At 40.0% G+C, this 115,343-nt stretch carries 108 protein-coding genes, 8 tRNA genes and 1 riboswitch (2 of these 117 only partly in view); of the genes, 78 read left to right on the top strand and 38 right to left on the bottom strand.

The annotated features are described in order from the left end of the window. The 3 genes in view from ribD to F984_RS17175 are tightly spaced (at most 42 nt apart) and all read left to right on the top strand, a layout consistent with a single transcriptional unit that may run on beyond the window. Window positions 1–457, top strand: partial view of a bifunctional diaminohydroxyphosphoribosylaminopyrimidine deaminase/5-amino-6-(5-phosphoribosylamino)uracil reductase RibD gene (gene ribD / locus F984_RS17185; RefSeq protein WP_004710968.1) — the end only. 629 nt of this gene lie to the left of the window's left edge; only the last 457 of its 1,086 coding nucleotides appear in the window; its start codon lies off the left edge, out of view; it ends in the stop codon at window positions 455–457. Then, complete coding sequence (locus F984_RS17180) at window positions 454–1,746, top strand: DNA adenine methylase (protein WP_001083669.1); 1,293 nt, start codon at window positions 454–456, stop codon at window positions 1,744–1,746. The genes ribD and F984_RS17180 overlap by 4 nt, the downstream gene beginning before the upstream one ends. 42 nt (window positions 1,747–1,788) lie before the next feature. Then, on the top strand, window positions 1,789–2,448 hold the full coding sequence (locus F984_RS17175; RefSeq protein ID WP_004710964.1) for a riboflavin synthase: 660 nt from the start codon (window positions 1,789–1,791) through the stop codon (window positions 2,446–2,448). A 59-nt stretch (window positions 2,449–2,507) separates the two neighbouring features. Here F984_RS17175 and F984_RS17170 read toward each other — a convergent pair whose 3' ends face one another. The 4 genes from F984_RS17170 to F984_RS17155 all read right to left on the bottom strand — a co-directional run bounded on the left by F984_RS17170 (window position 2,508) and on the right by F984_RS17155 (window position 5,382). Then, entirely contained in the window at window positions 2,508–2,726 is a 219-nt protein-coding gene (locus F984_RS17170; protein WP_002048916.1) for a hypothetical protein, read from the bottom strand. 130 nt (window positions 2,727–2,856) lie between these two features. Next, window positions 2,857–3,495, bottom strand: coding sequence for a cell division protein BlhA (gene blhA / locus F984_RS17165; RefSeq protein WP_080631573.1), 639 nt, complete (start codon window positions 3,493–3,495; stop codon window positions 2,857–2,859). Between the two features lie 38 nt (window positions 3,496–3,533). Beyond that, window positions 3,534–3,941 carry a DNA polymerase III subunit chi gene (locus F984_RS17160; protein ID WP_004710959.1) on the bottom strand — a complete coding sequence of 136 codons (408 nt, stop codon included), beginning with the start codon at window positions 3,939–3,941 and terminating at the stop codon, window positions 3,534–3,536. Next, on the bottom strand, window positions 3,934–5,382 hold the full coding sequence (locus F984_RS17155) for a leucyl aminopeptidase (RefSeq protein ID WP_004710957.1): 1,449 nt from the start codon (window positions 5,380–5,382) through the stop codon (window positions 3,934–3,936). The genes F984_RS17160 and F984_RS17155 overlap by 8 nt, the downstream gene beginning before the upstream one ends. 143 nt (window positions 5,383–5,525) lie before the next feature. Here F984_RS17155 and lptF point away from each other — a divergent pair, with 143 nt between their 5' ends. The 4 genes from lptF to F984_RS17135 all read left to right on the top strand — a co-directional run bounded on the left by lptF (window position 5,526) and on the right by F984_RS17135 (window position 10,569). After that, complete coding sequence (gene lptF, locus F984_RS17150; protein ID WP_002048889.1) at window positions 5,526–6,626, top strand: LPS export ABC transporter permease LptF; 1,101 nt, start codon at window positions 5,526–5,528, stop codon at window positions 6,624–6,626. Continuing rightward, window positions 6,626–7,696 (top strand): LPS export ABC transporter permease LptG, encoded by a 1,071-nt coding sequence (gene lptG, locus F984_RS17145; protein WP_002048976.1) that lies wholly within the window; start codon window positions 6,626–6,628, stop codon window positions 7,694–7,696. Before lptF ends, lptG begins: the two co-directional genes overlap by 1 nt. Before the next feature lie 125 nt (window positions 7,697–7,821). Next, a complete protein-coding gene (gpmI, locus tag F984_RS17140) occupies window positions 7,822–9,369 on the top strand; it encodes a 2,3-bisphosphoglycerate-independent phosphoglycerate mutase (protein WP_004710953.1) in 1,548 nt (515 codons plus the stop codon). 15 nt (window positions 9,370–9,384) lie between these two features. Beyond that, window positions 9,385–10,569: a S41 family peptidase gene (locus F984_RS17135; protein ID WP_004710951.1), complete on the top strand. Its 1,185-nt coding sequence runs from the start codon at window positions 9,385–9,387 to the stop codon at window positions 10,567–10,569. A 3-nt stretch (window positions 10,570–10,572) separates the two neighbouring features. Here the strand turns inward: F984_RS17135 and F984_RS17130 are convergent, their stop codons facing one another. Genes F984_RS17130 through gacA form a run of 3 tightly spaced genes read right to left on the bottom strand, consistent with a single transcriptional unit; the run spans window position 10,573 to window position 14,232 of the window. Next, window positions 10,573–11,994 (bottom strand): sigma-54-dependent transcriptional regulator, encoded by a 1,422-nt coding sequence (locus F984_RS17130; RefSeq protein WP_004710949.1) that lies wholly within the window; start codon window positions 11,992–11,994, stop codon window positions 10,573–10,575. Window positions 11,995–12,017: 23 nt separating this feature from the next. After that, on the bottom strand, window positions 12,018–13,586 hold the full coding sequence (locus F984_RS17125) for a sensor histidine kinase (protein ID WP_004710946.1): 1,569 nt from the start codon (window positions 13,584–13,586) through the stop codon (window positions 12,018–12,020). Between the two features lie 10 nt (window positions 13,587–13,596). Further along, entirely contained in the window at window positions 13,597–14,232 is a 636-nt protein-coding gene (gene gacA / locus F984_RS17120) for a response regulator transcription factor GacA (protein WP_000633799.1), read from the bottom strand. Between the two features lie 211 nt (window positions 14,233–14,443). On the opposite strand from gacA, the gene pbpG reads away from it, so the two are divergent. Further along, the gene (gene pbpG / locus F984_RS17115) at window positions 14,444–15,490 is read left to right on the top strand and encodes a D-alanyl-D-alanine endopeptidase PBP7/8 (RefSeq protein ID WP_004710943.1); all 1,047 of its coding nucleotides are present in this window, start codon (window positions 14,444–14,446) and stop codon (window positions 15,488–15,490) included. 107 nt (window positions 15,491–15,597) lie between these two features. Here the strand turns inward: pbpG and thrC are convergent, their stop codons facing one another. The 4 genes from thrC to xerD all read right to left on the bottom strand — a co-directional run bounded on the left by thrC (window position 15,598) and on the right by xerD (window position 20,221). Beyond that, window positions 15,598–16,737 carry a threonine synthase gene (gene thrC, locus F984_RS17110; RefSeq protein WP_002048893.1) on the bottom strand — a complete coding sequence of 380 codons (1,140 nt, stop codon included), beginning with the start codon at window positions 16,735–16,737 and terminating at the stop codon, window positions 15,598–15,600. A gap of 55 nt (window positions 16,738–16,792) precedes the next feature. Further along, window positions 16,793–18,094: a homoserine dehydrogenase gene (locus tag F984_RS17105; protein ID WP_002048970.1), complete on the bottom strand. Its 1,302-nt coding sequence runs from the start codon at window positions 18,092–18,094 to the stop codon at window positions 16,793–16,795. A gap of 244 nt (window positions 18,095–18,338) precedes the next feature. Next, window positions 18,339–19,154 carry a DsbC family protein gene (locus F984_RS17100; protein ID WP_004710941.1) on the bottom strand — a complete coding sequence of 272 codons (816 nt, stop codon included), beginning with the start codon at window positions 19,152–19,154 and terminating at the stop codon, window positions 18,339–18,341. Window positions 19,155–19,300: 146 nt separating this feature from the next. Next, window positions 19,301–20,221 (bottom strand): site-specific tyrosine recombinase XerD, encoded by a 921-nt coding sequence (gene xerD / locus F984_RS17095; protein ID WP_002053149.1) that lies wholly within the window; start codon window positions 20,219–20,221, stop codon window positions 19,301–19,303. A 143-nt stretch (window positions 20,222–20,364) separates the two neighbouring features. Between xerD and F984_RS17090 the strand changes: the two genes are divergently transcribed. The 5 genes from F984_RS17090 (at window position 20,365) to ftsW (ending at window position 25,457) form a co-directional block, all read left to right on the top strand. After that, the gene (locus tag F984_RS17090) at window positions 20,365–20,625 is read left to right on the top strand and encodes a FeoA family protein (protein WP_002053176.1); all 261 of its coding nucleotides are present in this window, start codon (window positions 20,365–20,367) and stop codon (window positions 20,623–20,625) included. After that, window positions 20,622–22,478, top strand: a complete 1,857-nt coding sequence (feoB, locus tag F984_RS17085) for a ferrous iron transporter B (protein WP_004710937.1) — start codon at window positions 20,622–20,624, stop codon at window positions 22,476–22,478. The genes F984_RS17090 and feoB overlap by 4 nt, the downstream gene beginning before the upstream one ends. 12 nt (window positions 22,479–22,490) lie before the next feature. Further along, window positions 22,491–22,742 carry a DUF6587 family protein gene (locus F984_RS17080; protein ID WP_002053159.1) on the top strand — a complete coding sequence of 84 codons (252 nt, stop codon included), beginning with the start codon at window positions 22,491–22,493 and terminating at the stop codon, window positions 22,740–22,742. A 147-nt stretch (window positions 22,743–22,889) separates the two neighbouring features. After that, the gene (gene murD, locus F984_RS17075) at window positions 22,890–24,236 is read left to right on the top strand and encodes a UDP-N-acetylmuramoyl-L-alanine--D-glutamate ligase (RefSeq protein WP_004710934.1); all 1,347 of its coding nucleotides are present in this window, start codon (window positions 22,890–22,892) and stop codon (window positions 24,234–24,236) included. 24 nt (window positions 24,237–24,260) lie between these two features. Then, window positions 24,261–25,457, top strand: coding sequence for a putative lipid II flippase FtsW (ftsW, locus tag F984_RS17070; protein WP_004710933.1), 1,197 nt, complete (start codon window positions 24,261–24,263; stop codon window positions 25,455–25,457). Window positions 25,458–25,507: 50 nt separating this feature from the next. Here the strand turns inward: ftsW and gluQRS are convergent, their stop codons facing one another. From gluQRS to F984_RS17040, 6 genes are all read right to left on the bottom strand, one after another. Next, entirely contained in the window at window positions 25,508–26,491 is a 984-nt protein-coding gene (gluQRS, locus tag F984_RS17065; RefSeq protein ID WP_004710931.1) for a tRNA glutamyl-Q(34) synthetase GluQRS, read from the bottom strand. A gap of 2 nt (window positions 26,492–26,493) precedes the next feature. After that, on the bottom strand, window positions 26,494–27,030 hold the full coding sequence (dksA, locus tag F984_RS17060; protein ID WP_001262524.1) for an RNA polymerase-binding protein DksA: 537 nt from the start codon (window positions 27,028–27,030) through the stop codon (window positions 26,494–26,496). A 210-nt stretch (window positions 27,031–27,240) separates the two neighbouring features. Beyond that, window positions 27,241–28,053, bottom strand: a complete 813-nt coding sequence (gene cpdA, locus F984_RS17055) for a 3',5'-cyclic-AMP phosphodiesterase (protein WP_004710928.1) — start codon at window positions 28,051–28,053, stop codon at window positions 27,241–27,243. Between the two features lie 4 nt (window positions 28,054–28,057). After that, a complete protein-coding gene (locus F984_RS17050; RefSeq protein ID WP_004710927.1) occupies window positions 28,058–28,684 on the bottom strand; it encodes an NUDIX domain-containing protein in 627 nt (208 codons plus the stop codon). Window positions 28,685–28,759: 75 nt separating this feature from the next. Beyond that, window positions 28,760–30,637: a phosphomethylpyrimidine synthase ThiC gene (gene thiC, locus F984_RS17045; RefSeq protein WP_004710924.1), complete on the bottom strand. Its 1,878-nt coding sequence runs from the start codon at window positions 30,635–30,637 to the stop codon at window positions 28,760–28,762. Window positions 30,638–30,727: 90 nt separating this feature from the next. Then, window positions 30,728–30,862: riboswitch (TPP riboswitch) on the bottom strand. 34 nt (window positions 30,863–30,896) lie between these two features. Continuing rightward, window positions 30,897–31,979 carry a hypothetical protein gene (locus tag F984_RS17040; RefSeq protein WP_212749795.1) on the bottom strand — a complete coding sequence of 361 codons (1,083 nt, stop codon included), beginning with the start codon at window positions 31,977–31,979 and terminating at the stop codon, window positions 30,897–30,899. A 110-nt stretch (window positions 31,980–32,089) separates the two neighbouring features. On the opposite strand from F984_RS17040, the gene F984_RS17035 reads away from it, so the two are divergent. The 4 genes from F984_RS17035 to phoU all read left to right on the top strand — a co-directional run bounded on the left by F984_RS17035 (window position 32,090) and on the right by phoU (window position 35,826). Then, window positions 32,090–32,671, top strand: a complete 582-nt coding sequence (locus F984_RS17035; protein ID WP_004710920.1) for a TetR/AcrR family transcriptional regulator — start codon at window positions 32,090–32,092, stop codon at window positions 32,669–32,671. Then, complete coding sequence (locus tag F984_RS17030) at window positions 32,664–33,575, top strand: DMT family transporter (protein ID WP_004710919.1); 912 nt, start codon at window positions 32,664–32,666, stop codon at window positions 33,573–33,575. Before F984_RS17035 ends, F984_RS17030 begins: the two co-directional genes overlap by 8 nt. A 73-nt stretch (window positions 33,576–33,648) precedes the next feature. After that, on the top strand, window positions 33,649–34,995 hold the full coding sequence (abuO, locus tag F984_RS17025) for a multidrug efflux outer membrane protein AbuO (protein ID WP_004710917.1): 1,347 nt from the start codon (window positions 33,649–33,651) through the stop codon (window positions 34,993–34,995). A 108-nt stretch (window positions 34,996–35,103) separates the two neighbouring features. Further along, complete coding sequence (gene phoU / locus F984_RS17020; RefSeq protein WP_000075183.1) at window positions 35,104–35,826, top strand: phosphate signaling complex protein PhoU; 723 nt, start codon at window positions 35,104–35,106, stop codon at window positions 35,824–35,826. A 315-nt stretch (window positions 35,827–36,141) separates the two neighbouring features. Here phoU and F984_RS17015 read toward each other — a convergent pair whose 3' ends face one another. Then, on the bottom strand, window positions 36,142–36,411 hold the full coding sequence (locus F984_RS17015; RefSeq protein ID WP_002053140.1) for an oxidative damage protection protein: 270 nt from the start codon (window positions 36,409–36,411) through the stop codon (window positions 36,142–36,144). Window positions 36,412–36,420: 9 nt separating this feature from the next. Continuing rightward, the gene (argH, locus tag F984_RS17010; RefSeq protein ID WP_006581161.1) at window positions 36,421–37,854 is read right to left on the bottom strand and encodes an argininosuccinate lyase; all 1,434 of its coding nucleotides are present in this window, start codon (window positions 37,852–37,854) and stop codon (window positions 36,421–36,423) included. Here argH and F984_RS17005 point away from each other — a divergent pair. From F984_RS17005 to F984_RS16860, 30 genes are all read left to right on the top strand, one after another. Next, complete coding sequence (locus tag F984_RS17005) at window positions 37,845–38,984, top strand: sensor histidine kinase (RefSeq protein ID WP_004710912.1); 1,140 nt, start codon at window positions 37,845–37,847, stop codon at window positions 38,982–38,984. The two genes, argH and F984_RS17005, sit on opposite strands and share 10 nt — an antisense overlap. Before the next feature lie 60 nt (window positions 38,985–39,044). Continuing rightward, window positions 39,045–39,785, top strand: coding sequence for a LytR/AlgR family response regulator transcription factor (locus F984_RS17000; protein ID WP_004710910.1), 741 nt, complete (start codon window positions 39,045–39,047; stop codon window positions 39,783–39,785). Between the two features lie 99 nt (window positions 39,786–39,884). Continuing rightward, window positions 39,885–40,802, top strand: a complete 918-nt coding sequence (gene hemC, locus F984_RS16995) for a hydroxymethylbilane synthase (RefSeq protein ID WP_199983357.1) — start codon at window positions 39,885–39,887, stop codon at window positions 40,800–40,802. Between the two features lie 4 nt (window positions 40,803–40,806). Then, window positions 40,807–41,574, top strand: a complete 768-nt coding sequence (locus F984_RS16990; RefSeq protein ID WP_004710904.1) for a uroporphyrinogen-III synthase — start codon at window positions 40,807–40,809, stop codon at window positions 41,572–41,574. Window positions 41,575–41,582: 8 nt separating this feature from the next. Next, window positions 41,583–42,422 (top strand): hypothetical protein, encoded by an 840-nt coding sequence (locus F984_RS16985; RefSeq protein ID WP_004710903.1) that lies wholly within the window; start codon window positions 41,583–41,585, stop codon window positions 42,420–42,422. Between the two features lie 9 nt (window positions 42,423–42,431). Beyond that, complete coding sequence (locus F984_RS16980) at window positions 42,432–43,625, top strand: hypothetical protein (RefSeq protein WP_004710901.1); 1,194 nt, start codon at window positions 42,432–42,434, stop codon at window positions 43,623–43,625. 7 nt (window positions 43,626–43,632) lie between these two features. Continuing rightward, on the top strand, window positions 43,633–44,073 hold the full coding sequence (locus F984_RS16975; RefSeq protein ID WP_004710900.1) for an acyl-CoA thioesterase: 441 nt from the start codon (window positions 43,633–43,635) through the stop codon (window positions 44,071–44,073). 194 nt (window positions 44,074–44,267) lie between these two features. Continuing rightward, complete coding sequence (locus F984_RS16970) at window positions 44,268–44,594, top strand: H-NS histone family protein (protein ID WP_002053185.1); 327 nt, start codon at window positions 44,268–44,270, stop codon at window positions 44,592–44,594. A 331-nt stretch (window positions 44,595–44,925) separates the two neighbouring features. Further along, on the top strand, window positions 44,926–45,669 hold the full coding sequence (gspN, locus tag F984_RS16965; protein ID WP_004710896.1) for a type II secretion system protein N: 744 nt from the start codon (window positions 44,926–44,928) through the stop codon (window positions 45,667–45,669). Continuing rightward, the gene (locus F984_RS16960; protein ID WP_004710893.1) at window positions 45,669–46,508 is read left to right on the top strand and encodes a type II secretion system protein N; all 840 of its coding nucleotides are present in this window, start codon (window positions 45,669–45,671) and stop codon (window positions 46,506–46,508) included. Before gspN ends, F984_RS16960 begins: the two co-directional genes overlap by 1 nt. 41 nt (window positions 46,509–46,549) lie before the next feature. After that, the gene (gene gspD / locus F984_RS16955; protein WP_004710891.1) at window positions 46,550–48,826 is read left to right on the top strand and encodes a type II secretion system secretin GspD; all 2,277 of its coding nucleotides are present in this window, start codon (window positions 46,550–46,552) and stop codon (window positions 48,824–48,826) included. 40 nt (window positions 48,827–48,866) lie between these two features. Then, on the top strand, window positions 48,867–49,496 hold the full coding sequence (locus F984_RS16950; RefSeq protein ID WP_004710890.1) for an FHA domain-containing protein: 630 nt from the start codon (window positions 48,867–48,869) through the stop codon (window positions 49,494–49,496). 65 nt (window positions 49,497–49,561) lie between these two features. Next, complete coding sequence (locus F984_RS16945; RefSeq protein ID WP_002053177.1) at window positions 49,562–50,230, top strand: phosphoglycolate phosphatase; 669 nt, start codon at window positions 49,562–49,564, stop codon at window positions 50,228–50,230. A gap of 108 nt (window positions 50,231–50,338) precedes the next feature. Continuing rightward, window positions 50,339–51,832, top strand: a complete 1,494-nt coding sequence (gene trpE, locus F984_RS16940; protein WP_004710886.1) for an anthranilate synthase component I — start codon at window positions 50,339–50,341, stop codon at window positions 51,830–51,832. Between the two features lie 98 nt (window positions 51,833–51,930). Next, window positions 51,931–52,006, top strand: a tRNA-Thr gene (locus F984_RS16935). Window positions 52,007–52,062: 56 nt separating this feature from the next. Continuing rightward, window positions 52,063–52,146: transfer RNA gene (locus F984_RS16930), tRNA-Tyr, on the top strand. Between the two features lie 36 nt (window positions 52,147–52,182). Continuing rightward, window positions 52,183–52,258 (top strand) — tRNA-Gly (locus F984_RS16925). Window positions 52,259–52,271: 13 nt separating this feature from the next. After that, window positions 52,272–52,346: transfer RNA gene (locus F984_RS16920), tRNA-Thr, on the top strand. 159 nt (window positions 52,347–52,505) lie between these two features. Further along, window positions 52,506–53,696: an elongation factor Tu gene (tuf, locus tag F984_RS16915; protein WP_002157016.1), complete on the top strand. Its 1,191-nt coding sequence runs from the start codon at window positions 52,506–52,508 to the stop codon at window positions 53,694–53,696. 60 nt (window positions 53,697–53,756) lie between these two features. Beyond that, window positions 53,757–53,832, top strand: a tRNA-Trp gene (locus F984_RS16910). Between the two features lie 75 nt (window positions 53,833–53,907). Next, window positions 53,908–54,348, top strand: coding sequence for a preprotein translocase subunit SecE (gene secE, locus F984_RS16905; protein ID WP_002157045.1), 441 nt, complete (start codon window positions 53,908–53,910; stop codon window positions 54,346–54,348). Window positions 54,349–54,355: 7 nt separating this feature from the next. Continuing rightward, complete coding sequence (gene nusG / locus F984_RS16900) at window positions 54,356–54,889, top strand: transcription termination/antitermination protein NusG (protein WP_002115092.1); 534 nt, start codon at window positions 54,356–54,358, stop codon at window positions 54,887–54,889. A 109-nt stretch (window positions 54,890–54,998) separates the two neighbouring features. Further along, entirely contained in the window at window positions 54,999–55,427 is a 429-nt protein-coding gene (gene rplK, locus F984_RS16895) for a 50S ribosomal protein L11 (protein ID WP_001074682.1), read from the top strand. Between the two features lie 3 nt (window positions 55,428–55,430). Then, window positions 55,431–56,126: a 50S ribosomal protein L1 gene (gene rplA, locus F984_RS16890; protein ID WP_002156922.1), complete on the top strand. Its 696-nt coding sequence runs from the start codon at window positions 55,431–55,433 to the stop codon at window positions 56,124–56,126. A 319-nt stretch (window positions 56,127–56,445) separates the two neighbouring features. Then, entirely contained in the window at window positions 56,446–56,952 is a 507-nt protein-coding gene (gene rplJ / locus F984_RS16885; RefSeq protein ID WP_002157004.1) for a 50S ribosomal protein L10, read from the top strand. A gap of 42 nt (window positions 56,953–56,994) precedes the next feature. Beyond that, entirely contained in the window at window positions 56,995–57,366 is a 372-nt protein-coding gene (gene rplL / locus F984_RS16880) for a 50S ribosomal protein L7/L12 (protein WP_001229360.1), read from the top strand. Window positions 57,367–57,670: 304 nt separating this feature from the next. Next, window positions 57,671–61,759, top strand: coding sequence for a DNA-directed RNA polymerase subunit beta (gene rpoB / locus F984_RS16875; protein ID WP_004710883.1), 4,089 nt, complete (start codon window positions 57,671–57,673; stop codon window positions 61,757–61,759). An 86-nt stretch (window positions 61,760–61,845) separates the two neighbouring features. Beyond that, complete coding sequence (gene rpoC, locus F984_RS16870; protein ID WP_002053534.1) at window positions 61,846–66,039, top strand: DNA-directed RNA polymerase subunit beta'; 4,194 nt, start codon at window positions 61,846–61,848, stop codon at window positions 66,037–66,039. 166 nt (window positions 66,040–66,205) lie between these two features. After that, window positions 66,206–66,571: a hypothetical protein gene (locus F984_RS16865; protein WP_002157021.1), complete on the top strand. Its 366-nt coding sequence runs from the start codon at window positions 66,206–66,208 to the stop codon at window positions 66,569–66,571. A gap of 212 nt (window positions 66,572–66,783) precedes the next feature. Further along, a complete protein-coding gene (locus F984_RS16860; RefSeq protein WP_023187972.1) occupies window positions 66,784–67,140 on the top strand; it encodes a hypothetical protein in 357 nt (118 codons plus the stop codon). A 41-nt stretch (window positions 67,141–67,181) separates the two neighbouring features. Here F984_RS16860 and F984_RS16855 read toward each other — a convergent pair whose 3' ends face one another. Then, window positions 67,182–67,667, bottom strand: coding sequence for a DUF4442 domain-containing protein (locus tag F984_RS16855; RefSeq protein WP_002156984.1), 486 nt, complete (start codon window positions 67,665–67,667; stop codon window positions 67,182–67,184). Between the two features lie 117 nt (window positions 67,668–67,784). Between F984_RS16855 and F984_RS16850 the strand changes: the two genes are divergently transcribed. The 5 genes from F984_RS16850 to htpG all read left to right on the top strand — a co-directional run bounded on the left by F984_RS16850 (window position 67,785) and on the right by htpG (window position 73,659). Continuing rightward, window positions 67,785–68,663, top strand: coding sequence for an alpha/beta fold hydrolase (locus F984_RS16850; RefSeq protein WP_079744847.1), 879 nt, complete (start codon window positions 67,785–67,787; stop codon window positions 68,661–68,663). A gap of 104 nt (window positions 68,664–68,767) precedes the next feature. Next, complete coding sequence (locus F984_RS16845) at window positions 68,768–70,192, top strand: Na+/H+ antiporter family protein (RefSeq protein WP_004710876.1); 1,425 nt, start codon at window positions 68,768–68,770, stop codon at window positions 70,190–70,192. Window positions 70,193–70,520: 328 nt separating this feature from the next. Continuing rightward, window positions 70,521–71,102, top strand: coding sequence for an OmpW/AlkL family protein (locus F984_RS16840; RefSeq protein WP_002156917.1), 582 nt, complete (start codon window positions 70,521–70,523; stop codon window positions 71,100–71,102). A gap of 181 nt (window positions 71,103–71,283) precedes the next feature. Then, complete coding sequence (locus F984_RS16835; RefSeq protein ID WP_004710875.1) at window positions 71,284–71,637, top strand: lysozyme inhibitor LprI family protein; 354 nt, start codon at window positions 71,284–71,286, stop codon at window positions 71,635–71,637. Between the two features lie 102 nt (window positions 71,638–71,739). Beyond that, entirely contained in the window at window positions 71,740–73,659 is a 1,920-nt protein-coding gene (gene htpG, locus F984_RS16830; protein ID WP_004710874.1) for a molecular chaperone HtpG, read from the top strand. A gap of 84 nt (window positions 73,660–73,743) precedes the next feature. Here htpG and F984_RS16825 read toward each other — a convergent pair whose 3' ends face one another. The 3 genes from F984_RS16825 to F984_RS16815 form a co-directional block, all read right to left on the bottom strand. After that, on the bottom strand, window positions 73,744–74,646 hold the full coding sequence (locus tag F984_RS16825; protein WP_004710873.1) for a hypothetical protein: 903 nt from the start codon (window positions 74,644–74,646) through the stop codon (window positions 73,744–73,746). Between the two features lie 122 nt (window positions 74,647–74,768). Beyond that, on the bottom strand, window positions 74,769–75,908 hold the full coding sequence (locus tag F984_RS16820; RefSeq protein WP_004710872.1) for a hypothetical protein: 1,140 nt from the start codon (window positions 75,906–75,908) through the stop codon (window positions 74,769–74,771). A gap of 351 nt (window positions 75,909–76,259) precedes the next feature. Further along, the gene (locus F984_RS16815) at window positions 76,260–76,970 is read right to left on the bottom strand and encodes a DsbA family oxidoreductase (RefSeq protein ID WP_002156938.1); all 711 of its coding nucleotides are present in this window, start codon (window positions 76,968–76,970) and stop codon (window positions 76,260–76,262) included. A 177-nt stretch (window positions 76,971–77,147) separates the two neighbouring features. Here F984_RS16815 and F984_RS16810 point away from each other — a divergent pair, with 177 nt between their 5' ends. Then, window positions 77,148–77,906 (top strand): hypothetical protein, encoded by a 759-nt coding sequence (locus tag F984_RS16810; protein ID WP_004710870.1) that lies wholly within the window; start codon window positions 77,148–77,150, stop codon window positions 77,904–77,906. 18 nt (window positions 77,907–77,924) lie between these two features. Here F984_RS16810 and F984_RS16805 read toward each other — a convergent pair whose 3' ends face one another. Beyond that, window positions 77,925–78,293: a MerR family transcriptional regulator gene (locus F984_RS16805; RefSeq protein ID WP_004710868.1), complete on the bottom strand. Its 369-nt coding sequence runs from the start codon at window positions 78,291–78,293 to the stop codon at window positions 77,925–77,927. Between the two features lie 71 nt (window positions 78,294–78,364). On the opposite strand from F984_RS16805, the gene F984_RS16800 reads away from it, so the two are divergent. After that, the gene (locus F984_RS16800) at window positions 78,365–79,012 is read left to right on the top strand and encodes an RBBP9/YdeN family alpha/beta hydrolase (protein WP_016804572.1); all 648 of its coding nucleotides are present in this window, start codon (window positions 78,365–78,367) and stop codon (window positions 79,010–79,012) included. Window positions 79,013–79,250: 238 nt separating this feature from the next. Next, window positions 79,251–79,742, top strand: a complete 492-nt coding sequence (locus tag F984_RS16795) for a hypothetical protein (protein WP_002156995.1) — start codon at window positions 79,251–79,253, stop codon at window positions 79,740–79,742. 47 nt (window positions 79,743–79,789) lie between these two features. Here F984_RS16795 and fadA read toward each other — a convergent pair whose 3' ends face one another. Then, complete coding sequence (gene fadA, locus F984_RS16790) at window positions 79,790–80,962, bottom strand: acetyl-CoA C-acyltransferase FadA (RefSeq protein WP_002157046.1); 1,173 nt, start codon at window positions 80,960–80,962, stop codon at window positions 79,790–79,792. Window positions 80,963–80,974: 12 nt separating this feature from the next. Next, window positions 80,975–83,128 carry a fatty acid oxidation complex subunit alpha FadB gene (gene fadB / locus F984_RS16785; protein WP_004710860.1) on the bottom strand — a complete coding sequence of 718 codons (2,154 nt, stop codon included), beginning with the start codon at window positions 83,126–83,128 and terminating at the stop codon, window positions 80,975–80,977. Window positions 83,129–83,701: 573 nt separating this feature from the next. Between fadB and lpxO the strand changes: the two genes are divergently transcribed. After that, on the top strand, window positions 83,702–84,616 hold the full coding sequence (gene lpxO, locus F984_RS16780) for a lipid A hydroxylase LpxO (RefSeq protein ID WP_004699120.1): 915 nt from the start codon (window positions 83,702–83,704) through the stop codon (window positions 84,614–84,616). Window positions 84,617–84,788: 172 nt separating this feature from the next. Here lpxO and F984_RS16775 read toward each other — a convergent pair whose 3' ends face one another. Next, window positions 84,789–85,073: a hypothetical protein gene (locus F984_RS16775; protein ID WP_004710859.1), complete on the bottom strand. Its 285-nt coding sequence runs from the start codon at window positions 85,071–85,073 to the stop codon at window positions 84,789–84,791. An 883-nt stretch (window positions 85,074–85,956) separates the two neighbouring features. Between F984_RS16775 and F984_RS16770 the strand changes: the two genes are divergently transcribed. From F984_RS16770 to F984_RS16745, 6 genes are all read left to right on the top strand, one after another. Then, complete coding sequence (locus F984_RS16770) at window positions 85,957–86,487, top strand: CHAP domain-containing protein (RefSeq protein ID WP_004710856.1); 531 nt, start codon at window positions 85,957–85,959, stop codon at window positions 86,485–86,487. Window positions 86,488–86,620: 133 nt separating this feature from the next. Continuing rightward, entirely contained in the window at window positions 86,621–88,420 is a 1,800-nt protein-coding gene (gene uvrC / locus F984_RS16765; RefSeq protein ID WP_031944813.1) for an excinuclease ABC subunit UvrC, read from the top strand. Between the two features lie 120 nt (window positions 88,421–88,540). Further along, window positions 88,541–89,335 (top strand): thioesterase family protein, encoded by a 795-nt coding sequence (locus F984_RS16760; RefSeq protein ID WP_004710852.1) that lies wholly within the window; start codon window positions 88,541–88,543, stop codon window positions 89,333–89,335. Window positions 89,336–89,453: 118 nt separating this feature from the next. Further along, window positions 89,454–90,041, top strand: a complete 588-nt coding sequence (gene pgsA / locus F984_RS16755) for a CDP-diacylglycerol--glycerol-3-phosphate 3-phosphatidyltransferase (RefSeq protein WP_002156973.1) — start codon at window positions 89,454–89,456, stop codon at window positions 90,039–90,041. Window positions 90,042–90,167: 126 nt separating this feature from the next. Next, window positions 90,168–91,022: a methylated-DNA--[protein]-cysteine S-methyltransferase gene (locus tag F984_RS16750; protein WP_004710848.1), complete on the top strand. Its 855-nt coding sequence runs from the start codon at window positions 90,168–90,170 to the stop codon at window positions 91,020–91,022. Continuing rightward, window positions 91,019–91,630, top strand: a complete 612-nt coding sequence (locus F984_RS16745; RefSeq protein WP_002156920.1) for an alpha-ketoglutarate-dependent dioxygenase AlkB family protein — start codon at window positions 91,019–91,021, stop codon at window positions 91,628–91,630. The genes F984_RS16750 and F984_RS16745 overlap by 4 nt, the downstream gene beginning before the upstream one ends. 195 nt (window positions 91,631–91,825) lie before the next feature. Here F984_RS16745 and F984_RS16740 read toward each other — a convergent pair whose 3' ends face one another. Next, window positions 91,826–92,599 (bottom strand): IclR family transcriptional regulator, encoded by a 774-nt coding sequence (locus F984_RS16740; protein ID WP_002157015.1) that lies wholly within the window; start codon window positions 92,597–92,599, stop codon window positions 91,826–91,828. 494 nt (window positions 92,600–93,093) lie between these two features. Here F984_RS16740 and F984_RS16735 point away from each other — a divergent pair, with 494 nt between their 5' ends. Genes F984_RS16735 through F984_RS16725 form a run of 3 tightly spaced genes read left to right on the top strand, consistent with a single transcriptional unit; the run spans window position 93,094 to window position 96,433 of the window. Next, on the top strand, window positions 93,094–95,193 hold the full coding sequence (locus tag F984_RS16735; RefSeq protein ID WP_004710845.1) for an FUSC family protein: 2,100 nt from the start codon (window positions 93,094–93,096) through the stop codon (window positions 95,191–95,193). Continuing rightward, a complete protein-coding gene (locus F984_RS16730) occupies window positions 95,186–95,392 on the top strand; it encodes a DUF1656 domain-containing protein (protein ID WP_002157017.1) in 207 nt (68 codons plus the stop codon). Before F984_RS16735 ends, F984_RS16730 begins: the two co-directional genes overlap by 8 nt. Window positions 95,393–95,431: 39 nt before the next feature. Then, a complete protein-coding gene (locus F984_RS16725; RefSeq protein WP_002156989.1) occupies window positions 95,432–96,433 on the top strand; it encodes an HlyD family secretion protein in 1,002 nt (333 codons plus the stop codon). 58 nt (window positions 96,434–96,491) lie between these two features. On the opposite strand, the gene ruvX is transcribed toward F984_RS16725, so the two are convergent. From ruvX to recN, 3 genes are all read right to left on the bottom strand, one after another. Further along, window positions 96,492–96,932 carry a Holliday junction resolvase RuvX gene (ruvX, locus tag F984_RS16720; RefSeq protein ID WP_000127528.1) on the bottom strand — a complete coding sequence of 147 codons (441 nt, stop codon included), beginning with the start codon at window positions 96,930–96,932 and terminating at the stop codon, window positions 96,492–96,494. Then, entirely contained in the window at window positions 96,932–97,486 is a 555-nt protein-coding gene (locus F984_RS16715; protein WP_001979301.1) for a YqgE/AlgH family protein, read from the bottom strand. Before F984_RS16715 ends, ruvX begins: the two co-directional genes overlap by 1 nt. 126 nt (window positions 97,487–97,612) lie before the next feature. Next, window positions 97,613–99,280 carry a DNA repair protein RecN gene (recN, locus tag F984_RS16710; protein ID WP_004710842.1) on the bottom strand — a complete coding sequence of 556 codons (1,668 nt, stop codon included), beginning with the start codon at window positions 99,278–99,280 and terminating at the stop codon, window positions 97,613–97,615. Window positions 99,281–99,394: 114 nt separating this feature from the next. On the opposite strand from recN, the gene F984_RS16705 reads away from it, so the two are divergent. The 4 genes from F984_RS16705 (at window position 99,395) to F984_RS16690 (ending at window position 102,909) form a co-directional block, all read left to right on the top strand. After that, on the top strand, window positions 99,395–100,705 hold the full coding sequence (locus F984_RS16705; protein ID WP_004710840.1) for a tetratricopeptide repeat protein: 1,311 nt from the start codon (window positions 99,395–99,397) through the stop codon (window positions 100,703–100,705). A gap of 76 nt (window positions 100,706–100,781) precedes the next feature. Next, window positions 100,782–101,108 (top strand): pyrimidine/purine nucleoside phosphorylase, encoded by a 327-nt coding sequence (gene ppnP / locus F984_RS16700; protein ID WP_000099685.1) that lies wholly within the window; start codon window positions 100,782–100,784, stop codon window positions 101,106–101,108. A 101-nt stretch (window positions 101,109–101,209) separates the two neighbouring features. Further along, the gene (gene rlmB, locus F984_RS16695; protein WP_002156969.1) at window positions 101,210–101,959 is read left to right on the top strand and encodes a 23S rRNA (guanosine(2251)-2'-O)-methyltransferase RlmB; all 750 of its coding nucleotides are present in this window, start codon (window positions 101,210–101,212) and stop codon (window positions 101,957–101,959) included. 35 nt (window positions 101,960–101,994) lie between these two features. Further along, window positions 101,995–102,909, top strand: a complete 915-nt coding sequence (locus F984_RS16690) for a DMT family transporter (RefSeq protein WP_004710837.1) — start codon at window positions 101,995–101,997, stop codon at window positions 102,907–102,909. On the opposite strand, the gene coaE is transcribed toward F984_RS16690, so the two are convergent. Genes coaE through pilB form a run of 4 tightly spaced genes read right to left on the bottom strand, consistent with a single transcriptional unit; the run spans window position 102,906 to window position 107,330 of the window. After that, window positions 102,906–103,502, bottom strand: coding sequence for a dephospho-CoA kinase (gene coaE, locus F984_RS16685; protein ID WP_000874125.1), 597 nt, complete (start codon window positions 103,500–103,502; stop codon window positions 102,906–102,908). The genes F984_RS16690 and coaE overlap by 4 nt on opposite strands. 1 nt (window position 103,503) lies before the next feature. Next, the gene (locus F984_RS23110) at window positions 103,504–104,364 is read right to left on the bottom strand and encodes a prepilin peptidase (RefSeq protein WP_004710834.1); all 861 of its coding nucleotides are present in this window, start codon (window positions 104,362–104,364) and stop codon (window positions 103,504–103,506) included. Beyond that, complete coding sequence (locus F984_RS16675; RefSeq protein ID WP_004710832.1) at window positions 104,364–105,590, bottom strand: type II secretion system F family protein; 1,227 nt, start codon at window positions 105,588–105,590, stop codon at window positions 104,364–104,366. Before F984_RS16675 ends, F984_RS23110 begins: the two co-directional genes overlap by 1 nt. 27 nt (window positions 105,591–105,617) lie before the next feature. After that, window positions 105,618–107,330, bottom strand: a complete 1,713-nt coding sequence (pilB, locus tag F984_RS16670) for a type IV-A pilus assembly ATPase PilB (protein WP_004710829.1) — start codon at window positions 107,328–107,330, stop codon at window positions 105,618–105,620. 290 nt (window positions 107,331–107,620) lie between these two features. Between pilB and tpiA the strand changes: the two genes are divergently transcribed. From tpiA to F984_RS16625, 9 genes are all read left to right on the top strand, one after another. Continuing rightward, complete coding sequence (tpiA, locus tag F984_RS16665) at window positions 107,621–108,415, top strand: triose-phosphate isomerase (protein ID WP_004710827.1); 795 nt, start codon at window positions 107,621–107,623, stop codon at window positions 108,413–108,415. A gap of 12 nt (window positions 108,416–108,427) precedes the next feature. Continuing rightward, window positions 108,428–108,757, top strand: coding sequence for a preprotein translocase subunit SecG (secG, locus tag F984_RS16660; RefSeq protein ID WP_002156913.1), 330 nt, complete (start codon window positions 108,428–108,430; stop codon window positions 108,755–108,757). Window positions 108,758–108,813: 56 nt separating this feature from the next. Next, window positions 108,814–108,898 (top strand) — tRNA-Leu (locus tag F984_RS16655). Window positions 108,899–108,936: 38 nt separating this feature from the next. Next, a tRNA-Met gene (locus F984_RS16650) sits at window positions 108,937–109,013 on the top strand. Between the two features lie 88 nt (window positions 109,014–109,101). Further along, window positions 109,102–109,178: transfer RNA gene (locus F984_RS16645), tRNA-Met, on the top strand. Between the two features lie 215 nt (window positions 109,179–109,393). Beyond that, the gene (gene rimP / locus F984_RS16640; protein WP_002157009.1) at window positions 109,394–109,918 is read left to right on the top strand and encodes a ribosome maturation factor RimP; all 525 of its coding nucleotides are present in this window, start codon (window positions 109,394–109,396) and stop codon (window positions 109,916–109,918) included. A 37-nt stretch (window positions 109,919–109,955) separates the two neighbouring features. Next, the gene (gene nusA / locus F984_RS16635) at window positions 109,956–111,440 is read left to right on the top strand and encodes a transcription termination factor NusA (RefSeq protein ID WP_002156952.1); all 1,485 of its coding nucleotides are present in this window, start codon (window positions 109,956–109,958) and stop codon (window positions 111,438–111,440) included. 10 nt (window positions 111,441–111,450) lie between these two features. Further along, window positions 111,451–114,150, top strand: a complete 2,700-nt coding sequence (infB, locus tag F984_RS16630; protein ID WP_002156968.1) for a translation initiation factor IF-2 — start codon at window positions 111,451–111,453, stop codon at window positions 114,148–114,150. Then, complete coding sequence (locus tag F984_RS16625) at window positions 114,150–114,551, top strand: ribosome-binding factor A (protein ID WP_002157043.1); 402 nt, start codon at window positions 114,150–114,152, stop codon at window positions 114,549–114,551. The genes infB and F984_RS16625 overlap by 1 nt, the downstream gene beginning before the upstream one ends. Before the next feature lie 56 nt (window positions 114,552–114,607). On the opposite strand, the gene F984_RS16620 is transcribed toward F984_RS16625, so the two are convergent. The 3 genes in view from F984_RS16620 to F984_RS16610 are tightly spaced (at most 12 nt apart) and all read right to left on the bottom strand, a layout consistent with a single transcriptional unit that may run on beyond the window. Beyond that, on the bottom strand, window positions 114,608–115,012 hold the full coding sequence (locus F984_RS16620; RefSeq protein WP_002157026.1) for a Na+/H+ antiporter subunit G: 405 nt from the start codon (window positions 115,010–115,012) through the stop codon (window positions 114,608–114,610). Between the two features lie 12 nt (window positions 115,013–115,024). After that, window positions 115,025–115,300: a monovalent cation/H+ antiporter subunit F gene (locus tag F984_RS16615; RefSeq protein WP_002053531.1), complete on the bottom strand. Its 276-nt coding sequence runs from the start codon at window positions 115,298–115,300 to the stop codon at window positions 115,025–115,027. Continuing rightward, a protein-coding gene (locus F984_RS16610; RefSeq protein ID WP_002156972.1) for a Na+/H+ antiporter subunit E crosses the window boundary here: on the bottom strand, window positions 115,297–115,343 show its 3' end. 481 nt of this gene lie beyond the right edge of the window; only the last 47 of its 528 coding nucleotides appear in the window; its start codon lies beyond the right edge, outside the window — the gene reads right to left on this strand; it ends in the stop codon at window positions 115,297–115,299. The genes F984_RS16615 and F984_RS16610 overlap by 4 nt, the downstream gene beginning before the upstream one ends.

The raw sequence follows: 115,343 nt of genomic DNA, 5'->3' as shown, positions 1-115,343 counted from the left end.
ACGGTCACTCCATAATATTGATATCGAGATGGTTGCGCAGCCAAAACGGGTAATTCTAGATCGAAGAGGGCGTTTACCGCTCACTGCTAAAATTTTAGAAAATCCTGAAACTGTCATGGTGATGGGGCCATATCGTCAGGAACTTGCTGACTTAGGCGTGATACAATTAGAAATTCAGCCTTTAAAAACACTATTACAGGCCTTATCTAAGCAATACCAAATTTATGATGTGCTGGTTGAAGCTGGCGCAACATTGTCTACCGCCTTTTTGCAAGAAGGTTTGGTGGATGAAATGATCAGTTATGTTGCCCCGACTTTATTGGGGCAAAGTGCAATAGCCATGTTCAACGCAGATTTTGAATATATGGCACAGCAACTTCGTTTTAAACTTCTTGATGTAATGCAACTTGATCAAGATATACGCTTAAGGTTAATCCCTACGCAAGAGAAAGTATGAATTCAGAGCCTTCGGTTTACCACAAACGTCGTCATGCAGCCCGCACGACAGACGAATATCTTTTTCATCAGCTTGTACCATACTTGGGTAACAAGCGCCGATTGCTCCACTTGATTTTAGAAGCTCTGGAAATTACAGGGACGCTGAACAGCAAGAAAAAGAATCCTCCGATTTTTGCCGATTTCTTCGCAGGTAGTGGTGTGGTGTCTCGCTTGGCACGTCAAAATGGTTACCGAGTCATTGCAAATGACTGGGAACCTTATAGCCATGCTTTAAATCATGCGATTTTAGCTTGTGTCGATGCACCCGCGTTTAAAGAGCTTGGTGGCTACCAGAAAGCCATCGATTATTTAAACCGTTTACCTGAGGTTAAAGGTTGGGTAACGCATAACCTTTGCCCTCGTAATGATGATGTATACGATCCTTCGCGTGACCGTTTGTTTTTTAAGCGTCGTAATGGTATGCGCATTGATGCGATTCGCCAGCAGATTGCAACATGGCAGGCACAAGGCGCAATTAATGATGTAGAAATGAGCGCCTTGCTTGCGCCATTACTCTATTCGGCAAGTTTTGTGAGTAATACCAGTGGTGTATTTAAAAGCTTCCACCAAGGGTGGGGCGGACGTACACAAACGGCCTTAGAACGAATTGAATCATTGCTGTGGCTCACACCGAGCCGTTTTTGTGAGATTGGTGACCGTAAACGCCCTGCAGCTGAAATGTGGTGTGTAGATGCTCAGCATTTAGCAAATCAGATGAGCGGTTTTGAAGTAGATGTAGCCTATCTTGACCCACCTTATAACCAGCATGCTTATAGTAGTAACTACCACGTTTTAAATGCATTGACGTTATGGGATCAAGTCGACCTACCACCGCCAGACACGAAAGGTTATAAGAGTGGTATTGACCGTGCATGGCGTAAAGAGCGTCCAAGTCCTTATAACTCGTCTAAACATGCAAAAGATGCGTATGAAAAATTACTTTCAACCATCAATGCGCGTTATATTCTGACCAGTTATTCCACCGATGGTAATATTGAGCCAAAAGACTTACTGATGGCCAATCTGGAGCGTGGAAAAGTCACTTTATTGACTCAAGATGTTCCACGTTATCGCGTAAGTAAACAACGTCAGTCAGAGCGCGCACGTGTGCTTGAGTTTATTGTGATTACAGATACTCATGCCAAACCAGGGCCGCCGTTACGTCAATTGTTAGGCCAGCTTTACCACTTTGCCGAGCTAGGTGGTGTAGATACTTCAGGTAACAGTACGCAGCTCGCACTTTGGTAAGCGCTGCAATTTAAGCAGTGTAAAAGATTTGGAGAATGAGCCATGTTTACAGGCATTATTGAAAGTTTAGGTAAAGTAGAAAGCCTGCAAAGTGTAGGTGGCGATGTGCGTTTACGTATTCAAACCGATTTGGATATGTCGGATGTACATTTAGGTGACTCAATTGCAACCAATGGGATCTGTCTCACCGTTATTGAGTGGGGAGACAACTGGTACGCAGCTGATGTTTCTCGCGAAAGTTTAAACCGTACCACTTTAGGTAACTGGAAAGTGGGTCAACGTGTCAATGTGGAAAAGGCGATGCTGCCGACAACCCGTTTTGGTGGACACATTGTAAGTGGTCATGTTGATGGTGTAGGTGAAATTACCGTAGTCCGTGAAGATGCTCGCTCAATTTATTATGAAGTGACAGCACCTGTAGAACTTGCTAAATACTTAGCAGAGAAAGGTTCTGTGACAGTAGATGGTATTAGTTTAACCATTAACCATTTGCGTGGTAATATTTTAAGTTTGAACTTAATTCCACACACAGCAGAACGTACCAATATTGGAACATGGCAAGTCGGTAGCAAAGTTAACCTTGAAGTTGATGTATTAGCACGTTATATCGAGCGTTTATTACTGGGTGATAAAGCTGCTGAACAAAAAACCGAGTCAAATATTAGTATGGCTTTCTTAGCTGAAAATGGTTTTTTAAAATAAACTTTTAAATCGCTAAAATAAAAAAACCGGACATATGTTCCGGTTTTTTATTTTTGAAATTAATGTTTGGTCAGAGTAACCGAGTGTGTGCCAACCCATGGTTTATTATGCTGGGTGCGTGTAATTGAAAACTCACCTTTTTCTGACGCTCGTGTGAGTAAAATTGAAAGTGAGTTAAAGTCGTTATGACTCATATAAAGTTCTTGTGCTGAAAATGTCCATTGCTCACCCTGATTAAGCTGCTCAAGTTGCATTGAAATCTGATGTGGAATGTCCATTTTTACCCTCATTAATTTTCATAAATACATATGCATTATTCTAATAATTATTTGAACTAAAAGAATATTATGCATGACTATTTTGTGACAATTAAATGTCATTTTTATGACAAGGAGCGTTGTATAAACTTTACTTTTCTATTTTTTCATCAGAAAACTTAGAATTTTTTAAAATATATTCAATTTCTTCTTGAGCTGCCGAATTTAGCTTAGCTCGGAAAGCCGTAACAGACTGTTCAATTAAGCTCTCAGCTTCAAGTTCTAAACGAATACGTAAACTTTCAAGCTCAGATAAGATTTGATCATCGGTAATGCTAAGCTTTACTCCAGAAGAGTAGTTCACTGCTGGTGTTTCAGGATTTTTCTGATAACGCGCAGTGTGTTCAGCAACTTCTTGTTCTAAATGACTGCGGAAAGCTTGTAGAGCTTGAGTTTGTTCACTAAATTTACGAACTTCGTCTGCTTGTAATTCAGCAGCATAGGCTGCTTCCATTGCGCGCTTATCTGCAAGAGACTTTTCTAAAGCAAGCTGACGACGAATACGTGCCTGTTCGATTAACTCTGCTTTTAAGTCAGCATAAGCTTGTTCAATGTTTTGCTGTGATTCTAGCTGTGCCTTCTCATCATTGAGTACCCAAAGTTGAATAGGCGTCTGAGGCTCTAATAAATCACAAATACGTGCCAAATCCTGTTGATAGGCATGACGGACAGCTTCAGGCGCATTTAACCATCTTTTTTTAAAATCTTGCCCGACATTTAATGCCACCACAGTTCTCCTTTGCTCAACAGTATCTACATTTTAGCGCGTTATAATTTAAAGGTTCGAGGTTCTATACCTAAACGACGATACATTTTAAATTTTTCTCGGCCAATTTGCTTGGCTGCTTCATTATTTTCAACAATTTCTATAATGTGGCTAAAATGATTCACTTGTTCAAGTGCATGATTGTTAAAATTAAATACCAACCAGCCTTGTTCAGAAGGTTGTTTAGCCGAAATACATACTGCTGCATCTGTCTGATCAATCCCATGCGCAATGAAACTGGTCGGATCAAAGCTCCACAATTTTTCATCAAGTGTCTGTTGTAGCTGTACATCTGGGCAATACCACCAGATGTTTGAATGCTTTAGTAAGATCTTTCGACATAAACGGCAAGCACTATCGACTTGCCGTTCTTCACTGGTTTCAAACAGATAAAAGCTAACTTTAGCCATTCGTATTTACACGGTTAGCCAAGAATTGCATAAGTAGTGGTACTGGACGGCCAGTTGCACCTTTTGCTGTACCTGATAACCAAGCTGTTCCTGCTACATCTAGATGAGCCCAACGATAGTCACGAGTAAAACGCTCAAGGAAGCAGGCTGCTGTAATTGCACCACCGTGTGGTCCACCAATGTTAGCGATGTCTGCAAAAGGTGAGTCCAATAGTTCTTGATAATCATCAATCACTGGCATGCGCCATACACGGTCGAATGACTGCTCACCAGCTTGTTGTAGCTCAGTTGCTAAAGCATCGTCAGGAGAGAATAAACCGCTTAACACTTTACCTAATGCCACTATACAAGCACCAGTTAATGTTGCGATATCAATCACAACTGCCGGATTGAAACGTTTGATATACGTTAACGTATCGCAAAGAACTAAACGGCCTTCAGCGTCAGTATTTAAAATTTCAACAGTTTGGCCGCTCATGGTCGTTACGATATCGCCTGGGCGGGTCGCCTTACCCGAAGGCATATTTTCTGCTGCTGCAATCGCACCTACCACATGAATTGGAAGGCGTGCTTCACATAGTGCGCGAATCGTACCAAGTACAGAGGCTGCACCACACATATCGAACTTCATTTCATCCATGCCAAGGCCTGGTTTTAAAGAAATACCGCCTGTATCAAAAGTAACGCCTTTGCCGACAAGTACGACAGGGGCTTGTTCAAGCTGTGCTTGGTATTCAAGAGTGACAATACGGCCCGGACGCTCAGATCCTTTACTCACAGCAAGGAAAGCATACATGCCTAAGTCAGCCATTTGCTGCTCATTTAAGACAGTCACTTTGAGTAAATCAGGGAATTCTGCTGCCAAAGCTAAAGCCTGTTCAGCCAAATATTCAGGGAAACAGATATTACCTGGACGGTTACCTAAGTCACGCGCAAAAGATTGACCAGATTGTACGGCATGTACTAAAGCAAGTTGATTTTCATCAAGGCTTGTGTGTGGACTAATTAAATCAACTTGTTGTAACACAAATTCATTTTTTTTCGATTTAAACTCATCATAACCATAAGCTGCTTGAGTTAAGCTTAATGCAAATAAATAATGGTATTCGACAGGTAATGCAGCAATATCAACTGCGATATGCTTAAATTTATTTTGTGTCGATTTGATAATGGTTTGTGCCAATTTAGCTAACTTAACTGCTTGAAGTTCAGCTGCTTTTCCTAAACCAAGTAGTTGGCTGTGAGGTTGAGTGCTAAGCTGACCAAATAATGGCAGTGTCTCATTGAAGTTAGCTTTATATTGAGTCGCCGTAAGAATACTTTCTAGGTTATTGATTTGATATGTATTGAGGTTGCTTTGTAGCTGTTCTGAATCAACTAAAACCCACAAAGATTCATTAGATGTTTGTTCAGGAAAAGTTGTATAAGTTGTAAATTTCATGGCTGCCGTGATTGCCTATAGAAAGTTATGTTGGATTAAAACATTGAAACACTTTCAAGCATAGCGTTGCAATGTGCGGTTTTATATTTTTAACATTCGGGTAAACTAGCGTTCGTCCCGTTTAGCCTTTTGGAAGTATTAATTTGATTATTCGGCGTTATCTCGTCAAGCAAGTTGTCTCTACCTCATTGGTGGTCATCGCATTATTGACCCTAATCATGATGGGTGGTCGTCTGATCAAATACTTTGGTGTGGCGGCACAGGGGCGTTTAGATGCAAGTATTTTATTTAGCATCATTGGATACCGTTTACCTGAATTTTTAACCCTCATTTTACCACTGGGATTTTTTATTGGTTTAATGTTGGTGTTTGGTCGTTTATATGTTGACCATGAAATGGCTGTCTTGAATGGTAGCGGGGTAAGCCGTCATCAATTGGCACGCTTACTCATTCCAATGACACTGGTTTATATGGTTTGTCAGTCTGTGCTTATGCTGTGGATGACGCCGTGGGGACTACGTGAATTTGAAAAATTAACAACGACCCAAGCTGTACGGACAGGCTTTGACTTGGTTCGACCAAGAGAGTTTATTTCTTCAGGACCTTATACGATTTATGCAGGTTCACTGTCGGAAGACCGTAAAAACCTCAAAGATATTTTCTTTTACCAGCGGGCTGCCAAAGAAGGCAAACCAGATGTCATGATTTTGGCCAAAGAGGCAACACGTGTTGAGGTTGCCAATGATACTGCCAATGTCGTCGATCTGGTTCAAGGGCGCCGTTATGAAATATATCCGGGACAACCTAAATATACGCAAGCAGAGTTTCAGTCTTATCGTTTAAGACTTGAGAATGATAAAGACGTCAAGTTTGAGAGTAGTGACGTAGAGGCACTTCCAACCTCTAAACTATTGGCTAAAACAAATGATCCAGTCATTAGAAGTGAATTAGGTTGGCGTTTATTCGGTCCGTTTACCATTATTGTTGCTCTCATGATGTCGGTTGCGTTGTCTGAGGTGAGTCCTCGACAAGGTCGTTATTATCGTCTCATTCCATCTATTTTTATTTTTGCGAGCTTGATTGTACTTATGATTGCGATTAAGACTCGTATTAGTAAAGGTGAGCTCGATATTTGGGCGTATCCAGCGGCTTTATTGGTTTATGCAATTGCAGCTGCCTTATTTTCTCGTAAACAGAAATTAGGGCCGAAAATCAAGAAACAGATCAAGCGAGTGAAATTATAATGTTAGCACGTCGAATAGTCGCCAAATATGTGACGAAAACCACTGCGCTTGCAATGTTTGGTACCACCATTGTCTTATCTGTTTTGCAAGTCTTGTTTACCTATTTAGGTGAACTGGGTGAGTTAAAGCCTGACTATAATGCATGGCAAGCTTTTATCTATGTGTTATGGGGTGCTCCTCGTTATCTATATGAAATTTTGCCTATTTCAGCCTTAATTGGTGCGGTAATTGGATTGGGCGCTTTAGCATCCAACAGTGAACTCATCGTGATGCGCTCGGTTGGGATCAGTTTATGGCGTATTGTGGGCTGGGTAATGCGTTCAGCTTTGCTACTGATTGTTTTATCTTTTGCGTTAAGTGAATGGGTTGTTCCCTATACCAATGAGAAAGCACAAAGTATCAAAAGTCATCGTTCAGTTGCTGCTCTAGGCGAAGTAAAAGGCTATTGGTCAAGAGAAGGGCAACGCTTTATTTATATTGACTATGCGAACTCGCAAGGAAACTTAAGAGATATTCAGGTTGTCGACTTTGATAAAGAATATCACTTGCAGTCTGTAATTAATGCAGAGCAAGGAAAGTTTATTAAAGACGGTCAATGGTCTTTGCAAAAAGCCAGCCAGACAGACATTCTTACAGATGGTAATTCGATACTAAATAATCATGATCAGCAGTCTTTAGGATTGGCTCTACAACCTAAATATGTCCACATGGTGACTTTAGACCCTGAAGACTTATCTCCAAGTCAGCTCATTAGTTTTATGCGCTATATGGATGAATATAGCCAAGTTCCTAAAACTTACCAATTGGCTTTCTGGCAAAAAGTTGCTTCTCCATTTTCATTGATTACGCTTGTATTAGTGGCTTGTTCTTTTATTTTTGGTCCACTGCGTCAACAGTCAATGGGCTTTCGTTTGGTGATCGCACTCTTTATTGGTTTAGGCTTTTATTACTTACAAGATTTCTTGGGTTACGCAAGTTTGGTATACGCGCCTTCACCAGCGTGGTTTGTACTTGTACCTATTATTTTAATGTTTGGTGCCGGTAGTTACTTACTTTACCGTGCTCGCTAATTCGAAAGAATATAAATGGCTTTCTCAATGAGATGCATTGGTGAAAGCCATAGGAAAAAATAGAGTCTTCACCGAAAATTCGGTAAGATATTGCGATGAAATTGTAGACTAAAGAGAAATTGATTATGACGGATGCAACTGCTGGCAAGATCCCTCACGTTCTGGTCATTATGGATGGTGTTGGACACCGTGAAGCGATTGAAGATAATGCTTTTCTTGCAGCAAAAACCCCGAATTTAACTGCAATGAAAGCAAAGCATCCAAATAGTCTTATTTCTGGTTCTGGTGAAGATGTAGGTCTACCTGATGGACAAATGGGTAATTCTGAAGTTGGCCATATGAATCTTGGCGCTGGACGTGTGTTGTATCAAGATTTTACCCGTATTACTAAAGACATCCGTACTGGCGACTTTTTCAAACATGAAGTATTAATTGATGCTGTTGAAAAAGCCAAAGCTGCTGGTGGTGCAGTTCATATTATGGGCTTGCTCTCAGAAGGTGGCGTTCACTCACATGAAGACCACATTGTGGCGATGTGTGAACTCGCATTAAAACGTGGTGCAAAAGTTTATCTTCATGCATTCCTTGATGGTCGTGATACTCCTCCACGTAGTGCACAATCTTCACTAGAAAAATTAGACGCTCTATTTGCTCAATATGAAGGCAAGGGCCGTATTGCAACTATGATTGGCCGCTATTTTGCAATGGATCGCGATAATCGTTGGAACCGTGTAGAACAGGCTTACCGCCTATTGACCGAAGGTGAAGCAGTTCGTACAGCAAATACTGCTGTTGAAGGTTTAGAACTTGCATATGCAGCCAATGAAAATGATGAATTTGTGAAAGCAACTCGTATTGGTGATGTGGCTAAAGTTCAAGATGGCGATAGCGTTGTTTTCATGAACTTCCGTGCTGACCGTGCTCGTGAAATTACACGTGCGTTTGTTGAAAAGGACTTCGCAGGTTTTGAGCGTAAAGTTGTACCGAACCTTTCTAAATTTGTCATGTTGACACGTTATCAGGCCAGCATTGATGCACCTGTGGCATATATGCCTGAAGAGTTGAAAAACTCACTTGGTGAATATTTATCTTCTCTTGGTAAAACGCAATTACGTATTGCTGAAACAGAAAAATATGCGCATGTGACTTTCTTCTTTAGTGGTGGTCGAGAAGATGAATACCCAGGTGAGAAGCGTATTCTAATTCCATCACCAAACGTTGCGACATATGATCTAAAGCCTGAAATGAGTGCTTATGAAGTAACTGATGAACTCGTTAGGGCAATTAACTCGGGTGAGTACGATTTACTTGTTGTGAATTATGCCAATGGTGATATGGTCGGTCATACAGGCGTATTTGATGCCGCGGTTAAGGCGGTTGAAGCAGTTGATACATGTTTAGGTCGTGTATACGAAGCTGTGATGGCCAAGAAAGGTCATATGCTTATTACTGCTGACCATGGTAATGTTGAGCAAATGCAGGACTACGAAAGTGGCCAAGTTCATACACAACATACAACAGAGCTTGTACCATTTATTTATGTTGGTCCAACACAAGCGACTATCGCAGAAGGTGGTGTACTTGCAGATGTTGCACCGACTATCCTTCATCTAATGCAGATTCCTGTACCTGCGGAAATGCAAGGTCGTAATCTGATTACATTATCTGCATAAGCGATAGGTGACTAAATGCTGCAACACAATATATATAAAGCTTTTTTGGGTAGTGTATTGATGTGTTGCAGCCAGTTTGCTCTTACTGCTCCTGTTGTAAAAGAAAAATTATCGCCTCAACATGCTGATTCACCAGAATCAGAAGAAAGTTATGCAGAAGTCCCTATTGAGTCGATTCAGCAGTTTGTACAAATTTACGGGATTGTTCGCGATAACTATGTCGATGAAAAATCGGACGATGCTTTATTTTTACAAGCAATTAAAGGCCTTGTTAGTGGTCTAGACCGTTACTCACGCTATTTGTCAGCTGAAGAATACCGTCAACTCATTCAATATACTGAAGGTGATCTTGCTTCGGTTGATTTTGCATTAAGCCCAGAAGCACATGTCCATAAATGGATGATTCGTGACCTAAAGGCAGGTTCTGATTCATATAAACTAGGCTTGAGAAATGGACAGACCATTTTAAAGATAGATAATCAGGAACTTAAAAATCTAACCCAAGATCAGGTGCTTGGTTTGTTGTATGGTTCAATAGGCTCAACGCTGCAAGTACAGACAGAAGAGTCAAATACCCCAATCAGTTTAGTCCGTAATAAAAAGATTGAAACTGATATCGAACCTGTCATGTTACATAATCAGGTATTGGTACTAAAAATTAGAGTATTCCAGCAAGATACCGCCAATGAGATTAAACGTTTAATTGAAGAAAATAGTTCTTCGCGCTTAAAAGCTGTATTAATTGATTTAAGAAATAACCCAGGCGGGCTGCTCTCTGCTGCTGTTGAGTCAGCCGATTTATTTTTAAATCATGGCATTATTGTTTCTACAAAAAGTCGTTCAGAAGGTAATCAGCAATTTCAGGCCTTACCGGGAAATGATTTTCAAAATATAAAAGTTGGTATTTTAATTAATCATCGATCTGCCTCGGCAGCAGAAGTTTTTACTGCTGCAATGAAAGAGCATCAACGTGCTTGGGTCATGGGTGAAAAAAGTTATGGAAAGGGCGTTGTACAGAAACTTTTCCCTTTGCCAAGTGGGGCAGCCTTGCAAATGACGGTCTCACATTACTACACGCCAAATGGTAATATGATCGAAGGTCAAGGTATTCAGCCTAACCAGACCTATCCCTTGCCTCCAGAAATGAAAGACGAAGTTTATTTAGAGCGTGTTGCCGACCTACTTCTAAAAAGGAAGTAAGCTTTATACTTCCTGTTCAGTTTCAGTATCTAACCCAAATTTCTTCAAACGGTAGCGTAAAGAACGGAAAGTCATTCCTAATTTTTTAGCTGCTAAGGTTCGATTCCAATGGGTCATATTGAGTGCATTGAGCAGAATATCTTTTTCAATACTCTCTAAATAACGTTCTAGACCCTCACTTGGTAATTTTTTTACAATCTGTGGCGTAGCTACGGGATTCTGCAAGCTTTGAGATACCGTTGCGATTGAATTAGAAATATTTGCTCTTAAAGGGGCTGGGTGCAAATGCGGTACATCAATATTGGCATCGTCACTTAAAGTAATTGCTCGCTCAATCATATTTCTTAATTCGCGAACATTGCCGGGAAAGTGTTGTTGTAGCAGATAAGTTTCAGCAGCCTCAGTTAATTGTTTAAGTGGGGTTTCCCACTCCATACAAATTTTCTGAATAAAGTGATTCGCAAGTAACAAGACATCTTCACCACGTTCGCGTAAAGGCGGTAACATGAGATCCATAACATGGATACGGAAGAATAAATCCTGACGAAATTTGCCTTGTCTAACCAATAAATCTAAGTCTTGATGACTCGCGCTAATCACCCGAAAATCAACATCAATTTCCTGATCAGAACCGACAGGACGAATCTTTTTTTCTTGTACTGCGCGTAGTAATTTAACCTGCATACTAAGTGGTAATTCGGCAATTTCATCTAAAAATAAACTGCCACCATGAGCAGATAAAATGAGGCCCTGTTTGTCTTGAGTCGCTCCAGTAAAACTGCCTTTTTTATGTCCGAACAGCTCGCTTTCCATCAGTTCAGTTGGAATAGCGCCACAGTTAATCGCAATAAAAGGCCCTTCACTACGGTTACTCAGCCGATGAACTAGGTTGGCAACCACTTCTTTACCTGTTCCAGACTCGCCAGTAACAAATACAGGTGCTTGTGAGCGCGCAATTTTTTTAATTGCGATGCGTAGTTGTTGAATAGGCTGAGAGCGGCCGATTAATAATTTGTTTTCTAGAGCACTCTCTGCAAAATCATGCTCTATTTTTTGCCGATTTAAGGCTTTCTGTAATAATTGATCTAGATGTACTTGGTTGACCGGTTTGCTTACAAAATCAAAAGCGCCTGCTTTTAATGCGGCAATTGCAATATCCATATTGCCGTAAGCAGTTAAAACCGCAATGGGTGTGTTTGTATAATTTTGAGAGACATGTTTGACTAACTCTAACCCACTCCCATCGGGTAAGTTTAGATCGGTTAAACATGCATCGTAATGAAACTGTGTGAAGAGTTGTTTGGCCTGTTCAACCCGATAAGCAAGATGTGTTTTAATCCCCATTCGTGCAAGTGTCATTTGCATTAAAAGGCACAAATCTTCCTCATCGTCTACAAGCAAAACGAGTGGTTGCTGTTCTGCCATTTCCCCAAAAACCTAATAAAAAATCAATATATTATTGGGCATTCTATTCTGAAGCATGCCCCTTGTTTTTGCTCTACATAGGTGAGCTTTGCATGGTTTGCCTCACAAAAACTATGAGACAAGTATAATCCTAAACCAGTTCCATTAATTTCGGTACTAAAAAATGGTTTAAATAATTGAGATATATCACGTTTTGAAACACCTTCACCGTAATCGATCACATCAATATAAATTTTATTTGTTTGTGAATGAATGTTGATCATGACATTCGGTGAGTCGGGTGCATTATGTCGTAAAGCATTTCGCACTAAATTGATCATGACTTGTCTTAGTTGTTTTTCGTCAAATAAAAATTTTAAAGAACGATCAGAAATTTTGAGTTGAATTGAGTGCTTAACGTCAGATAAATCTTCATCGAGTAGCGTATTTATAAAATTGTTTAAGTCAATCTGAATAGGGTGTGTTCTTTCGCTACGAGCAAGTCCTAAGGTGTCCTGAACAATACTATCAATGCGTTTAGTTTGCTTGCCAATCATATGGCGTAAAGTATTTTGTTGTTCGAGATCACTATCTTTAAGTAACTCATTTGCTTGAACAATTGCAGCCAGGGGATTGCGGATTTCATGTGCAATACTTGCCGAGAGTTGCCCTAAAGCGGCAAGTTTAAGTTGCTGTGCTTGCTGATTAATTTGTTGGGCATCTTGTAAAATGAGTAGTGTTAGAGCTTGTTGCGGCACTAAAAGATGCTGTACTTTAATATTAATGGAATAAGCCGATAGCCGAGACTCAAAAATAAATCGGTCATTTTCTTTTAAGTCGCCAAACTTCAATATTTCAAATAAATCGGCATGCCACTTTGCTAAAGGATATTTTTCATTGGCAAACTGGGGAGGAATACCAAGCAATGAACAAGCAGCGGGATTGCTAACAACAATGTCGTAATTTTCGTCTAAAACTAAATAGCCTTGTTCAATTTGCTCTAAAATATAACGGTTAATATTTTGAAGCTGGTAAAGCTCGATTGACTGGTGAAAGGTGAGTGCTTCAAGTAATTTAAAGCGCTGCACTGCAATTTGTCCAATCCCGTGAACAACGAAAAATAAAAAAGCTAATAAAGCGCTATTACCGATTGTGTTTAGATTGTTGTAGTCAAATAAACTACCCACGAAGCGTTGGTAAATAACCGCAATAACCGCAAGTAAGGTAATAACTAAAGACACTCTTGCACTGAGCAAAATCGCCGAAGTAAAGATAGCAATCACATACAGCAAACTAATTTGTAAATTAGGCTCCCCAGCAGAAAATGAAAGGAGGCTTAAACAAATAATGTCGACAATAAAAAATAAAATAAGCTGCCGAGTAGTTTGGATAGCAATAAATTTAAAGCATAACAATTGCACAAGACTTACAATTGAATAGCTTAGTAAAGTGTAAAAATATAAAGAGGGTTGCTGCAAACTATTGTCGGTTTGAGCATTGGTTAAAACCAAAATAATATTCAGGCTAACCGCAATAATAAGACGGTATAAACCATACCAAGTGCCCAAACGAAAAATCGTATGGGACAGGGATGAATTTAAAGGAGAGTGCATGTAAGTCTGATTATGGTTTGATCAGACCGTAACGAATCGCAAGATGTGTGAGTTTTACATCACTATCAATTCCTAACTTTTCAAAAATACGGTAACGGTAAGTATTTACAGTTTTCACACTTACAAAAAGTTTATCGGCAATTTCTTGTGCGCTAATACAGTTAACGACCATCATCGCAACTTGCATTTCCCGCTCCGATAACGAATCAAAAGGAGATTGTTGAGTATCAGATAAATAAGAGCTTGCTAGTTGCTCGGCAATATCGGCACTAAAATATTTACCACCCTGCATGACCTTATTAATTGCACGAACCATCTCGGCAATTGGGGCTCCTTTGGTGATATAGCCTTTTGCTCCAGCTTTTAGCAATAAAGATGGGTAGGGTTCTTCGGCAAGGCCACTTACAGCAATCACTTTCGTCTCTGGAGCTGTTTGTAATAAACGACGAGTTGTTTCTACACCACCGATGCCTGGCATGTTGACATCAAGTAGTACGACTTGCGGATGTTGCTGGCGAACGATAGCAATAGCTTCTTCCCCAGATTCGGCTTGTCCAATTACCTCAACATCTGCATGATCTTCTAACATACGGCAAATACCCGTACGTACCAGTTCATGGTCATCGACAACTAAAACTGTAATCAAGAAGACCTCCTTTCTTTCAAAAAACAAGTTTTTTGTTACATAAAGCAAAATAAGCTTGCAATGGAATGACAAAATTAGCAATCCTATTCTTCTATAGTGAGCGAATAGTTGTGCACAATTGTGTCGGTAAAGCTTTATACCTTATATCTCAAATGTAAGGCATAATGATAGTAAGCGCAAATGTGTGTCACCCTGAGTCGAGTATTGTGCCGTGAAAAATTCTAAAAAGTCTTTAATGCATGTGCTAAGCATGTCTATTTTGCTTAGTTTGAGTTCAACAAGCTTTGCAGAACTCGTCAATAACCCGTCCTCAGGGAGTACTGGTACTGCAAGTTTAAATTGGTCTGCAGCGGATGCTAGTCAACTTTTAAATGATGAAGATGATGAGCCGACTCCGCAAGGTTCAACGTCTGTTACTACAACTTTACGTGGCAGTAATGCACCGAAAGTTATTAGCTCTACACCTAGAGTTGCTCCAATCCGTGATACCGTGGGCTATAATGCCCAGCCGAGTGTTAGTGCACGTGCTGCACTTGTAATGGATGCGCAAACGGGTGAGGTCCTTTATAGTAAAAACACCAACGCGTCAGTACCGATTGCGTCTATTACCAAATTAATGACAGCAGTTGTAACCGCAGATGCGCGTTTAAACATGTCAGAAGAAATTACACTTGAGCAAATCGATTTTGCCGGTGCAAATGGTAAGAACTCAAGCTCTACCTTACGTGTGGGCGACAAGATGAACCGTGCAGAAGTTCTTCTGTTTGCTTTAATGAAGTCAGAAAACCCAGCGGCAGCAGCTTTAGCACGTACTTATCCGGGCGGTCGTCCTGCATTCGTAGCAGCGATGAATGCTAAAGCACGTTCTTTGGGTATGAATGCCACTCATTATTACGAATCAACCGGTTTAGATCCACGTAATGTCTCTTCGGCGCGTGACTTGGGAATTTTGGCGAGTACAGCGTCTCAGTATGGTTTGATCCGTCAATTCTCAACAACACCAACTTACGACTTTAATTTAGGTTACCGTGTACTCAAGTCAAACAATACCAATGCTTTAGTGCGTAATGGTGGTTGGAATATCAACTTATCTAAGACCGGTTATATTAATGAAGCAGGCCGTTGTGTTGTTATGCATACTACTGTGAACTCACGTCCAGCAGTCATTGTATTGCTTGGTGAACCAAGTACACAGGCGCGTAATAACGATGCAACTAACTTATTAGGTTGGTTAAGTAATTTGCCAAAACGTATTTAAGTTAAATATTTTAAAAACGCTTCTTAATAGAAGCGTTTTTTTATGCCATTTTAAACAGCATAAAAAACGGCTGTTTAATACAGCCGTTTTTTATAAAAATTCAGATTTTACATATTAGATAAAATTGAATCTTTTACTTGATCCATTGTTGCATCAATTGACAACATCACTGCATCAGCACATTGTTTGATTGCAGTATCAGGATCTTTCAAGCCATTACCAGTTACTGTACATACGATGACAGAACCTTCAGCAATTTTACCCGCTTTAATGTCACGGATCGCACCACCGATAGAAGCAGCAGACGCTGGCTCAACAAATACACCTTCATACATAGAAAGTAAGCGTTGAGCTTCTAAAATTTCGCTGTCTTGAAGTTCATCAAACCAGCCTTTAGAGTCGCGTACCACAGCTTTTGCATGGTTCCAGCTTTGTGGATTACCAATACGGATTGCAGTTGCAACTGTTTCAGGGCTTTCAACTGGAGCACCACGCAAGAATGGAGCTGCACCAGAAGCTTGGTAACCTACCATTGTTGGTAAGCCTTCTGGTTTAGGACCGGTAAATTGATCGGTCGCAGCATCATATATAACTTGTTCAAACTGATCAGCAGGTTGGTTTGCTACAGCTTCTGTATAACCCATCCAGTGAGCGGTGATGTTACCTGCGTTACCTACTGGCAAGCAGTGATAGTCAGGTGCACGGCCTAAAGCTTCAACAATTTCATAAGCAATCGTCTTTTGACCTTGCAAACGGTAAGGGTTGATTGAGTTTACAATCGTTACAGGAGCTTGATCAGCCACTTCTTTTACTAGACGCATACCATCATCGAAGTTACCACGGATTTGCATAGTGATCGCACCATACATCATGGCTTGAGCCATTTTACCCATCGCGATTTTGCCTTCTGGAATCAAAACAAATGCTTTGATACCAGCACGCGCAGCGTATGCGGCAGCGGCAGCAGAAGTGTTACCTGTAGATGCACAGATAATTGCTTTAGAACCTTCTTCAACCGCTTTGGTTACAGCCATGGTCATACCACGGTCTTTAAATGAACCAGTCGGGTTTAAGCCCTCATATTTCACATAAATTTCAACATCTTTGCCAATAATACGTGGAATATTCTCAAGTTTAATGAGAGGGGTGTTGCCTTCACCCAAAGAGATAGCACGAGTAGTTGCCGAAACTGGCAAACGGTCACGATAACGATCTACAAGACCAGTATAACGATTGGCATTAGACATGATGGTGTTCCAATTATGAGGTGAAGCGGGAGAGGGAATCTTTCCCTCAACCTGATTAACTATCGAGCGATTCTAAACGAATTCTTACGATTTCGCCACGAATTGCAGGTAATGCTTGAATTTGCGCAAGAGCGTCATCCATTTTTGATTCAACGATTGGATCGGTCAAAATTACGATTGGAATGAGGTCTTTTAAGCGTGATTGTTGCATGATGGCATCAATACTGATTCCAGCACGGCTTAAGATGGTTGTTACATCTGCAAGTACACCAGTCTGATCTTCAGCATTTAAGCGGATGTAATAACCTGTAGTCATTTGTTCACGGCTTAAAATTGGCATATTTGTTAATGCTTCGAAAGCCAGTTGAGGAATTGTGCCTGCTCCATCTTCTGTATAAGAGATGTCACGAACAATATCAATCACATCGGCAACGACCGCAGAAGCTGTTGGACCAGCACCAGCACCAGCGCCATAGTACAGCGTTGGGCCAACGGCATTGGCTTGAACTAAGACAGCATTTTTAACGCCGTTTACGTTGGCAATAAGCTGCTCATCTGGAATAAGCGTTGGGTGAACACGTAACTCAATACCATGTTCAGCACGACGTGCAATACCTAAATGTTTAATGCGGAAACCAAGTTCTTCGGCATATTTCACATCTTGCGCAGTGATTTTGCTGATACCTTCGGTATAGACTTTATCGAACTGCAGAGGAATACCGAACGCACAAGACGCTAAAATTGTAAGCTTATGTGCAGCATCAATACCTTCAACGTCAAAAGTTGGGTCTGCCTCTGCATAACCGAGTTCTTGAGCTTCTTTTAATACATCATCAAATGCACGACCTTTCTCACGCATTTCAGTCAGAATAAAGTTACCTGTACCATTAATGATGCCTGCTAACCATTCGATATGGTTTGCAGCAAGGCCTTCACGAATCACTTTAATAATTGGAATGCCGCCAGCAACTGCTGCTTCATAAGCAATTTGGACAGCGTTGTCTTCTGCTGCTTTAAATAGTTCATTGCCATGTTCAGCGAGTAAAGCTTTGTTTGCAGTAACAACTTGTTTACCGTGCTTGATGGCTTCCATAATGACTTCGTAAGCAGGGTGAATACCACCCATCACTTCTACAACCACATCTACATCGGGTTGACGAACGATATCAAGTAAGTCTGCGCTTTGTTTAATCCCTTCTAATTCGAGATCTGGACGAGGGCGACGTGTTCCAACGTGGGTAATTTGAATTTCTCGACCGGTGCGACGTTTAATTTCAGCGGCATTTTCTTGTAGTAGTTTAAGGGCTCCTCCACCTACGGTACCTAGACCGAGTATTGCCAGGCGAACTGGTTTCACGTCACACTCCATATCATCATTGAATCATTTAATTGAAGCTAGATCATAGCTAAAAAAAACGCCAGACTCTAGCGCTTTTCGTGCCTGTTCAATCAATTAGAGTGCGATGTTCGGAAAAGCAGAGTAGATCAGTCTTTAAACACTGGCATGTAAAGAACTATTTATTGAAAAAACAAAGCGCTGCAATAAGAGCAGCGCTTTGTGTACAAGATAACTGGTGAACTATTCATCAAAATTGAGAATATTATTTATCCAGACGTTTAACTAACTCATCTGGTGTTAAGTAGCCACCGAGATATTGTCCGTCAACGTTGTAGATGGCTGGAGTACCATTCACACCCATGTTTAAACCAAGTTGATATTGTTCGCGAACAGGGTTTTTGCATTGAGCAGGTGGAATACTAATGCCTTGTACAGCTTGATTAAATGCAGCTTTACGGTCTGCACTACACCAAACGGCTTCCATCGTTGGCATAAATTGTTCGCCGCGCGGCCACGCAATGTAACGAACCTCAATGCCTTTCTCATTAATCTCGGCTAAATGCTCATGTAGTTTGTGGCAATAAGGACAACTTGCATCGGTAAACACATAAATTACATGTTTAGCTTTACCACCCTTAGCTGGGTAAACAATCAAATCTTCATTTTTTAAAGCAGCAAGGTGCTTTTTGTTTTCTGATGCTTGAAGGTTGTCGCCAATATTATGCAGCTCTTTACCGCCTAAACGGATGACATCACCTTGAATAAGGTACTTACCATCACTTGTCGTATAAACAGAAGTCATACCTTCAAGGTTTACCCAATATAAATTAGGTACTTCAGTCGGTTTGATGTCTAAAATTTTGACGTTGATGTTTGCATTCTTAAATTGTTTTTGCAAAGTTTCGATTAAACGCTGTTTAGCATTGCGTTCAATGATGGTTGAAGCTTCCCCAGTAGCAGGTGCGGTCGCTGTGAGCGCATCTTCTTTTTGTGGTTTGTTTTCTTTAGAACAAGCACTGAACAACAAGCTAGAAGCCAAAGCACAGGCAAGAAAAATTTGAGATCGGGTAAAGGACATAGATAACCCTTATTTCATCAGTATTTATAGTCAGAAGCTGCTAAGCATAACAAAAAATCTAGTGTGTATTGTTAAAACTTTCTTAACCTTTGTGAACGAAATCAAATGATTGTTCGGTGTATTTCATATAATTCGTTTAAAAATTTTTAACCTCTAGGGTGATGTTTTTCATGTAATTGTTGCATTCTTACTTGTGCTACATGGGTATAGATTTGGGTGGTAGATAAGTCACTATGGCCCAGTAACATTTGTACTACGCGTAAGTCAGCGCCGTGATTGAGCAAGTGTGTTGCAAAGGCATGACGTAAGGTATGAGGCGACAGCTCAGCCTGAATATTGGCTTGTAGTGCATATCGTTTAATTGCATACCAAAAATTCTGACGGCTCATGATTCCGCCATGTTGAGTTAAAAATAAATAGTCAGTGGAAGTTTTATAAAGTTGTGGACGTGCATCATTTAAGTAGCGTTCTACCCAGTCACAAGCATATTGGCCTAATGGTACTAAACGTTCTTTATTGCCTTTACCAGTAATACGTAAATAGCCTTGTTTTAAATTGATTAGCTCCAAGCGCAAGTTGATTAGCTCGGAAACACGTAAACCACATGCATAAAGTACTTCAAACATCGCTCGATCACGTAACCCCAAAGCTGTTGTAATGTCAGGCGCTTGAATCAGTGCTTCGACATCTTCTTCTGATAAATCTTTGGGTAAAGCTCGGCCAATTTTGGGTGAGTGATGTGTCGCTACCGGGTTATCGCTTCGTAATTTTTGTTCACGTAAAAATTTGTAAAACTGGCGTAGGGCAGATAAACAACGTGCAATTGAGCGTGGACTTTTTCCTATTTTGGTGAGTTCAATAAGGACATCAGAAATGTCATCACTCGACCATTTCGGCAAGCTATTTTTTTTATGAAGTTCAGCACATTGAATCAGGTCAGATAAATAAGCATTACGAGTATGTGGACTTACTGTTTGTGCAACTAAATAGTCGCGAAAACCTTGTAAAAAGCTCAAATGTTCAGGAATTTGAACAGGGCTTGGAATACGCGGTTTCTTATTTATCATAAACAATGTCCTCTAAACCCCTGTACTTTAAAAGAAACTTTAAGATTTGTCGATTAAAGTAGGTGAGAATTGAAATTTAACCTTATTTGGTAATTATTCTCATTTATATGTATACTAGTAAAAAAGGTTTAGGATCGGATGCGGTGCGTTTATCAGCGTTGAAAGTGAAGCAAGCGGCTACCATCACCAAAGTAGATCGGATGACACAAACATCCGAGCAACAAGATTTGGTCGCAATTCGTTTGGAAAGCTTGGGCTTTGTACCAGGTACTCGAGTAGAGGTGATTACCAAAGGTATTTTTGGTGGTGATCCGATCTTAATCCAAATTGGCTTTACTCGTTTCGCTTTACGTAAGGCGGAAGCGGAAAAAATCGAGATTCAGTTAGAAGGAGTACCCGCATGAGTAATGCGCTACGTATTGCCCTTGTGGGAAACCCGAACTGCGGTAAAACTTCGCTGTTTAACCATTTAACTGGAACAAGACAAAAGGTTGCTAACTATGCGGGTGTAACTGTAGAGCGTAAAGTCGGTAACTTTCAATTACCTTCAGGCCGTGCAGTTCGTGTACTAGATTTACCGGGTACCTATAGTTTGCAGGCAACTAGCCCAGATGAAGAAATTACCCGTGATGTCTGCCAAGGCAAAATTGCCGAAGAAGGGCAGCAAGATGCTTTTTTATGTATTGTCGATGCGACGAACTTAAAACTGCATTTGGGTTTGGTACTTGAAATTATTGAATTAGGGCGTCCAATTCTGGTTGTATTGAACATGATGGATGAAGCGCGTCGTCGCGGTATTCAAATCAATACACAGAAACTCTCTGAGCGTTTAGGTGTTCCTGTTGTTGAAACGGTTGCCGTACGTAATTCAGGTATTGAAAATTTATTGCATGCGCTCGATCAAGAAAAATATACCGTACCTCATACTGAACTGAGTGGTTTAAGTGGTGGACATCATCAGAAAATCGAAACGATTTTTAAAGATGTGGTTAATTTTGTTGATCATGATGATAAGCGTACTGACTTTCTAGATCGAATTTTCTTACATCCTGTATTGGGTTTACTCAGCTTGGCAGTAATGATGTTTATTGTCTTTCAGGCAGTATTTGCTTGGGCTGAACCTTTTAAAGCTGCAATTGAAGATGGGGTAATCCCATGGTTAGGTGAGTGGTTAAATGGAGCCATCCATCAACCTGTGCTACGCAGTTTAGTCGTAGACGGTGTTCTGGCAGGAGCGGGCACAGTACTGGCTTTCTTGCCTCAAATTTTGATTCTCTTCTTCTTTATTTTGGTACTCGAAGAATCAGGTTATTTACCGCGTGCAGCGTTCTTGCTCGATAAATTAATGTTTAAAGCCGGCTTGAGTGGTCGTTCTTTCATTCCATTATTATCAAGTTTTGCCTGTGCGATTCCTGGCATTATGGCAACCCGAAGTATCAGTGATTCACGTGACCGTTTTACCACGATCATGGTTGCACCCCTCATGACATGTTCGGCACGTTTGCCTGTCTATGCCTTGTTAATTGGTGCATTTATTCCAAGTCAAACTGTTTTAGGCATCTTTAACTTACAAGGTTTGGTGCTGTTTGGTTTATACATGGCAGGTATTTTAAGTGCACTTTGTGTTGCCTTTGTGATGAAGTTTTTGCGTAAAGACAAATCACAGCATGCCTTGTTAATGGAATTACCAAGTTATCGTTTTCCTGATCCAAAAAGTATCGCTATTGGGTTGATGGAGCGCGCAAAGATTTTCTTGCGTCGTGTTGGTGGGATTATTGTTGCATTGACCATTATTCTTTGGTTCTTGTGTACTTTCCCTCAACCACCCGAAGGCGCAACGCTACCAGCAATTGATTATAGTTTTGCGGGTATGGCAGGGCACTTTATTCAGCCTTTATTCGCACCGCTTGGCTTTAACTGGCAAATCGTGGTGGCGCTCATTCCCGCAATGGCTGCTCGTGAGGTTGTGGTTGCAGCATTAGGTACGGTATATGCGTTATCTGGTGCTGATGATAATGCTGTTGCACAGGGGCTTGCTCATTTGATTAGTGCAAACGGCACGGGTTGGTCATTGGCTACAGGGCTATCTTTATTGGTCTGGTTTATTTATGCACCACATTGTTTAGCAACCTTGGCAACGGTACGCCGTGAGACAGGTTCATGGAAACATGTGGCAGTCATGACGGCTTATCTATTTGGTTTGGCTTATCTCATGTCATTTTTAACCTACCAAATTGCATCACGCATTTGGGGTTAATAGGAGGCGCTTATGTTTGATTACCTTATTGTTGCTGTATTGGTGTTGTGGAGTGCCATTGTTGTCTTTAAAAAGGTATTTCCTCAAACGTCCGCTTCAGTATTTCTTGCATTATCAATCCAGTGTCAACGCTTGGGTTGGCAGCGTTTGGCATCATGGTTGAAGCCTAAACAGGCTGCCGGTTGTGGTGGCAATTGTGGCTGTTCTACTGATGATGCACCTACCCAAAAGTCCGCTCCGGTACAAACGGTGAAGTGGCGTTAACTTTTCTGTATAAAAAGCCATCGAATGATGGCTTTTTTACGCACTGACACAAAAAAAGTAGAATAAAAGTCAAACTGAAAAAGTATTCAAAACAGCAAAGTGCTAACATTTTTGCCATTCTGTCGATTGATAAATTGTGGGGCAAAAATGTTAATACAACGTGGTGGGTTAAAAGTTGTAGCAGGCTTGGGTATATCAGGTGTTTCTGCTGTAAATTTCCTGCATGAACAAGGCTACCAAGTTGCAGTAACGGATTCCCGCCCCACACCTCCCGGACATGATCAAATTCCTGCAGACGTGAAGATCAGTTTTGGTAAACTCGATCAAGAATTATTACTACAAGCAGAAGAAATTATTTTAAGCCCGGGCCTTGCACCACAATTACCAGAAATTCAGGCTGCTATTGCTAAAGGTATTTCTGTAGTAGGTGATATTCAGCTGCTTCGCCGTGCAACTGATGTACCGATTGTTGCGATTACAGGCTCTAACGCGAAGAGTACTGTTACTACTTTAATGGGCTTAATGGCTAAAGATGCAGGTAAGAAAGTTGCCGTTGGTGGTAACCTTGGTCGCCCAGCTCTAGATTTACTTAAAGATCAACCAGAGTTATTAGTACTTGAGTTATCAAGCTTCCAGTTAGAAACCACATCTCACTTAAATGCTGAGGTAGCTGTGGTACTGAACATGAGTGAAGATCACTTAGATCGTCATGGCAATATGCTGGGGTATCACCAAGCAAAGCACCGTATTTTCCAAGGTGTCAAGAAAGTTGTATTTAACCGTGATGATGCTTTAAGCCGTCCTCTTGTACCTGATACAACGCCAATGCAAAGCTTTGGTCTAAATGCACCTGACTTAAACCAGTACGGCGTTTTAAGAGATGCTGACGGTACACTGTGGCTTGCTCGTGGCTTGCAGCGTTTAATTAAAAGCTCAGACTTATATATTCAAGGTATGCACAACGTAGCCAATGCTTTAGCGTGTTTAGCATTGGGTGAAGCAATTGGCTTACCTATGGAATCTATGCTTGAAACTTTAAAACACTTTAAAGGTTTAGAGCACCGGTGTGAGTATGTAAAGACCGTACATGATGTACGTTATTACAATGACTCAAAAGGAACCAATGTTGGCGCTACACTTGCAGCAATTGATGGTTTAGGTGCTGCGATTGAAGTGAAAAAAGGTAAAGTTGCCCTAATTTTAGGTGGGCAGGGTAAAGGTCAAGACTTTACTCCTTTACGTTCTTCTATCGAAAAGTATGCCAAAGTTGTGGTATTGATTGGTGAAGATGCGCCTGTCATCGAGCAGGCCATTCAAGGCGCAACTAAAATTTTACATGCGGCAACACTTAAAGAAGCTGTCGAGATATGTCAACGTGAAACACAAGCTGAAGATGTGGTATTGCTATCACCAGCATGTGCAAGTTTTGATATGTTTAAAAGTTATAATGACCGTGGTCAGCAGTTTGTTGCCTGCGTCAATTCGTTGGTTTAAAGAAAATATGATTAGGAATGTAGTATGGCAGGCTTAGCTCAGACCACAATCCAGAAAATCAATCATTGGTATGAACGGATATTGCCGAAATGGCCAGCGGAAGTGACGCCACGTAATGTCTTGATTTTCTGTGTCGTTGCATTGTTATGTATCGGTTCGGTGATGGTAGCATCTGCTTCGATGCCTTATGCAGAATATATGCATGAGAACCCGTTTCACTATGTCATCCGCCATGCGATATCTATTGCGGTTGCTGGGGTCGTGGCGTATTTGACTTACCGAATCTCACTCAATACATGGTTTAAAAATACGTTTCCGCTGTGGTTGTTAACCATGGTTCTGTTACTTGCTGCTTTGGCGGTAGGTTCGGAAGTCAATGGTTCTACACGTTGGATTAAAATCGGTGGTTTTACCTTACAGCCTACAGAGGTTGCCAAAGTCATGATGGCAATCTTTACGGCAGACTACGTGGTACGCCGTGCTAAAGAGGTTCGTACGCACTGGAAAGGTTTACTGCGTTTAAGTGGTGTGATGGCGATTACGGTCGGTTTAATTATTGCCGAGCCTGACTTGGGTGCGACGATCGTTATTGTCATGATGATGGTCGGCGTGTTCTTTTTAGCTGGTGCGCCGCCAACACAGTTCTTAATTATGCTTGGTGCGATTGTCACCGGTATCGTGTTTTTGATCTTGTTTGAGCCTTACCGTTTCCAGCGTTTGATTTCGTTTACCGACCCATGGGCAGATCCATTAGGTGTGGGTTATCAGTTATCAAATGCACTCATGGCCTTTGGCCGTGGTGAATGGTTTGGAACAGGCTTAGGGCATAGTGTTCAAAAGCTATCTTATTTACCAGAAGCGCATACTGACTTTATGTTGGCCGTGTTAGGCGAAGAGTTTGGCTTCTTTGGTATTTCGATTGTCATTGGCTTATCTTTCTTGATGTTGGCTTGTTGTATCAAAATTGGACACCGTGCCTTGAAACATCATTATCTTCGCGCGGGCTATTTGGCTTACGGTATTAGTATTATTTTCTTACTCCAGATTTTGGTAAATGCGGGTATGAACATGGGCTTAATGCCAACCAAAGGTTTAACTCTGCCATTTATTAGTTATGGTGGTACGTCTTTAATGATGTGTGCAGCTATGATTAGCTTGATCTTAAAGATTGATGCATCAACTCAAGAAGTAAACCCTGAAAGAGAAGAATCGAACTTCTAAACTATTTCAGTTGTTATGAAAAGCCCGATATCGAATCGGGCTTTTTTTATTTATAAATATATTCCGCCAAGCTCTTGTCCGTGAGGAATTAAATCTACATTCCACTGCGCTACAGCTTGCTTGAGCATCACTTCAGGGCGATCTAAATCAACCTTGGGTTGTCCCAAGGCGAGTATCGCTTTTTGAAGTAATTCAGGTGCTTTAGTTAAATCGAGTGCTTGAGCAAGATTTTGTTTAGAAAGCTTTTGCCCCTGATCATTCATAGCCAGAGGAAGATGCATATAGCTTAGTTTAGGGTAATCGAGGAGCTGACCCAGCCAGATTTGGCGTTCAGTGTTATCTAAAAGGTCTGCACCACGAACAACGTGTGTAATACCTTGTAAGTAGTCATCCACGACAACAGCAAGTTGATAGTTAATAATGCCATCACGGCGTTTAAGAACAAAGTCACCAAGGTCATGTTGTAGATTAGAACAATGAAGTCCTTGCAATCGATCATCGAAACAGATCTGCTGATCCTTAACTTTTACGCGAATCGCTTGATCTTGAAAATCGAGATGCAAATCACGGCAAGTACCTGCATAGATTGCATTTGAACCGAGCATTTTACGGGTACATTGACAGGCGTAAACTAAACCTTCTTTTTTAAGTTGGTCTAATACGCTTTCATAAATATTTAGGCGGTCTTTTTGAAAGATGATCTCTGCATCAAGATCGAACTGAAAAGCTTCAATTGATGCGAGTATATGGTCTTCACTACCGGGATAGATGCGTGGAATGTCAGTATCTTCAATACGAACAAACCATCGCCCTTTGTGAGCTCTAGCATCACAGTAACTGGCAACAGCAGTAATCAGTGATCCGAAATGTAAAGGGCCGGTTGGCGAGGGCGCAAACCGACCTGAGTATGAGCAGCGATTAAGTGGAACATTGTTCCGCCGCTGCGCAAGAGAAAAGCTATGCTTTTCTGGCAAGCGATTTAACTGCTGCGCAAGAGCCGAGTCGAACTCGGCTGGAGAATTCTTAACCGTCACAATTAACCGTTATTTTGCTTCTCTTTAATTTCTGCCAAGGTTTTGCAGTCAATACATAACGTTGCAGTTGGACGTGCTTCTAAACGACGTAAGCCGATTTCGATACCACAAGTTTCACAGAAACCGTAGTCTTCGTTTTTAATCGCTTCAAGAGATTGTTCGATTTTACGAATTAATTTACGTTCACGGTCACGTGTACGTAATTCAATTGCAAATTCTTCTTCTTGGGTAGCACGGTCATTTACGTCTGGCAATGCAGTTGATTCATCTTGCATCGTATTTAAAGTACGATCAACTTCAGACATTAATTCAGCTTTCCATGCTTGCAGAATTTGTCGGAAATGCTCGAGCTGTCCTTCAGACATGTACTCTTCATTTTTCTTAGGTTGATAAGGTGCAATACCAAATAAACTTGCAGTTGAGCCTACGTCAGAAGTTTTAGGTTTCACTTTACGTGCACGTTTTGCAGAAGCTTTATCACCTTCTACTACAACTTCTGTATGTTCATCCAAAACTTGGTTGTGGTTGTCATTCGCCATAATAGGGCATTCCTCATCATACACGTATTATCTATACGCAAAAAATATGGTGATATGCAAGTGTTTTTATAGAAAACCATCGATGGATTTTTCCATCGGGTCGTCATCATATAGATTTTTCCTGCAAGATGATAGTCATTCTATCCCGTAAATAATTTCAAAACGTGTTTGCCCTAGTCATAATTCCTCATAGAGGTATTCAATTTAGGACTAATATCCTGAAATATCAGTGTTTATATGGGTTTCGAAATTTTCAAGTCGAAACACTTTTGTTTCAAAAGTACCATCATTATTCAGACGAATGTAACGGTAACCCGGTGCATTTTGATCGAGTGCAAAATCGTTAATAAACGGTTTAAATTGTACGCTTGTGGAAGGTGTTGAGAAAAATTCGATACCTTGCCAAATATTAAGAGAGTCTTGATGTACGTGTCCACAAACTAAAGCCTTTACATTTTTAAATGGGCTTAACGTATCTAGTAGTGCATTTGAGTTTTGTAGTTTGTGATGATCAATCCATTTTGATTTCATGGCAAATGGGTGATGATGGCAAGCCAGCAGAACTGGATGATCTGCAAATTGCTCAAGTAAGTTTTCTAAATTTTCTAATTGTTCCAATGACAAATGACCATCTACTTTTCCCTTTACGGCACTGTTGAGCATAATGATGCGCCAATTCCCTAAGCCGACCACCACAGGTTCCTGATGATTTTCGTTATGCAGTGGAAAGTGGTCCACATTGTCATGATTACCGAGCGTGTGGAAAAAAGGCAAACCCAAGGTTTGCATAAAGTTGATATAACGCTTGTAGGTAATAGGGGTTGGGGCTTGTGCGAGGTCTCCGGTATGAATAATCGCGTCCGCTTCTGGATGTTGTTTCAATATCTGCTGGATAATGGCATGGAAACTTTCTTCAGGATTCATCCCCACAAATTCTAGCTGTGGATACTCCAATAAATGTGTATCGGTAATTTGTATGATGACATGATTTTTTTGTGAAAGTGTTGAGACTTGGAAAGTCACCGTCCTACCTCTTCGGATTTATTATCGTTTTGCTGTGTTGAGCCAGCCATTGTAATGCCATAATAACAGGGGCATTTCTTAAACGTCCGCTGTCGAGTAGTGTTTGAATTTCGCTATAACTAAACAAATGCAGCTGAATATTTTCACCCTCATCATCTACTCCAAAAACACCGCCTACAGCGGGTAATTCGGTTTCGGCGACATATAGATGAAATAATTCTGAACAGGCGCCTGCTGATGGGTAAAAACTAAATAGATGCTCTAAATCCTGAACTTCACAACCTGATTCTTCAAGGCTTTCACGTCGAATGCAACTTTCTGGTGACTCATTGCCATCTAACACGCCTGCAATAATTTCGAGTTGCCACGGCGATTGAGAGTCATCTAAAGCACCAACACGAAACTGTTCAATTAGGGCAAACTGTTGTTTTTGGTCATTGTAGAGTAGAACGCCAGCCGCTTCAGGTCGATGCACAAGTTCGCGCTGCAATACAGGAGTATATTCAGATTGATTAAATAGACGATGTCGAAGGCTGACTTTTTCAACTTGAATAAAACCACTGAACAGAAGTTCACGTGATGTTACTTCGACATCTTTAGATGTATAACTTGGATGCTCGACAATACTCATGATTCGATCAGGACGAAATCTATTTATTTCATCCTAACCGAGAATCATGGCTAGGCAAGTGTTTTTTTTGAATATTTACACTTTATGATACAGTTTTTGTCCTTGCTCTTGATAAACCTCTTTCATCGCTTTGAGGCCTTCTTCAACCTCTGAATCGCTATTGGTGAGATTGTTGGCATAGTCACGTACATTCTGGGTGATTTTCATTGAACAGAATTTTGGACCACACATTGAGCAAAAGTGTGCAGATTTATGCGCTTCTTTCGGTAAAGTCTCGTCATGCATGCTGCGTGCTGTATCTGGATCTAGGCTTAGGTTGAACTGATCGTCCCAACGGAATTCGAAACGTGCTTTAGACAAGGCATTATCACGAACCTGTGCACCCGGATGGCCTTTGGCAAGATCGGCTGCGTGTGCTGCAATCTTGTAGGTAATAATTCCGTCTTTTACATCCTTCTTGTTTGGCAAACCTAAATGCTCTTTTGGTGTCACATAGCAAAGCATTGCTGTGCCATACCAACCAATCATAGCTGCGCCAATTGCAGAAGTAATGTGATCATAACCCGGAGCGATGTCTGTAGTTAAAGGCCCAAGTGTATAGAATGGTGCTTCTTTACATACCTCTAACTGCAAGTCCATGTTCTCTTTAATCATGTGCATTGGTACGTGACCCGGGCCTTCAATCATGACCTGAACATCATGTTCCCATGCTCGGTGAGTAAGCTCACCCAATGTTTTAAGTTCACTGAACTGCGCTTCGTCATTTGCATCTTGAATACAACCCGGACGTAAGCCATCGCCTAAGCTAAATGACACATCATAGGCTTTCATAATTTCACAGATTTCGTCGAAGTGTGTGTATAAGAAGTTCTCTTCATGATGAGCGAGGCACCACTGCGCCATGATTGAACCACCACGAGACACAATACCCGTTAAACGGTTTGCTGTAAGTGGCACATAGCGAAGCAATACACCTGCGTGAATGGTGAAGTAGTCAACGCCTTGTTCAGCTTGCTCAATAAGTGTGTCTTTAAAGATTTCCCAAGTCAGGTTCTCAGCAACACCATCAACTTTTTCAAGGGCTTGATAAATTGGCACGGTACCGATTGGAACAGGTGAGTTACGAATAATCCATTCACGTGTTTCATGAATGTTTTTACCTGTAGACAAGTCCATAATGGTGTCAGCGCCCCAACGGGTTGCCCATGTCATTTTCGCAACTTCTTCATCAATTGAAGAGCCAAGCGCAGAGTTACCAATATTGGCATTGATCTTAACCAAGAAATTACGACCAATAATCATTGGTTCAAGTTCTGGGTGGTTAATGTTGGCAGGAATAATAGCGCGGCCTTCGGCAACTTCTTGGCGAACAAACTCAGGTGTAATTTCTTTTAAGTTTTTTGCACCAAAGTTTTGGCCTGGGTGCTGGCGCATATCTACAGCTTCGCGTTGACGCTGATTTTCACGAATCGCAATATATTCCATTTCAGGCGTAATAATACCCTGTTTGGCATAGTGCATTTGAGTGACATTTTTGCCTGCTTTAGCGCGGCGTGGGTTTTGAATATGTGCAAAGCGAATATCAGCAGTACGAATATCTTTTAAACGCTCCTGACCAAACTTTGAAGTTAAACCCGCAAGTACGTCAGTATCGTTACGTTCTTCAATCCATTTTTGGCGAACTGAAGGTAAACCTTTGTTTAAATCAATTTGAACATTTGGGTCAGTATAAACACCTGAAGTGTCATATACCATAATAGGTGGGTTGTGCTCACCACCAAGGCCAGTTGGGGTGTCAGTTAAAGAAATTTCTCGCATTGGAACCTGAATATCAGGGCGAGAGCCTTCAATATAAACTTTTTTAGAAGCGGGTAAGATGCGGGTTAAGTCTTTTGCATCTTGTTCATGTTGTGCTGAAATTTCAGCAGAAGAGAGATTCGTTAATTGGTTCATCACATGATCCTTATGAATAACATCAACGAATCAAGCACGACCAAAAACGATGGCGGATTTATCTTGAACTAGATAAATTGAGGGCTTTAAGTTTTCAGATGGCTTGATTCCTACGCAGGTCTTAACCTGATCAGGTTCAACGGTACTTGTGATCAAACTGGTGTTGCGATAACACGGAATTTACACAATCTCAGCGAGCTATTACTCGCGCTCCGTCAAGCGATTTAAAGACTAACATGTTTTAGGTTGGCTGGCATTGTCAATTTGTATCTATACAAACCGCATCTATATGGCAGTCTCGGTAGCTTTGAGTATTCCATGGCGAATCAAACTTTAATAGCTGCTCAAGTTGTTCATGCACAATCTGATAGGTAGATTTCTTTTGCCCATTTTCATCAGTTAAATCTATTTTAAATTGCTTATTGCGCTCATCGACAGGGGTGGCAATAAACTTCAGAAATTGTTGAGCGGGTTTTGCTAAGCTAGATTGATTTTGTGTAGATAAGAAACGAATTTGTTGAAGCGCATCTTTATCAATCCATGTGTTTGGAGCAAACTCATCGGATACAGGCGTATTATCTAGCCCAAAGAAAATAAAATATCGGTACTCATTAAATAATAATTTTGCATCATTAATAAAATAACTCTTTGGATATTTTTGGATAAATTTCTCCCAAAATAATGCACGCTCAGTAAGCTCTTTCCATGAGATAGCCAACGCACCATCGTCATAGAAAATGTCTTTATTGTCTTTCGCCATACGAGATAAGAATTCTTTCTGATCAGCAGGTAAAGCCTTAGAAAAAACGTCAACTAAATAGTTCGGCTGACGGCGATAAGTAAACATGCCCTCACCTTGATAGAGTAGTTCAATATAGGCTTGGCCCTCGTGTTGAATCAGGTATTGATCACGAGTACCAAGCTGATCGAATAACTTTTTCTTGGTTTTCATTGTTTTTTTAGCATCTAATGGTTCTTGTTCTAAAATGGCATATCCAAAAGCTTCAAACGCTTTTGCTGTTTTTTCATTATGTTCTTGTTTTAGAAAACGCTGATACATAGCCGTCGATGCTTCAATTAGCTTAAGCTGTTCATTATTTTTAAAAGAGGGAACACAGGTTTTAAGTTTTTCATTAATTTGATTTAGGTCTTCTATTTTACTGTTTTGATTAATTTTCTGCATAGCAGCTATAGTTTGTAAGCAGCTACTGTCTCGCTGTTCGGTGGACTTTTGTGCAGTTGATTTTTGCTCTTTAGATACAGCCTGATCTTGCTCTGATGTTTTACTACATCCAGCTAAAAGTAGTGCACTGCACATACTCATCATTAGAATTTTTTTCATCTTTATATTTTTATCGAAATTGATATTGCTCAAATTATAACGCTTAAAAAGATTGCATCACTGTTAGAAATCTTTATTATTAGGTAGATCGGTCTACTTAATTTAATACCATGAATGATAAAACAGCAAGACAGAAAATTCTCGATGCAGCGGCAACACTATTTTATAACGATGGCATTACTGCAACTGGCATTAACTCGGTTACGGCTAAAGCAGATGTAGCCAAGATGTCGCTTTACAATAATTTTTCTTCAAAAGGAGATCTTGTTGATGCCTACATTGCTGCACGACATCAAGAGTGGTTAGACCTTTATCAAAACCGTTTAGAAAAAACAAAAACAGCTAAAGAAGCTATTTTGGCCGTATTTGATGCCTATCAAGATCATGCCGAGTTTGCTTATGAAAAGGGTTTTAGGGGATGTGGACTTTTAAATGCTGCTGCTGAGTTTCCTGCAAATAGTGCAGGACGAAATGCTGTAAGGCAGCATAAAGAACAAGTTGAGGCTATTGTTGCTGAGCATTTAAAAAAATTAATACCAGACTCACAGCGTATTAGCTATATCGCCTCACAACTTTCTTTTCTTTTAGAAGGTTCTATGGCAAGAGCTGGTCTAGAAGGTAGTAGCCGTCAACTTCAATTAGCGAGGCAAATGGCAGAAGATATTTTAGATCGAGAATGCCAACATGATTAGCCTTATTAAAAATAGTAGTTATGGTGGCATAATTGCAATTTTAGTTGCCTCTGTTTTGTGGGGGACAACAGGAACTGCGGCAGCATTTGCCCCAACACTTGGACCACTGGCAATTGGTGCTGTAGCGATGGGCGGTGGAGGCCTTTTACAAGCTCTGGTTGCATCACGAGCTATACGGGAAAACCGGCAATTTATTAGGCGTAATATTCCTATTACTCTTTTGGGCATTGCAGCAGTTGGGATATATCCCTTAGCTTTTTATTCTTCTATGCATTATGCCGGAATTACGATTGGTACTGTGGTTTCAATTGGTTCAGCTCCACTCATTGCAGCAGTTTTAGAGCGATTCTTTGACCGTAAAGTTTTATCTAAAACATGGTTCCTGAGTTTTGTGTTTGGTGTTGTGGGAGTAAGTTTATTATCTATGGGTGAAAGCCACATAGCACAAGATATTACAAATGAATGGAATAAATACTTCGGTATTTTTCTGGGGCTTGTTGCTGCTACAACTTATTCGCTTTATTCATGGGCTGCAAAAAGATTAATAGACCGAGGTATTGCTGCTAAAGCTGCAATGGGCATGATTATGGGTGGCGGAGCAGTTATTTTACTTCCTACTTTGTTGCTTACAGGGGGCGGTTTATTAGAGAGCTCAACAAATTTACTTGTGGCTGGCTATATGATGCTAATTCCTATGTTCCTCGGTTATTTACTTTTCGGCTTTGGGCTAAAGACTGTAAATGCGAGCAAAGCGACTACGTTAACTTTATCTGAGCCTTTAGTTGCTGCGATTTTTGCGATTGTGTTGGTCGGTGAACATGTATCATGGGTGGGCTGGCTAGGCATGTTTTTGATTTTCATTTGTATTTTGATGTTATCAAAGCCTGAAAATACACAAAAATGAAAACTTTTACTGGCTTGAGTTTAAATCAAATTTTTCTTAGTCTTAAAGCCAAGTTTTATCGTTGATTTAGACAATGAAAATAAAATTAATGCTTGTGGCGAGTTTATGGAGTTTTGCATCGCCGAGTTTTGCTTTAGATTTAGTTGAAACTTATGAGCGCGCAAAGCAAAATGATCCGACATGGCAAGCGAATCAACAACAATTTGAAGCAGATCAGCTCAATTTAGGCTTAGCAACTGGTGCTTTATTGCCTACAGTCACCTTATCTGGAAAGATTAATCGTAATAGCCAAACCGTAAAGCGTTCAAATTTTCCCGGTGTTGATCAAGAGGGACTGTCCGATGCTTTGGTAAGTAATACATCAACAACCAAACAAGCAACTTTATCTGCTCGTCAGCCTCTTTTTCGTATGGATGCATGGGAAGGTTATAAACAGGTTAAAACCTCGGTTGCTCTTAGTGAAATTACTTTACGCCTGCAAAAACAAGATCATGTTTTAAATGTGGCAGAAGCCTATTTTAATGTACTGCGTCAGCAGGCACTTACCGCTGCATATTTACAAGAAGAAAAGGCTTTACTTGAACAACTCAATATGATGAATGCCAAGCTTAAAGAGGGTTTGGTGGCACGTAGTGATGTAAGTGAGGCAAATGCCCAATATCAAAATGCCAGAGCCAACCGTATTGCAACTAATGTTCAGCTTCTTTTAGCTCAAGAACAGCTCTCTGAATATATTGGCCCTTATCAAGACAAGCTTGCAGTACTGCGAAGTGATTTTACTTTTCAAAAGCCTTATCCAGCCCAACTTGATGACTGGATTGGCTTAGCCCAACAACAAAATCTAAAGATTCAGCAAGCCCGTTTACAAAAGCGATATGCTGAAGACCAACGCCGTGTGGAAAAAGCTGCACTTTATCCACAAATAGATGCTGTGGCGAGTTATGGCTATACCAAACAAACACCAGAAACACTGATTTCGACTGATGGAAAGTTTGATCAGGTTGGCGTAGAGATGAACTGGAATTTATTTAATGGAGGACAGACCCGAACCTCTATTAAAAAAGCCACTATAGAGTTAAATAAAGCGCAAGCTCAACTCGATGCGGCCATTCGCCGTGCCAATGTCGATGTAAAAAGCGCTTTTATGCAGGTGGATACCGACCGTGCAAAACTTGAAGCAAGAAAGGCGGCAATGGACTCTTCTTCACTTGTCTCTCAAGCCTCAAAAGCAAGTTATAACGAGGGCTTAAAAAGTATGGTCGATGTTTTATTAGCACAGCGTAATGCTTTTTCAGCAAAACAGGATTATCTTAATGCTCAATATGACTATTTATTAAATGTACTTCGTTTAAAAGCGGCTGTAGGTCAGTTAGGCGAAAAAGATCTGGTTGAATTAAACAGCTGGTTAACGTATCAGTAATAAAAAAATGCTTTTATCTGAAATTTAATTTTGTCATAAAAATTTAATGATTGATGTGTTTTAATGCTCAATCATTTTATCCCTGCGCCATCATGTTGGAGGCTTCCCTTGAGTCCGAGTAATCCGGTGTTAAGCCATCATATTTCTTCTCAATTTAATGAAGATTTGCAAGATGTGAACACAAAGTTTATGACCATGGGTGGCTTGGTCGAACAACAGGTTGCCAATGCAATTCATTCTTTGCTTGATACAGATGCAAACTTAGCAATTGATGTTCAATTTAAAGATAATGCAGTCAATCAATATGAGCGTGATATTGATGAAGGTCTGACACTGATTTTGGCACGCCGTCATCCAGCAGCGATTGACTTGCGTATGGTGATTGCAATGAGCAAAGCCAATACTGACCTTGAGCGTATTGGTGACGAAGCTGCAAAAATTGCCCGTATTGCACAAAATCTATGTGAAGAGGGTGGATCACCTCGTGGTTACATGGAAACCCGTCATATCGGTAACCAAGTCCGTGTCATGATTCACGATGCCCTAGATGCTTTTGCACGTTTAGATGCCGATCAAGCTTTACGTGTACTTTTAGCTGATGCGGATATTGACCGTGAATATCAGTCAGCAACACGTACTTTAATGACTTATATGATTGAAGATCCGCGTCATATTGCACGTGTAATTAACGTGATGTGGGTTTTACGTTCTTTAGAGCGTATTGGTGACCATGCTCGTAACATTGCTGAACAAGTGATTTACATGGCAAAAGGTTTTGATGCTCGCCATACTAAAATTGAAGAAATTGAAGCAAAAGTTCACGAAAAGTAATACTTGAGTTGAAGTATCGAAAGGCCTTGTTTGAAACAAGGCTTTTTTTATTTTTTAGAAATAATAGATAAAAAAATGTCCCGAACTTTGGGGGGAAGTTCAGGACAGAAAATCAAGTGCATTAAGAGAAAACACGACAGGGATCGTGTCTTACTTGCTATGAATTGATATTAAGGTGTGAGCCAATTTATGTCATGTAGAGTCCTGTGCGCTCTATGTAAGGCTTTATATGTTTGTGTAAGTTTCACGTAAAAAAAGGCAGGTCTATGTATATAAACCCGCCTTTTTAATGATGATGAGCTTAGAAAAAACGAATTATTCTGGCTTCCAACCTTCTGCTTTTTCAACGCTTTCATCATTATTGAAGAACTTCTCACGTTGTTCTTCAAGGAATTTTTTCGCTTCTGGATCAAAAACGTTTAAACGCTTTTCATTAATTAGCGTAGTTTGGTGTTGTAGCCATTCTTGCCATGCTTGCTTAGAAACATTTTCAAAAAATTCTTGGCCTTTAGCACCTGGAAACGGAGCAAAGTCTAATCCTTCCATTTCCTTTTGATATTTACGGCAAAATACTTGTCGACTCATTTTGTATCCTTAAGCGTATAACTGTTCTAGACGTTTATGGGCACGGGCAATCGCAGCTTCAACCTGTTTTGGTGAAGTTCCGCCAATATGATCACGTGCATTTACCGAAGCTTCTAGTGTCAAAGCTTTATCAAATACATCTGCTGTAATTAGGTCAGAGAATTGTTGTAATTGCTCAAGTGTGAGTTCAGATAAATCTTTTTCTTCAGCCACACCTAATGCAACAGCTTTACCCACAATTTCATGCGCATCACGGAACGCAACGCCTTTTTTCACTAAATAGTCAGCAAGGTCTGTAGCAGTCGAGAACCCACGAAGTGCAGCTTCACGCATGATTTCAATATTTGGAACCAATGCAGGAATCATGTCTGCAAATGCCATGAGTGAACCACGAACTGTATCGATTGCATCAAATAAAGGTTCTTTATCTTCTTGGTTGTCTTTGTTGTACGCCAATGGCTGACCTTTCATGAGCGTAAGTAAACTAATTAAATCACCAAACACACGGCCAGATTTACCACGAATCAGTTCTGGAACATCAGGGTTTTTCTTCTGTGGCATGATTGAAGAACCAGTACAGAAACGGTCAGGAATGTTCACAAATTTAAACTGTGCAGAAGTCCAAAGAATAAGTTCTTCAGACATACGTGATAAGTGCATCATGATTAAAGATGCTGCTGCATTAAATTCAATTGCAAAATCACGGTCTGATACAGCATCAAGCGAGTTTTCAGATACAGCTTCAAAACCGAGTAATTCTGCTGTGTAAGCACGGTCAATCGGGTAGGTTGTACCAGCAAGCGCAGCTGAGCCAAGTGGCATACGGTTTACACGTTTACGGCAGTCTTGAAGACGCTCAGTGTCACGAACCAACATTTCAAACCATGCCAACAAGTGATGGCCGAAAGTTACCGGTTGAGCTGTTTGTAAGTGTGTAAAGCCAGGCATAATAGTGTTTACATTTTTGGCAGCCAAGCCCAACAAACCTTTTTGTAAACGCTCTAATAAGCCTAAAATATCATCAATTTCATCGCGAAGATAAAGACGTATATCTGTTGCAACTTGGTCATTACGGCTACGACCAGTGTGTAATTTTTTACCTGTAATGCCGATACGTTGAGTCAAACGTGATTCAATGTTCATGTGAACATCTTCAAGATCGATACGCCATTCAAAGTTTCCAGCTTCAATTTCTGCGCGAATGGTGCTTAAACCTTCAATAATGTCGTCTCGTTCTGCTTCTGTCAGTACGCCAACTTTCGCAAGCATGGTAGCATGCGCAATAGAACCAGCGATGTCTTGCTTATAAAAACGTTGGTCAAACTGAACAGAGGCAGTAAATTCTGCTACAAAAGCGTCTGTCGCTTCAGAAAAACGACCACCCCACATACCTGAGGTTTGGTTTGGGGCTGCTGAATTAGGGGGATTTGAAGATGTGGTCATGGTGGCTCAGTAAAATAAAAAAGAGTATATCACTTGCCGAAGCTCAACAAACAAAGTTGTTTTCTACAGCATATCGAAATCAAAATTCCTCCTATTTTTTTACGAAAATTGATCGTTGGCAACACTTATTAGAATTAATTATTGCAAGTAATGTTTTGGCATTGGTTCTGGCCTTGGCGGAAGCGCAGTCTTGGCACGCATTAAGTGGGTCACGCCTTTTACAATATATGATTTTTATTAACTGGGTGATTTTGTCTTTTTTTGCTTTAGTTGAATATTTTCAAAATTTTTTTAGTCAGCTTCAGCAAAAATATGCTTTGGCCATTGGTTTTGTCTTGCTGCAAGCGATTGTGGTGGCGACCACCATCATAACTAATTTTTTTCAATTCGGAATTTTGAAAAGGATGACTGCTACAGCACAGGACTGGAGTATTTATTTTACTCATGTCCCATTATATTTAAGTTATGGAATATTACTTGGCGCATTTTGTTTGCGCTATTTATATGTTCGGGAACAATGGTTGCATCAACAATATGCAGAATTAAATGCTCGTATTCAGGCTATGCAAGCACGCATTCATCCTCATTTTTTATTTAATAGTTTAAATAATGTGGTGAGTTTAATTACGATAGACCCAGATAAAGCAGAAAGTATGCTGATTAGTCTGTCACGTTTATTTAGAGCGAGTTTTCAAGAATTAAAATTGGTAAGCTTGTATGAAGAAATTGAGCTTAGTAAACAATATTTAATAATTGAACAAATACGTTTAGGTGAGCGTTTACAAGTTGACTGGAAAATGGAAATTGAACCTTTGCAATTAAAGCAGGTCACGATTCCTTTATTGACATTACAACCTTTGTTAGAGAATAGTATTTTTCATGGGGTCGAACCAATGATAGGTAAAGCAACCATTGGGGTATTGGTTGAAATATTGCAAAATCAGGTCAGTATAGTCATTACCAACCCTTATACAGACGATACAATAAAATCACGGAAAGGGCATGGAATCGCTCTTGAAAATGTTAAGCAGCGCTTGAAGGCGTATTATGGGAACTCTGTTAGGTTCCAAGTGTATAAGGGTGAAACTTTATATACCACTATTATGAGCTATCACTACCAATCAAAATAATAAGTCAGTCAGAGTTAACCATAAAAAAATGGACCAAGTTAACGGTGACAAGGAGGATGAATGAAGGTGCTAATTTGTGATGACGAGCCACTTGCAGTGGAACGATTATCACGTTTAGTTTCAAAGATGGGACATGATGTTGTCGCAACAGCTCATCATGGCCAAGATGCCTTGGAACAGGCACGGCTTCATCAACCGGATGTGATTTTACTTGATATCCAAATGCCGGGTATGAATGGTCTCGTCTGTGCGGAGCAATTAAGTCAGCTTAATCCTCGACCTGCTATCGTATTTTGCACAGCCTATGATCAACATGCTCTAGAAGCATTTAAATCACAGGCACAAGCTTATCTTCTTAAACCGATTGACCCTCAAGAACTTGAGCAGGTTTTTAAGCAATTAACTCAACTTACTCAAGCGCAGCTCAGTGCCTTACCTAATCCTACGCTTTTGCAGGATTTAAAAACGCAAAGACATCAAATTGCTGCTAAAACCTATCGCGGTGTTGAGCTGATTCCTGTTGAAAATATCTATTATTTTTTGGCAGATCAGAAATATGTCACGGTACGACATAAAAATGGCAGTGTCTTGATTGATGAAACACTAAAAGAACTTGAAACTGAATTTGCAGATCAGTTTATCCGTATTCATCGAAATGCTTTGGTCTCAATTGCTTATTTAGATGGTTTAGAGCTTGTGAGTTCAGGTCAGTATCAGGTTCGATTACGTGGCTTGGATGAAAGACTTTCCGTTAGCCGCCGTCATTTATCTACCCTTAGAGAGCGAATACACCAACTTTAACGAGTCAGCATCCTATTTTGTCAGTGAGATTTTACTTGCAATTTTAAGGGATCAAGTTAAGTTTAGGGTGTATTGTTTGACCAGCCCATGCTTGAATTTATGAAAACCTTGAAAATTGCTACACGACAAAGCCCACTTGCTCTTTGGCAGGCAGAACATATTCGTGCCCGTTTACAGGAGCTTCACCCAGATTTAACGGTGGAGTTGGTTAAGTTTGTCACGCAGGGCGATAAAATTTTAGATACACCTTTAGCAAAAATTGGTGGTAAAGGGTTGTTCGTTAAAGAGTTGGAAGCAGCACTTTTAGATGGTCGTGCGGACCTTGCTGTGCATTCAATGAAAGATGTTCCAATGGCATTACCAGAAGGTTTAACTTTGGCCGTCATTTGCGAACGTGAAGATCCATTAGATGCTTTCGTTTCAAATCATTTTGAAAATTTTGCTGACTTGCCGCAAGGAGCAAAAGTTGGTACATCAAGCTTACGTCGTAAATCACAAATTTTAAAACAACGCCCAGATCTACAAATTATTGATTTACGTGGAAATGTTGGAACTCGCCTAAGTAAGTTAGATGATGGTCAATACGATGCGATTATTTTGGCGAGCGCTGGTTTAAAACGTTTAGGGTTAGAAGAACGCATTCGTCACTGTATCGAGCCAAGTGTAAGTTTGCCTGCGGTTGGGCAGGGCGCTCTTGGTTTGGAATGTCGTGCAGATGACCAAGAAGTATTGGCTTTAATTCAACCTCTTTTACATACAGAGACTGATGTTTGTGTGCGTGCTGAGCGTGCATTTAATGCCTATCTTGAAGGTGGTTGTCAGGTACCGATTGCGGGCTATGCAACCTTACAAGACGGCAAAATTCATATTGAAGGTCGCGTCGGAAGTCCTGATGGGCAAACATTACTGCGTGCTGAACTCACAGATGAAGCACACAATGCTCAGCAATTAGGCGAAAACCTTGCTCGAAACTTACTTGAACAAGGCGCTGGCGATTTATTGAAGGCTCTTTACTAACGTTATGCTGTTTATTAATACTCGACCTGATTCACGTGCGGCTGAATTAACTCAAGCTTTGCAAAATAAGGGGTTTCAGGTCGAGTCTTTACCTCTTTTAGAGCTGGTTGCTCAACCTTTTTTAGAATCACTCGCTCAACTCTATCAGCAGTTAACTGGCGCACAAGCGATTATAGTTGTGAGCCCCACTGCTGTTGATGTGGGGATGCAATATTTAAAGCAAAGTGGTTTAAAGCTAGAAGACTTAAAACATATTCAGTGGATTGCGGTCGGACAAGCCACGGCAAATCGTCTCCATGAATATGGAATTGACGCGCATGTTCCAGATGTGGAAACGTCTGAAGGCATGCTTAATCTTCCTATTCTTCATAATATGCGACAGACGGGTAGTGTGGCTTTTTGGAGAGGTGAAGGTGGCCGTCAATTTATGATGGAAACTTTGCAGCAGCAAGGCATTCAGATTTTGAATTTTGTCTTATATCATCGACAGTGCCCAGAAGTTTCATATTCAAAGTTCAAACATCTGACACAGAATTCAAATTATAATTTAGAAAAATGGCTTGTCTTAATTACCAGTGAGGCAAGCTGGAAATATTGGTTAGAGCTTTGTTTAAAAAATAATGTACAACCTGATTGTGTATATTTGGTTTTAGGGCCACGTCTTTTTCAACTTGTAAAAAAATATCGCGATCAACAACAGGCCTATTTTCACATTATTCAACTTGAAAATTTATCGCCTTCGGGGATGATTCATCACATTCAGGCATTATAAGGATTCGTATGAGAAAACTTGTTTCTATCATCATTTTGCTGAGCATCGCTTGGTTGGCTAAGCTCAGTTACGATATGTGGCAAATTTCTCGTACTGTTCCTGAGCTTCAGCAGAGCTTACTGCAATCGGAGCAGCAGTATGCCAATTTAAATGATCAATTGGTGGCATTAAAAAGACAAACACAGACTCAGTCGAGTAGTGACGTTCAAGCAGCACCTTTAACAAATCATGAAATCATTCATACTGGTATTACGCCAACGGTAGTCATTAAACAAAAATTAGATTTAATTCAGTTTGCGATAGATCAACAACAGTTTATTTTTGCGGTAGATCATTTAACTCAGCTACAACAATCCTTACCACAATATGAAATTGCCCCGGCATTACAACACAGTTTAAATCAGGCGATTGAACAGGATAAACAGGCAATACAGCAATACGTAATTGCTCAAAATCAGCGTCATCAATTGATTGATGACTTACTGCAAACTATTGATAAGAATATTCAACAAGCATTAGCTCAACCTAAACTTGAAATGGATCAATCCGAGGCAGTGTCTTGGTGGAAAAAATGGTTCCGTATTGAAAAAGTAGAAACGCCGTCTATTAATTTAATGAATCGAAGTGTTGTATTTAAGGAAGTGCAATTAAGACTCTTAATTGCTGAGCAGGCATTAAATCAAGGAAAGATGGCAGAGTATCAAAATGAGCTGCAATCAGTAATGCAAAAACTAAATGAACTGCCAGACGCCACCAGTCAACAATTGAAAAACCGTATTGCTAAAGTGGCTCACTTATCTATCGTGCCTGTGCCTAAATTATCAACTCTTGGTCTATTAGGCTCATAAGGAGGACATATGAAACATCTCCTATGGGTTTATCTGCTCATTAGCTTAGTACTTTTTGCGGCTTTAGCTTTATTGAGTTATGGCTACGGTATGGGTTACGTCTATATCTACTGGCGTCAATTGCAACTGCAAACAAATGTGTGGGGCTTAGTCCTTACCTTTGTTGTGATGAGTTTTATTGCTCAGTTAATATGGCTTTGGATTAAACGTTATTCCTCGCGTGAACAGAGGAAAAGAGAAAATATTTTTCAATTTAAAAACCTTCATCCTTATGAGCAATTAGGTATTGTCTGGCTATTAGAAGCTGCCGAAGACCAACGCGTATTTATCGAACGCGTTTTTAATCAGTCGGGCCTTTTAAAAAATATTATTGATGCCAAGTTTTTGGTTTTAAGTGGAGATTATCAAAAAGCATTAGATGCTTTAGATCAATCCCCACCAATGGCTTTTGAATTAGCTGAGTTGCAGCGTATTGAAATATTTCTAGCTCAAAATGAAGCTGAACGTGCATTAACTCATCTTGAGTTTCTATATCAACATCAATTATCACCTTGGCTTGAAGAGATCGAGACTGCATATCAACAACGATTAACCGCGTTATGGGGGCAGCTTGCTTTACAGCAACCATGGGTATATTTGCGTTCAATGAAGTATGGATTATTGGATGCTGAGCATCGTGATTTATGGTTGCAACAGCTTCTACAACAATTCGATCAAGCTTCGGTAGACGATTTACATGCACTGCAACAGCGCTATCTAGATTTAGAGTCTGAAATTCAAACTAGACCTTATAGTAGTAAATTGCTATGGCTAAAACTTTTGGCACGTATGCCAGAAATGAGTATTCAGCATGAAGCATTAACCTTGCATTTACTCAAAGAGCAATTTGATCCAGACGTATTTTACTTATGGTTTCAGCAACAATTGCTTAAGCAGGTTCCTGACTATGCAGATGTTGAGGAAAAGATTAATCAATTCGAATCTCAATATATGAATTTGCCGGTTTTAACATTTGCAAAATGGCATGTTTACATGGCAACGGAGCGTCAAGCTGAAGCAGAAATATTATTAAGTTTATACCCAGATAATATTTTAATGAGCTATTTACGTATTAAATCAACCTTAAAAGAAGATGATGAGTTAATCAAACAGTTAAACCTAATCTTTGAAAATGATGCGAATTTTTTAAAATTTAAAATATGAGGTAAAAATGAAAGAACTGTCTGTCTACCCTGTAATATACGACCAGAAAGTAGCATGGGGAGATATGGATGCTTTTGGTCATGTCAATAATGTACAATATTATAGATATATTGAAAGCTCACGTATTTTATATATGGAAAATGTAAATATATTGACCCCAAATATATATACTGTTGTTGCTTCAAGTCAGTGCAAATATTTAAAACCTGTGTTTTATCCAGATGTATTGAAAGTAGGGGTTCGTGTAGAAGAGATGCGCAATAGCGCATTCCGTATGGCTTATATATTATGGAGTGAAACGCAGCAGCAAATCGTTGCTACAGCTGAAGCAGTAATGGTTTGTGTAGATAAATCTACAGGTTTAAAATGTGAAATACCAAATGAAGTAAAAAGTAAAATTATTGAATTAGAAAAATCAGTAGGACATGACTTAATACATTTAGCTTAAATAAATATTAAGAAAATATATTTCAATTATAATTATTAATGTAATTAAAAAGTAAATTTATAGCATTATTCTGACGAACTCGTCTTTCAAACTATTGCTTATTGAATAGATTATAAATACTATTGGTTATGATTTAATGTTTTTAAATTTTGTCTGTATTATTTGAATTGTCTGTAAGACTGGAGTATTTATTAATGAAACCGGATATTAGTGAATTATCTGTTGAAGAGTTAAAACGCTTACAAGAAGAAGCAGAAGCTTTAATTGCAAGCAAAAAAGATCAAGCAATTGAAGATGCATATAATCAAATTATCGAGATTGCTGAAAATGTAGGTTTTAGTGTTGAACAACTTCTTGAGTTTGGTGCTCAAAAACGTAAGAAAACAACACGTAAATCTGTAGAACCACGCTACCGTAACAAAAACAACTCTGAAGAGACTTGGACTGGTCGCGGTAAACAACCACGCTGGTTAGTTGCTGAAATCGAAAAAGGTGCAAAACTTGAAGATTTCTTAATCTAATTGTATTGCTTCTTAAAAAGCCAAGCGATTTAGCTTGGCTTTTTTATTTTAAAAAGAATTAAAAATTTTATTTAAAAAATAAAGTATTCAATAAAGTGTTTAAATTCCTGAATAAATACATTGTTGAGACTAAATTTGCATTTAGTGAGATCAATCGTCAATTTTCATGATTTTGTCATACGTACAACTTATAGTCTTTAAGAAGACGCCAAGCCTGATTGCTTGGTTTTTTTATATGAAGTGAATTGGCGATGTTGAAAAAGTATGCATAATGTCAGACTAGAGAGGAACTCTCATATAAGGACGATAATTTGCATGTTGGTAAGGCTGAATGAAGAAAAAGTCTAAGCAATGGAAGTGGTGGTTTTTTGCCCTCATTGCATTTTTAATTTTTATTATTTTACAGATTCCGGCGACTTGGCTTATCTCTAAATTTTCAAAAAATAATCAAACTGTCCATAATGTAAGTGGCAACATCTGGCAGGGGCAAGCAGACTGGCATCGTGGTGCTTTACGGGGAACCATTCACTGGAAAACGAGACCTCTAGATTTACTTTTATTACGCTTTGCTGCAGATGTTGATATTCATAGCGGTAATACACAATTAGCGGGAATCATGGCATATGGTTTTGGCAAAAAAGTAATTGTACGAAATATGAATGGTCAAGTTGCTCCAGAAACACTGAAGCAGATTGTGAACTGGCAATGGCCTGTAAATAGTATTCAACTTAAAGATATCCAGTTTAATTATAAAAAAGAGCAAGGCTTTGCAGCGGTTGATGGACAGTTGCATTGGGGTGGTGGAGCGCTAGTTTATAATATTGGTGATCGTCAAGATCGTATGAACATGCCTTCTTTAAGTGGGCAGTTGGCTGACCACAATGGACAGCTACAAGTTGACATCCGTGATCAGCGAAATCAAAAAATGGCGAATCTTTTACTTGATGCCAATATGATGCTTGATGTTCAACTCACGCAGCGTTTATTGCTTAACGTTCCATCTTATGATGGAAAAGCTGGTTTAGACACTTTTGTCATTAGTTCTCGCCAACCATTACTACAAGGTGGTAACTAATGAAAGCATGGCTTGATAAATTACAGCAATTACAATGGCAAAAATTAGATCGACTCAGTGTAGTCGTCTTAGCCATTTTAATTTTATGGTTGTGTTGGAAATTGGCTTCATTTTTTTGGTTGGTGATTGCTCCTCCACAAATGATGCAGTTTGATCGGGTAGAGCTCGGTTCTCAGCAGCCACAAATACCAAACATTAGTACTTTTTCACTTTTTAATGAACCTTCTGCCAATGCGGCTCAGGAAAGTGTGAATCTAGAATTACAAGGCGTAATGGTGGGTTATCCAAACCGCTTCTCTTCGGCTGTTATTAAAGTTGATAATATTGCTGAGCGTTATCGGGTTGGTGAAACCATTGGTTCTACTTCTTACCAACTGGCAGAAGTTTATTGGGATCATGTGGTGTTACGTCAAGGAAATGGCAGTACCCGCGAACTTGAGTTTAAAGGTTTGCCAAATGGTTTATATCAACCGATGACGCCAGATGCTTCACAACAACAACCTACTACACCTTCTCAACCTGCGGCACCTGTAAATACGACTCAACAAGCCCTAGGGCAAGCGATTCAGCAGATGCAAGGTAACCGAGAGCAGTACCTCAAAGATATGGGGGTCAGTGGAAACTCAAGTGAAGGTTATGAAGTTACAGAACGTACACCGACTGCGCTTAGAAATAAGTTAGGTTTAAGGCCTGGCGATCGAATTGTCTCTTTAAATGGTCAAACGGTTGGGCAAGGGCAAACGGATGTGCAATTACTTGAACAAGCTCGTCGAGCAGGACAAGTAAAAATAGAAATAAAACGTGGTGATCAAGTGATGACCATACAACAAAATTTTTAGTGATAACACGTCACCATAAGAGTTAGGAAATATCGCGAGTTATGGCTTTATTGAATCATCAACGTCCACTTTGGGCATTACTTGCAGCAGCCCCATTGATTGCGACAGTGAGTAGCAGCGCCTATGCCCAAACATGGAAGATCAATTTACGTGATGCTGACTTAACTGCTTTTATTAATGAAGTTGCAGACATTACAGGAAAGAACTTCGCTGTAGATCCAAGAGTACGTGGTAATGTCACGGTCATTTCTAATAAGCCATTAAATAAAGATGAAGTTTATGACCTATTTCTTGGGGTTTTAAATGTAAATGGGGTTGTTGCAATTCCTTCTGGTAATACGATTAAGCTTGTGCCCGATAGCAACGTTAAAAACTCAGGAATTCCTTATGATGCTAGAAATAGGGTTCGTGGAGATCAAATCGTTACACGAGTGATTTGGCTTGAAAATACTAATCCAAATGACTTAATTCCAGCACTTCGCCCTTTAATGCCTCAGTTTGCGCATATGGCTGCGATTGCAGGAACCAATGCACTGATTGTTTCGGACCGCGCAGCAAATATCTATCAGCTTGAAAATATTATCCGTAACTTAGACGGAACTGGGCAAAACGATATTGAAGCGATCAATCTTCAATCGAGCCAAGCAGAAGAAATCATCACACAACTTGAAGCAATGAGTGCAACAGGTGCATCTAAAGATTTTAGCGGTGCTCGTATTCGTATTATTGCAGACAACAGAACAAACCGTATTTTAGTAAAAGGTGATCCAGAAACACGTAAGCGCATTCGCCACATGATTGAAATGCTGGATGTGCCTTCTGCTGATCGTTTGGGTGGCTTAAAAGTTTTTAGATTAAAATATGCGAGTGCTAAAAATTTATCAGAAATTTTACAAGGACTAGTCACTGGTCAAGCAGTATCTTCTTCTGGCAACAATAAGAACTCATCTAATTCATCAAATTCGATTAATGGTTTGATTGGGAATAACCAGAACTCTAGTTCAAACACGTCGGGTTCAAATGGTAGTTCAATATCTACCCCATCAATCAACCTAAATGGTAATTCAAACAATAGTAATCAGAACAATATCTCTAGCTTTAGTCAAAATGGTGTAAGTATCATTGCAGATAATGCTCAGAACTCATTGGTGGTTAAAGCTGATCCCCAATTAATGCGTGAAATTGAATCTGCAATTCAACAACTAGACGTCCGTCGTCAACAAGTGCTTATCGAGGCCGCAATTATTGAAGTCTCTGGAGATGATGCAGATCAACTTGGAATTCAATGGGCGCTCGGCGATTTATCTAGTGGAATTGGTTTACTTAGCTTTAGTAATGTAGGGGCGAGTTTATCTTCTATTGCTGCTGGTTATTTATCGGGTGGTACGGCTGGAGCTGCATCTGCTATCGCTAATGGAGCTAATAAAGGTAATGGTGCAACTTTAGGATTGGGTAATTTTGATAACTCTCGTAAGGCGTATGGTGCATTAATTCAAGCTCTCAAAACCAATACAAAATCAAACTTACTTTCAACGCCATCCATTGTAACGATGGATAATGAAGAAGCTTATATTGTTGTAGGTCAAAACGTTCCATTTGTCACAGGATCAGTCACTACCAATAGTACGGGTATTAATCCATACACTACTGTGGAACGCAAAGACGTCGGTGTAACATTAAAAGTTATTCCACATATTGGTGAAGGCGGTACAGTGCGTCTGGAAGTAGAGCAAGAGGTCTCTGCTGTTCAGGATAGTCGTGGGCAAGCTGCTGACTTGGTGACAAGTAAACGTGCTATTAAAACAGCTGTTTTGGCCGAACATGGGCAGACTGTAGTGCTGGGTGGTTTGGTATCAGATGACACATCACTTTCAAGGCAAGGTATACCAGGATTGAGTAGTATCCCTTATGTTGGGCGATTATTCCGATCGGATAATAGAAGTAATGTAAAACGTAATCTACTTGTCTTTATTCATCCAACAATTGTAGGCGATGCGAATGATGTTCGCCGTTTATCTCAGCAGCGCTATAATCAGCTTTATAGCTTGCAATTGGCTATGGATAAAAATGGTAATTTTGCAAAATTACCTGAGCAGGTTGATGATGTTTACAATCAAAAAATGACACCTCCAAGTATTGGAACTCAATCCAAAAATTATCAACAGGTTCCATCAGGTGGAAAAAGCACGACCATAACCACACCTGTGGCGGTAGAGCCTGCTGTTCAGAAACAGACCTTGCAGTTACCTGATCCAGAAGTGAATCGAACTAAAAATACAGTAACAACAACGACACTGCGTCCAAGCACGGCACCGTAGTAGCATGTTATGATTGATAAAAAATGAATAGGACATAGGCATGACTTGGAAACTACAAGCAATTACTGGTGAATTTACTGGTCAAGAAATTAGTATTGATCGTGATATGTTGGTGGGACGTCATCAAGATGCTGATTTGCTATTACAGGCCGCTGAAATTTCGCGTCGCCATGCGGCATTGCTTTTAAAGGACCAATTGTTATGGGTGCAAGACCTTAATTCATCAAATGGTACATTTATAAACGATATTCGTATTGAGCAAGAAAAGCAGCTGCATGATGGCGATATTGTTCAATTTGCAAGTTTTAAATTTTCAGTACTAGCGCCTGCTCAAGAAAATAATGATTTACCTGAAATTGAAGCAGAGCCAGTACAAGCTGCACCGGCACAAGATTTAAGTGATCAAGGCATGCCAAGCCTTGCAGAGCGTGCTGCAGAGGTGGAAGTTCGCCACGATGGTATGCCGCAGAATATTTCTATTCCAAAACCAGCACCGATTCCTGAAGGAGTGAATATTCATGCTCAGCCTGAGCAAACTCCGGTTGCTATTGAAGAACCTGTTTCTCGTGTAGCTGAAGAAAAAGAGCAGCAAAAGAATGCATCTATTGGTTTAATTACTATTATTATTTTAGTGATTTTGGCTGTATTGGCATGGTTATTCTTTAAATAATTCGTTGGTGCTTTTACAATCAAGGCATGCTAAACGCATGCCTTTTTAATTTTGAGTAGAAGAAAATGTCTGTTGCACAACTAAGTAAGCGCGATTTAATTTTATTTGATCTGGATGGAACCTTGGTTGATTCTGCTGCTGATTTATATCGGTCTATGAACTTAAGTCTGCAATCACTCAGTTGGCCATTAGTAACAGAAGCACAAATACGGGAATGGGTAGGCAAAGGGGCTTCAAAACTTTGTGAAAGTGTTCTGCTTCATATATTTGGAAAATTGGATGCTGAACAACATCAGGTTTTATTGCAAAAGTTTGTAGACATATATGGTGCAGAGCTGTGTGTAAATACTCAAATTTACCCAGGCGTACCTGAATTTTTAAAACATTGCCAAACTTTGAATATAAAAATGGCATGTGTTACCAATAAGCCTGTCAAGCTTGCTCAGGGACTGTTGGATGCCTTAGAGCTTTCTCCTTATTTTCAAGTTGTACTTGGAGGAGATAGCTTACCTGAAAGAAAACCGCACCCACTACCACTATTACATTGCATGGAAAGCCTAAAAACATCTGCTTCACAGTCCTTAATGATTGGTGACTCAAGTAATGATATTGAAGCTGCCCGCCGTGCCGGAATTGATTGTATTGTGGTTAGCTATGGCTATAATCATGGAGAAAATATCTATGATTGCCAACCTCAGCAAGTTGTTGATAGTCTTGCTGAGTTAATTGTCTAATGAAGAAAATGGAGATAAGAATGAATAAGCGTATGGTTTTTCGATGGCGTGTCTAACTCGAATCTAGAAAAACACACTTTTAAATCGAAACCATATTAGAGAAGATTCATGACAACATTAGCGCAATTTGAGCAACTTAAAACTGCTGGTTACAATACTATTCCAGTCTATCGTCAACGATTAGCAGATACTGAAACTCCATTATCGGTTTTTGCCCGCTTTAAAGATCAAACACAAGCTTACTTGTTTGAATCAGTTGAAGGTGGAGAGAACTGGGCTCGCTATTCTATGATTGGATTGGGTGAATCAACAGTTTTTTCCTGCAATGCTGGTGTTTTATCTATACAGCATGCTGATGGATCAATCACACAACAAGATTGTCTAGATCCATTTCAATACATTCGTGAATTCCAAAAACAATTTAAAGTACCCCCAGCCGATCTATTACCAGATTTACCAAGCTTTACAGGCGGATTAGTAGGTTATTTGGGCTACGACGCAGTCCGTTATATCGAGCCACGTTTAAAGAATGTTCCTACAGCTGATCCAATTACGCTTCCAGATTTATGGTTGATGCTTTCAAAGACGGTTATTATTTTTGACAATCTTAAAGATACGTTATTTTTAATTGTTCATGCGGATGCAGAGCAGAGTAACGCCTATAATGATGCTCAACAAAAATTAGATCAATTAGAACAACTGTTGGCAACACCAGTTAGTTTGCAAGCGAAGCCGCATACACCTCCACATTTTGAATCGATCACTGGTAAAGCAAAATTTTTAGAGACAGTAGAAAAAGTTAAAGAATACATTCGTGCTGGCGATGTGATGCAGGTTGTTCCAGGGCAACGCATGGTTTCCGAATTTGATGGAGAAGCTTTACAGGTTTACCGTGCATTACGTCATCTAAATCCTTCACCTTATCTATTTTTAGTTCAAGGCCAAACGATTACTGATAAAAAACCATTTCATATAGTAGGTTCTTCGCCAGAAATTTTATCTCGTTTAGAAAATGGTATTGCTACTGTTCGGCCGTTAGCGGGAACCAGACCACGCGGTAAAACTAAAGAAGAAGATATTGCACTAGAAAAAGATTTGCTTTCTGACGAAAAAGAGATTGCTGAACATTTGATGCTGATTGACCTTGGTCGAAATGATGTAGGGCGTGTATCAAAAATTGGTAAGGTCCAAGTAACGGATCAAATGGTAATTGAGCGCTATTCACATGTCATGCATATTGTTTCAAATGTGCAAGGTGAAGTGCGTGATGATATCGATGCACTTGATGTATTTAAGGCAACCTTCCCGGCAGGAACCTTATCCGGTGCCCCAAAAATACGCGCAATGGAAATTATTGATGAAGTAGAGCCCGTAAAACGAGGTGTCTTTGGTGGAGCAGTGGGATATTTAGGTTGGCATGGTGAAATGGATATGTCGATTGCAATCCGTACTTGTGTTATCCGTGATAAAAAAGTGTATGTGCAAGCTGGAGCAGGGCTTGTTGCTGACTCAAATCCAGAATCTGAGTGGAATGAAACCCAAATAAAAGCTCGCGCAGTGATCAAAGCGGTTGAATTATCATCAAACGGATTGATTTTATGAGTTTTTAGCGGTTTTTTTTAAAAAACCGCTTGCATCGTTTGGAAGTTTTGCTAAACTGCACACCGTTCCGATACGAAACGTACGAAACACTAAGAAACGCCGGCATAGCTCAGTTGGTAGAGCAACTGACTTGTAATCAGTAGGTCCACAGTTCGAATCCGTGTGCCGGCACCATTTTAAAGTGTTAAGTTGAATGAGTAAAGAACAGCACTGTAGATAAGTGCGATATTGGTGAGATTCCCGAGCGGCCAAAGGGGGCAGACTGTAACTCTGTTGCGAAAGCTTCGAAGGTTCGAATCCTTCTCTCACCACCATCCTAAACTTCGAATGAAGTGGTTATTACCAACGTTGCGGGAGTAGCTCAGTTGGTAGAGCGGCAGCCTTCCAAGCTGCATGTCGCGAGTTCGATCCTCGTCTCCCGCTCCATCGAAGGATAGTCGCTCTTATAGCTCAGTGGTAGAGCACTCCCTTGGTAAGGGAGAGGTCTCGAGTTCAAATCTCGATAAGAGCTCCAGATATTAAAGTTTGAGTGGATTTCCACAAAGTTTTCAGAAAGCAGGCTATATAGTCTGCTTTTCAAGTATTGGGTGTCTGTTTTTTAGGCGATATGTCGATAAGCTGAGTTAGTTCAGCGCCATTTGTAGTTGGTTCGACGTAAACGAGGAAGATCATCATGGCTAAAGCCAAGTTTGAACGTAATAAACCACACGTAAACGTGGGTACAATCGGTCACGTTGACCATGGTAAAACAACTTTAACTGCTGCGATTGCAACTATTTGTGCAAAAACTTACGGCGGTGAAGCGAAAGATTACTCGCAAATCGACTCAGCACCTGAAGAAAAAGCACGTGGTATTACAATTAATACTTCACACGTAGAATACGATTCTCCAATTCGTCACTACGCACACGTTGACTGCCCGGGCCACGCCGATTACGTTAAAAACATGATCACTGGTGCTGCTCAGATGGACGGCGCGATCCTTGTATGTGCTGCGACTGACGGTCCAATGCCACAAACTCGTGAACACATCCTTCTTTCTCGTCAGGTTGGTGTACCTTACATCATCGTATTCTTAAACAAATGCGACCTTGTTGACGACGAAGAATTACTTGAATTAGTAGAAATGGAAGTTCGTGAACTTCTTTCTACTTACGACTTCCCAGGTGATGACACTCCAGTAATCCGTGGTTCAGCTCTTGCTGCTCTTAACGGTGAAGCAGGTCCTTACGGTGAAGAATCAGTTCTTGCTCTTGTAGCAGCTCTTGACTCTTACATCCCAGAACCAGAACGTGCTATCGACAAAGCATTCTTAATGCCAATCGAAGACGTATTCTCAATTTCTGGTCGTGGTACAGTAGTAACAGGCCGTGTAGAATCTGGTATCGTTAAAGTTGGTGAAGAAGTAGAGATCGTTGGTATTAAAGATACAGTTAAAACAACTGTAACTGGCGTAGAAATGTTCCGTAAACTTCTTGACGAAGGCCGTGCAGGCGAGAACTGTGGTGTATTACTTCGTGGTACTAAGCGTGAAGACGTACAACGTGGTCAAGTACTTGCTAAACCAGGTACAATCAAGCCGCACACTAAATTCGACGCAGAAGTATACGTACTTTCTAAAGAAGAAGGTGGTCGTCACACTCCATTCTTAAATGGTTACCGTCCACAGTTCTACTTCCGTACAACTGACGTAACTGGTGCGATCCAGTTGAAAGAAGGCGTTGAAATGGTAATGCCAGGTGACAACGTTGAAATGTCAGTAGAATTAATCCACCCAATCGCAATGGACCCAGGTCTACGTTTTGCGATCCGTGAAGGTGGTCGTACTGTAGGTGCTGGTGTTGTTGCGAAAGTAACTGCATAAGCATAATATAGTGACGTATTACGTCTCAAGTTGAGAGCTTTGGCTCTCAACTTGCTTTATAGGTCAGTAGTTCAATTGGTAGAGCGTCGGTCTCCAAAACCGAATGTTGGGGGTTCGAGTCCCTCCTGACCTGCCATATTTTGAAATAAAAAGCTTGATGCTGGCTTAGTTGTTCATATAATAAGTCGCGAGTTCTACGACGAGTACAAAAATGTCGAATGATAAATCGCGTGACGCATTGAGCGACGCGCCAATTCCTCAAAGAAATAATTCTGCTGAAGTTGTTCGTACTGGTTCGCCTTTAGATATCGTTCTATGGGTGATAGCAATTGCATTATTGCTCTCGGCTACCATGGTGAATCAGCATTTACCAGCGTATTGGGCCCCTGCAAATAATGTATGGGTGCGCGTTGGGGTAATTTTTGCTTGTATCGTTGTGGCTTTAGGTTTATTATACGCCACCCATCAAGGTAAAGGCTTCGTTCGTTTGCTGAAAGATGCACGAGTCGAATTGCGTCGAGTAACTTGGCCAACAAAACAAGAAACAGTCACTACATCGTGGCAGGTTCTATTGGTTGTAGTTGTTGCATCGTTAGTATTATGGTGCTTTGACTATGGTTTGGGTTGGTTAATTAAGTTGATTATCGGGTAAAAGAGCTATGAAACGTTGGTACATTATTCATGCCTACTCTGGTTATGAAAAACAAGTGATGCGTTCACTTACAGAACGAATCCAGCGTAGCGCTGTTGCCGATAGCTTTGGTGATGTCCTAGTTCCTACCGAAGAAGTGGTAGAAATGAAGGATGGTAAGAAACGTAAATCTGAGCGTAAATTCTTTCCTGGCTATGTGTTAGTTGAAATGGAAATGAATGATGATACTTGGCACATTGTTAAAGAATGTCCGAAAGTATTAGGTTTTATCGGGGGTACACCTGAAAAACCAGCGCCAATCACTCAACGTGAAGCAGATGCGATTCTTGCGCGTGTACGTAATACTGGTGAAGCTCCACGTCCTAAGACGATGTTTGAACCAGGTGAAGAATTACTCGTTATTGACGGTCCATTCACAGACTTTAAAGGTGTGGTGGAAGAGGTTCAATACGACAAGTCACGTTTAACGTTGACGATTAACGTGTTTAATCGACCAACTCAGGTTGAACTCGAATTTCGCCAAGTCGAAAAAACGATTTAATCTTAATTGGTTGAAAAGCGCCCGATTTTATCGGGCATTCTTGTTGTAACAGTGTTGTTACGTAGAAATTGGGGAGCCTAACGGCGCCTGTACCCAGAGGTATTTTAAAATGGCTAAGAAGATTGACGGCTATATCAAGCTGCAAGTTCCAGCTGGTAAAGCAAATCCATCTCCACCAATTGGTCCTGCACTAGGTCAACGTGGTGTAAACATCATGGCATTCTGTAAAGAATTCAATGCTGCTACACAAAAAGTTGAACCAGGTCTTCCAATTCCTGTAGTGATTACTGTGTACAACGACAAGTCGTTCACATTCATCATGAAAACTCCTCCAGCTTCTATTCTTCTTAAGAAAGCTGCTGGTATCCAAAAGGGTTCATCTGTACCTAACAAAACTAAAGTTGGTAAGTTGACTCGTGCTCAATTAGAAGAAATCGCGACTACTAAAGAACCAGACTTAACTGGTGCTGATTTAGACGCGCGTGTTCGTACCATTGCTGGTTCTGCACGTTCTATGGGCTTGGAAGTGGAGCTATAAGACATGGCAAAGTTAACTAAACGTCAAAAAGCCATTGCTGCTGCTGTAGAAGCAAACAAAGTTTACACTTTGGAAGAAGCAGTACAGGTTCTTAACAGCTTACCTGCTGCAAAGTTCAAAGAATCTTTAGACATCTCTGTAAACCTTGGCGTAGATCCACGTAAATCTGATCAGGTTGTTCGTGGTGCTACTACATTACCTGCAGGTACTGGTAAAACTGTACGTGTAGCTGTATTTGCTCAAGGCGCTCAAGCAGAAGCTGCTAAAGAAGCTGGTGCTGATGTTGTAGGTTTTGATGACCTTGCTGAAAGCATCCAAGGTGGAAACCTTGACTTTGATGTTGTGATCGCTGCTCCAGACGCTATGCGTGTTGTTGGTAAGCTCGGTACAATTCTTGGTCCACGTGGTTTAATGCCAAACCCTAAAGTAGGTACTGTAACTCCTGATGTTGCGAATGCTGTTAAAAACGCAAAATCTGGTCAGGCTCGTTACCGTGTAGACAAAGCGGGTATTATCCACGCTGCGATTGGTCAAGTTGGCTTTGATGCTGCTGCAATCCGTCAAAACGTTGAAACTTTAGTTGCTGACTTGAAAAAGTTAAAACCTGCAACTTCTAAAGGTGTATACATCAAAAAGATCACTTTGAGCTCAACTATGGGTCCTGGTCTTACTGTTGATGTAAACAACGTTTCTAACTAAGTTTTAACTTAGTTCTGTACAGAATTTTAAAGTCCTGATTGAGTAGGTAGCAAAAATAGAAATAAGTTTCTATTTTTGCGCAGTTAAAGCAACGCTTTGACTCTTGCTTATCAGGCGGACTTTGAATTGATGAATGAGAATTTATCAGCGTCAAAGACCTCAGGCGAGAAGGCGTTATTTTCGGATAGCGGCTTTTCTTAATAATCCAGCCTGCGTAGACGCGGTGGTGTGATTTGTTCCTCCTCCGCGTGTAAGTCGAAAGGCTTACGAATTGGGAGTGTGCCCATTGGGTGCATAAATCACCTTAGGAGGTTTTACAATGGCTCTTCTTATCGAAGACAAAAAACAGATCGTTTCAGAAGTAAGTGAAGTTGCTTCTAAAGCGTTTGCAGCCGTTGTTGCTGACTATCAAGGTTTAAGCGTAGAGCAATTAACAACACTTCGTGTTGAAGCTCGTAAGTTAGGTGTAACTACACGTATCGTACGTAACACTTTGGCTAAGCGCGCATTCCAAGGTACTCAATTTGATATCTTGAACGACAACCTTGTTGGTCCAACAATTCTAGGTTTTTCAACTTCTGAAGATGACATGGGTGCAGCTGCACGCTTGTTTGAAGAATTTGCAAAAACTAACAAAGCATTTGAATTAAAAGCTGCTGCATTTGACGGCAAAGTTTATCAAGGTGCTGATGTTAGCGTAATTGCTAATCTTCCAAACCAAGAGAAAGCGCTTACTATGCTTGCCTCTGTTCTTCAAGCTCCTATTTCGAAATTGGGTCGCCTCATTACAGCGCTCAAAGAGAAAAACGAGTCAGAAGCTGCTTAATCAATTTTACACACCATTCAATATCCATTTGGAGTTATTCTCATGGCTTTAACTAACGAAGAAATCTTAAACGCAGTTGCTGAAAAAACTGTTCTTGAACTTGTTGAATTAATTTCTGCTTTCGAAGAGAAATTCAACGTTTCAGCTGCAGCTGTTGCTGTTGCTGCTCCAGCTGGTGGCGCTGCTGCAGCTGCTGAAGAACAATCTGAATTCAACGTTGAGTTGACTTCTTTCGGTGCTAACAAAGTAGCTGTTATTAAAGCAGTTCGTGAAGCAACTGGCCTTGGTCTTAAAGAAGCTAAAGACCTAGTTGAAGGTGCTCCTCAAGTTCTTAAAGAAGGCGTTTCTAAAGAAGAAGGCGAAGAACTTAAGAAGAAACTTGAAGAAGCTGGTGCTACAGTTACACTTAAGTAATTGTAAAAGGAGTCGGTTTTTAAATCGGCTCCATAAAATGGCTGATGGCTCTTGGGTCATCAGCCTTTTTGCGTTACAATAATCGGCTCGATTTTTGTTAGTTTTGTTTGATTTTTAGAAAAATCTAAATAAAACAAGAAATTTCAAATGTTTACCAATATTTTTCTTTTTTAAAAATATTGTTAAGCGTTTTTATACCACTAAAAATTGCAGCATTTGTAAACAGTGGTGGCCATATCGGCCTGCGTAATTCCTTCTGAGCCCGTTCTGCAGGCGGGCTTAGTTTACTTTCCGAGGACTCCAGATGGCATACTCATATACCGAAAAGAAACGGATCCGTAAGAATTTTGGTAAATTGCCCCAAGTAATGGATGCACCGTACTTACTATCGATTCAGGTCGATTCGTACAGAACATTCTTGCAAGATGGCAAAACTCCAAAAAACCGCGAAGATATCGGTCTCCAAGCCGCATTTCGTTCAGTTTTTCCTATCGAAAGTTATTCTGGCAATGCTGCTTTAGAATTTGTTGAGTATAGCCTTGGTAAACCTGAGTTCGATGTACGCGAATGTATTCTTCGTGGTTCGACTTATGCGGCACCAATGCGCGTTAAAATTCGTTTGATTATTAAAGATCGCGAAACTAAATCAATTAAAGACGTACGTGAACAAGAAGTCTATATGGGTGAAATTCCACTCATGACTGAAAACGGTACCTTTGTTATCAATGGTACTGAGCGTGTAATCGTATCTCAATTACACCGTTCACCAGGCGTATTCTTTGACCATGATAAAGGTAAGACTCACTCAAGTGGTAAAGTGTTGTATTCAGCACGTATCATTCCTTACCGTGGTTCATGGTTAGACTTTGAATTTGATGCAAAAGACCTTGTTTACGTACGTATTGACCGTCGTCGTAAATTACTTGCTACTGTTGTGTTACGTGCACTAGGTTATAACAATGAACAAATCTTGAATTTGTTCTACGAAAAAGTACCTGTGTATCTTGACATGGGCAGCTATCAAATTGACCTTGTTCCTGAGCGTTTACGTGGTGAAATGGCTCAATTTGATATTGCTGACAATGAAGGTAAAGTCATTGTTGAGCAAGGCAAACGTATTAATGCGCGTCACGTACGTCAAATGGAAGCTGCAGGTTTAACTAAACTTTCAGTTCCGGATGAATATTTATATGAACGTATTACGGCTGAAGATATTACTTTACGTGATGGTGAAGTAATTGCTGCAAATACGTTGTTAAGCCATGAAGTAATGGTGAAGTTGGCAGAAGGTGGTGTTAAACAATTTAACATCCTATTCACAAATGACATCGACCGTGGTTCATTTGTTGCTGATACATTGCGTGCAGACACAACAGCGGGACGTGAAGAAGCATTAGTAGAAATCTACAAAGTGATGCGTCCAGGCGAGCCGCCAACAAAAGAAGCTGCTGAAAACCTATTCAATAACTTATTCTTCTCTTCTGAGCGTTATGACTTATCTCCAGTAGGTCGTATGAAGTTCAACCGTCGTTTAGGTCGTCCTTACGAAGTTGGTACTGATCAGAAGTCACGTGAAGTTGAAGGTATTTTATCGCACGAAGATATTATCGATGTATTACGTACGTTGGTTGAAATCCGTAACGGTAAAGGCGAAGTGGACGATATCGACCACTTGGGTAACCGTCGTGTACGTTCTGTTGGTGAAATGACAGAAAACCAATTCCGTGTTGGTTTGGTACGTGTTGAGCGTGCTGTTAAAGAGCGTTTAAGCCAAGCAGAAACTGATAACTTGTCTCCACAAGACTTGATTAATGCTAAGCCAGTTGCTGCTGCAATCAAAGAATTCTTTGGTTCAAGCCAGTTATCTCAGTTCATGGACCAAAACAACCCATTATCTGAGATTACACATAAGCGTCGTGTATCTGCGCTTGGCCCAGGTGGTTTAACACGTGAACGTGCAGGCTTTGAAGTACGTGACGTACATCAAACTCACTATGGTCGTGTGTGTCCAATTGAAACACCTGAAGGTCCAAACATTGGTTTGATTAACTCGCTTTCTGTATATGCAAAAGCGAATGACTTCGGTTTCTTGGAAACACCATACCGTAAAGTTGTAGATGGTCGTGTAACTGATGATGTTGAATATTTATCTGCAATTGAAGAAGTAGGTACTGTTATTGCACAGGCCGACTCAGCAGTAGATAAAGATGGCAACTTAACAGAAGAATTTGTTTCTGTTCGTCACCAAGGTGAATTCGTACGTATGCCACCTGAAAAAGTGACGCATATGGACGTTTCTGCACAGCAGGTTGTATCTGTTGCTGCATCACTTATTCCATTCCTTGAACACGATGACGCGAACCGTGCATTGATGGGTTCGAACATGCAACGTCAGGCTGTTCCTACTTTACGTGCTGACAAGCCTCTTGTTGGTACTGGTATGGAAGCGAACGTAGCACGTGATTCGGGTGTGTGTGTAATCGCAAACCGTGGTGGTGTAATTGAATATGTAGATGCTTCTCGTATCGTTATTCGTGTAAACGAAGATGAAATGGTTGCAGGTGAGGCAGGTGTAGATATCTATAACCTCATCAAATATACACGTTCGAACCAAAATACTTGTATTAACCAAAATGTTATCGTGAATTTGGGCGACAAAGTTGCTCGTGGTGACATCTTGGCAGATGGTCCGTCAACAGACATGGGTGAACTTGCGCTTGGTCAAAACATGCGTGTAGCGTTCATGACATGGAATGGTTACAACTATGAAGACTCGATCTTATTATCTGAGCGTGTTCTTCAAGAAGACCGTTTAACTTCTATTCATATTCAAGAATTGTCATGTGTGGCACGTGATACTAAGTTAGGTGCAGAAGAAATTACTGCCGATATTCCTAACGTAGGTGAAGCTGCGCTTTCTAAACTTGATGAATCAGGTATCGTTTATATCGGTGCTGAAGTTACTGCTGGTGACATCTTAGTTGGTAAAGTAACGCCTAAAGGCGAAACTCAGTTAACTCCTGAAGAAAAATTGCTTCGTGCAATCTTTGGTGAAAAAGCTGCTGATGTTAAAGATTCATCTTTACGTGTTCCATCTGGTACTAAAGGTACAGTTATCGACGTTCAAGTCTTCACTCGTGATGGCTTAGAGAAAGATGACCGTGCATTAGCGATTGAAAAAGCACAGCTTGATTCTTACCGTAAAGACTTGAAAGAAGAATATAAAATCTTCGAAGAAGCGGCTCGTGAACGTGTAATCCGTTTACTTAAAGGCCAAGAGTCTAATGGCGGTGGTTCAACTAAACGTGGCGATAAACTTTCTGAAGATTTATTGTCTGGTTTAGAGCTTGTTGATTTACTTGAAATTCAACCGACAGATGAAGCAATCGCTGAGCGTTTAACTCAGATTCAAGTGTTCTTGAAAGAGAAGAGCGCAGAAATCGATGAGAAATTCGCTGAGAAGAAACGTAAGCTTGCAACAGGTGATGAGTTAACAACTGGCGTATTGAAAGTTGTTAAAGTTTACTTAGCTGTTAAACGTCGTATTCAGCCTGGTGATAAGATGGCTGGTCGTCATGGTAACAAGGGTGTTGTTTCTAACATCTTACCTGTTGAAGATATGCCACACGATGCGAACGGTGTACCGGTAGATATCGTATTGAACCCGTTGGGCGTACCATCTCGTATGAACGTGGGTCAGATTCTCGAGACTCACTTGGGTATGGCGGCTAAAGGGCTTGGTGACAAAATCGAAAAAATGTTGAAAGAACAGCGTACAGTTTTAGAACTACGTGAATTCTTAGACAAGATTTATAACAAAGTCGGTGGCGAGCAAGAAGATCTTGATAGCTTGACTGATGATGAAATCCTAGCACTTTCAGGCAACTTGCGTGCTGGTGTTCCTTTGGCTACTCCTGTATTTGATGGTGCTGAAGAAAGTCAAATTAAAGATTTACTTGAGTTGGCTGACATTTCACGTACAGGTCAAACAGTATTGTTTGATGGACGTACAGGTGAACAGTTTGACCGTCCAGTAACTGTTGGTTACATGTACATGTTGAAGTTGAACCACTTGGTTGATGACAAGATGCATGCGCGTTCAACTGGTTCGTACTCATTAGTTACACAACAACCGCTTGGTGGTAAAGCACAATTCGGTGGTCAGCGTTTCGGTGAGATGGAAGTATGGGCACTTGAAGCATACGGTGCAGCATATACACTCCAAGAAATGCTCACAGTGAAGTCGGATGACGTTGAAGGCCGTACTCGCATCTATAAGAATATTGTAGATGGTAACCATTATATGGATCCGGGTATGCCTGAATCGTTCAACGTATTGACCAAAGAGATCCGTTCTTTAGGTATCAACATTGAACTGAAAAATGGTGATTAAGTCGTAAGACTCACGATTTTTTAGGAAAAAACAATATTTGTGACCCAGTCGGGTAAGCGAGGCTTCCCGACACACGGAGAAAAAAATTGAAAGACTTGCTCGATATCATGCGTAAGAAAACGGATTCAGATGGTCATGCGCCAGTTGAGTTCGACCGTATCCGTATTGGTCTTGCGTCACCAGAAATGATTAAGTCATGGTCTCATGGTGAAGTTAAAAAACCTGAGACGATCAACTATCGTACGTTCAAGCCAGAACGTGACGGTTTATTCTGTGCCAAAATCTTTGGTCCAGTAAAAGATTACGAATGCTTGTGTGGTAAATACAAGCGTATGAAATACAAAGGCGTCATTTGTGAAAAATGTGGCGTTGAAGTAACTACAGCGAAAGTTCGTCGTGAACGTATGGGTCACATTGAACTTGCTTCTCCAGTTGCGCATATCTGGTTCTTAAAATCGTTACCTAGCCGTATCGGTTTATTACTTGATATGACACTTCGTGATATCGAACGTGTATTGTATTTCGAATCATATGTTGTTACTGATCCTGGCATGACGCCTTTCGAAAAGTATCAACTTCTTAATGACGAAGAATACTTTACAGCTTTAGAAGAGCACGGTGACGAGTTCGTTGCAAAAATGGGTGCGGAAGCAGTTCAAGACTTGTTGAAAGACATTGATCTTGAAGCTGAGATTGCTCGTTTACGTGAAGAAATTCCTCAAACAACTTCTGAAACGAAGTTGAAAAAAGCATCTAAACGCTTGAAATTGATGGAAGCATTCAAAGACTCGAACAACAAGCCAGAATGGATGGTAATGAATGTACTTCCGGTGCTTCCACCAGATTTACGTCCATTAGTTCCACTTGAAGGTGGTCGTTTCGCGACTTCTGACTTGAACGATTTATATCGTCGTGTAATTAACCGTAACAACCGTTTGAAGCGTCTTCTTGACCTTGCAGCGCCGGACATCATCGTACGTAACGAAAAACGTATGTTACAAGAGTCTGTAGATGCGTTGCTTGATAATGGTCGTCGTGGTCGTGCAATTACTGGTTCTAACAAACGTCCATTAAAATCTTTGGCAGACATGATCAAAGGTAAACAAGGTCGTTTCCGTCAGAACTTGTTAGGTAAGCGTGTTGACTACTCTGGTCGTTCGGTAATTACTGTAGGTCCTACTTTACGTCTTCACCAATGTGGTCTTCCGAAGAAAATGGCTCTTGAATTATTCAAGCCATTCATTTTCGCGAAATTACAAGCTTCAGGTCAGGCAACAACCATTAAAGCTGCGAAGAAAATGGTTGAGCGTGAGACTCCGGAAGTTTGGGACGTTCTTGCATCTGTAATTCGTCAACACCCAGTAATGTTGAACCGTGCGCCAACACTTCACCGTTTAGGTCTTCAAGCATTTGAACCTATTCTTATTGAAGGTAAGGCAATCCGTCTTCACCCACTCGTTTGTGCTGCGTTTAACGCCGACTTCGATGGTGACCAAATGGCGGTACACGTTCCATTGACACTTGAAGCACAGTTAGAAGCTCGTGCATTGATGATGTCAACAAACAACATCTTGTCACCAGCAAACGGTGAGCCAATCATCGTTCCTTCTCAGGACGTTGTCTTGGGTCTTTACTACATCACACGTGATGCAGTAAATGCTAAAGGTGAAGGCATGGTGTTTGCGGATACTCACGAAGTAAACCGTGCACTTGCAACTGGTCAAGTTGCGATTCATGCTCGTGTTAAAGTACGTGTGCATCAAACTGTTATCAATGAAAATGGTGAGCGTGAACAGCAAACTATTATTGTTGATACGACACCAGGTCGTTGCTTACTTTGGGAAGTTGTTCCAGAAGGTTTAAGCTTTGACATGATCAACCTTGAGATGACTAAAAAGAACATCTCGAAGTTAATCAACTCTTGCTACCGTAAACTTGGTTTGAAAGATACAGTTATCTTCGCTGACCAGTTAATGTACTTGGGCTTCCGTCAAGCGACTCGTTCAGGTGTATCTGTAGGTATGGAAGACATGTTAATTCCACCTACTAAGCACACAATTATTGATAAAGCTGAAACAGAAGTTCGTGAAATCGAACAACAGTTCGAACAAGGTTTCGTAACTGCTGGTGAGCGTTATAACAAAGTTGTCGATATTTGGGCGCGTACAAACGACCAAGTTGCTAAAGCGATGATGGATAACTTGTCTTACACACTTGTGAAAAACAAACAAGGTGAAGACGAGAAGCAAAAATCATTCAACAGCATCTATATGATGTCGGACTCTGGTGCCCGTGGTAGTGCGGCACAGATTCGTCAGCTTGCTGGTATGCGTGGTTTGATGGCAAAACCGGATGGCTCGATTATTGAGACACCGATTAAAGCGAACTTCCGTGAAGGTTTAACAGTACTTCAGTACTTTATTTCTACACACGGTGCGCGTAAAGGTTTGGCCGATACAGCATTGAAAACAGCGAACTCTGGTTACTTGACTCGTCGTCTTGTAGACGTAGCACAAGACTTGGTAATTACTGAGCCTGATTGTGGTACAAATGGCGGCCTAGTAATGACTCCATTCATTCAAGGTGGCGATGTCATCGAGCCATTACGTGACCGTGTATTAGGTCGTGTAACTGCTGAAGATGTACGTCGTGCCTCTGATGATGAAGTTGTATTACCTCGCGGTACGTTAATTGACGAGAAAATCGCAGCTCAGCTTGAAGAAGCTGGTGTCGATGAAGTTAAAGTACGTTCAGTAATCGCATGTGAATCTACATTCGGTGTATGTGCTCGTTGTTATGGTCGTGACCTTGCACGTGGTCACTTGGTGAACCCAGGTGAATCAGTAGGTGTAATGGCTGCGCAATCAATTGGTGAGCCAGGTACACAGTTAACGATGCGTACGTTCCACGTAGGTGGTGCTGCGAGCCGAACTTCTGCTGCAAACAGTGTTCAAGTACGTAACAAAGGTACTGTACGTTTCCACAACGTGAAAACTGTACAACACGCGAAAGGTCACTTGGTTTCAGTTTCACGTTCAGGTGAAATTGGTATTGCCGATGAGTTAGGTCGTGAGCGTGAGCGTTATAAACTTCCTTACGGTGCAAGCATCTTGTTGAAAGATGGTGAAGTCGTTGAGGCAGGTGGTATCGTTGCAACTTGGGATCCGCATACACATCCATTAGTAACAGAAGTTGCTGGTAAAGCACGTTTCAGCCAAATCGCTGATGGTGTAACTGCAACATCGAAAACTGATGATGCAACTGGTATGACAACTGTTGAAATCTTGCCTGTAACAGCACGTCCTGCTTCTGGTAAAGATTTACGTCCAGCAATCGTATTGGATACGGCTGATGGCGGCGAACAGTTCTACTTCTTGCCACAAAACACAATTGTTACCGTTCGTGATGGTGAAACAATTGGTGTGGGTGACGTTATTGGTCGTGTACCACAAGAATCTTCACGTACTCGTGATATTACCGGTGGTCTTCCACGTGTTGCTGACTTGTTCGAAGCACGTAAGCCGAAAGAACATGCGATCTTGGCAGAAGTGTCTGGTATCGTAAGCTTTGGTAAAGAGACTAAAGGTAAGAACCGTTTAGTAATTACTCCAGATGACGGTTCTGAAATTTACGAAGAGTTGATTCCAAAATGGCGTCAAATCAACGTGTTTGAAGGTGAACATGTGAACCGTGGTGAAACCATTTCTGATGGTCCACAAAACCCACATGACATCTTACGCTTGAAAGGCGAAGTTGCTTTAACTAACTACATCGTGAACGAAGTTCAAGACGTTTACCGCCTCCAAGGTGTAAAAATCAACGATAAGCACATTGAAGTTATCGTACGTCAAATGTTGCGTAAAGTTGATATCATCGATGGTGGCGATACAAGCTTCATTAAAGGCGAACAAGTGGATTACATCCGCGTTGTTCAAGAGAACCAAGCTGTCTTGGCTCAGAACAAGTTCCCTGCGAAGTTTGAACGTCAATTGATGGGTATTACGAAAGCATCGCTTTCTACTGACTCGTTCATCTCTGCTGCATCGTTCCAGGAAACAACTCGTGTGTTAACTGAAGCGGCTGTAACTGGTAAAGAAGATGATTTACGCGGCTTGAAAGAGAACGTTGTAGTGGGTCGCTTGATTCCAGCTGGTACTGGTCTTGCATATCATTTAGAACGTCGTCGTCAAGAAGCAGAAGCTGCAGAACATGAGCTTCATAATGACTTCAGCGAAGTAGACCAAGCATTTAGCCAAGCTTTAAACTCAGAACAATTCTAAGCTTAAAGTTTTATTAAAAAGACGCCTTAGGGCGTCTTTTTTGTGGAAAAAATAAGCTATTTTTACAAAAGTCTATTAAAGCACTCTTAATCTATTACTTAATGAGAAAAAACTCTCCATGAAAGCATACTATCCTAGGCACAACTGAGTAGAGGAGTAGCTTTCAATGAAAAAAATGATGATGATTGCAGGTGTGGGTCTGATGTCAACCACTCTATTTGTAGGTTGCCAAAATGCAAGTCCAGAAAGTAAACGTATTGGTTCTGCAGCTATTGGTGGCGGTGCAGGGGGTGCAGTAGGTAAACATGTAGGCGGTAATATTGGTGCAGGTTTAGGGGCCGCTCTTGGCGCAGGCGTTGCAGCAAATGCAAAAGGGTCTAACAGTAAAACTGTACGTAACAGTGCAATTGGTGCTGGTGTTGGTGCAATCTTAGGTGGTGCAGTGATTGGTGGTGATGCTGGTGCTGCTGCAGGTGGTGCACTTGGTGGTAGTGCGGGTGCGGCCTATGAAGAGAAAAAAGGGAAATACTAAAAGTACCTTTAAATATATTTAAAATAGAAGCTCTTTGTAAAATAAGAGCTTCTATTTTCTTTGCTTATTAGATTGAAATTTAAATAATAACTAGACCTAGAATGCTTTTACAAAATATCAATCTATTGCCACAGTGCGATAACATAAACTGATCAAATTCCTCATAAAAGAAGATTATGCTTTGATTAGAGCACAATGGAGTGAGTATGGTCATGAAAAAAACAATTGGTTTAATTTCTACTTTAATGTTATCTGCATTCATGTTCACTGGTTGTCAGAATATGAGTCCATCTGATCAGCGTATTGGTGCAGCCGCATTAGGTGGTGCTGTTGGTGGCGGTGTCGGTAACCATGTTGGTGGCGGTCTAGGTGCTGGTGTAGGTGCAGCAGCTGGTGCGGGTGTAGGGGCGAATGCTAAAGGTAGTAATAAGAGTTCCACAACAAGTAGTGCTATCGGTGCCGGTATTGGATCTGTAGTAGGGAAAGCCATTTTTGGTGGTGACACAGGTGCTGCGATTGGTGGTGCACTTGGTGGTGGTGCCGGCGCTGCGATTGAAGAAAAGCGTTAGAATTTACTAAAATAAAAATAAGTGCCTTTAGGCACTTATTTTTATGGGTATAAGGCTTTTGCCTTTTTTCTACGGATGTATAGCGTCTTTTGCACTTCAGCAATTCTCACACCTGATTCATCAAAAATATTTAAATGATATGTTCTAAGCACTGGAGCATAGTTCTCGGCAAGTTCTCGAATCTGTTCAATTTCTGCTAAATCAACTCGAATATCAGCATAAACAGTGCTTCGCCCAGGCGATAAAAAATTAATCTCAGCCGCTTTATCCCAAACTATATATTTTGATCCAAGGTGATGCATAAGAATCAGCATATAAAATGGATCAACCATAGAATAAAGACTACCCCCAAAATGAGTACCTACCAGATTTTGGTTTTTCCAGGTCAGCGGCATTTTTACGCGAACATGACAAAGCTCTAAATTCATGATTTCAATATGAATCCCTGCACCGCGGTAGGGAGGATAATAATTAAATAAGAATTTAGAAATTGAGGGAATGTTCTGAAGTTTTTTTAAAATAGCCATAATAGTCAATTTTTTTTATTGCAACACTGGTCATACTAGATAAGTATCATCTTTTTTATATTGATGGCAATGCTTTATCCGATTAACGACATGATCGATTGAAAAACAAAATAGGAAATGATTATGCAGCCAAAGATTTATACAGTAACAACAAGTGATCAACAAACTCTATGCGCTAAGGCTTGGGGTGATGAGAAAAATACTCCATTAGTTTTAGTACATGGTTATCCAGATAATCAGGAAGTATGGGAATCGGTCATTGAGTATTTAATCAATGATTTTTATATTGTTACTTATGATGTCCGTGGAGCGGGTTTGTCATCTATTCCTAAACGAATACGAGATTATCGTTTAGAACGTTTATCTTTAGACTTACAAGAAGTCGTCGATGAAGTACTCCCAAATCGACAGTTCCATATGGCTGCCCATGATTGGGGATCAATTCAGTCTTGGGAGTCTGCAACTGAACCTAAATTTAAAGGCCGTTTACTCTCTTATACAACCATTTCTGGTCCTTGTTTAGATCATGCTGCGCTGTTCTTAAGAGATAAATTTAAAACGACTCCTGCAAAAATCTTAAAAATACTAACAAAATCATGGTATATCGGTGCTTTCCATTTACCATTAATTGCTCCGACGGTGTGGTCTCTTTTTACTCCAGAAAAATGGGGCAAAATATTAAAAGACTTAGAGAGAAAAGATAATTTACCGTTAAATAGTAATATTTCTGCTGATGGTAAATACGGGATTAATTTATATCGTGCGAATTTTATTCCTCGCTTAACAACTCCTCGCCAGCGTTATGCACAGTGTCCAGTCAAAGCAATAATTTTAAAATACGATACTTTTGTGAGTCCTGAATATATTACGGAAGCAATGCCAAAATGGGTGGAAAACTTTGAGTATGTTGAGCTTGAAGCAAACCATTGGGCGATTCTGAGTCAGGCTGAAAAAGTAGCAGGACATATTCGTCAGTTCATCGAATCACAAAGTTAATAAGTGACTGTTTAATTTACAAAACTGATAATTTGGCGATATTTTCGGCTTCGTAGATGTGAATCTGATAGAATATCGCCTTTTGTTTTGTTCTGAATTTGTTCATGAATGCTGTTGTTGTGGCGATTGCTGTGATGTTTTTACTATCACTAGCACGCGTTTCTGTCGTATTGACATTAGTGGTCTCTGCCATTGTTGGTGGTCTTGTCGCGGGTTTAAGTCTTTCTCAAACAGTGGAAGCTTTTAATGCTGGTCTGGGTGATGGAGCCGAAGTTGCTCTCGCTTATGCTGTATTAGGTGCATTTGCACTCGCTCTCTCTAAATCGGGTTTACCCGACCTGCTTGCTCATAAACTTATTGGTCTGTTGGGAATGGAAGCGGGGAAAAGCCGTGAAACCAAAGTAAAATATTTACTCTTAGGTATTTTACTTATTGCTGCCATTTTCTCTCAAAACCTCATACCGGTTCATATCGCGTTTATTCCTGTACTGGTGCCGCCATTATTACGAGTCATGAATCATTTAAAACTAGACCGCCGTGCAGCAGCTTGTGTCCTGACTTTAGGTTTAGTAGGTACTTATATTTTTCTACCCGTTGGCTTTGGTGCGATTTTCCTTGAACAAATTTTGATGGGGAATATCAACAAAATCGGTGCTGCTTATGGCTTGCATGTAGAACGTGGGATGATGCCAATTGGCATGGCTATTCCAGTTTTAGGTATGGTTTTAGGTACTTTAGTTGCAGTATTTATTAGTTACCGTAAGCCAAGAATTTATGCGGACCGTGCCATTACCCCTGTAGCTACCATTGATTTAGACAAACCTCTGCGTGCAACAGCGCAAGATGAAACAATAGATCTAAAAGCAGATGCAGAAGAACTTAAACACGAAGCAGAGCAAGGCCCTGTAATTGCGAAAAAAACAATTTTTATGGCTTTGCTCGCGATTGGTCTTACCTTAGTTGCACAGCTTTATTCCGGCTCAATGATTTTGGGTGGTTTAGTAGGCTTTGCGGTTCTGTCTACAGCCGGCATTTTTAAATGGCAAGATGCAGATGATGTCTTTGTACAAGGCATGCGAATGATGGCTCTAGTAGGCTTTATTATGATCTCTGCCGCCGGTTTCGCTTCAGTCATGACGCATACAGGAGATATCAATCAACTGGTTAAAGGGGTGGTTGAAATCATTGGTGATAATCGTGCGCTTGCGGCTTTCTTAATGCTGAGTATTGGTTTATTTGTCACGATTGGTATTGGTTCATCTTTTTCAAGTGTGCCTGTTTTAGCAGTTATTTATGTACCTTTATGTGTACAGTTTGGTTTTTCGCCATTAGCGACAATTGCATTGATTGGTACAGCGGCGGCTTTAGGTGATGCTGGATCTCCAGCTTCCGATTCTACCTTAGGACCAACAGCTGGTTTAGGGGTCGATGGACAACATGACCATATTTGGGATACCGTCATTCCAACATTTATCCACTTTAATATTCCATTGTTAGTTTTTGGTTGGATTGCAGCCATGGTTTTATAAGTTTTTTATAATATATTAAATTAAAACCTTCTTAATAATTATCTTAAGATAAGCATTAAGAAGGTTTTTTTATGCTCTAAATAAAATATGTATTTAAAATAAATTATATTAAAATACTCGGAATTTAAAGTATATTAAAAAGGTTGGTTATATAAAATAATTCTGATTAATTGAGTTGGAATAAAAACCAATTAAAATAGTTGGTTAATATATATTTTTATTTAAAACAGTTATTTAAAAATAAATATAAAAATAATTTTATAATGGGTGTTGCATCAATTTAAAATAAATGTTTATTATAAATATAAATAAGGTTGGAGATATTAACGTGTTCAAAAAAGCTTTGATTATTGCATTAATGGGGATGTCTTCATTTACTTTTGCTGGTAATTGGCAAGTAAAATTTGGGGGTAGTGTTATTGCTCCATCTGACGATACAACAACTGCTTTAGGTGTAGTAAAAGCTGATCATGAATATGCATTTACACCATCAGTTGAATACTTTTTTGGTGAATCACCTTTTTCGGCAGAATTATTATTAGCAGCGCCGGTTAATCATGATGTTTTATTAGACGGTAAAAATGTAGCACGTATTAAACAATTACCTCCGACAATTACCGCAAAATATCATTTTAAAAACTCAACTCGTTTCACACCGTATATTGGTATCGGGGCGACAGCATTTATTCCTTGGGATGAGCAAGGTGTTGCTGACAAAGTAAAAGAAGATTTTGGTGTAGCTGGACAAGTTGGTTTTAACTTCCAACCTGCTGATGCGAAAAATTGGGGTGTATTTGTAGATGTTCGCTATGCGGATATTAGCCCAGAAGTTACTTTAACAAATGGTGCTAAATTTGACTTGGATATTAATCCGTTTGTTTACACTTTAGGTTATAGCTATAAATTTTAAGCATAATAATAAATAGAAAAAATATAATAACAAACCTAGACTCAGGCACCTCACATAGATTTTATGTGAGGTTTTTTATTTTATTGCTCTCACTAAAAAAAGCATAAAACAGACAGTTTTATACATATTCTTTTGATCTTTATTTTTAAACTATTTTTTATATCTTTAAAGGAATAACATCATGAATAGAAAATTTGCCATAGGTCTAGCACTTTTTAGTGGCATCACTCTTGCTCATAATGTACAGGCTGCTAGTTTTTCCTGTAATGCTGCAAAAACTAAGACTGAGCTGAGTATTTGCAAAAATCGTTCTTTAAATGATGCTGATGTCAAAATGGCAACAACATATCAAATTGTTTTACATGCATTGCCAATGGGTGGCCGTGATAATCAAAAAGATACACAGCAGCAGTGGTTAAAAAAAAGAAATGCTTGTGCAGCTAATGTAAGTTGTATTTCTAAAGCTTATCAGCAGAGACAACAACAATTGGACTCTATCTTGCAAGATAGGGTACTAAGTCATGGTCCGTTTTAATTAAAGAAAAATTTTTTAATATTCAGGATTGAAAAATTGTAGAAGTACTCCATTCATAAAGCATTCGAGAACAAACAAACTTCAAAATTTAAGGAGTGATTTATGAGTGAACAAGCATCACAAAATTATAGTTTCCAAGCAGAAGTAGCCCAGCTTTTACATTTAGTGACGCATTCTCTCTATTCGAACCCTGAAATTTTCTTACGTGAACTTATCTCTAATGCATCTGATGCATGTGATAAGTTGCGTTTTGAAGGAATTAATCATCCTGAATATTATGAAAATGATCCGGACTTACATGTACGCATCAGCTTAAACAAAGAAGATAAAACTTTAACGATTTCTGATAACGGTATTGGATTAAGCCAACAAGAAGCAATTGATAACTTGGGTACTATTGCAAAATCAGGTACTAAAGACTTCATGTCAAAATTAACGGGCGACCAGAAAGCGGATGCTCAGTTGATTGGTCAGTTTGGTGTTGGTTTCTACTCAGGTTTTATTGTTGCCGATAAAATTACAGTTGAATCACGCCGCGCAGGTCTCGATGCTTCTGAAGGGGTGCGTTGGATCAGCGGTGGCACAGGTGAGTTTGAAGTTCAGCAAATTGATAAAGCTTCACGCGGTACTGACATTATTCTTCACCTGCGTGATGACGCGCTTGATTATTTAGAGTCTTATAAAGTTAAGCAAATCGTTAATAAATACTCTGACCACATTAGCTTGCCAATTGAAATGCAAAAAGAAGTTTGGCAGGAAGAGGAGGTTGCTGAAGGTGAAGAGCCTAAAGGCGGCCAAATGGTCAAGACTGATGAATGGGAAGCGATTAACTCTGCAAGTGCTTTATGGACACGCAACAAGAGTGAAGTGACTGAAGAGCAATATGTTGAGTTCTATAAAAACTTAACTCATGACTTCGAAGCACCACTGGCTTGGGCACACAACCGTGTTGAAGGTAGCACCGAATATACCCAATTACTTTATATTCCAAGTAAAGCGCCACATGACATTTTTACACGTGAAGCAAAAGCGGGAATTAAGCTGTATGTAAAACGTGTTTTCATTATGGATGACGCGGATAATTTAATTCCAAACTATTTACGCTTTGTTCAAGGTGTCGTGGACAGCGCCGATTTACCGCTTAATGTGAGCCGTGAGTTGTTGCAAGAAAGCCGTGATGTTAAAACAATTCGTGAAGGTAACGCACGCCGTGTACTCACTTTGCTTGATGGTTTGGCTAAATCAGAAGATGAAAAAGACCAAGAAAAATTCAAGACCTTCTACACTGAGTTTGGCTCAGTACTTAAAGAAGGCTTGGGCGAAGACTTTGGTAATCGCGAACGTATTTTAAAATTATTACGTTATGCAACTTCAACAAATGATGAAGTGGTAACTTCTTTTGCAGACTATAAAGCGCGCATGAAAGAAGGCCAAAAAGCCATTTATTATGTTACTGCTGACAGCTTAGCTGCTGCTAAAAACTCTCCACAGCTAGAGTTGTTTAAGAAAAAAGGCATTGAAGTATTGTTAATGGCAGAGCGTGTTGATGAGTGGGCAATGAACTTTGTTCATGAGTTTGACGGTACGCCATTAAAGAATGTATCTAAAGGCGCTGTTGATTTAGGTGACTTGCAAGATGCAGAAGAGAAAAAGGCACTAGAGCAAGCGGCTGAACAGTTTAAACCTGTTGTTGAGAAATTAAGTGACTCGTTGAAGGCTAAAACCAAAGAAGTTCGTGTAACGACCCGTTTGGTAGATTCTCCGGCATGTTTAGTGACTAGTGAAGGTGAGTTGTCTCCTCAACTTATTCGTATGCTGAAACAAGCGGGACAAGCTGTACCTGAAATCAAGCCAATTTTAGAAATTAACCCTGAGCATCCTTTAGTGAAAAAACTTGAAGGTTCAGAACAGTTTGATGACTTGGCAAACGTGATTTTTGATCAGGCTGTGATTGCAGAAGGTGGTTTACCAGAAGACCCGGCAGCTTATGTGAAGCGTATTAATAGCTTATTGTTGAAATAATATTTGATGTAAAAAAAGCCTCTGAACTGTCAGAGGCTTTTTTGTGGATAAAGAAAGAGTTATCCACAACTTGATGATTTTTGGTTAAAAATTAGCTTCTAAATTCATTTGGACACTAAGCTGATGTTTCGGGTCATCATCAATATGATTAAAAAAATTAAGATCATTTTGCATAAAAATCCAATCTCGCCATACGGGCTGGCGCCATGAAATATAAGGTCCCCAACTATTTACCCGCATGTCATTTTTGGTATATACACCGCCACTATAAATGCCGTAAGTCAGGCTATTATCTTTTACGAACTCAAATTGTTGAAAAGTCCAATTGCCCCAGTTGTATTCTTCATTTTCACTCTTATTCACATTAAATTTGTTAGCGAACAGGGTGTTGTCTTGCATCTTTTGCGTTAAGTTTAGCGTGGTTTCAGTATAGTTTCGGCTGGTTGAGCCATAGCGAAAGACTTGTTCGGTATCTATGCTAATGTTATGTCTTAAATTCCATTTTTTTTTGGCAAGAAATTGTACATAAACATCACTTTCTGAATTTGAGCCTAAATCAAGATTATTTTCGAAAGGCATCCATGTTGAAATCGTATCCCAGCTTGCAGTAATTGGGTTGCTGATCGAAATATGGGGTGTTGAAGCTTTCTTCTTTTTCTTACCCAAGGTTTTATAAGGTTGTTTGTGCTGGGTTGCACGGTTCCACAGCGTATCATTTCCAAACACGGCCATCAGATCCTGAATGAGTGCTGCATCTGAATCATTATTATTTTCTACTTCACATGGTGAATTTCCGAAAGTTACAGAATGACTTTTGCTTTTTATGAATAGGCTCGACGGATGTAGGGAGCGTCTCGTGGAGCGTTGATGCTTTAAGGACGTAGAGAAAAGCTGTGTATGAGGGATTAAAACCAACATACCTAAACTATAAATACAAAGTAGAGCTTTAGATTTATATTCAAATGACAAAGAAGAGAATTGATTCATTTTTCTGAAAATCAGGAATCAAAAGTTAGCTCAGTATTGTAAGGGAAAAAGCTTAAATTTTTATTTAAAAGTATTTTATTATTCATCACCTTGGAGATAACCTCCAAGGTGATCTTGCTCAATTAGAAAAGTGCTTCTAAACGTAAGAATGTGCTGACAAAATGGTTACGGTCTTCACGGTGGTCATTAAAGTAGTTGACGTCACCTTGTACAAAGAACCACTCACGTAAGAGCGGCTGACGCCATGATACAAATGGTCCCCAACTGTTTAAGCGTAAATCGTTGTCGTTGTAATAGCCACCTGTGTAAATACCATAGTTAAAACGGTTATTTGCAAAGAAACTATGTTCACGGAAAACTCGGTTTTCCCATGTTAAATCATCATCTTGATCGTCGGCATAAGTTAGGCTGAACTGATTTGATAAGATGGGTTGATTTGGACGAGCATGGGTGAGTTCCAAATTGGTACGTAAATAATTTTCACTATGAATGCCATAGCGATAAATTTCTTCAGCATAAAACTTAAAGTCATTACGGAGTTGCCAATCTCTTGATGCTTTTAAGCGAACATACACGTCGTCTCCAGAACGAATACCTAAGTCGGCATCTGTTTCAAACGGCAGTTTTTTAGAGAAATTTGACCAACGTAATGCGATTGAGCTGTTGTCATCTCGTGTTCGTTTAGTATCAAGTTTCTTATTTGAATCTTGATTTGGGTTCTGGTTAATATTGGCTGGACTATTATTAAATTCGTTATCTAAAGAGTCATCACCAAATACTACGCTTAAGCGTTTTTCTAGCGTCGGGAGTTTAATTTTACCGCGTATTCTTGGCTTAATTTCAAAGTTATCATATTCGTTCCAATAGTTATCAATCATGACTCGAATGGTAGCCGAAGCAGGCTTTTGAGGGTCGACTTCACCAAACCAGTTATCAATTTTTTCCGAAGTGTGATCGGCCCAATTTCGAATTTTCTTTTGCTTACGGTCAAACCAGGTCTGGTCTTCGGTCTGCTCGGTAGGTGGAACAATTGGTTGGTTGGACTGCTCCGGAAAAATCGTTGGAGTGGCATCAATCCACCTTGGAATTTGATCTAAAAGATTTTCATCTTTATTTTCTTCGGTTTGCACTCCAGATGACGAACCATTGACTTGTTGAGTTGAAGAAGAATTTACTTCTGCATGAGCCATGCATATAGAACCAAATCCCAATGTTACAAGTGCAAAAAGCTGCCGATACGTAATAACGTGAAATGTTTTCATATCTATCTTTATGTTTTGTTGTTATTGCCACTTTTGTTGATTTTTCTAATAAAATCAAGAGGACGACACAAAAGTTAAGTAAATTTAACTTTTCTTACATATTTGAAATAACTTAAAAAGTTTAAGCTATTAGCGAGAATTTTTAAGCAAAAAAAATCCCCCAAACTAGGGGGATTTTAGATCAAGGAAACTTCAAATTCCGATCATTAAACACATAAAAAACAGAACATTACAGCGCGAATATTCTAAGTGGCAATCATAAACGCATTTTAAGCAATTGAATAGTTCTTTTTTTAGAACGCTCTATTGCTAAAACGATGATAAAACATACGATTTGTTCACACTTTGCAATTAAGACTGTTTATTTTGTGGAATATCACATGTTTCATCATTACAAACAGCAGCATCATCTTGCTCGATTTCTTCAGCATTTGCCTTGAGCTGTGCTTGTTCTAAGACTTGTAAAAACACTTCACGAGGTTGTGCGCCTGCAAGCGCAATTCTTTGATCAAATACAAAGAATGGTACGCCTGTTACATTAAGTTGCTCATGCGCAATCTTTTCGTCATGACGAACAAAGTCAGCCAATTCATTTGTATCGAGTACATATTCAACTTCGGCATTATCTAGGCCAATACGAGAAGCGATTTCTTCTACGACTTCGCGTTCGCCAATAGCTAAACCTTCAGTCATATAAGCGTGAAAAAAGGCTTCTTTTGCTTCGTTACCTAAGCCTTTACTTTGAGCTAGGTGAATAATACGGTGAGCGTTAAAGCTATTGCCTGAGTTGGCTTTTTGCCATTGGAAGTCGATTCCTTCAGAGGCAGCCATGGCCGCAATGTTGCGCTCCATTTCTTCCATCTCTTCATAGGTACGACCATATTTTTTCGCTAAACGCTCAGTATTTGAAGTGTCGTGGGTCGCTGGCGCATTCGGATCTAACTCGAAACTATGCCAATGAATATCAAGTTCAATGCCAGCTTCAGCCGCGACATGCTCAAGGCGTTTTTTGCCGATGTAACAGAAAGGACAAACTACATCAGACCAGACATCAACACGCATGGGAGAATCTCATAAATTTTAATTACCCATCATAATAGGGATGATGTACAAGGATTTAAAGCATTGAATAGCGAATAGAGTGTTGCGTATTGTGAAATAAATGACATATAAAGAAGTAAGAGCTCTATTTCATAACTATAAAGAGCAAAACTATAAGAATGGAAATAGGAGGTGTGTATGCGCCGAATTTTGATTGCGATTGCAGGTTTGGTGGTAATTGCAGGTATTGTCTTTTTTTCCTATCAACATATTAAACAGCAACAAGCTAAAGACAGTAGCCAAATGTTCGATGTGGTGATGAATGAAAAAATGAGTGAACTTTATGAACAGGCTCAAGATTGGTCTAAACCTGTACAACTCGATATTCATGATAAACGGCTCGCAGGGCATTATAAGCAAGTCTCAGAATTTCTTTTAAGTTATTGGGTTCAAAATGTAAATGCGCGTAATGAATACTTAAGAGAATTAAAGGCTGCAAAATGGGATACTTTTTTAAATGTTGACCGTTTGGATATTGATAAAAAACAAAAATATGCTGAAACAGAAAAGATGTTGGCTGACGTTCGAAAAGCTTCAGATAAATACCAATCTGAATATGAAAAAATTCATAAAATCTTTCTCGCTAAAATACAGGAATTATCTGTTGATGCAGATACCAGACAACTTCTTGAAATGAAATTGGGAACTCAGCAAAAGACTGATCAAGACCATACGATTTTTATGATTGAGCTGCAAATTTTAGATGACGCAGAGCAAATGTTTAAACTTCTAAAAAACTATTCGTGGCAAAAGAAAGACCATATGATTCTTTTTCATGAAAATGCTCAAGTTAAAAAATTTAACGAGCTTTACCAACATGTCTTAAAGCTTAATGCAAAAATTGAAAGTATTAAGAAAAAGAACGTGGCTGCTTTAGAAAATGAGTTAGAAGAATAATTACAGCATGAGCATCAATCATGATGTATTGGTGTTCTCAGCTTTGCCTTTTATCAAGAAAGATTGTAATAAACTTTGAGAAGTTTGTAGTTTGTTTAACTGCTCCGATACATGCATCAGCTCTGTTTGTAGCTTTTCTTGAACAATAGGGCAAAGCGTAAATACCCTTTCATCTAAATCAAAACATGGTAATAACACTTGGATATCTTTTAGCGTCATACCAGCATCATTTAATATTTTAATTTTCTTAATATTTTCAATATCTTTTTGCGTATAACTTCGATAGTTATTACTTGCTCGATGCGGTTGTATTAGCCCTAAACTTTCATAATAACGCAGCATACGCGGACTAACTTTTGTAAGCTCAGCGACTTTAGCTAGGTTCATAAAATAGGCTTGACCTTAACAGTGGTGTCATAGTTTAGCATGTTTTTATCTTTCAAAATGGTACTTGTTCAATGATCAGAAAACTCATTTTATTGGTGTTATTTGGATTAATGTCATTTGCTGCAAATACCAAAACACTGGAACATCAGGAGAAGAACATGCGTCAAATATTTGTACTTCACGGTTATTCGGCTTCTATACATGATCACTGGTTCTTGGATCTAAAACATCAAATAGAAGACGAAAATACCTCTGTTACTTTAATACCATTTCCAGATTCTGAGCATCCCAATGTAGATGCTTGGCAGAAGGTTTTAGATGAACAGATACCAGAGGTTAATGAAAATACTTATTTTGTGGCACATAGTTTGGGTGTCATTACCTTACTGCACTTTTTGCAAAGACATGATTATAAAAATATTGGAGGAATGATTTTAGTATCCGGATTCTCTGGACCAATTGCAGATTCTTCCCCTCTCACAGCTTATATAACAAAGAGCAAAGTCGACACCAATTATTTTAAGAGCATAAAGAAAAAGTTGGTGTATTTATCTGATAATGATGATTTGGTTCCACCACACTTAACGATTCAATTGGCTAAGGATATTGATGCGCCGTACATTACTGTTCCTAATGGCGGGCACTTTTTAGGTCGGGAAGGTTATACGGCATTTCCTCAATTGGTCGACTCTTTAAAAGAAATGTTAGAGAATAAATAAAATCTATAAGATAAATCTCACCCTATAAATGGTTATAACTCATTTATAGGGTGGTTTTTCTATTCAGCTTTTTATTAAGAAAGTCCCTTACTATTACATTAAAAATTTTAATTATATTTACCGTTTATCTGAGCCTTACTGAATCAAAAAGCAGTTTGTTGTAGCCTATTTATAGAGACCTTTATTTGAATCTTCATCTTTTGATTGAAATAGGGTGACTGATTTTTTGGAGCTAGTTATGAACTTTCTAAAACAATCAGCTTTAATCGCTGCATTTGCTTTTATGGGTTTACCAACTGTTCAGGCAGAAGAAGTAACGACTTTACCCACTATTCGCGTTATGGCTGAATCTGAGCTACGTGATGAGGTGGGCTTTGTGCCGTTTCAAGAAGATAAGAAGGTACGCCAAGCACTACAACACCATGAATATAAAATACATAACGATATACAGAATGCTTTAGTCCCAGAAGGGATGACGACCATAGATTATCAGCCCGTTATGGCGCAGCCTGATCTCTCACAACTTTCTCCATTTTTACGAGAATATATTCTAGCGGTAGCGGGCGGGATTCAGTCTTCTGACCCAACCAATGGTCTTTTTGAAATGTTAAAACCGTTGAACATTAACCGAAGTAATGTCGATGCTTATCGTGAAGGTACGATGAAAGTAAATTTAGATGATATTTTGAAATTACAGCAACAAATCCAAGATGGTTTAAAAGGCCGATAAAATAAAAATCCCCGCATTGAGCGGGGATTTTTTTATCTTGGTGTTAATTAAACACGTTCGATAATGGTTGCAATACCTTGACCAAGGCCGATACACATAGTCGCAAGACCGATTTGAGTATCTTGTTGTTCCATCACGTTCAACAACGTAGTTGTAATACGTGCACCAGAACAGCCTAGTGGGTGACCAAGTGCGATTGCACCACCATTTAAGTTCACGATGTCTTGTTTGTCATACAGACCTAAGCCCTTAAGAACAGACAAGCCTTGTGCAGCAAATGCTTCATTTAACTCAACAGTCTGAATATCAGCAATTGATAAGCCAGCACGCTTAAGCGCTTTTTGAGTCGCTGGAACTGGGCCGTAACCCATGATTGCTGCGTCACAGCCTGCTACTGCCATAGAGCGAATTACAGCACGTGGTTTTAAACCTAATGCTTGTGCACGTTCAGCAGACATAAGCAACATTGCAGAAGCACCGTCAGAAAGAGCAGAAGAAGTTGCTGCTGTTACTGAACCACCTTTAGGGTCAAATACAGGTTTTAATGCTTTGAATGCTTCAAGGTTTGCATCTGGACGAATCACTTCGTCGATGTCGCAAAGGATTTTGAAACCATTTGCATCGTGGCCTTCAACACCAACGATTTCATTTTTGAAACGACCTTCCTGAGTTGCAGCCCAAGCACGGCGGTGAGATTCAACACCGAACGCATCTTGTTCTTCACGAGTAATGCCGTTCATACGACCTAACATTTCAGCAGTTAAGCCCATCATGTTAGATGCTTTTGCATAGTGTTTAGATGCTTCTGGGTTAAGGTCGATGCCGTGCATCATACCTACATGGCCCATGTGCTCTACACCACCAATAATGAAGATGTCACCTTGGTTAGTCGCAATTTGTGCTGCGGCAGTGTGGATTGCCTGCATAGATGAACCACAAAGACGGTTCACTGTTTGACCAGCAACAGTTTTAGGCAAGTCAGCCAATAAACCGATGTTACGGCCAATGTTCATACCTTGTTCTAGAGTCTGGTTTACACAGCCCCAGATCAGGTCTTCAACTTCGTTTACATCAAACTGGTTACGGGCAACGAGCGCACGTACAAGTTCAGCAGATAAACTGTCGGCACGTACATTACGGAACATACCGTTTTTAGATTTGCCCATGGCAGAACGAACGCCATCAACAATCACAACGTCACGTGGATTTAAAGTAGCCATTCACGTCGCTCCTTAACCGTAGAATTTTTTATTGTTAGCAGCCATGTCGCGCAACATTTGCGGCGCTTCATAAGCCTTACCTAAGTGTGCATATTTATCGCAAAGTGCAACGTATTCAGCAACACCTGTTTGGTCGATGTAACGGCATGGACCACCACGGAATGGAGGGAAACCTACACCCATAATCATTGCCATGTCTGCTTCAGATGCAGTTGCTACAATCTTGTCTTCCAAGCAACGAACTGTTTCGTTACAGAAAGCAAGCATCATACGGTCAATGATTTCTTGGTTATCAAATTCGCGTTTTTCGCCAGTTACGAACGGAGCAATCACTTCATACGCTGTTGGATCAACAGTTTTTGCTTTCTTACCTTTCTTGTCGAGTTCGTATTTGTAGAAACCTACGTCATTCTTTTGACCAAGACGCTTCGCTTCATACATTGCTTGGATTGCGCCTTTGTAGTCTGGCTTCATACGGTCAGGGAAACCTTCAGCCATTACTTCTGCACCATGCACACCTGTATCAATACCTACAACATCGATCAGGTAAGCAGGGCCCATTGGCCAACCAAACTTAGACATTACATTGTCGATTTGTTGGAAATCTGCGCCGTCTTTTACAAGAAGGTCAAATGCACCGAAGTAAGGGAACAATACACGGTTAACCAAGAACCCTGGGCAGTCGTTTACAACGATTGGTGTTTTACCCATTTTTTGAGCAAGAACGACTGTCGTTGCAATTGCTTCTTCAGAAGTCTTTTCACCACGAATAACTTCTACAAGCGGCATCATGTGAACTGGGTTGAAGAAGTGCATACCAACGAAGTTTTCAGGACGTTGTAATGCTTTTGCCAAACGTGTAATTGAAATTGTAGAAGTATTAGAAGCAATGATCGTGTTTTCACGAACATTTTTCTCAGTTTCTGCAAGTACGATTTCTTTAACTTTTGGATTTTCAGTTACCGCTTCGATCACGATGTCGACTTCTTTAAACTCTTCGTAGCTTAAAGTAGGACGGATGCGAGCAAGCGTTTCACCCATTTGTGCAGGCTTCATTTTCTTGCGTTCAACTTGCTTAGTTAACAAGTTGTTAGCTTCTGACATACCTAGTGCAAGTTGTGGGTTACCAATATCTTTCATGATAATTGGAGTGCCTTTGCTTGCTGCTTGGTAAGCAATACCACCACCCATAATACCTGCACCTAGAACAGCCGCTTGGTTTACAGGGTGAGCACCTTTTTCATGTTGTTTAGATGCCTTTTTCACAACTTGGTCATTGATGAATAGACCAATCAATGCGCCAGCTTGTGGAGTAATTGCTGCTTTAGCAAAGCCTTCAGCTTCAGCTTTTAATGCTTCATCACGTGCAAGGCTTGCACCAGCTTGTAATGAATCAAGTAATAGTTTTGGAGCAGGGTATTGAGCAGGATTTGCTTTAGCAAGTACTGCACCTTTTGCTGTGTTGAACGCCATCATTTGTTCAAGCGGATTCAATTTTACAGCTTCAAGTTTTTCTTGGCGTTTTGCTTTCCAGTTTAAACGACCAGAAATTGCTTGTTTAACCAAGTCAGTTGCAGCATCAAGTAATTTGTCAGCAGCAACCACAGCATCTACAGCGCCATCTTTAAGTGCAGCAGCCGGTTTCTTTGGAGTAGCCATTGCCATCCATTCAACTGCATTATCAATACCAATAAGACGGCTTAAACGAACACTACCACCGAAACCAGGGTAAATACCGAGTTTGATTTCTGGTAAACCGACTTGTGCAGCTTCTGACATCACGCGATAGTCACAAACTAAACACATTTCAAAACCACCGCCCAAAGCCATACCATTAATAGCAGCAACTTTTGGAAGGTCTAAATCTTCAAAGCTATTGAAGATTTCGTGAACAGGCATAAGCCAGTCAACAATCGCTTTTTCGCCTTGTGCGAAGTTTTCACCAAACTCGGTAATATCTGCACCTACAATAAATGTAGATTTACCAGAAGTTACGACTAAGCCTTTAATATCGTTATTAGCTTTTACAGCCGCGATAGCAGCTTTGAAATCTTCAATTGTTGCACGGTTAAATTTATTGACCGACTCACCTTGTAAGTCAAAGCGGAATTCTGCAATTCCGTCCGCAAGCATTTGGACGGTAATGGCATTGCCAGCGTGGATCATGCCTGATCTCCTTAGTTTTGGAGGATTTCTAAGTTGATGTTATGAAGCGTGTGTACAGCTCCGGTACACATTTATGCTTCGCTAATCTTACGATAACTATATCTAAAAAGAACCCGACAAGTTGTATCAAGCCGTGACGCAAGGGTCATCTTATTTTTTGTTGAATTCATACCACTTAAATGCATAAAGAAAATCATAGAGATAGCTATTGGTTAGAGGTTTTTGTTTTAATTTAAGTTTTTAATTATAAAAAGTATAAATCTTTAATTCTTTATATAAAAAATGTGAATTTTATTCCTTTCACTTCGTGTCAAAAAGGTCAATTGTTCTGGTGTAAGGACTGAAAAAACCGACTATAAAGTCACAATTTTCTAATGAATTAGAACCACAAAAATTTACGTACTATTTTTTATATTAAAGTACTTAATGTTCCGAAATATGCTGTTTAATTTTTTACATTCGCTTTTTATAAGTCAATTTTGCTAAAATTTGCGCCAATTAAATATTCTTCTGGCTACTATTACCTTCGAAAATTAAGGTAATGTTGCCCTAAACTTTTGAAAGAGTAGCAATATGATTAAGTGGATCGTATTAGCGATTTTTGTAATATCTGCATTGTATATCCAACATCGCGGCAAAGTGCGTCACTCGTTTTATCGTCAATTTTTTGACCATTCAACCTTGCTCGCACCGATTAACTTTTTAATGTACATCTTTTCAAAGGTACCGAATCAGCCCTATATCGATACTCAACACTTCAAAGATTTAAAAGTGTTAGATGAAAATTGGGAAATGATTCGAGACGAAGCGAAAGCTTTATATGACCAAGGTGGGATTAAAGCATCGAGTACCTACAATGACTTAGGGTTTAACTCGTTCTTTAAAACAGGATGGAAACGTTTTTACCTCAAGTGGTATGAATCAAGCCATCCTTCAGCTGCTGAGCTTTGCCCGAAAACAACGGCTTTACTCAAAACATTACCAACCATTAAAGCGGCAATGTTTACAGAACTTGCTCCTGATAGCCGTTTGGTTAGACACCGTGACCCGTACGCAGGTTCACTTCGTTATCACTTGGGTTTAATTACACCAAATGATGACCGTTGTTTTATTGATGTAGATGGTGAAAGATACTCTTGGCGTGATGGTCAAAGTGTTGTATTTGATGAAACTTATATTCACTATGCTGAAAATAAGACTGATCAAAACCGTATTATTTTCTTTGCAGACGTTGAACGTCCGATGAAAGTGAAATGGATGGAACGTTTCAACCATTGGTTTGGCCGTAACGTGATGACTGCGGCAAGTTCACCGAATGAAACAGGTGACCAAACGGGTGGTTTAAATAAAGCCTTTGGTTATGTTTACCAAATTCGTATTAAAGCTAAAGCATTAAAAGCTAAAAACCGTAAGTTGTATTACTTCTTGAAGTGGTTCCTCATGCTTGGAATTTTCTTCCTGATTTTTGTTCGACCATATGTATTTTAATTAAAGCGCCCGAAATAAAAATTCTGCGTGATTGAACTAAGCCACACCTTCGAGTGTGGTTTTTTTGTGGAAAGTTTCTGAGAGGACTCTGTGCCACAACATACTTTAATTTTTTGCGCTGATTTAAAGTAATCAACCATTGTGACACAGAGATAAAGAGCTGAGCCAACGCTTAGCCCAGACTACTTTTGTCACACCGCTGCATGGTGCTTAAAAAAGTAGGGGCAAAGTCCCGTGGGAGAACAGGACTTTGCAAACTGACATGTTTAAGGCGTTGCATCATTTTCGGGGAATAAGCTTTTTCAAGTTGCTGGTAAATACAGTCACAACTGGCCTCGCTATGCCCACCTGACAAGCAAATTTTTTCAAACTCCTGCTGAGTGTGTAAATTGCAACCCGAAATACCCAAGCTACCTAGAACTAAACTAAAAGCTAAAATAGATTTATAAGTTTTCATATTATTCTCATAATGATTTATATCTATGAGTAGAATAAAAATATAATGGGTTTAAATGGTTAAAATAAATTTTAGTTAATAATTAATCCTCCTAAAAAACAGGAAAATAAAATGATTAAAATTTTTAAAATAAAAATAATTTATAGATATAAAAATAAGGCATAAAACCAAATTTTAAATAAATAAAATAATTAAATTAGAGAGAAAACAAGTTTGAATAATGGCATGGCCAACTCCTTAAAAAATGGAGTCCTACCACCAGATTACCGCGAATTAATTAGGGTGGTAGAACGAAAGGGGGTTAGCAGACTGGAATCTATGGGACCAGCACGCACAGGGCGTCCCCCTCCCGTCCTACCGCAAAGAAAAGGGGACGCAAGGGTCTAACGACTTATAGATTGTACTATAACCCGCCATAGATTACGGTCTGCTAAAACCGACTGGCAATGTAGGCCAGCAACGAAATAATAATAGTTAAAATGAAAAGCGTCAATTATTAAAAAGGATTTTTATTTAAAATAAATGTGATTTATTTTTATTAAATTTTTTTATTTTAAATATTATTTAGGGAAATATTTATAATATTTAAAATTTCTAATTAATCTGAAGTTTTATATAAGTGTTTGGTCGGTTGAAATGAATTTGATTGATTGGTTGTAGCTAAGTATTTTGCTTTTATAAGAGGATATCTTTTCCTCAATATTTATAGAAAGATTAAAGGGCCAGAAAAGGTATTTTTTTATAAAATAAAAACGATAAATTCATTTTGTGACTCATTTCACAGTGCTGGCAATTTGTTACAACTATTAAAAGCCAACGCATAATTTTGATTCTACAATTGCTCCGTTTTTTCGAAGACTGATTAGCGGAAGTAGGTTTCAAAATGGCTCATGCTCATCACGTAGCTCATGCACATGTTCACCATATTAAATTGAGAAAAGAAGAAAGTTCTCAGGGTGACTTAAAAACGAAAGCGATGTTACACAAAGCTTCTGCTGAGACTAAAAAGCATGGCCGAACAACTTCTAAAAGACATAAAGTAGAAGATCAAAACATTGATCTACATAAGTTCTCAAGCAAACTTGAAAGCATGTCAGCAAAGCACAGCAAAGAGAAATGTGCCAAGAATATCCGTATTGCTCTACAAGCAGCAGGTGCAGATGTTTCCAAGCATCCAGTAGCTGCATCTGACTGGGGACATACCTTAGAAAAGAACGGATATAAGAAAATCAAGCCGGCATTTAATCGCCCTCAAGAAGGGGATATCTATATTATTGAACGCACCAGTGGTCATACCTACGGACACATTGCTGGCTATACGGGTAATGGTTGGTTCTCAGATTTTCGTCAAAAAACCTATGCGGTATATAAAGAAAAAGACGTGAAATATAGTTACTATCGCCTCGATTCTTAAGGTAGTACGACACATATTGTCGGGCTAATTCATGATGTGTTTTCAAATTTAGGTTCTGCCACAGTAAAGCACTTGAAAAGTAAGGGTGAAAACATCACATTAGGTATTCAATATTAAGCCATGTATGCCAATAGTGAATCAAAACGCTCGTCCCCATATTGAAAAAATTTTAGCTAACCTGACCCAACTTCCAGGCGTTTATAAGATGCTAGGGAAAGAGGGAGAGTTGTTATATGTGGGTAAAGCTAAAAACCTAAAAAATCGGGTATCGAGTTATTTTGTTAAAACTATTGAGCATCCGAAAACTCAGGCTTTAGTTGCACGAATTTATGATATTGAAACGCTCGTTACGCGTTCAGAAACTGAAGCGCTGCTTTTAGAACAAAACTTAATTAAGCAACATCGTCCGCCTTATAACATTATGCTGCGTGACGATAAGTCATACGTCTATATCTTTGTATCGGCAGATAAACCTTATCCGCGAATTGCCAGTGGACGTGGCAAAGGTAAGCACCAAATCGGGAAGTTCTTTGGCCCGTATCCAAGCGCTTATAGTGCTCGAGATACCTTACTGGTTTTACAAAAACTTTTTAATGTGCGCCAATGTGAAAATACTTACTTCTCACAGCGCAAGCGTCCATGTTTGCAATATCAAATCAAACGTTGCTCGGCCCCATGTGTAGGCTTAGTCTCACCAGAAGATTACAAAGAAGACGTCAATAACAGTATTCGCTTCTTACAAGGTGATACCAAAGAATTAAACCAAGAACTGATTGCGAAAATGGAGCAGGCAGCGGCAGATCTTGAATTTGAAAAAGCTGTTTTTTATCGAGATCGTTTGTCTTTACTTCGCGAAGTACAAGCACAGCAAGCTGTTTTCAAAGTGAAAGGTGAGGCGGATATTTTAGCCATTGCCTATCAGGCTGGTGTGACATGTGTGCAGATTATGCATGTGCGTAATGGTCGTATGTTAGGCGGCAAAAGTTATTTCCCTGATATGTTAGGGGATGACCTCGGGCAAATGCTAAGTGACTTTATGGCAAACTTTTACTTTCAGGTTGCCGATGAAGTCCCAAGCGAACTGATTGTAAATACTGCTTTACCTGACCGTAAAGAATTGGAAGAAGCCTTAGCACAGCAGTTTGGAAAGAAAGTTCAAATTAAGAGTAATGTACGAGAAACACGTGCTGAATGGTTAGAACTTGCCGAAATGAATGTTCAGCATGCGATTAAAGGACAGTTGAGTAATCATTTAGAACTTAATGAGCGTTTCCACCAGCTTGAGCAGGTAGTTGGCCGTCCGATCGATCGTATTGAGTGTTTTGATATTAGCCATACCATGGGTGAAGCACCGATTGCATCGTGTGTGGTGTTTGACCAAGGCGGTGCACGTAAACGGGATTATCGACAATTTGCCATTCAAGATATTACCGCAGGCGATGATTACGCTGCGATGCGACAAGCTTTAACACGTCGTTATAAAAAGGCAATGTTGCCGGATTTACTTTTAATTGATGGTGGTAAAGGCCAGCTCCATATGGCCATGGAAGTTATGCAAGATCTTGGACTTGATGCTTTCATGATTGGTGTTTCAAAAGGTGAGGGACGTAAACCGGGCCTTGAAACGCTTCATTTTACTGATGGCACAAAAATCCAGTTACCTGAAGATAACAAGGCACTACATTTGATTCAACAGGTACGTGATGAAGCTCACCGTTTTGCCATTACTAAACACCGCGCTAAACGCGATAAACGCCGTAGTACTTCAGTTTTAGAAGCAATTCCGGGCCTAGGACCTAAACGCCGTCGAGATTTATTAACACATTTTGGTGGAATTCAAGGTGTGTTAAAAGCATCTGAAAAAGAACTGACAGTCGTGCCGGGCTTGGGTGAAGTGATGGCAAGAACGATTTATAAAATTTTGCATGAGTAGTCATGTCTTATTTATGTGAGTGACAAAAGCGCTCGTAAATTAATAGCTGAATGATCATTCACATACCATTCAAAATAATGAAAGATATTTCCTTATCACGCGCATGATTTAGGGATAGGAATGTCGTTATTACAACTATGGGAAGATGTAAAACAAAATGAATGGATTGATATACCCGCAGGATGGTTACAGGGCCGCACCGTTTTTGGTGGCCTTGTTGCTGGATTATTAATGCAAAAGGCATGTTCCTATATTCAAGATTCAAATAAAAGGTTATTAAGTTGTAGTGTTACTTTTGTAGGCCCTGTACAACAAGGCGCTGCCCGATTGACTATTGAAGTTTTAAGAGAAGGAAAGTCAGTCACTACGCTTGAAGCGCGGTTATGGCAAGATAATGCAGTACAAACGATTTTGGTTGCAAGTTTTGGCGTGTCTCGTGTGTCGAGTATTGAGGTAAAACAAGAACCCATAGCACCTGCTTATGTACAACCAGAAAATTTAACCGTCATTCCTTTTGCGAAACATATGCCGGAATGCTTTCAGCATTTTGAAGTCTGTTGGGCTGAGGGTAATTATCCGGTAACGGCAAGTGGGCATCCTGACTTTGGTGGTTGGTCAAGGTTCTCACCAGAACAACATGAAAATCGTCAAATGACATTACCTGATTTGATTGTGCTTATGGATATTTGGCCGCCGGGTGTATTGCCAATGTTTAAGCAAGTTGCGCCAGCAAGCTCTTTAACATGGCACATTACTTATGTTCATCCAGTTCAGCATCAGTTGTGCGACTGGTTTAAATATAAAGTCACGACTGAATATGCGGCTGAGGGTTATTCCACAGAATATGCATATCTTTGGGATCAAAATGATCATTTAATTGCAATCTTGCGGCAAACTGTTACGGTATTTACCTAAGTAATCTACTTTCTCGATTCACATATTTCGTATAAAGTGGCTGTTACAGATAGATACAATATTGAAGTATGTGTCGTTGTCTGTTAAAAGATGCGTGAAGACTAAATTGGCGGTGTTTATGACCACAGGGCGAATCCTGAATATCCCAAATATCCTAACTTTGGCGCGTATCGCGCTTATTCCTGTATTTTTGGTGATTGCATATTGGCCGCCTGCAATAGGTATTGGTGAGCACGTAGGAAGTATGACGCGTCATATTATCTTGACGGCTATTTTTGTGCTGGCTGCCGTAACTGACTGGTTTGATGGCTACTTAGCACGAACTTTGAACCAGACTTCAGCATTTGGCCGATTCTTAGACCCAGTTGCAGACAAACTTATGGTGGCAGCTGCACTTATTGTTTTAGTGCAGTGGAAACCGACAATTGCGATGGCTTTTGCTGCAATTGTTATTATTTCACGGGAAATTACCGTGTCTGCTTTACGTGAGTGGATGGCAGAGCTCGGTGCACGAACCAGTGTAGCAGTGTCAACTGTAGGTAAATATAAGACCGCATTTCAAATGATTGCGATTAGTGTATTTCTACTGAATTGGCAGCCTTTAGAAATGCTGGCTTATGCTTTGTTATATACCGCTGTGATTCTCACTTTATGGTCAATGTTTATTTATTTAAAAGCAGCGTGGCCATATCTAAAACAACCCTAATGTCAGGTTGAATGATTAAGCCTTTCTATAACGAAAGGCTTTTTTTATTTTTGAAGAGTGCAAGAATCGGGTCGTCATAAGACTTTGGCTACTTTAAAGTAAGATTAAGTGCTAAGGAGGTGACAGATGCAAATGCTTTCTTCTCGGCAATTTGCTGTGATTGCCACAATTATTGAATATTTATATGAACATCTAGACCAGCAACCAAGCTTAGAAGATGTCGCTAAATATATGGATTTAAGTCCAAGTTATATCCAGCGGCAGTTTCAGGAATGGGTAGGCATTAGCCCTAAAAAGTTTGTGCAATATATGAGCTTGCAGCAGGCAAAGTATTATTTAATACAGCAACGTAGCTTATTAGATACTGCTTTAAATACTGGACTATCGGGTACGGGTCGTTTACATGATTTGTTTATTCAGCTTGAGGGGATGACCCCAGGTGAATACAAGCAGCAAGGTGATGGGGTTGAACTGAATTATTCAGTTGAAACAAGCCCATTTGGTGATTTATTAGTAGTAAGTAGTGAGAAAGGGATTTGTTCTGTTCGCTTTGTTGATAGTCGTGAAAATATTCAAGACATCATTAAACAATACTTTCCGAAAGCTCAACTAAGAAATCACTCTCCGATTTGGCATCAGCAAATTGCACAGTGGTTTAGACAAGATTTTTCAGAACACTTACAGCAGAAATTACCGCTTAATCTTGCAGGAACACCATTTCAGCTTCAAGTGTGGGAAGCATTACTTACTATTCCCGAAGGACAGCTACGTACTTACCAAGATATTGCTGATCAAATTGGAAAACCTAAAGCAGTCAGAGCAGTCGCTACGGCAATTGGCCAAAATCCGATTGCGTATTTAATTCCGTGTCATCGAGTCATTCGTGCAACAGGAATGGTCGGTGAGTACCATTGGCAAAAAGGGCGTAAACTGGCATTGTTAGCTTGGGAAATGGCTAAGCAGCAAGGGGAGATTGCATGACACTAGATTTATTTTCTCCGGAGCCTTGTTCAAACTTATTGCCTTATGAAGGTGAGGTTCAGGATTATGGATGTATTTTAAGTACGGAAGAAGCCGAACAATATTTTCATTATTTGTACCACCATTTGGCATGGCGACATGATGAAGCGAAGCTATATGGCAAGCACTTTATTACACCCCGCAAGGTTGCTTGGTATGGAGATGAGCATTATCGATATAAATATTCTGGTGTTTTCCGTGATTCTTTGCCGTGGGACAGAGCACTTGCCAAGCTAAAGCAGCAAGTCGAGCAGATTCTTTCAGAAAAATTTAACTCTTGCTTGGCAAATCTTTATGAAGACGGAACACAAGGTATGGCTTGGCATAGTGATTCGGATGTGTCTTTAGCTAGAACTACTACAATTGCTTCTTTAAGTTTTGGAGCAACACGGAAGTTCTCTTTTAGACATATTCAAACCAAGGAAAAAGTTGAGATGTGGTTACAACCGGGTCAACTTATTGTGATGCGTGGTGAGACTCAACAATATTGGCAACACCGTTTAAATCGTTCTACAAAGATTTTACAACCGCGTATTAATCTGACATTCCGTCAGTTCAAATTTTCATAAGTTTTATACTAAAAATTGGGCAAGAAAAAAGCCCATGATGGCAGCATGAGCTTATTCCTCTGAGGGAGAGCCTTCTATTGATGAGCTGCTGATGAAAAGAATCATCAATAGGTGCTAAAATCATAATATGAGAATATTTGGATATTTTCAATGCTTCAAAGTGTAAGAAAACTTTAAATTATCAAAAATATTATTTTAGATCTCGCCTTTTTCGGAAAGTTCCATAAAGCGCTGTTCTATTAAGGCAGCATTTTCTTGCAAAATTTCAATGAGTTTTTCAATATTTAAAAAATCAAAGCGATTTTTTGATGCGACTAGTGTTAAAGCTAATGGAACTTCTTTACTTGAAAAACGAACGGGTACAGCAAGTCCTGAAACATTCGGGTCAATCTCACCTTGTGAGAAATAGAAGCCTTGTTTTTTTATTTTACGCATACGTTGAATAAAGCTAGGTTCATCCAGAGCAAAACCTGACTGTGATAACTCATGTTGAAAACGTTGATAATAGTCATGCATGCGCTGTTTACTTAAATGTGACACCATTGTTTTTGGTGATGCTCCAACATAGATCGGACGCGGGCAACCTCGGCCATATGAAAGTAGCTCTGTATCTTTAAAAATCTCATGATGAATATCAATACAGTAGTCATCATTTAAATAGGTGAGTAAACAGCAAAGTTCAGTGCGTTCAACAATGTTACGCATAAACGGCGTACTGATTTGAACTAATGGATCGGTTGTTCTGGATACATAGTCAAGAACTGCTATTTTTGAGCCTAAAGTGTAATCGCCAGAAGTACCATTAATACGTTTTAATAAGTCGGCTGATACGAGTTCTTTCAGATAACGATAGCTGGTCGGTTTAGACAAGCCAAGTTCTTCGCAAATAATATCGACATTAATCACTGGTCGTGAAACGGAAAATAAATCCAGTACGGTTAAAATTTTGCCAAAACTTGAAATTGCCATGATGTCTTATTCGTATCCTTAATAAATGGGTCACACTTGAGTTCTTATAACAGAAAAATTGAAGCTTTGTCTCAATTCCAAGATAACTACCTGATTTAAATATTTTACGCTCAGAATCAGAAAAGTTCTCTTGATTCACACATCATATATGATTAACTAAAAACATATCAAATTATCAAATAAAGATATTTTAGTTGACTAAATCACTTTATTTTGAAAAAATTGTGCAGCAAAATATCTAATCGAGAAATTGGTTTACTCTGCCGACTTTTTCGATGTCTCTCCTTTCCTAAGCTTGGTCGTATAAATAGCGGCCAAACTGAAATCATCTCGGTACATCATGCAGAGATGTAGGAAAAATCATTGTATTGAAGGATGCTCTCATTAACTCATTTGTCTATAAGGCAAATGACAAAGTCGTGTTGTCTTTTTAAAAGGCAAATGGACACTGATGAGCATGCTCATCAGTTCAAATCTGTATTTGAGATGAGTTCATGTTATTAAAGCAAATACTGGCTTTCCGCCCGAGTAAGCTGGATCTAATTTTTGCAATAAAGACATTTATTGCCGGCATGTTGGCATTATTTGTTTCGTTTGAATTAGACCTGATTAATCCAATGTGGTCGATCGGTACCGTCCTGATTATCGCCAACCCTTATTCGGGTATGGTGTCGTCTAAGTGTGTCTATCGTGTTTTAGGTACGGTGGGTGGTGCCATTGTTGCATTAACAATAACACCTCACTTGATTAATACGCCGTGGATATTTACGGTTGTGTTGTCACTATGGGTGGGCTTTGCGCTTTATGTATCCTTACTCGACCGGACACCTCGCAGTTATGCATTTATGTTGGCGGGTTATTCAACTGCAATGATTGCATATAACGCGATTACATATATTGATCAGTACAATATTTTTGATATTGCTTTGGCGCGTGTACTCGAGATTTCAATTGGGGTGATTTCGAGTGCGGTTGTGTCCGCAACTATTTTGCCGATGCATATTGGTTCGGCAATCAAACAGCGTGTAACTAAGACACTCAAAGATACAGAGAACCTATTTGCTAATTTGTTAAATGCAGACCATCAGCAAAACAATACACAGCTTTTGGCTGCTATTACTCGTGATACCACCGATATTCATGCTTTAGCAGTTCACTTGAGCTATGAAAAAGGTGAGTTGCATGGCATGACCAAACCTTTGCAAGAAATGCTCCATCAAATGTCGATGGTGGTTGCGAACTTGGTTGCCTTATCTGAACGAATTAAACAACTGCAAGAACTCAATTTTATTGAAAGTCATTCAGACAAATTAAAGCAGCTTTCAGGTCATGTGATTCATTTTCTTGAACAAAAAGATCAGATGTCTGATGAAAATATTCTGCAGTTACCTGACGAGTTTGAAAATGATTTTTTGAACTTAAATGACTCGGCTTCTGAACATCAACAAGTGCTATTGGCTGCCATGAAAATGGATGTCCGCCATTTCATTAGTAATGTTCTAGCTGTGAAAGTTTTATGGCAACGCATTAAGCAGGGTAATAAAGAGATTCCAGATAACATTACCCCAATGACGACTAAATATCCAAGTTTGCACCGAGATCATGGCGTAGCCGTCAGAGGCGGTATTAGTGCGGTACTCATTACATTTATTGTGACTGGTGTGTGGATTCTCTCTGGCTGGAAAGCTGGATTTATGATGGCACAGATTGGTGCAGTAACTGCTTGTATTTTAACGGCCTTAGATAACCCTGTTCCTGTCTTGCGTATTTTTATATGGGGCAGTGTGGCTTCGGCTGTTTTAGTGTTTATTTATGCTTTTGGTGTTTTTCCTCATGTCACTACATTTTGGGAACTTGGACTCGTTTTGTTGCCGATGTTCTTATTTGCGGTTTCTATGATGGCGAATCAAGCACTCATGCCAGTGGGAATGGTGCTGGGTATTAACACCATGATGGGTCTGAACTTGCACAATGCTTACAGCATGGATGCAGTGTCTTACCTAGACAGCTCATTTGGTATGGTTATGGGCGTATTGGTGTCTCTCATTGTGATAGATGTGGTACGTGCCATGTCACCCGATACCAGTGCAAACCGTATTTTAGCTTTACATTATCGCGCGATGCGTCAAGCGATTTATATACCTTATGGCATTGAATTCAAAGTACATTTGCGGGCGATGTTAGACCGTGTTGGTGTTTTAAATACCAAAATGGTTCAGTCAGAAGAGATTAAAAAATCGATTCATCAAGCATTGGTTGAATCAAGTGCGATTGTCGATTTAAGCCGACTTCAAGAGTTAGCAAATCAATTTCAGCCATCTTCAGAACTAGCTCATCACATTGGCCGTTTGCAACAAGATTTAGATGAGCTGTTTAGAGCCAAAGAAAATGAAAAAGATGAAAGTGATGTATTGGTACAGCACATTCATCAGACCTTGTTTGAACTTAAACAACTTGCTTCACATATTGAAGATATGACTTTGCGTCAAAGATTATTTATTTCGCTAAATAATATTGCTTATAGCATGTGTCATGTTTCATCAAACCAAATGAATGCAGATCGTACGCTTACAGGAGCCACAGCGCATGGGTGAGTTTAATGTCTACGGTATTTACCTGCCCGCTTTGCTCGTCCAAGCCTTATTTGCATATATATGTTTCCGCTTGTTAAGTCCTTTAACTAACAAATGGATTGCACAAGGCTGGATTGCACTACCCAGCATTTTCAATTTGTGTTTTTACCTTTTACTACTTTTGGTGATACACCAAATTTTTGTTGGGTTAGGTGCTTAAAGATGATTGCCAGATTAAAGATTGAGTTAGGTGAGTAAAATGAATCAATTGGAGTTGAAAAAAGTCATCCGTCCAGTGATTTTGATTGTCGCATTAATGATTGCGGTCTATACCATTGTGCATTTATGGAACTACTATAATGCAGCGCCGTGGACACGTGATGGCCGAGTTCGTGGTGACGTTATTCAAGTCTCCTCAGATGTAGCAGGACTTGTAACGGAAGTATTGGTTCAAGATAACCAGACTGTCAAAAAAGGTCAGGTGCTTTTTAAAATTGATGTCTCTCGCCGAGCTTTAGATGTAGAGCAAGCAAAATCTGATTTGGCAAAAGCAAAAGCGGCCTATGCTCAAGCACAAGCAGGTCTAGCCCAAGCCAAAGCAAACTTGATTAAGTCGAGCACTAACATTAAGTTAGCCGAGAAAAACGCAAACCGTTATTCAAACTTAATGGATGGCGCGATTTCTAAACAAGAACAAGATCAGGTCTTTGCAACTCGCGATCAATCACATGCGGAACATGAGCAACTCCAAGCAGCTATTCAACAAGCTGAAGCTACTATTAAACAGCAACAAGCACTGGTTGAAGCAGCAACAAGTAACTTACATTTAGCAGAACTCAATATGCACCGTGCAGCTGTTGTTGCACCGGCAGATGGAACACTCTCTAACTTTGATTTGCGCCCTGGTAACTATGTTCAAGTTGGACAAGCGGTTGCAGCATTGCTAGATCGTAAACAACTTTATGTGGTGGGATATTTTGAAGAAACAAAATTAGACCGCATTCATATTGGCGATCAAGCAAGTGTGCAATTAATGGGTGACAGTCAGAAAATTAAAGGCCATGTGCAAGGTATTGCATCGGGTATTGAAGATCGTGAGCGTTCAAGTAGTTCTAAATTGCTTGCAAACGTAAACCCGACATTTAGCTGGGTTCGTTTAGCACAGCGTGTACCTGTAAAAATTGTGTTAGATGAAGCACCAAAAAACGAGCTGGCTTTTGTTTCTGGTCGTACTGCTACAGTACATATTATTGAAAAATAAAAAATTGAAGTTTTTAAACCCAATAAAAAAGCATGTGTAAAACATGCTTTTTTATTTTTTATGGTGTTAAACCAACTGGATTGCGATACCAGCTTTGAATCAGCAAAGCTGCGGCAAAACTATCTGCTGATAATTTCTTTGCACGGCCTTGTTCTTGATAAAAACCAAGTTCTTCTCTTGCTTCACGGGTGGTGAGTCGTTCATCTACCATCCACGTTTCAATATTGGTTTGATGGCGTAAACGGCGTGCAAACTTACGTGCACGTGTAGAAAGCTCTGATTCGCTATCATCCATATTTAATGGAAGACCGACAATAAACAAATCAGGTTGCCATTCTTTGACAATTTTTAAAAGTTGGTCCCAGTTGGGAATCCCATCTTTCATCACAAATAATGGCAATGGATTAGCACTTTCAATTGCAGATTGGCCGATCGCCATTCCCATTTTTTGAGTACCAAAGTCAAAAGCCATAATTGATTTTGATTGTGTTGCAGTCATTAAGCATGTCCGATTTCAGAAGCCAGCCATGTACGATCTACACCAATTTTTTTATAGGCTGCATCCCAACGGTCATCGTACGGCAAGTTAAAAATCAGATCCATGTCGGCATCACAAATGAGCCAGTCACCACGAGCAATTTCATCTTCTAGCTGGTTTTTACCCCAACTCGCATAACCGAGGGCGATTTGGTAGCGACCAACACCTTCGTTATGTGCAATTGCATCGAGAATATCTTTACTGGTGGTAATACAGACATTTTCACCGACAGCAATAGAGGAGTGCCATGTTGGTTGACCAGTATGAAGGACAAAACCTGCTTCAGGGCGTAAAGGTCCACCTTGTAAAACCTCATGCGGATTTACATTGTCTGCATCAATGTCTAAATCATTGAGTAGTTCTTTAATTTGGATACCAGCAGGGCGATTGATAATAATACCTTGAGCACCTTCTTCGTCATGGCGGGCAAGATAAATTACAGTATTTGCAAAAAAGTCATCTGCCATTTCTGGCGGGGCAATCAGACAACGGTGAGTCATGTATTGTTTGGTCACCTAAGCGGTTCTCCCTCAAAAAATGTCGCTATAGGGTCTCTCGACCCTTTTTATGTATATAGGTTCTTTTTATCAACATACAAGAGTTAATCGGATTTCGCCAATCTTTTTCTCTCATTTTCTTTATTAATTTGAAGAAGCCTGAAATTTAAGTTGGCGTAATTGTTTAGCATGCTGCAAGGTCGTTTCATTAATTTCAACTCCACCTGACATACGTGCTAGTTCAGAAATAATCTGATTTTCATCGAGTTGTACGATGGTGCTGCTTGCCGGATCTGTTTGCTGTTTTTTAACTAACAAATGTTGATCAGATTGTGCAGCGACCTGCGCTTGGTGAGTAATACATAGCAGTTGGACATGCTGAGCCAAATCGGCAAGTAATCGTCCAACCACTTCGGCCGTACCACCACTAATCCCGACATCAATCTCGTCAAATACCAAAACTTCTGCTTCGGTCTTTTCAGCATTCATCACTTGCATGACGAGTGCAATACGTGAAAGCTCACCACCCGATGCCACACGCGCCAATGGTTGTGGTGGTATGCCTTTGTTGGCAGTAAATAAAAGTTGAATAAAGCTTAAGCCTTCTGCACTTGGTTGCTCTAATGGCTCAAATTTAAACTCAAAGTGTGCTTCAGGTAGTGCCAAAGGCTTAACCTGCTCGGTTAACTGTTTGGCAAGTGGGATAGCAGCTTCACGACGAATATTGTCTAAATGCTGGGCTTTTTCTAAGAACTCTTGATGTGACTTTTCTACTTGTTCTGCCAGAGTCTCTGGGTCTTCAAGTTGATGCAACTGTTCAAGCTCATTTTGCCATGTTTCGTACTCTTCTTTCAGCGTCTCTGGCTGAGTACGGTATTTACGTGCCAGTCGATGGAAAACTTCTAACTTGGAGTTGAGTTCTTCCATCCGTTCAGGGTCAAAGCTCTGACGGTCAATAAACTGACGTAAATTTGATGTTGCATCATCAATTTCACTTTGAGCATTAAGTAAAGAATTATAAATTTCAGAAAGCTGTTCACTACGTCCAGCATGAGATTCTAGTCGGCGAATGATCGATGACATTTCTTGAGTAATGTTTTGTTCAGCTTCATCAAGCGCATTCAAGCTATAGCTACAATCTTGCATAATATGTTCATGATGACTGAGACGGTCAAACTCTTGCTCGATTTCTTTGTAATCGGTCTGAATGACTTCCTCAAGTTCTTCGATTTGCAGCTCTAAGGTCGCAATACGTTGTAGACGAGTTGCTTGAGCATCTAAGGCTGCTTGGTGTAAACGAATCGTGCGTTGCCATGTGCTATAAGCTTCGCGGACATCATTCGCTTCAGCATAAAAATTGTTATAACGGTCTAACCAATGCTTTGGATAAGGTGGTTCAAGAAGCTGTTGCTGGCTGTGCTGGCTATATAATTGAACCAATAGGCGCCCCAATTCTTTAAGCTCAGAGAGGCTACTTGGGCGGCCATTCACCCATGCTTTACTACGACCAGTTGCGAAAATAACCCGACGTAAATGAATTTCCCCAGAATCATCATCTAGTTCATGGTCCTGTAACCATTTTGCCTCAGGGCTATTGTTCTGATAAGTAAAAACTGCGGTTACATCCGCTTTGTCCGAACCATAGCGGACATAATTTGTATCTGTACGTTCCCCTAAGCAGGCAGAGAGTGCATCCAGTAATAATGATTTTCCGGCACCTGTCTCACCTGTTAGAACATTAAATCCTTGTTCTATATCAATAGCTAAATGATCAGCTAATGCAAAATTGATTAAAGTTAAATGTGTGAGCATAAACGCATCCAACGCGCCAAATTATGGGTTAAAGATAGAGAAGTTTTGAATTTGCTACAAGTGATCTATTATTCTAAATGAAATTATAGAACAGCAAGATTGCGGAACTTTACAATGAAAAAAACATTAAGCTTACCGAAAGCACCAATAGGGATGATGAACCGCCATAAAAAAACAAATCCTGCTGAAATGAATAAAATTTTAAGTCAGCATTTTAATGCATTTAAACAGGCTGCTGCACAAGGTGATTATGCCAAAGCTTATCAGCATGTAAAAAAAGCGGTAAATCTAGTGCCACAGCATCCTGGAGCACTATCTGATTTAGCTTATACTGAGCTGCGGTTACGCCGTTATGACGATGCATATCAACATTATATGCAAGCTATTAAAGCAAGTGGTTCCAACGTTAATACAAATTTATATGATGGCTTAACCGAAGTTTGTCATCATTTAAATAAAAAAGAAGAAAAAATCAAATTTGGGCGTTTAGCCATTTCAACAAAAAAAGAACTTACAATGAATGAGCCAGCTTTAAATATACCCCCTCATAAGCCTGTACCATTTAGTCCCAATCCTCAAGAAAACATTATTGCTTTTTCTTTATTTGGAGCAAATCCACGTTACTGTGAAACTTCAATTTTAAATACTAAGTTAGCGCAAGAAATTTATCCGGAATGGACGTGTCGGTTCTATATAGATGATACCGTTCCTGAACTTGTACAGAAACGTTTACAAGCAAATGGTGCCCAAGTAGTACATGTCAGCCCCACTCAAAAACAGTTATCTGGTTTATTTTGGCGCTTTTTAGTCATGGATGATCCGCTAGTTAAACGATTTTTGATACGGGATGCTGACTCTATCGTGTCTTATCGTGAAAAAGCTGCTGTCAATGCTTGGCTCAAGAGTGATCAATGGTTTCATTTAATGAGAGATAGCTATTCTCACACTGAATTAATTTTGGCGGGAATGTGGGGTGGTTGCTCAGGTATTTTTCATAATATTGAAGCACATGTCAGAGATTATGTCGCCACTGGAAAGTATCCGGACAATCGGGTCATAGATCAGCATTATCTTCGTTATCGTGTTTGGCCGACTTTAAAACAAAGTGTACTTGTGCATGACAGCCAGCAATTTGATGAAAATGGCATCGATTTTCCGGCTTACGAGTCAGCTTCAATGCAAAATGACCCAGACAATTTTCATGTTGGCATGGATAATGGTTCACCAGTGGTTACAACTGCTGTGACACACCCAACTGCAGAGAAAGTTTATTGGGTTGTATTCGATGAAAATCACGATGAAGTTTGCAGATATGATGCAATAGTGTCGAAGAGTCGAAATATTGAAGTAAATTTACCCCACGCTTTTGCTAAAAAAATTCAGTTACAGCAGTGGAAATTACAAGTCTATCCGTATGAAAACTGATTGATTAGTTATTTAGGCACAATTAAACTACATTCATCATAATTTATATAAATGCGGCATTATCTGGAGAGTGTGCATGAGTTCAACCCAATTTGATCATGTAACGGTCATCAAAAAATCAAATGTTTATTTTGGTGGAGCATGTATCAGCCATACCGTGCAATTTGAAGATGGAACGAAAAAAACATTAGGTGTTATTTTGCCGACTGAGCAGCCTTTAACATTTGAAACACATGTTCCTGAGCGTATGGAAATTATTTCAGGTGAATGTCGCGTTAAAATTGCAGATAGCAATGAAAGTGAATTGTTCCGCGCTGGTCAATCATTTTATGTACCAGGCAATAGCGTTTTTAAAATCGAGACTGATGAAGTACTCGATTATGTTTGCCATTTAGAAGGCTAAGAAATTCCTGTTTAAATCGGGTACACTATGCCCAAAGAAATCCTGTGAAGTTGGCTTTGCAGGATTTTTATTTTTTGCTCAAACGTTGTTAGAGGTCATGCATGGCAAAACCGGAATATTATTATGGCGTTCACTCAGTGGAGTCATTGTTAGAACTTGAGCCGGAGCGCGTGCTGACCTTGTTTACATTGAAGGGGCGCGATGATCAACGTTTACAAAAGATTTTGCAATTGGCTGAGCCTTTTGGAATTAGCGTACAAAAAGCAAGCCGTGAAAGTCTTGAGAAGCTTGCAGGCTTACCATTCCACCAAGGTGTAGTTGCAGCAGTACGTCCGCATCCGACCTTAAATGAAAAAGATCTCGATCAGATTTTGGCTGAAACTCCAGATGCCTTATTGCTGGCATTAGATCAGGTGACAGACCCGCATAACTTAGGGGCTTGTATTCGTACAGCCGCTGCAATGGGTGTTCAAGCAGTCATTGTTCCTCGTGATCGCTCAGCAAGCTTAACTCCAACTGCTCGTAAAGTCGCAGCGGGCGGGGCTGAAAAAGTTAAATTCATTCAAGTGACTAATTTGGCTCGTACTTTAGCGCATCTTAAAGAGACAACTCACGTACGTGTGATTGGTACAATGCTTGATGAAAGTGCTTTGCCTATTCAAAAATGTGATTTCTCTGGTCCAGTTGTCATTGTTATGGGTGCAGAAGACACAGGTTTACGTCCAATTACTCAGGCACAGTGTGATCATAAAGTTTATATCCCGATGTCTGGGAATTTACAGAGCCTAAATGTGAGTGTGGCAACAGGTATGGCACTTTATGAGGCTTGCCGTCAGCGTTCTGAGGTATAATTTAGCTGCCTTTCTCGTTTTAAAGCAGTCTTAATATGTCTCCCCGTAAGCAAGGTTATTTTTTTGTATTGGTGACCATGTGCATTTGGGGCGGGTTTACGCTTTTTGCCCGTTTAAATGCACAATGGCACATCAGTGCTTGGGATATTGCTGCACTGCGCTTCGCTATTGCTTTTCTAATTTTGATGCCTATCTTAATTTATAAAAAAGATCTCGCTTTTTTATGGAGTAAGCATGCGGTTATTTTGGCGCTCATTGGTGGAGTCATCTATTGTCTCACCGTCTATACTGCGTTTCTTTATGCGCCAGCTGCACATGCCGCAATATTTTTAAATGGTTGTATCCCCATCTGTACAGCTATAGCTGCCTATATTTTATTTAGACAACCATTTGATAAGCATACATGGGTGAGTCTGGCAATTATGATCACTGCCTTGGCTCTCATGAGTGTGTTGATGTTGCAAGGTAATGCTTCTGCTTTTGGCTTGGGGGATTTACTTCTTTTTATTAGTGCGATTTGGTGGGGCATTTTCACTGTATTACTTAAACAGTGGAAACTCTCTGCCTGGCACTCTATGGCAAGCGTCGCGATTTGGTCTGCAATTATTTATTTGCCGATTTACCTATTATTCTTACCTAAACATTTTATGGATGTAGATCCTGTACATTTGGCTGTACAAGGCATTTTTCATGGCGTATTTGTCGTTATTATTGCAACGTTGACTTATGTTGCTGCTATTCAACGTCTTGGAGCTTTTAAAACGGGAAGTATTGTAACTTTGGCGCCGTTTATTGCAGCTATTTTAGCTGTACCTTTACTTGGTGAATCATTAAGCCCATCAATTGTTGTGGGCTTGGTAGGTATGGGGGTAGGCGCTTTACAGCCTTGGCGCTGGTTTAGACAAGATAGCCTGACACAAAAGATTAAACAGCAAAATACACAAAATTAGTTTGCACGCTTCAAATAGCTTTGATGTAAAGGCTCTAATTGCTGATATAAATGTTCGAGTAATCCATCGTTAAACACTATGTCATTGGCAAGCTCACGTTTTCGTTCGCGTGGCATTTGTGCAGCAATGATTTTCTGGATTTGTTCTTGGTTTTGCCCATCGCGCTGGCTTGCACGCTGAATTTGAGTTTGTTCACTCGCATCAATTAGTAGCGTGTGATTGACCAGTTCATGTTGATTTGTTTCAAACAATAATGGCGAAACTAAAATTACATAAGGACTTTTAGGATTTTGTAGCTGTTGAATAATAGATTGACGGATTGCAGGATGGGTAATTTGCTCAAGTGTATGACGCGCTTGTGGATTTTGAAAAATATATTCACGTAAGGCACGACGGTCTAAACTGCCATCGGGTTGAAGCACCCAGTCTCCAAAAGTTTGCTGAATTTTTTGAAGGGCAGGTTGGCCCTTTTCAACCACTTCGCGAGCAACAATATCGGCATCGACGACTTGGATTCCTTGGGATTCAAACCACTGTGTTGCAGCTGATTTACCACTGCCTATACCACCTGTGATTCCCAGAATAAAAGCCATCTTAACCTCCCAAATAAATTTTCATAATCTGATCACCCCATAAAAAGGCAACCCAACCTGCAATGGCAATATATGGCCCAAACGCAAAAGGCTGATTGTCATTTCTTAATTTTAATAAAATGATGCCAATGATTGCGCCAAGTAACGATGACAATAACACAATTAACGGCAGCATCAATGGCCCCATCCATGCACCTAATGCTGCAAGTAATTTAAAGTCGCCGTAGCCCATACCTTCTTTGCCAGTAATTACTTTAAATAAGTAATAGACAATCCAAAGACATAGAAAACCAATGAGGTAACCCCAAATGGCCGAGTTGGGTGAGGTGTAGATATTAAAGGTGTTAATGCCTAAACCAAGCGCAGCTAAAGGTAGGGTAAAGCGATCAGGCAATAATTGTGTATCGAAATCAATAAAGGTAAGTGCTATCAATATCCATGTGAGGACGAGTCCAAAAAGCATTTGTATGGTTGGACCAAACACCATAACCACCACCAATGAACATAGCATGGTAAGTAGTTCGATGGCTGGATAGCGAATGCTAATCGGGTGCTGGCAATGACCACATTTTCCTCTTAACACTAGCCAGCTTATGAGTGGGATATTTTGATACCAACGGATGGGTTGATGGCATGCAGGGCATGATGAAGCAGGCTTACTTAAAGTTAGCTTCTCATGATCAATAATGGGTTGCTCAGGATTGAGTAACATTTGGCATTCTTGCTGCCAATCTTGCTCCATCATTCTTGGTGTGCGGTAAATCACTACATTAAGAAAGCTACCGATACATAGGCTCACGAGTGCAACAGCAATATAAAGTGCAGTTAAGTTTTGAATAAAATACGCAATGATGTCTTGCATTATACAACTGAGCCCATTTGGAAAATTGGAAGATACATAGCAATTACCAGACCGCCTACGAGTACCCCTAAAATTGCCATAATTAAAGGTTCCATCATAGAAGTTAAACCATCAACGGCATTATCCACTTCATTTTCATAGTAAGTGGCAACTTTATCGAGCATGCTGTCTAGTGCACCCGATTCTTCACCAATTGCAACCATTTGTATAGCCATAGATGGAAAACGATTAGATACTCGCATAGCAAATTGAAGTTGTTGACCGGTTGCCACATCTTCACGAATTTTCATCACAGCTTGCTCATAAATGACATTATTTGTTGCGCCTGCAGTCGACTCTAGTGCATCAATAAGCGGAACACCTGCGGCAAATGTTGTAGCAAGCGTGCGGCTATAACGGGCAATAATTGCTTTATAAACCAGATCTCCGAAAATAGGTAACTTAAGCGCCAGTTTATCTAAGCCATCACGAAACTTTTTACTACGTTTTTTTGCTTCTAAAAACGCAGCAATAAATACACCAATCGCAATAATCATAATGAACCAGTATTCCTGCATCCATTTCGACATATTCACGACCATTTGTGTAAATGCTGGTAATTCTGCGCCGAAAGAAGCAAATAAATCTTGGAAAACGGGGACTACTTTAACCATCAAAATAATAGTCACCACAATGGCTACCACAATAACTGTTGCAGGGTATTTCATTGCTTTCTTAATTTTTTGCTTGAGCAACTCACTTTTTTCTTTATAAATTGCAACGCGATCCAACATCGTTTCGAGTGCACCTGATTGTTCACCAGATTCAACAAGTGAACAAAACAAGTTATCAAAATGTTGAGGGTACTTTTTTAAAGCTGAGGCAAAGGTACTACCACCTTCAACTTCACTTTTAATACCGAGGACAACCTCTCGCATGGCAGGGTTTTCTAAACCTTCTGCTACAATTTCAAAGCCTTGTACTAGAGGTACACCAGCTTTCATCATAGTCGCAAGTTGTCGGGTAAAAATCGTAATATCGAGTGTAGTTACTTTTTTCTTAAATAACCCTTCAAGAATATTTTTACGTTTTTCACGTATAGTTCGAACAGTCACCCCTTGTTTGCGTAAGGTTACTTTGGCTAAAGCCATATTTTTAGCCGGAAGTTCTCCTTTAATTTTTACGCCCTTACGGTCAACCCCTTCATAAGCAAAAGTCGGCATCATTTGTGCCTTTTTGACAGCCATTAGATTATCCTTATTTTAAATAGTGTCTTATTCACTGGTTACACGGTTAACTTCTTGTAAAGAGGTCACCCCTTGCATCACCTTTTTTAAACCTGAACGACGTAGATTATTAAACCCCAATTTTTCAGAAGCAGCCGCGATTTCTAAAGCGTTGCCATCTTCCATAATAATCTTGGAAATTTCAGGTGTAACTTTCATTACCTCATAAATACCGACACGGCCTTTATAGCCTTCACGACATTCAGGACAGCCCACGGGTTGAAAAACCCGAAAATCTGGATGTGCTAAATCTTGTTCGGTAAAGCCCATTTCTAATAAGCTTTGTTTAGGAATATCAGCAGGTATTTTACATTGAGAACAAAGACGACGTGCTAAACGCTGTGCAATCACTAGATTTACTGATGTTGCAATATTAAAAGAAGGAACCCCCATATTGCGTAGACGGGTCAATGTTTCCGGAGCACTATTGGTATGTAGTGTTGACATCACCATGTGGCCGGTTTGAGCAGCCTTAATCGCAATTTCTGCTGTTTCCAAGTCACGAATCTCACCGACCATAATAATGTCAGGGTCTTGACGTAAAAAAGACTTAAGAGCAGCTGCAAATGTTAAACCCACTTTAGGATTGACGTTAACCTGATTAATACCTTCTAAGTTAATTTCCACTGGATCCTCGGCAGTAGAAATATTGGAACTTTCAGTATTTAAAATATTTAAGCCTGTATATAGAGATACAGTTTTACCGGAACCTGTTGGTCCAGTAATCAAAAGCATACCTTGTGGTTTATCTAAAGCTTCCATAAATAAAGCTTTTTGTTCTTCTTCGTAGCCTAATGCATCAATGCCTAGCATTGCGCTTGATGGATCAAGAATACGTAGAACTAATTTTTCACCAAACAAGGTAGGGAGAGAGTTCACACGGAAATCAATTGCTTTGGTTTTTGATAGCTTAAGTTTAATACGACCATCTTGTGGGACACGTTTTTCGGAAATGTCCATTTGGGACATTACTTTTAAGCGTGATGCCAAACGGTTTGCAAGTTGTAAAGGCGGATTGGCAATTTGACGTAACACACCATCGACACGATAACGTACCCGATATGACTTTTCATAAGGCTCAAAATGTAAATCTGACGCGCCCATACGAATGGCATCAATAAGCAACTTATTAATATATTTAACAATAGGAGCTTCATCACCTTGAGGTGTTTCTTCTTCATCTTCTTGAGTGGTAGGACCATCAAGGCTGACGTCAAGATCAAACTCTTCATCATTAAAGTCAAAGCTGCTTTCTTCTGCAAAATGCTGGCCTAAAACTTTTTCCAGCTTATGATGCTCGACAATAACAGGTTCAACCAGCAATTTACTGTTAAAACGGATTGCATCGATTGCTTCAATATTACTTGGATTGCTGGTGGCGACATATAGAATTTGTCCTCTTTGAATGAGCGGCAAAATTCGATGTTTTAAAATCAGTTTTTGATCGACCAGATCTTTAGGAATCTGAGATGTGTCATAAACATCTAGATCAAAATATGGTTCAGCAAACTCCGCAGAAATGGTTTCAGCCAATAAAGAAGGGGAGAGATGTACCTCTTCAATTAAATATGCGACTGTATCCTGCTTGGCTCTCTTTGCTGCATCTAATGCATTTTGCATGGTCGCTGCCGACACATGCTTTTCTTCGACTAAACGCCGAAAAAACCCCGTAAATTTTGGAGATGTATGTAATACTGACATCTGCCTGCCTATGCTAATGTGTTTATAATTGGTATATGAAAAATTATACTTTTGTTATGTAAAATTACTACCTTATAAAGTGTTGCTCTAGTCTTACTCGAGCTATTAAAGCTTGAACTAGTCGAAGTTTTTAAAGATTAATTTTTAGAATGTTTAACTTCGAATGGCTATAAAGTTTTTCTTAATTTCAAAGAGAAGAAAAGATATAAGTAATCCCTTTAAAGAAAAGTATCTGAAATTTGTATAAATGCGTGTAGAATGTGCTGCATTTTTGATGAAAGGTGAGCAGTATGTCGGGTTCGACGATTACGCCTTGGGTAGTTGGCAACTGGAAAATGAATCCAATGCGTGCTAACGCCAACCAACTTATAGAAGAATTTAAACAATTATTGCAACAAAACCAAATTGCAGATGAAAGCTGCCATGTGGGCGTTGCCCCTGTTTCTATTGCACTTACAACAGTACAGGCGCAATTGCAGGATGCTGCAAGAACGGTATATACAGTTGCGCAAGATGTATCGCGTATTGCAGGTACAGGTGCTTATACTGGCGAAGTTAGTGCAGAATTATTAAAAGATAGCCAAATTAATTTCGTATTGGTCGGACACTCTGAACGCCGTGATATTTTTGGCGATAACGTTGAAATTTTGAAGGCGAAACTCCAAAATGCATTAAATGCGGGCTTGACTGTCATTTATTGTGTGGGCGAAAGTCTTGAACAGCGTGAACAAGGGCAGGCAGAGCAAGTTGTTTTACAACAAATTTGTGATATTGCACCCGTAGTGACTGCTGAACAGTGGCAAAACCAAGTCGTAATTGCTTATGAGCCGATTTGGGCAATTGGTACTGGTAAAACAGCTTCACCACAAGATGCGCAAGCAATGCACGCTAAAATTCGTGAAGGCTTATGCCAGCTTACTTCAGCGGGTTCAAGTATTGCTATTTTATATGGTGGTAGTGTAAAAGCTGAAAATGCTGTTGAATTAGCTGCATGTCCAGATATTAATGGTGCGTTGGTGGGTGGTGCTTCATTAAATGCAGCATCTTTTTATCAAATTGTACAAGCCTTCGCGCAAAGCAAATAACGAGGATAGGGTATGCACTCTTTTGTACTTGTTGTACATATTATTTTAGCTGTACTGATGATTGCATTGATTTTAGTGCAACATGGTAAAGGCGCAGATGCTGGTGCTTCTTTTGGTGGTGGCGGTGCAGCAACTGTATTTGGTGCATCTGGTTCGGGTAACTTCCTTACTCGCCTGACTGCTGTTTTAACTGCATTGTTTTTTGTAACGAGTTTGACTCTTGCTGTTTTTGCAAAAAAACAGACTACAGAGGCATATAGTTTGAAAACTGTACAAACAACAGCACCAGCTCAAACAACATCGCCTGAAACTTCACCAAATGCACCAAAAACGGGTCAATAATTCGAAATAGGGCTTTCCTTTTGCAGTTGAAAGGACTAGAATGCGTCCCACAAGCTGCGGTGGTGGTGGAATTGGTAGACACGCTACCTTGAGGTGGTAGTGCCTTCGGGCGTGGGGGTTCAAGTCCCCCCTTCCGCACCAACTTTGAACCAGAAAGTTGAGTGCAAGCAGTTTATTGATGCGGGATGGAGCAGTCTGGTAGCTCGTCGGGCTCATAACCCGAAGGTCGTTGGTTCAAATCCAGCTCCCGCTACCAATTTGATTAAGGTGCAACTTAATCAAGCGAATATTGTAAAGTTTACATTGACTTTTTTCGATATTTGTATATAATTTTTGCACGTTGATGCGGGATGGAGCAGTCTGGTAGCTCGTCGGGCTCATAACCCGAAGGTCGTTGGTTCAAATCCAGCTCCCGCTACCAAGTTTCTTAAAAGAGGCTCACAGACAGGTGGGCCTTTTTGCACAGTGGACTATTGTTTTCTGTGCTACATAGGGGCGATTAACGCCCTTTTTTATTGGTTATCGTATCGCTATCGTGTAGTGTCGACATCAATTGGTCAAATAGTCATGCTTCACTATAGTAGGTCTGTGTCGGTTAAAACAACCGATTGAATCGCACGAGAATGACGAGAGTAAATGAAATTATCAAATAAATCCCAAGCATTGTATGACATGATTGCTCCAGCAGTGCAGGCATGTGGTGTTGACCTGTGGGGAATCGAATTCCTTCCACAAGGTAAACGTTCATTATTGCGTATTTATATCGATAGACCGGTTGATGAAAACGCTGAACCAGTGATTAATGAAGATGGTGAAGTAGAACAAGGTCGTGGTATTGGCGTACAAGATTGTGTACGTGTTACACAACAAGTCGGCGCGATGTTGGATGTTCATGATCCGATTTCAGGTGAATATTCTTTAGAAGTTTCTTCACCAGGTTGGGATCGCCCATTTTTTCAACTTGAACAGTTGCAAAGCTATATTGGACAACAAGTTGCTTTGCGTTTAATTGCAGCAGTAGAAAATCGCCGTAAATTTCAAGCAAAACTCCTTGCTGTAGACCTTGAAAATGAAGAGATTAAGGTTGAAGTTGAAGGAAAGCATGTGCTTGATATCGACAGCAACAATATCGATAAAGCAAACTTGATCTATCAAGATTAAATTTATTTAAATTATATAAGAAATCGGTAGGTGACTTATGGGCCGCGAAATTCTTACCGTTGTAGAAACGGTTAGTAATGAAAAAGGTGTTAGTCGTGAAGCGATCTTCGAGGCTTTAGAACAAGCTCTAGTTGCTGCAACGAAGAAAAGATTTTACGAAGGTACGCATGCTGAAGAAGCTCAGCTTCGTGTAGAGATTGATCGTAAAACTGGTGATTACCGTACATTCCGTCAATGGACTGTAGTGGCGGATGAAGATCACGAAATGCCAGCTTGCCAAGATGCGATCTCTGATGTTGATCCATCGAAATGGTCAATTGGTGATGTGCGTGAACTTGAAGTTGAATCTATCGAGTTTGGCCGTATTGCTGCGCAAATTGCAAAACAGGTTATCGTACAAAAAATCCGTGAAGCTGAGCGTGCTTTAGTTGCTGATGCATACGAATCTAAAGTGGGTGAGTTAATCTACGGTGAAGTGAAAAAACAAACCAAAGATGGTTTCATCATTGATTTAGGCGACAACGCAGAAGCTTATCTTGCTCGCGAAGAAATGATTCCTAAAGAAATTCTTCGTCCAAAGCAACGTGTAAACGCTATCTTATATAATGTTAACCGTGAAGGCCGCGGCGCTCAGTTATTGTTATCACGCGCTAAGCCTGAAATGTTAATCGCTTTAATGAAAAAAGAAATTCCTGAAATTTCTGAAGAGATTATCGAAATTAAAGCAGCGGCACGCCAACCAGGTGTCCGTGCTAAAATTGCAGTGAAAACAAATGATCACCGTATCGACCCTGTAGGTGCATGTATTGGTATGCGTGGTACGCGTATTCAAGCTGTACAGCAGGAGTTAAACGGTGAACGTATTGATGTAGTGGTTTGGTCTGATGATCCAGCTCAATACATTGCTAGCGCATTAGAACCAGCTGATGTTTCAGGCATCGTGCTTGATGAAGATGCAAGAAGTGCCGATATTATTTTTGCAACCAGCGATCAATTAGCTCGTGCGATTGGCTCACAAGGTCAAAACGTTCGCTTAGCTTCTGATTTAACTGGCTACAAACTCGACATGATGCTTGAAGAAGAGTATCGTGCTCGTCAGCAAAATGAAGCTCAACAATATCTCGACATGTTTGTATCACGTTTAGATATTGAAGAAGATTTAGCAATGGCATTGGTAGAAATGGGCTTCACTTCTTTAGAAGAGATTGCTTATGTTCCTGCTGAAACTTTTGACGAAATTGAGCTTGATGCTGAATTGGTTGAGTTATTGCAAAGTCGTGCAAAAGAAGCAGCCCTTACTGATGCTTTGAAACAGCAAGAAAATATTCAAGAACCGAGCGCAGACCTTCTCACAATGGAAGGCATGACTTCTGAGATCGCTTACTCGCTTGCCGCTCGCGGTATTATTACCGTTGATGATTTGGCAGATCAGGCTACTGACGATATCTCTGATATTGAAGGTCTTGATCATGAAAAAGCAGGTCAATTGATCATGAAAGCTCGCGAATCATGGTTTAACTAGGAGATGAAATATGACGGACAAGTCGATTAAAGAGTTAGCTCTCAGTGTAGGACGTCCTGTTGAGAAGCTCCTAGAACAGGCTCGCGAAGCAGGTTTGCCTCAACGTACAGCAGACGACATTATTACCACTGAACAACAGGACACTTTAGTCAATCATTTGAAAAAAGTGCATGGTCAGGAAAGTGGTAACACAGGAAAAATTGCGTTGAAACGTAAAACAACCAGTACCGCTAAAGTTGCAAGTACTTCAGGTAAAGCAAAAACAATTAACGTAGAAGTACGTAAAAAACAGGTTTTTGCTAAACCAAACCCAGAACAAATTGCAGCAGAAGCTAAAGCGCGTGCAGAAGCAGAAGCTAAAGCACGTGCAGATCAACAAGCGCGTGAAACTGCAGAGCAAAAAGCGCGTCTTCAAACAGAGCAAAAAGCAAAAGCAACTTTAGATGCAATGCGTGCTGCTCATCAACAAGATAGCGCTGCACAGTCAGCTCCTAAAGCTGCCGTTGTAGTGAAAAAACGTGGTGGTGGTACAGTAAAACCTGCACCAAAACCAGCAGAAACATTAGAGCAAAAGAAAGCGCGTGAAGCTCAAACAGCTCAGTTAAAAGCAACTGAAGAAGCTGCACGTCGTAAAGCGGCTGAAGAAGCTCAGCAACGTACGCTTGAACAAATGCGCAAAATGGCATCTAAGTACTCAAATGACGATGCTACTACCACAATTCGTGTAATTGATGATTCTCCACTTGCTTCAGGTCTTGTTGGCCAAGCGTATGAAGATTCATTTAAGCAAGAAGACCGTGAAATTAAACGCGGTGGCGCAACTACTAACCCGCGTGCGGGTAAGAAAGGTGGTCGTCGTGGTCAAGAAGAGCAAAGCTTCGTTAACCATAACAAACGTGGTTTAAAATCAAGCCAAGCAAACAAGCATGGATTTGAAAAGCCAGTTAAAAAGCAAGTCTATGACGTAGAAATCGGTTCAAGTATTGTTGTTGCCGATCTTGCTCAAAAGATGGCGATTAAAGTACGTGAAGTTATCAAAACACTTATGAAAATGGGTGAGTTGGTTAATCAAGATCAAGCTATTGACCAAGATACAGCTGCACTTGTTGTAGAAGAAATGGGACACAACCCTGTTCTAGTTTCTGATACACAGGCGGAAGATAATTTGCTTGAAGCGGCTGAAGAAGCACGTGGTGAGCAAACAACTCGTCCACCAGTTGTTACGATTATGGGTCACGTTGACCATGGTAAAACATCATTGCTTGACCGTATCCGTCGTTCGAAAGTTGCGGCTGGTGAAGCAGGTGGTATTACCCAGCACATTGGTGCGTATCACGTTGAAACAGACAAAGGGATTATTACATTCCTTGATACACCGGGACATGCTGCGTTTACTTCAATGCGTGCACGTGGTGCTAAAGCAACAGATATCGTGGTATTGGTTGTTGCGGCAGATGACGGTGTAATGCCACAAACTGCAGAAGCAATTGACCATGCTCGTGCAGCAGGTACTCCAATTATTGTTGCAATCAACAAGATGGATAAAGAATCTGCTGATCCAGACCGTGTGTTAAATGAATTAACAACGAAACAAATCGTTCCAGAAGAATGGGGTGGTGATGTTCCGATTGCTAAAGTTTCAGCACATACTGGACAAGGTATTGATGAACTTCTTGATTTAATTCTTATTCAATCAGAATTGATGGAATTAAAAGCATCTGCTGAAGGTGCTGCGCAAGGTGTTGTTATTGAAGCGCGTGTTGATAAAGGCCGTGGTGCAGTAACTTCTATTCTTGTTCAAAACGGTACATTAAATATTGGTGACCTTGTTCTTGCAGGTTCATCTTATGGTCGTGTCCGCGCAATGTCTGACGAAAACGGTAAGCCAATTAAATCAGCAGGACCATCTATTCCGGTAGAAATTCTGGGTCTTCCAGATGCTCCAATGGCAGGTGACGAAGTTCTTGTTGTAAATGACGAGAAAAAAGCACGTGAAGTTGCCGATGCTCGTGCTGACCGTGAGCGTCAAAAACGTATTGAGCGTCAAAGTGCAATGCGTCTTGAAAATATCATGTCGTCAATGGGCAAAAAAGATGTTCCTACAGTGAACGTTGTTTTAAGAACTGACGTACGTGGTACTTTAGAAGCATTGAATGCAGCTTTATATGAACTCTCTACTGATGAAGTAAAAGTTCGTGTAATTAGTTCTGGTGTTGGTGCGATTACTGAATCTGATGTAATTCTTGCTGAATCTTCAGAAGCAGTATTGTTAGGCTTCAACGTTCGTGCTGATACAGCTGCGCGTCAGAGAAGTGACCAAGACGGTATCGATATTCGTTACTACAGCATCATCTATGAATTGATTGATGATGTGAAAGATGCCATGAGCGGTAAACTTGCTCCTGAACACCGTGAAACAATCTTGGGTGTTGCTGAAGTACGTGAAGTATTCCACTCAAGTAAGTTTGGTGCAGCAGCAGGCTGTATGGTACTTGAAGGTACATTACACCGTAATAAACCGATTCGCGTATTACGTGATGACGTGGTTGTGTTCCAAGGTGAACTTGAATCATTACGTCGTTATAAAGATGTAGTTGATGAAGTTCGTGCTGGTATGGAATGTGGTCTTGCGGTTAAAGGTTATAAAGACATCAAAGTACAAGATAAGATCGAAGTATATGATGTTCAATTGATTAAACGGAGTCTTTAATGGCGGGTAGCCAACGCTTAAAGCGAATGGCGGATTCAGTACAGCGTGAGCTGTCTGATCTAATCCGTCAGGAGTTAAAAGATCCGCGTCTGGGTGGTCTAGTGACCATCTCAGCCGTGAAAGTCAGTGCGGATATGGGATACGCTGAAGTTTACGTTACTGTTATGGGGCGTGAGCTAGGTGATGAGCAGAGTGAAGCAGCAAATAAAGAAACTTTAGATGTATTAAATAAAGCTTCTGGTTTCTTGCGTCATGAACTCAGTCGTCGTATCAAAACACGTATTACGCCTCGCTTACGTTTCCATTACGATAAGACGAATGCATATGGTAATTATATGTTTGGTCTTATTGAAAAAGCGGTACAAGATTTACCGGAACGTAAGTCAGATGACGAAGAGTAATTTATACTCAAAATAAAAAAGCCACCTTTGGGTGGCTTTTTTATTTGTTCACATTTTTATTCCTGAGGAGGCTCCATCGGAGGTTTGTTTTGTGAAAAGCGTTGTCCGATTTTATAGCGATCCCATGGTAATGGACGTTCGATTGCTTCAGGAACTTCACCACTTAATGAGCGTAAACGCAGATGTAGTGCTGCTTGTGCAATTAAATTGGCTGAAACAGGTGCCGTAATGAAAGCTAACAGAGTAATGAGAAGTTCGGCAAAGCCAAAACGACCTTGAAAAGCAAAAAAGATCATTGAAGCAATTAAAAAGCTACCTAGTCCTAATGTACTCGATTTGGTAGGCGCATGTAGTCGCATAAATAAATCGGGTAGGCGTACCATGCCGATAGAACCAACTAACATAAAGAACGAACCAAAAACTAGAAAGATCGAAACAATAATTTCCATTGTAATTTGCATTTTGACCTCCCTCTAATCGATTACATGACCGGTTGTAAAATAACGAGCCAAAGCAGCTGTCGATACAAACCCTAGCATGGCAACTAATAATGCCCCTTCAAATAAAGAGGTGGTTGTCCAATAAATACCTAATACAACAATAAGACAAGTTGCATTTAGAAAAAGGGTATCAAGTGCTAAAAGGCGATCTACAATTGATGGTCCCATCACCATACGAAACAGACAGAGCAACATAGAGATCGTGATGGCAATCAAGCTAATGCCAAGTGCATAAGGTAGGATGGTCATGTGTTGTCCTCCGATTTGCTTTTCACATCAAAAATTTCCATGA

The organism is Acinetobacter nosocomialis NIPH 2119 (assembly GCF_000368085.1).
Lineage (GTDB): Bacteria > Pseudomonadota > Gammaproteobacteria > Pseudomonadales > Moraxellaceae > Acinetobacter > Acinetobacter nosocomialis.
The sequence above is the reverse complement of the archived record's forward strand: the minus strand, read 5'-3'. Positions and strand labels throughout refer to the sequence as shown.

Coding starts and splice junctions, on each gene's coding strand:
- fadB (WP_004710860.1), bottom strand. CDS start 83,128: ATGATCCACGCTGGCAATGCCATTACCGTCCAAATGCTTGCGGACGGA.
- ftsW (WP_004710933.1), top strand. CDS start 24,261: ATGGCAGGCTTAGCTCAGACCACAATCCAGAAAATCAATCATTGGTAT.
- fadA (WP_002157046.1), bottom strand. CDS start 80,962: ATGGCTACTTTAAATCCACGTGACGTTGTGATTGTTGATGGCGTTCGT.
- gpmI (WP_004710953.1), top strand. CDS start 7,822: ATGACGGATGCAACTGCTGGCAAGATCCCTCACGTTCTGGTCATTATG.
- htpG (WP_004710874.1), top strand. CDS start 71,740: ATGAGTGAACAAGCATCACAAAATTATAGTTTCCAAGCAGAAGTAGCC.
- recN (WP_004710842.1), bottom strand. CDS start 99,280: ATGCTCACACATTTAACTTTAATCAATTTTGCATTAGCTGATCATTTA.
- rplL (WP_001229360.1), top strand. CDS start 56,995: ATGGCTTTAACTAACGAAGAAATCTTAAACGCAGTTGCTGAAAAAACT.
- thiC (WP_004710924.1), bottom strand. CDS start 30,637: ATGAACCAATTAACGAATCTCTCTTCTGCTGAAATTTCAGCACAACAT.
- xerD (WP_002053149.1), bottom strand. CDS start 20,221: ATGATAAATAAGAAACCGCGTATTCCAAGCCCTGTTCAAATTCCTGAA.
- F984_RS16775 (WP_004710859.1), bottom strand. CDS start 85,073: ATGAAAACTTATAAATCTATTTTAGCTTTTAGTTTAGTTCTAGGTAGC.
- F984_RS16820 (WP_004710872.1), bottom strand. CDS start 75,908: ATGAAAACATTTCACGTTATTACGTATCGGCAGCTTTTTGCACTTGTA.
- F984_RS16950 (WP_004710890.1), top strand. CDS start 48,867: ATGACTTGGAAACTACAAGCAATTACTGGTGAATTTACTGGTCAAGAA.
- F984_RS16740 (WP_002157015.1), bottom strand. CDS start 92,599: ATGGCAATTTCAAGTTTTGGCAAAATTTTAACCGTACTGGATTTATTT.
- F984_RS17015 (WP_002053140.1), bottom strand. CDS start 36,411: ATGAGTCGACAAGTATTTTGCCGTAAATATCAAAAGGAAATGGAAGGA.
- F984_RS23110 (WP_004710834.1), bottom strand. CDS start 104,364: ATGCAAGACATCATTGCGTATTTTATTCAAAACTTAACTGCACTTTAT.
- F984_RS17160 (WP_004710959.1), bottom strand. CDS start 3,941: ATGGCTAAAGTTAGCTTTTATCTGTTTGAAACCAGTGAAGAACGGCAA.
- F984_RS16865 (WP_002157021.1), top strand. CDS start 66,206: ATGAAAAAAATGATGATGATTGCAGGTGTGGGTCTGATGTCAACCACT.
- coaE (WP_000874125.1), bottom strand. CDS start 103,502: ATGGCTTTTATTCTGGGAATCACAGGTGGTATAGGCAGTGGTAAATCA.
- feoB (WP_004710937.1), top strand. CDS start 20,622: ATGAGTAATGCGCTACGTATTGCCCTTGTGGGAAACCCGAACTGCGGT.
- F984_RS16835 (WP_004710875.1), top strand. CDS start 71,284: ATGAATAGAAAATTTGCCATAGGTCTAGCACTTTTTAGTGGCATCACT.
- F984_RS16810 (WP_004710870.1), top strand. CDS start 77,148: ATGCGCCGAATTTTGATTGCGATTGCAGGTTTGGTGGTAATTGCAGGT.
- F984_RS16690 (WP_004710837.1), top strand. CDS start 101,995: ATGTCTCCCCGTAAGCAAGGTTATTTTTTTGTATTGGTGACCATGTGC.
- F984_RS16800 (WP_016804572.1), top strand. CDS start 78,365: ATGATCAGAAAACTCATTTTATTGGTGTTATTTGGATTAATGTCATTT.
- trpE (WP_004710886.1), top strand. CDS start 50,339: ATGACAACATTAGCGCAATTTGAGCAACTTAAAACTGCTGGTTACAAT.
- argH (WP_006581161.1), bottom strand. CDS start 37,854: ATGACCACATCTTCAAATCCCCCTAATTCAGCAGCCCCAAACCAAACC.
- F984_RS17035 (WP_004710920.1), top strand. CDS start 32,090: ATGAATGATAAAACAGCAAGACAGAAAATTCTCGATGCAGCGGCAACA.
- rplA (WP_002156922.1), top strand. CDS start 55,431: ATGGCAAAGTTAACTAAACGTCAAAAAGCCATTGCTGCTGCTGTAGAA.
- nusG (WP_002115092.1), top strand. CDS start 54,356: ATGAAACGTTGGTACATTATTCATGCCTACTCTGGTTATGAAAAACAA.
- F984_RS16975 (WP_004710900.1), top strand. CDS start 43,633: ATGAAAGAACTGTCTGTCTACCCTGTAATATACGACCAGAAAGTAGCA.
- infB (WP_002156968.1), top strand. CDS start 111,451: ATGACGGACAAGTCGATTAAAGAGTTAGCTCTCAGTGTAGGACGTCCT.
- dksA (WP_001262524.1), bottom strand. CDS start 27,030: ATGGCGAATGACAACCACAACCAAGTTTTGGATGAACATACAGAAGTT.
- F984_RS16620 (WP_002157026.1), bottom strand. CDS start 115,012: ATGCAAATTACAATGGAAATTATTGTTTCGATCTTTCTAGTTTTTGGT.
- ppnP (WP_000099685.1), top strand. CDS start 100,782: ATGAGTTCAACCCAATTTGATCATGTAACGGTCATCAAAAAATCAAAT.
- F984_RS16985 (WP_004710903.1), top strand. CDS start 41,583: ATGAGAAAACTTGTTTCTATCATCATTTTGCTGAGCATCGCTTGGTTG.
- tuf (WP_002157016.1), top strand. CDS start 52,506: ATGGCTAAAGCCAAGTTTGAACGTAATAAACCACACGTAAACGTGGGT.
- F984_RS16625 (WP_002157043.1), top strand. CDS start 114,150: ATGGCGGGTAGCCAACGCTTAAAGCGAATGGCGGATTCAGTACAGCGT.
- F984_RS17080 (WP_002053159.1), top strand. CDS start 22,491: ATGTTTGATTACCTTATTGTTGCTGTATTGGTGTTGTGGAGTGCCATT.
- lpxO (WP_004699120.1), top strand. CDS start 83,702: ATGATTAAGTGGATCGTATTAGCGATTTTTGTAATATCTGCATTGTAT.
- rpoB (WP_004710883.1), top strand. CDS start 57,671: ATGGCATACTCATATACCGAAAAGAAACGGATCCGTAAGAATTTTGGT.
- F984_RS16770 (WP_004710856.1), top strand. CDS start 85,957: ATGGCTCATGCTCATCACGTAGCTCATGCACATGTTCACCATATTAAA.
- F984_RS17175 (WP_004710964.1), top strand. CDS start 1,789: ATGTTTACAGGCATTATTGAAAGTTTAGGTAAAGTAGAAAGCCTGCAA.
- F984_RS16990 (WP_004710904.1), top strand. CDS start 40,807: ATGCTGTTTATTAATACTCGACCTGATTCACGTGCGGCTGAATTAACT.
- rlmB (WP_002156969.1), top strand. CDS start 101,210: ATGGCAAAACCGGAATATTATTATGGCGTTCACTCAGTGGAGTCATTG.
- F984_RS16850 (WP_079744847.1), top strand. CDS start 67,785: ATGATTATGCAGCCAAAGATTTATACAGTAACAACAAGTGATCAACAA.
- F984_RS16970 (WP_002053185.1), top strand. CDS start 44,268: ATGAAACCGGATATTAGTGAATTATCTGTTGAAGAGTTAAAACGCTTA.
- F984_RS16825 (WP_004710873.1), bottom strand. CDS start 74,646: ATGAATCAATTCTCTTCTTTGTCATTTGAATATAAATCTAAAGCTCTA.
- F984_RS16795 (WP_002156995.1), top strand. CDS start 79,251: ATGAACTTTCTAAAACAATCAGCTTTAATCGCTGCATTTGCTTTTATG.
- F984_RS16615 (WP_002053531.1), bottom strand. CDS start 115,300: ATGACCATCCTACCTTATGCACTTGGCATTAGCTTGATTGCCATCACG.
- abuO (WP_004710917.1), top strand. CDS start 33,649: ATGAAAATAAAATTAATGCTTGTGGCGAGTTTATGGAGTTTTGCATCG.
- nusA (WP_002156952.1), top strand. CDS start 109,956: ATGGGCCGCGAAATTCTTACCGTTGTAGAAACGGTTAGTAATGAAAAA.
- F984_RS16730 (WP_002157017.1), top strand. CDS start 95,186: ATGGGTGAGTTTAATGTCTACGGTATTTACCTGCCCGCTTTGCTCGTC.
- ruvX (WP_000127528.1), bottom strand. CDS start 96,932: ATGACTGCAACACAATCAAAATCAATTATGGCTTTTGACTTTGGTACT.
- F984_RS16980 (WP_004710901.1), top strand. CDS start 42,432: ATGAAACATCTCCTATGGGTTTATCTGCTCATTAGCTTAGTACTTTTT.
- F984_RS16745 (WP_002156920.1), top strand. CDS start 91,019: ATGACACTAGATTTATTTTCTCCGGAGCCTTGTTCAAACTTATTGCCT.
- F984_RS16705 (WP_004710840.1), top strand. CDS start 99,395: ATGAAAAAAACATTAAGCTTACCGAAAGCACCAATAGGGATGATGAAC.
- F984_RS16845 (WP_004710876.1), top strand. CDS start 68,768: ATGAATGCTGTTGTTGTGGCGATTGCTGTGATGTTTTTACTATCACTA.
- gspD (WP_004710891.1), top strand. CDS start 46,550: ATGGCTTTATTGAATCATCAACGTCCACTTTGGGCATTACTTGCAGCA.
- F984_RS17180 (WP_001083669.1), top strand. CDS start 454: ATGAATTCAGAGCCTTCGGTTTACCACAAACGTCGTCATGCAGCCCGC.
- F984_RS17005 (WP_004710912.1), top strand. CDS start 37,845: ATGTGGTCATGGTGGCTCAGTAAAATAAAAAAGAGTATATCACTTGCC.
- secE (WP_002157045.1), top strand. CDS start 53,908: ATGTCGAATGATAAATCGCGTGACGCATTGAGCGACGCGCCAATTCCT.
- F984_RS16805 (WP_004710868.1), bottom strand. CDS start 78,293: ATGAACCTAGCTAAAGTCGCTGAGCTTACAAAAGTTAGTCCGCGTATG.
- F984_RS16960 (WP_004710893.1), top strand. CDS start 45,669: ATGAAAGCATGGCTTGATAAATTACAGCAATTACAATGGCAAAAATTA.
- lptG (WP_002048976.1), top strand. CDS start 6,626: ATGTTAGCACGTCGAATAGTCGCCAAATATGTGACGAAAACCACTGCG.
- rimP (WP_002157009.1), top strand. CDS start 109,394: ATGAAATTATCAAATAAATCCCAAGCATTGTATGACATGATTGCTCCA.
- F984_RS17125 (WP_004710946.1), bottom strand. CDS start 13,586: ATGCACTCTCCTTTAAATTCATCCCTGTCCCATACGATTTTTCGTTTG.
- F984_RS16860 (WP_023187972.1), top strand. CDS start 66,784: ATGAAAAAAACAATTGGTTTAATTTCTACTTTAATGTTATCTGCATTC.
- F984_RS17000 (WP_004710910.1), top strand. CDS start 39,045: ATGAAGGTGCTAATTTGTGATGACGAGCCACTTGCAGTGGAACGATTA.
- hemC (WP_199983357.1), top strand. CDS start 39,885: ATGAAAACCTTGAAAATTGCTACACGACAAAGCCCACTTGCTCTTTGG.
- F984_RS17030 (WP_004710919.1), top strand. CDS start 32,664: ATGATTAGCCTTATTAAAAATAGTAGTTATGGTGGCATAATTGCAATT.
- thrC (WP_002048893.1), bottom strand. CDS start 16,737: ATGTCTAATGCCAATCGTTATACTGGTCTTGTAGATCGTTATCGTGAC.
- F984_RS16945 (WP_002053177.1), top strand. CDS start 49,562: ATGTCTGTTGCACAACTAAGTAAGCGCGATTTAATTTTATTTGATCTG.
- F984_RS17050 (WP_004710927.1), bottom strand. CDS start 28,684: ATGAGTATTGTCGAGCATCCAAGTTATACATCTAAAGATGTCGAAGTA.
- F984_RS17040 (WP_212749795.1), bottom strand. CDS start 31,979: ATGAAAAAAATTCTAATGATGAGTATGTGCAGTGCACTACTTTTAGCT.
- F984_RS17170 (WP_002048916.1), bottom strand. CDS start 2,726: ATGGACATTCCACATCAGATTTCAATGCAACTTGAGCAGCTTAATCAG.
- F984_RS16675 (WP_004710832.1), bottom strand. CDS start 105,590: ATGGCTGTCAAAAAGGCACAAATGATGCCGACTTTTGCTTATGAAGGG.
- F984_RS17135 (WP_004710951.1), top strand. CDS start 9,385: ATGCTGCAACACAATATATATAAAGCTTTTTTGGGTAGTGTATTGATG.
- F984_RS16750 (WP_004710848.1), top strand. CDS start 90,168: ATGCAAATGCTTTCTTCTCGGCAATTTGCTGTGATTGCCACAATTATT.
- F984_RS17100 (WP_004710941.1), bottom strand. CDS start 19,154: ATGTCCTTTACCCGATCTCAAATTTTTCTTGCCTGTGCTTTGGCTTCT.
- rplK (WP_001074682.1), top strand. CDS start 54,999: ATGGCTAAGAAGATTGACGGCTATATCAAGCTGCAAGTTCCAGCTGGT.
- murD (WP_004710934.1), top strand. CDS start 22,890: ATGTTAATACAACGTGGTGGGTTAAAAGTTGTAGCAGGCTTGGGTATA.
- rplJ (WP_002157004.1), top strand. CDS start 56,446: ATGGCTCTTCTTATCGAAGACAAAAAACAGATCGTTTCAGAAGTAAGT.
- F984_RS16725 (WP_002156989.1), top strand. CDS start 95,432: ATGAATCAATTGGAGTTGAAAAAAGTCATCCGTCCAGTGATTTTGATT.
- F984_RS17130 (WP_004710949.1), bottom strand. CDS start 11,994: ATGGCAGAACAGCAACCACTCGTTTTGCTTGTAGACGATGAGGAAGAT.
- F984_RS17155 (WP_004710957.1), bottom strand. CDS start 5,382: ATGAAATTTACAACTTATACAACTTTTCCTGAACAAACATCTAATGAA.
- tpiA (WP_004710827.1), top strand. CDS start 107,621: ATGTCGGGTTCGACGATTACGCCTTGGGTAGTTGGCAACTGGAAAATG.
- F984_RS16735 (WP_004710845.1), top strand. CDS start 93,094: ATGTTATTAAAGCAAATACTGGCTTTCCGCCCGAGTAAGCTGGATCTA.
- F984_RS16760 (WP_004710852.1), top strand. CDS start 88,541: ATGTCGTTATTACAACTATGGGAAGATGTAAAACAAAATGAATGGATT.
- gspN (WP_004710896.1), top strand. CDS start 44,926: ATGAAGAAAAAGTCTAAGCAATGGAAGTGGTGGTTTTTTGCCCTCATT.
- pgsA (WP_002156973.1), top strand. CDS start 89,454: ATGACCACAGGGCGAATCCTGAATATCCCAAATATCCTAACTTTGGCG.
- pilB (WP_004710829.1), bottom strand. CDS start 107,330: ATGTCAGTATTACATACATCTCCAAAATTTACGGGGTTTTTTCGGCGT.
- F984_RS16855 (WP_002156984.1), bottom strand. CDS start 67,667: ATGGCTATTTTAAAAAAACTTCAGAACATTCCCTCAATTTCTAAATTC.
- F984_RS16815 (WP_002156938.1), bottom strand. CDS start 76,970: ATGCGTGTTGATGTCTGGTCTGATGTAGTTTGTCCTTTCTGTTACATC.
- secG (WP_002156913.1), top strand. CDS start 108,428: ATGCACTCTTTTGTACTTGTTGTACATATTATTTTAGCTGTACTGATG.